Origin of the sequence: Stappia sp. 28M-7 (assembly GCF_014252955.1) — a bacterium.
In the GTDB taxonomy this organism is placed as follows: Bacteria; Pseudomonadota; Alphaproteobacteria; order Rhizobiales; family Stappiaceae; genus Stappia.
Map to the genome: position 1 here is coordinate 2,496,597 of NZ_JACMIA010000001.1, position 115,343 is coordinate 2,611,939.

Sequence of the window (115,343 nt, forward strand, 5' to 3'; positions counted from 1 at the left end):
ACTGGGTCCCGGTCTTCGGCTTTGCCGAAACCGGGACGACAGGCCGAGTGTGGGTGCGCGTCAGCGTGCCCTCGCCACCGCTCTGGAAGCCAATAGGCCCCGGATCTCGCGATGCTCGTCCGGGGTGACGGCGGAGGGATCGAATTGACGGCAGAGGGGATGCGGGGTCGCGCCTCTCTCTCAGGTCGTCATCCCGGACGGCGCGCAGCGCCGAGCCGGGATCAGGGAGCCAGAACCGTGTTGTTCGGGAGTGCCTTCGACGGGCCCTCGGCTCGCCGGTCCCGGGTCGCGGCTTCGCCTTGCCCGGGATGACGAAAGGAAAGGCTGTGCGTCCGGGAGGATGAAAGAGAGGCGAGTGCCGGATGCAACCGGGATAGGCGCGGGAGAGGCTCGGGTCGCACGATCTGGGGTTACTGGGTCCCGGTCTTCGGCTTTGCCGAAACCGGGACGACAGGCCGAGTGTGGGTGCGCGTCGACGTTTCCTCACCACCGCAATGGAAACGAATGGACCCCGGCACGCGCTTCGCTTGGCCGGAGTGACGGCCGAGGGGGCGGGGTGACCGCGGAAGGATCGCCGTGACGGCGTCAGAGCTCGATGATCTGCTGGTCGCGCAGGGTGATGCGGCGGTCCATGCGGCCCGCCAGCTCCATGTTGTGGGTGGCGATCAGCGCGGCAAGGCCGGAGGCGCGCACCAGCGCCACCAGCGCATCGAACACGTAGCTGGAGGTGCCGGGGTCGAGGTTGCCGGTCGGCTCGTCGGCGAGCAGAACGCGCGGCGCATTGGCGACGGCGCGGGCAATGGCAACGCGCTGCTGCTCGCCGCCCGAAAGCTCGGACGGGCGATGGCTCGCCCGGTTGCCGAGGCGCATGTAGTCGAGCAGCTGGCTCGCCCGCTCCTCGGCCTCGCGCTTGTCGAGCCCGCGGATCAACTGCGGGATGACGAGGTTTTCCAGCGCCGTAAACTCGGGCAGCAGGTGGTGGAACTGGTAGACGAAGCCGAGCTCGGTGCGGCGCATGCGCGTGCGGTCGGCGTCTTCCATGCTGCCGCAGGGCCGCCCGCCGACATAGACCTCGCCGCTGTCGGGCCGCTCCAGCAGCCCGGCGATGTGCAGCAGGGTCGACTTGCCGGCGCCCGACGGCGCGACCAGCGCAACGAGTTCGCCCGGATGAAGCGCAAGGTTGGCGTCGATCAGAATATCCAGCTGGCCCTCGCCCTCGCGAAAGCTGCGGTTGATGCCGGCAAGCACCAGCGGCAGGTCGCCGAGTGCGTCGATCTGGGCCTGTTCCTGTTCGGGAGCCATGGTCATTCGTATCTCAGCGCCTCGACCGGGTCGAGCCTGGCAGCCCGCCAGGCGGGATAGAGGGTCGCCAGCAGCGACAGCACCATCGCCATCACCACGACGGTGAAGGTCTCGCCCGTGTCCATGTCGGCCGGCAGGCGGCTGAGGAAATAGAGCTCGGGCGAAAACAGCTCGGTGCTGGTCAGCCAGGAAATGCCCTGGCGGATGCTCTCGACATTCAGGCAGACGATGAAGCCGAGCAGGAAGCCGGCCAGCGTGCCGACGATGCCGATGCTGGCGCCGGTGATCAGGAACACGCGCAGGATGGTGCCGCGCGTTGCGCCCATCGTGCGCAGGATGGCGATATCGCGGCCCTTGTCCTTCACCAGCATGGTCATGCCGGAAATGATGTTGAGCGCCGCCACCAGCACGATCAGCGTGAGGATGAGGAACATCACGTTGCGCTCGACCTCGAGCGCGGAGAAGAAGGTCATGTTGCGCGCGCGCCAGTCGCTGACGAAGGCGGGCCGTCCCGCCCCCTCCTCGACGGCGGTCCGCATCGGCCCGACGCTGTCGGGATCGTCGGTGAAGACCTCGATACCGGTGACGATGCCCTCCTGGTTGAAGAAGAGCTGCGCCTCCTCCAGCGGCATGAAGGCGATGGTGCCGTCGTATTCCGACATGCCGATCTCGAAGATCGCGCGCACCGGATAGCCTTTCACCCGCGGAGTGACGCCGAGCGCGGTGACATTGCCGCGCGGCACGACCAGCGTGACGGTATCGCCGACGGTGACGCCGAGCTGGCGGGCCATGCGCGTGCCGATGGCAAGGCCGCCGGCCGTGTCGAAGCCTTCTAGCGTGCCGACGCTGACCGTGCTGGCGACCAGCGGCAGCTTGACCATGTCGGCCTCGCGCACGCCGCGCACCAAGGCGCCGAACGCGCCCGAAGGACCGGAAATCAACGCCTGCCCCTCGACGAAGGGCAGCGTGAAGGTGACGCCCTCGAGATTCTCGATCCGGGCGGCGACCGCATCATAGTCGTCGAGCTCGCTGCCGATGGGTTGCACCAGCAGATGACCGTTGATGCCGAGGATCTTGGACAGGAGCTCGCCGCGGAAGCCGTTCATCACCGCCATGACGATGATCAGCGTCGCAACGCCCAGCATGATGCCGAGAAAGGAGAAACCGGCGATAACGGAAATGAACGTCTCGCGGCGCCGCGAGCGGAGATACCGCCCTGCCAGCATCCATTCGAACCGGGCGAAGGCCGGCGTGTCGACGGACTTCGCCGACCCGGCCCCAGGCTTTGCGGCTGCGTTCATTCCGATTCCCTGTGCCAGTCACAACCGGGCGGTCTTGCCCGGGCAGTCTCGTCCGGCGGCGGAGCGCCCGCCACCTGAGGGGATGCCGGCCCCGCAGGGCCGGCCCCTGGTCAGGACGCCAGCTCGCCGACGAGACGAGTGACAGCCTCCTGTGGCGAAACCGTGCTGCGCTCGCCGCTTGCCCGGTTCTTGAGCTCGACCACGCCTTCCTTGAGGCCGCGCGGTCCGACAATAAGCTGCCACGGCAGGCCGATGAGGTCCATTGTCGCGAACTTCGCACCCGCCCGGGTGTCGACGTCATCCACAAGCACCTCGATGCCGGCGGCCGTCAGCTGGCGCTCCAGATCGGCACAGGCCGCATCGGACTCCGCATCGCCCGGCTTCAGGTTGATCAGACCCACATGATACGGGGCGACCGAGGCCGGCCACTTGATTCCCGCCTCGTCGTGATGCGCCTCGATGATCGCGCCCAGCAGACGCGACACGCCGACGCCATAGGAACCCATATGCACCGGCACCTCGACACCGTCGGGCCCGGCGACCTTGGCGCCCATCGGCTCGGAATACTTGGTGCCGAAATAGAAGATATGGCCAACCTCGATGCCGCGCGCCGACATGCGCGCATCTTCCGCGATCGCCTCGTAGGCGCTGGCGTCGTGCATCTCGTCGGTCGCTGCATAGGGCGTGGTCCAGGCATCGATGACCGGGGTCAGGTCGCTGTCGAAGTCGGTGTCCTCGCCCGGAATCGGCAGGTCGAGGATCGCCTTGTCGCAGAACACCTCGCTCTCGCCGGTGGAGGCCAGGATGATGAACTCGTGGCTCATGTCGCCGCCGATGGGGCCGGTATCGGCGCGCATCGGGATCGCCTGCAGGCCCATGCGGGCGAAGGTGCGCAGGTAGGCGACGAACATGCGGTTGTAGGCATGGCGCGCGCCTTCCTTGTCCAGATCGAAGGAATAGGCGTCCTTCATCAGGAACTCGCGGCCGCGCATGATGCCAAAGCGCGGGCGCACCTCGTCGCGGAACTTCCACTGGATGTGGTAGAGGTTCATCGGCAGGTCTTTGTAGGAGCGCACCGAGGCCCGGAAGATGTCGGTGATCATCTCCTCGTTGGTCGGCCCGTACAGCATCTCGCGCTCGTGCCGGTCGGCGATGCGCAGCATCTCCTTGCCATAGGCATCATAGCGCCCGCTCTCGCGCCACAGGTCGGCCGGCTGGATCGTCGGCATCAGGAGTTCCTGGGCACCGGCCCGGTTCTGCTCCTCGCGCACGATCTGCTCGATCTTGCGCAGGACCCGCAGGCCGAACGGCAGCCAGGCATAGATGCCGGCCGCTTCCTGACGGATCAGACCCGCGCGCAGCATCAGCCGGTGCGAGACGATCTCCGCCTCCTTCGGCGTTTCCTTGAGAATGGGAAGAAAGGTGCGGGACAGGCGCATCGGCGTGCTTCTCGGACTTCTTTGGCTGGCAGGAACGGCGCGCGAGTGCAACGCCTGAAGTTTGCGCAGTGAAAGCGCATGCGCCCGGAAAACACAAGTCCCGCCGGCGCGGAAGATGGCGCGAAACCGCGAAAATCGCGCGACCCGTTTTCAGCCGCGCGACTTCAACCCCCACCCCGCAAAAAAATTGGGCTGCTCTTGCACAAAATGGTGACAAGAGGATAACGATGCGTTATGGTCCGTCCTCATAAGAAGGCAAGAAGCCGCAAGGCTTACTTTGCCAAAAAACAGACATCGCGGTCTGAGTCTTGGGAGGAAGAGCCTTCTGGCGCGTCGTAACTGACTGCTGCCCGCCGAAACAGATCTTTTTTGCCTTTGGCGAACGAAGGTGCGATACGCGAAACCTGAAAAGCAAGGCCTAGTGCCTTGCTTTTTTTCTTTTCCGAACCTGTTTGACCTCAAAACATGCTTGCGCCTTACTCACCGCGCGCAAGCTTGAGGCCGCTTTCGCCTGGAAAAAAGCGAAAGCGACTGCCTGCAGATCTTGCAGGGTCCCTTTGCGGAAACTGGTCCCGGTGCCCTGCGGAAAATCGGGAGGGCGGCGTCAGCTGCGCTCGGCGAACCAGGCATCGAGCGGCATGATCACCGGCTTGATGCCGTTTGCCTCCGGCCAGGAATCGACCGCGAACGCCGCACCGCCCTTGGTCTCGCGCACCACCGCGGTTGCATGCGGATAACGGCCGTCGAGGAAGAAGCCGCGCGCCACCGGGCTCGCCACCTGATGGTGGGCGAGATAGCCGGCGCGGGCCAACACGCTCAGCACGCTGGTCGTGTTTGTCGCCTCGTCGATGCAGTCCATCTGTCCCGGCACGCCGGCATTGTGCAGATCGTAGCCGCCGACATCCTTGTCCGAGCCGACGACCGGGCCGATGGTCCGTTCCGACCAGGCGATGGCCTCGGCGATGGCGGCGCGCTCGGCCGCGGGCGACTTGCGCCCCTTGGCCAGGATCGCCTTGAACCGGCGCATATGGGCGGGCGAGAAATCGAACGGCGTCTTCCGCGCGCAGCCGAAGGCATGGCAGACATAGATGCGGGTGCCCGACGGGGCGACGGCCCCGCGTGCCGAGTACCAGCCGCCGATATTGCCGGAGGCCTGTCCGGCACAGCCGGCCAGCAGCAGGCCGGCGAGCGCCAGCAGCACCTTGCCGCGCGGCGCCATGCCCCGCCGTTTCGCGTCCGCATCCCGAATCATTGCGCTCCCCTGACCGTTGTCCCCTCTGTTATCCTTCCAGCGTTTGCCTGATGGAAGGGGACGCGCTAAGTCAGCGCCTTGAAACGGACACGCCCGGCCGGCATTTGCGGCGGGAAACGACAGCGCGGAGAGTGAAGCGAGATGCAGCCAGTTCATGTCATCGGCGGTGGCCTTGCCGGTTCGGAGGCAGCCTGGCAGCTTGCCCGGCGCGGCGTGCCGGTGGTGCTGCACGAGATGCGCCCGGTGCGCGGCACCGATGCGCACAAGACGCAGGACCTTGCCGAGCTGGTCTGTTCCAACTCGTTCCGCTCGGACGATGCGGACTACAACGCCGTCGGCCTGCTGCATGCCGAGCTGCGCGCCGCCGGCTCGCTGATCATGGCCAGCGCCGATGCGCATCAGGTGCCGGCCGGCGGGGCGCTCGCTGTCGATCGCGACGGCTTTGCCGCCGCCGTCACCGCCGCGCTGGAGGCCCATCCCCTGATCACCATCCAGCGCGAGGAGATCGCCGGCCTGCCGCCCGAGAACTGGGACAGCGTCATCATCGCCACCGGGCCGCTGACCTCGCCTGCCCTGTCGCAGGCGATCCTGGAGGCAACCGGCGAGGATGCCCTCGCCTTCTTCGACGCCATCGCACCGATCCTGCATTTCGACAGCGTCGACCTCGACACCTGCTGGTTCCAGTCGCGCTACGACAAGCCCGGCCCCGGCGGATCGGGCAAGGACTACATCAACTGCCCGATGGACAAGGCACAGTACGACGCCTTCATCGACGCCCTGATCGCCGCCCCCAAGGCGGAGTTCAAGGAGTGGGAGGAGAACACGCCCTATTTCGACGGCTGCCTGCCCATCGAGGTGATGGCAGAGCGCGGCCGCGAGACCCTGCGCCACGGGCCGATGAAGCCGATGGGCCTGACCAATGCCCACAAGCCGGATCAAAAGCCGTACGCGGTCGTCCAGCTGCGCCAGGACAACGCGCTCGGCACGCTCTACAACATGGTCGGTTTCCAGACCAAGCTGAAGCACGGGGCCCAACTCGAGGTGTTCCGGATGATTCCGGGGCTGGAAAACGCCGTCTTCGCGCGGCTCGGCGGCCTGCACCGCAACACGTTCCTCAACTCGCCGAAGCTGCTGGACGGCACGCTGCGGCTGAAGGCGCGGCCGGCGCTGCGCTTTGCCGGCCAGGTGACGGGCTGCGAGGGCTATGTGGAATCGGCGAGCGTCGGCTGCATGGCGGGCCTGTTCGCGGCCGCCGAGCGGCTCGGCGAGGCCTGCACCCCGCCGCCGGCGACCACAGCGATGGGCGCCCTGATCGACCACATCACCGGCGGCCACATCCTACGCGAGGAGCCGGGCCCGCGCTCGTTCCAACCGATGAACGTGAATTTCGGCCTGTTCCCGCCCATCGAGGCGCCGAAGACCGACGAGGACGGCCGCCGGCTGAAGGGCAAGGACAAGACCAAGGCCAAGAAGCTGGCGATGACCCGCCGCGCGCGCGAGGACTTCGGCCGCTGGATTGCCGGCACCGTACCCGTGCGCGACGCCGCCGAATAGGCGAAAGCGGCCGCGCACAAACAAGGCATGTAGTACCAGACCGGCGGCCGCTCAGGCCGCCGGGGCGGCCTGCATGCTGTCCTGCGCCGCCGGATCGCCCGAACGCGCCTCGGCCTTGGGCAGCCCGCCGTCGCGGCCGAAATAGGTCGTCGTCGAGGGGAATGCGAAATCGGAGCCGTGCGCCCGCACGATGGTGCCGATCTCGACCAGCAGCTCTTCCTGGATCGTGAGGAACTCGACCCGGTCGGCCGTCGAGATGTAGGTGAACAGCTCGATATCGAGCGAATAGGCGCCGAAGCCCACGAACGAGACCCGCAGCGCCACCTGGTCCATCACCCTCGGATGCCCCATCAGGTAGCTGCGGATCGCATCGATCACGGCAAGCATCGCCGTGGATTCGGTCTCGTAGCGCAGGCCGAGCGTGTGGCGGAACAGCAGACGGTCCCGCCGGCTGAAGTTGACGATCTTGCGCCTGGCGAGATCGGAGTTCGAGACCGTGATCAGCGTGCGGTCGAGCGCGCGAATGCGCGTGGAGCGGATGCCGATGGCCTCGACGGTGCCGGCAAGTCCCTCGAACTCGCAATATTCCCCCACCCGCACCATCCGGTCGGCATAGAGGATGACGCCGCCGATGAGGTTTTCCAGCGTCGGCTGGGCGGCAAGCGCAACGGCCAGGCCGCCAACGCCGAGGCCGGCGATAACGCCGTAGACCGGAATGCCGATCCGGGTGGCGCCATAGCCGAGCAGTACGACGGCGAGCGCGAAGCCGACCAAGCGGAAGGCCGAGAGCAGCAGGCTGGAATCGAGGCTTGCGGCCGGCACGGCCGGGTTCTTCATCACCCAGCTCGCCAGCAGATCGACGGACTGATAGGCGAACCAGGCGACACTCGCCCACTGCAACGCCTCGCAGACGGCGCCGACGACGATCATCGGGTCGCCGGTGATGTTCACCTGAACCTCGGCCAGATACCGGAAGGCGAGCGCCGTCAGGAACAGGCAGAGCGGATGCTGCATCCGCCGCAGGCGGCGGCGCACGTCGGAGAGAGGCACCGCCCGCCAGCGGTTCCAGCGCTGCAGCCCGAGCGGAACGGAAACGGCTACGGCAACAAGCAGCGCCAGCGCGATCCACTGCCAGACAGCCTGGTTGCCGAACTGGCCGCGAAGCCAGTCCGGCCCGGCAAGAATGAGATCGTACCAGCGCGGCGCCACGAGAGTGCCGGGCGTGTAGATGTAATAGGCATAAAGGTCCTCACCAGAATCCGAGCGCGAGGGAAACAGCTTGACCGCCTCGTAGTCCTCGGGGATCCGGGCAACCGTCTGGCGGGAGACAAGGTAGCGGACCTCGCCCTTCTCGGTCCCCACCTGGGCGATGACGAGATCCGTGCCGGGCAGCGTCCAGCGGGCCGGCAGGTTGGCGGCCTCCTGTGCATCCAGGAAAGTGCCCGCCGCCTCTCCCGGAACGTTGTCGAGATCGGGCAGATAGATGCGGTCCAGGATCTCCTGGAACTGGAGCGTGATTTCCACGGCGGTGCTCGCACGCGCCGTCTGCGGGATATCCGAAAGGTCGAAGACCTCGCCCGCCTTGTCGATGAACATCCGCACGACGGCGAGCTGCCGGTGCTGCTGTTCGGAGAGGAAGAAGTTGCCGCTGCCCTGGAAATCGTCGCGCACTTCGATCCAGAGCCGGCTGGCCTCGTGCATGAGCAGGAGGAAACTCTCCAGCGCAGCGCGCGGGCTGGATGTGTCCGGCGGGGCGATGGGATAGTCGCGGAACAGGCGCTGGAGATCGGGAATGCGGCTCCTGATCTCGCTCTCCACCTCCAGGGAGGAGCTCTCGCCGGCCTCGCTCGGAGCGCCCTGCTGCTGCAGCGGGGCCTGCTGCGCCGGGGTTTGAAGCCCGGCATCCTGTGCCCCTGCAGGACCGGCAAGCGGCCCCACGACGACCAGCAGAAGCGCCAAGGCGCCAAGCCAGGCAAACCGGCGTCCGCATGCCGACCGAAATCCGTCTGTACCGCTTCGCAAAATATTGTCCCCGCCCAAGCCGGCTGCCGCCGATTTCCGAACCCGGCGGAGAGCCTGGAGGAGAAAGCTGAAGTCGATGTTAAGGGCGCCGGGCGCCGACCAGCCCTAGCCGATGGAGGTGCGGCTGCCCTTGCACGCGCGGCGCCACGAGCGCCACAGGATCCAGTGCTTGGCCAGCGGCGACAGATCGACCACCGAGTTGAGCGGATCCTCGCCGCGCCGCTCGATACGCGACAGCAGCGGCTCGGCCAGACACACCGGCAGGAAGGCGGGGATCGCCTCGCGCGGCAACTCGGCAATGCGCTCGCGCAGGGCGCCGAGATGCTGGCGGGCGATGGCGACCAGATCGGCGACGGCCGCCTTGAGCTCCGGTGTCGCCTCGCCCGCGAACACGCGCTCGCGGTCGACGCCATGCGCGTCGAGCAGGTCCCCCGGCAGGTAGAGCTGGCGGCGGCGGGCATGCCAGGGCAGCGCGCGCAAAAGGCCGGTGATGGCATAGGCGACGCCCGCATGGCCGGCCGCCTCCGCCGTGCCCGGATCGCGCCCCTGGCACAGGATCATCGCGGCCAGCTGGATCAGCACCGACGAGGTTTCCCCCGCATAGCCTTCCAGATCGCCGAGCGTCGGCATCGGATCGTCGTAGAGATCGAAGACCCGCGCATCGATCAGGTTGATGAAGGGTGCGAGCGGCAGGGAATTGGCGGCAATGGTCTGCCGGATGGCGCCCGCGACCGGATGCTGGTCGACATCGGCGCCCGCCGGCGCCTCCAGCGTGTCCCGCCACCACTGGAAGCGGATCTCGCCGGGCATGGGATCGGAGACGATCTCGCGCGCCCGCGCGATCTCCATGTTGAACGCATAGAGCGCGGCAAGCCCGTCCCGCGACGCTCCACCGGTGTAGAGCAGCGACAGGTAACGGTCGAAGTCGAACTTGCGCACGAGGGAGAGGCAATGGCCGTCCCCCGTGCCATCCTTGGCCCACATTCAGGGACACCTAGCGCGCGAACGGGAAATGGGGAGGCCGGAACCGGCAGAAGATAGCAGAACGGCAGCCGGCCGGAGCCGGTCAGTCGACCGCAAGCAGGACCGCGGCAACCGCCCGGTCCTCGGAAAGAAGCACATTGTAGGTCCTGACTGCCGCGCCGGTGGACATCGGATCGGCCATGATGCCGGCTTCCCGCACGGCCGCGCGCAGGTCGGCGGTCAGCGGCACGAGATCCGCCCCGGTGCCGACCAGCAGCACCTCGATATCCGCGACCTCCTGGAAGACGCGCTCCAGCGCCTGCCGGTCGAGCTGCTTCGGCGGCAGGTCGGCAAAGCCGTATATGCCGCTGGGAACGCACAGGATCGAGCCGCGATGCGACATGCCGGCAAAGCGGAAGCCGCCATTGCCATAGGCCTCGATGGGAGCCCGGCCGGGAAAATGCGCGTCGCGAATGACGATGCCCTGTCCACGGCCGGCCATGTGCGGAACTCCCTCGCCTGCGGTCAGGCGGAGGCGGCGGAGCCGCCCGCCGAGGTCTTGCCCTCGCCGCCGTCCGGCGTATCCCCGCCCTCGCCGGCGACGCTCGTCGGACGCAGGTTCAGCAGGATCAGGAACGGCGCGGCCAGGAAGACCGACGAATAGGTGCCGATAACGACGCCGAAGATCATCGCCAGCGTGAACGAGCGGATCACCTCGCCGCCGAAGAAGTACAGCGCAGCGAGCGCCAGCAGCGTGGTCAGCGAGGTCATCACGGTACGCGACAGCATCTCGTTGATCGAGCGGTCGAGGAGTTCGGGCAGCGGCTGCTTCTTGTACTTGCGCAGGTTCTCGCGCACCCGGTCGTAGACGACGACCGTGTCGTTCAGCGAATAGCCGATGATCGTCAGGATGGCCGCGATGCTCGACAGCGAGAAGTCGAGCTGCAGCACCACGAACAATCCTATCGTGACGACGATGTCGTTGATCGTCGTCAGGATCGCGCCGACGGCGAAATGCCACTCGAAGCGGAACCAGATGTAGAACAGGATGACGAGCAGCGAGGCGACGACGGCGATCAGGCCGGCCTGGGCGAGTTCGCCGGACACGCGCGGACCGACGACCTCGACGCGGCGGAACTCGACGCTCTCGGCGAAGCTCTCGCGCACCAGCGACACGACCGCCTGCTGCGCCATCTCGCCGCCTTCCGGCTGCTGTACGCGCACCAGGACCTCATCCGGGCCGCCGAACTGCTGCACCTGGACGTCGCCGAGGTTGAGCGTACCGAGCTGGGTGCGGATCGAGGCGATGTCGGCGGGCGATTCCATCGTCTTCATCTCGAAAACGGTGCCGCCGCGGAAGTCGATGCCGAAGTTCAGGCCGACCGAGAAGAACAGCGCGATCGAGGCGAGGAACATGACCGCCGACAGCGGATAGGACACCGTCCTGAACCGCATGAAGGCGATGTGGGTGTTTTCCGGGACAATCTTCAAGAGCATGGTCTTTTCTCCCGGCGCTCAGAGCGTCAGTTTGCTCGGGCGCTTCCAGCGCACCCACAAGGACACGAGCAGGCGCGACACCGTGAAGGCCGAGAAGACCGTCGTGAAGATGCCGATGGCCAGCGTCACGGCGAAGCCGCGGATCGGGCCGGAGCCGAGCTGGAAGAGGATGAGCGCCGCAATGAGCGTCGTGATGTTGGCGTCGAGGATGGTCCCCAGCGCCCGCGAATAGCCCGCGTCGATGGCGCTGATGGCGGACCGGCCGGCCCGCAATTCCTCGCGGATACGCTCGAAGATGAGCACGTTGGCGTCGACCGCCATGCCGATGGTCAGCACGATGCCGGCGATGCCGGGCAGCGTCAGCGTCGCCTGCAGCGTGGTCAGGGCGCCGAAGATCATCACGATGTTCGTCACCAGCGCGATGTCAGCGATGACGCCGAAGCGGCCATAGGCGAGGATCATGAAGACGATCACCAGCGCGCCGCCGATGAGCGCGGCGATGCGGCCGGCATCGACCGAATCCTGGCCGAGGCCCGGACCGATGGAGCGTTCCTCCACCACCGACAGCTTGGCCGGCAGGGCGCCGGCCCGCAGCAGGACGGCGAGGTCGTTGGCGCTCTCGACGGTGAAGTTGCCGGAAATCTGGCCCGAACCGCCGGTGATCGGCTCGCGGATGACCGGCGCCGAGATCACCTCGTTGTCGAGCACGATGGCGAAGGGCCGGCCGACATTGCGCTGCGTGGCGACCGAGAAGGTGCGCGCGCCAGAGGTGTTGAAGCGGAAATTGACCACCGGCTCGTTGTTGCGCGAATCGAAGGTCACCTGCGCGTCCACCAGGTCCTCGCCCGACAGAAGCGGAGCTTCCTCGAGGAGATACGGGAACGGCGGATCGTCCATCGAGTACATGACGACGGTCCCGACCGGCGGGCGGCTCTGCAGCGCCTGCTCCGGCGACATCGACTGGTCGACCATGTGGAAGGTCAGCTGCGCGGTCTGGCCGATCAGCTCCTTCAGGCGCTGGGGATCGCCCTCGCCCGGCGCTTCCACGAGGATGCGGTCCTCGCCCTGGCGCTGGATGCTCGGCTCCGTCGTTCCGAACTCGTCGAGACGCAGTCGAATCACCTCGATCGACTGCTGCACGATGGTGCTGATGCGCTGCGTCAGCCCGTCCTCGGTATAGGTGAAGCGCACCAGGCCGTCGTCGGCCACGTCGATGGCGAACTCGTTGACGGTCTGGCCGCCGAACAGGTTGGTCACCAGCGGGTTGGTCAGCTCGCTCAGCCGGGTGCGGGCATCGGCCAGTCGAGCGGTGTCGCGGATGCGCACCTGCACGCCGTTGCCCTGCACGCCGAGGCCCGTATAGCCGATGCGCGGCTCGTCACGCAGCTTCTGGCGAATGTCGCCTTCCAGCGTCTTCAGCCGCTTCTGCACATAGTCGGCGCGGTCCACCTCGTAGAGGAGATAGGCGCCGCCCTGAAGGTCCAGACCCAGGACGATCTGGCGGGAGGGCAACCAGTCGGGCAACGCGCGCAATGCCGCAGGCGACAGGAAGTTCGGCAGGGTGGTGAGCGCCCCGGCGAGAATGACGAGGACGATCAGCGTGACCTTCCAGCGTGCGAAATAGAGCATGACGTTGCCGTTTCTGGTGTTACGGCGGGCCGCCCGATGACGCCCCGCCGAACTGGGAAAAGGTTAGACCCGAAAGGTCAGCCGTTGTCCTTGACGGGCTCGGACTTGGACCGGACTTCCGTGATCATGCTGCGCACAGCGCGCACCTTGAGCCCTTCGGCGAGTTCCAGCTGCACTTCGCCGTCGTCCACCACCTTGGAGACCTTGCCGATCAGCCCGCCGGCGGTCACGACCGTGTCGCCGCGGCGCAGGTTCGAGACCATCTCCTGGTGCTGCTTCATGCGCTGGCGCTGCGGACGGATGATCAGGAAATACATGATCACGAAGATCAGAACGAACGGCAGCAGCGACATCAGAATATCGGTCGAGCCGGCGCCGCCGGCTCCCTGCGCATAGGCGGGCGAAATCAGCATGTACATCTCCCTTAGCCGCCCGTGTATCGCGTTTTCGCGATCACTCCACGAGGCCGGCTCCTGAATGAAAGTCGCGCGGACTATACAAGTCGCGCCGGTCTTTGCAAGACGAACCGAGCGGTTCGCGGCCAGCTTCCGCCGGTGTTTTCCCGGCTTTGGCGCGGCCTTCGACCGTGCTAGGAAATCCTCCCGCACTTCTGCTGCCGGACATCTTGACCCGGCGGCCCCCATCACAAAAGACCCACGGCACAGATATGGATCCCGCACAGCAGTACAAGACCCAGGTCGACCAACTGGCCAGCCGCCTCGACACGTTGATCGAGCTGATCTCCCGCGCGGTGCCGCCGGCCCGCCCCGCCCCGGACTTCACCGCCGCCGACGCCTTCGTCTGGCAGGCCGACACGGGCTCGCTCGAGCCGGTGGAGAAGGTGAACCGGGTGGATATCGGCCTGCTGCAGGGCGTCGACCGGGCGCGCGATCAACTGGTCGACAACACGATGCGCTTCGCCAGCGGCTTTGCCGCCAACAACGTCCTGCTGTGGGGCGCGCGCGGCATGGGCAAGTCGTCGCTGGTCAAGGCGACCCACGCCCATGTCAACGCCGAACTGGCGCGCCGCGGCGTGCCCGAGCGGCTGAAACTGATCGAGATCCACCGCGAGGACATCGAGAGCCTGCCGGCCTTGATGAAGCTGGTGAAGGCCGGCGGCCACCGCACCATCGTCTATTGCGACGATCTCAGCTTCGACAGCGGCGATGCCTCCTACAAGTCGCTGAAGGCAGCGCTCGACGGCGGCATCGAGGGCCGGCCCGACGCGGTGCTGTTCTACGCCACCTCCAACCGCCGCCACCTGTTGCCGCGCGACATGATCGAGAACGAGCGCTCGACCGCGATCAATCCGGGCGAAGCCGTGGAGGAAAAGGTCTCCCTCTCCGACCGTTTCGGCCTGTGGCTCGGCTTCCACAAGTGCAGCCAGGACGAGTTCCTGGCGATGATCGACGGCTATGTGACGCATTACGGCCTCGACTACGACCCGGCGACCTTGCGGGCCGAGGCGCTAGAATGGTCGACCACCCGCGGCAGCCGCTCGGGCCGCGTCGCCTTCCAGTTCATCCAGGACCTGGCCGGCCGGCTGGGCCGCAGCCTCGCCTGACGGCAGCCTTGCGCAAAACCGCAGGTTGAACAGAAGTCATCCCGTCCCCACCTGCCCGACACGGACGGCGGAACCAATGGGGACGGGATGCAAAAGCCGGCAAGAACGAACCGCAGGCGCATCGTGGTCGCGATGCTTGCCCTTCTCGCCCTCGTGGCCGCTGGCCTCGCCCTCGTTTCGGGCCTTTCGGACTTCGATCTGGACGGGCGCAGCCAGCGGGAGCTGACGTTCACGAGTGCCGGCGCAACGCTGTCCGGAACCCTGGTCCTGCCGGACGGCGCGGGAGAGCGCCCGCAGGCGGTGGCCCTGCTGGTGCATGGCGACGGGCCGCAGGACCGCTGGTCGAACGGCGGCTATCTCCCCCTGATCAACGCGCTGCTCGATCGTGGCATCGCCGTCTACACCTGGGACAAGCCGGGCACCGGCTCCAGCACCGGCGACTGGCTGGACCAGTCGATGCCGGACCGCAGCGAGGAAGCCCGCGCCGCCTTTGCGGCGGTCGCGCAGACGCTGCCGCAGGCGCGCGGGCGCATCGGCTTTCTCGGCTTCTCGCAGGCAGGATGGGTGCTGCCGGCCTTGGCCGCGCAAGACGGCCCCAAACCGGCGTTCTTCGTGCTGGTGGGCGGGGCGGTCAGCTGGCAGCGGCAGGGCGACTATTTCACCGCGCGCCGGCTGGAGGCCGAAGGACGCACGCCGGAAGAGATCGCGCAGCAGCTAATCGAGACCGAACGGAGCGAGGAAGAGATGTTCTCCGCCCTCACCGCCGGCACACTACCCGAGGCCGAGGCCGCAAGAGCGATGAGCATGACGGCGGAGCGTCTCGCGTTCATCCGGCGCAACCGCCATGCGGACGCGAGCGACGCCATCGCGCAAGTGGATGCGCCGTTTTTGGCCGTGTGGGGAAATGAGGACCTCAATGTCGACCCGCAGGCGAATGCGGGCGACTACAGGCGGCTGCTTCCCCCCTCGCCGCACCACCGCGTGGAGGTGCTGCCCGGCTCGACGCACGGGCTGCTTAAGGCAAGCCTTTTCGGCTACCAGCTCGCCGACCAGATGCCCTGGTACGCCAAGGGCGCCTTCCTTCTGCTCGGCCGAAAGGCCTATGCGGACCGCGCCATTCCCCTCATCGGTGACTGGATCGAAGAGAGGGTGAAAGGCGCAAGCTGAGGCCCCTGAGGCCTTCGTCCGCGCCCTTCCCTCACATCGGCGGCTTGAGCCGCGGAAGCACCTGTTCGGGGCCGAGCTCCGGCTTGGTGCCGGCCAACGGATCCTCGCCGGCCGCCGCCTCCGCCGAGATCGGCGGGCCGCTGTAGTTGGGCGGCGGGGCAACGGTGGAGGACTGCTTGCAGTCGGTCAGCCACACGTCATAGACGGCGTGCTCGACCGCATGCAGGCCAGGGCTCGCCGCAAACATCCACCCGGTGAAGATCCGCCGAACCTCGTTGTTCAGCGTGATCTCGTCCACCTCGACGAAGGCCGTCGTCTGCGGCGCCTCGGTCTCGGGCCGGGTGTTGCACTCGCGCGGGGTCACCTGCAGCGCGCCGAACTGCACCGTCTCGCCGATATAGACATCGAAGCTGATGATGCGGCCAGTGATCTTGTCGAGGCCCGAGAACACGGCGACCGGGTTCTCGATCTTTTCGGCAAGGGCCGGCGACAGGCCCGTCATCAGCACCATCGCCGCGCCCGCCACACCGGGCAGGAAGCTTCGCAACTCCGCAGCCAGCTTCATCCGCACTTCCCTCGCTCAGCTTGCCGGATCACGCATGCGACAGATCGGCAAGACGCTTGCGCGCATCGACCACCTTGTCGCGCAACTCGACGAGTTCCGCCCGCTTTTCCTGTTCCGCGACAACGATCTCTTCCGGCGCCTTGGCGACGAAAGCCGGATTGCCGAGCTTCTTGTCGATCCGGGCGATCTCGCCGTCCAGCCTGGCTTCTTCCTTGGCAAGCCGGGCCGCCTCGGCACCAAGATCGATGAAATCGGCAAGAGGAAGGCAGAAAACCGCCTCTCCACTGACAATCTGCACCGAACCGCGCGGCGGGGCATCGGCAAGCGAAACGCTCTCGGCCCGTGCCAGCCGCAGGATCGCCGCCTCGTGGGTGGCAAGCCGCTGGCGGGTGACCTCGTTGGCGCCGGTGACGACCAGCGGCACGCGGGCGCCGGCCGGCACGTTCATCTCCGCCCGCACCGAGCGGATCGAGGTGATCAGGTCCACCAGCCAGTTGATCTCGGAGGCCGAGGACTGGTCGCCGCCGGCGGAAACCGGCCAGCGGGTGTGGACGAGCAGCCGCTCGCGGGTGGCCTCGGCGTCGCCCTCGACGGCACGCGCCCACAGCTCCTCGGTCATGAACGGCATGAACGGGTGCAGGACCTTGAGGACCTCGTCGAGAACCCAGGCGGCCGTGGCGCGGGTTTCCTCGCGCGCATCCTCGCTGCCCTCGCCGAAGATCGGCTTGGCCAGTTCCAGATACCAGTCGCAATAGGTGTTCCAGACGAAGCGATAGGCCGCGCCCGCCGCCTCGTTGAAGCGGAAGCCCTCGAGCGCCTCGGTCACCTCGGCGATGCAGCGCCCGGTCTCGGTGACGATCCAGCGGTTGACCGTCTCGCGCACCGCGACCGGATCGAAGCCGGCGGGACGCTTGCCGCCGTTCATCTCCACGAAGCGGGCAGCGTTCCACAGCTTGGTGACGAAGTTGCGGTAGCCGGCAACGCGGCCAGTCGCCAGCTTGATGTCGCGGCCCTGCGCCGCCATCGCCGCCAGCGTGAAGCGCAGCGCATCGGCACCGTACTCGTCGATCAGAGCGAGCGGGTCGATGACGTTGCCCTTCGACTTCGACATCTTCTGGCCCCTCTCGTCGCGGACCAGGGCATGGATGTAGACCGTGTGGAAGGGCTCGGTCTTCATGTAGTGATCGCCGAGCATCATCATCCGGGCGACCCAGAAGAAGATGATGTCGAAGCCGGTGATCAGCACGCTCGTCGGGTAGTAGTTGGCCAGTTCCGGCGTCTTGTCCGGCCAGCCGAGCGTGGAGAACGGCCACAGCGCCGAGGAGAACCACGTGTCGAGCACGTCCTCGTCGCGGTAGAGCGCGACCGCGCCCTCCCCGCCGGCATCCCAGCGGGCAAGCGCCGCTTCCATGTCGATCACCTCGACATCGCGGGCATAGTGGCTGCGCGCGGCCGCCATCGCCTCGTCCTCGCTGCGCTCGACGAAGATCTTGCCGTCCGGGCCGTACCAGGCCGGGATGCGGTGCCCCCACCACAGCTGGCGCGAGATGCACCAGGGCTGGATGTTCTCCATCCACTCGTAATAGGTCTTGTCCCAGTTGCGCGGGACGAAGTTGGTCCGCCCCTCGCGCACGCTGGCGATCGCCGGCTGGGCCAGCGTCTTGGCATCGACATACCACTGGTCGGTCAGGAGCGGCTCGATCGGCACGCCGCCGCGGTCGCCATGCGGGACCATGTGCGTGTGCGGCTCGATCCGGTCGAGCAGGCCAAGCTCCTCCATGCGCGCAACCAGACGCTTGCGCACGTCGAAGCGGTCGCAGCCCTCGTAGGCCGAGATCGTCTCGGACAGCTCGGCGCTTTGCGCGACGCCCTCCAGGAACTCCGGGTTCTCGGCAAGGCGGACCTTCGCCTCGCGGTCGAGGACGGAGATCATCGGCAGGTCGTGGCGGCGGCCGACCTCGAAGTCGTTGAAGTCATGCGCCGGGGTGATCTTGACCGCGCCCGAGCCGGCATCCGGATCGGCATAGTCGTCGGCGACGATGGGAATGCGGCGGCCGACCAGCGGCAGCACCACATGCTTGCCGATCAGGCCCTTGTAGCGCGGGTCCTCCGGGTTCACGGCAACCGCCGTGTCGCCGAGCATGGTCTCCGGCCGGGTCGTGGCGACGGTGATGTAGTCGCGCGTCTCGAACTCTGTCGGGTTGCCATCCTCGTCCCAGGCGACCGGCGCCTGGAACGTCTCCCCGCCTTCCAGCGGATAGCGGAAGTGCCAGAGATTGCCCTTGATCTCGATCTGCTCGACCTCGAGGTCCGAGATCGCGGTCAGCAGCTTCGGGTCCCAGTTGACCAGCCGCTTGTCCTTGTAGATCAGCCCCTCGCTGTAGAGACCGACGAAAACCTCCAGCACGGCGCGGGACAGGCCCTCGTCCATGGTGAAACGCTCGCGCGACCAGTCGCACGAGGCCCCCAGCCGCTTGAGCTGGTTGATGATCATGCCGCCGGATTCGGCCTTCCAGTCCCACACGCGCTCGACGAAGGCCTCGCGGCCCATATCGCGGCGGCCCGGCTCCTGGCGCTCGGCCAGCTGGCGCTCGACGACCATCTGCGTGGCGATGCCGGCATGGTCCATGCCCGGCTGCCACAGCACGTCGCGCCCGCGCATGCGCTCGAAGCGGATGAGAATGTCCTGCAGCGTGTTGTTGAGCGCGTGGCCCATGTGCAGGGAGCCCGTCACGTTGGGCGGCGGGATGACGATCGAATAGGACGCTGCGCCCGGCTCGGCGCCGGCTCCCGCCTTGAAGGCATCCGCCTCGTCCCAGGTCTTGGCGATCCTGGGTTCGACTGTGGCAGCGTCGTAGGTCTTGTCGAGCATCGGTTTTCCCGGGGATTTGAGAACTGATCGCGTGGTTACTCGCTGGCGCGGCGCCAAGTCAACCATCGCGCGGCGGCAGGGGCGCCGCCGGAAACGAAAACGCCGCCCGGTGGGCGGCGTTTCGAGCGGTCAGGGACGCGGCGTCAACGCCCGCGCGATACCCGCTCGATCTCCTGGCGTACGAGCCGCTCGACCAGCGGCGGTAGGTTCTCGTCGAGCCAGCCCTTCAGCATCGGCCGCAGCATCTCCTTGACGAGATCCTCCAGCGTACGCGCGTTGTTGGACAGGATGGTTCCGGCAAGATTATGGAAGGCCGCCTGAACCGCCTGGTTGGCATCCGGCGACAAAAGGTCGTCGCCCTCCGGCGCAGCCGAAGCACGGGGTGCCGCACGCGGGGCGGCCTTGGGCGCCGGTGCCGGATCGGGCTCCTGATCGACGAAGGCGACGTCGCCCGCTTCGTCTTCATCGGTTCCCAGTCCCTCGACCATGTCGAAGGCGTCGATCTCGTCATCGGCCTCGACGGCCTGGTCCTCGGTCAGCTCCAGCACGTCGTCGGTATCGACGTCGATGTCGGCCTCGGCCTCCATCTCGACCTTCGCGGACACAGGCTCCTCGATCTCGACCTCGATGTCGTCGTCGCCGGCGGAATCGAACAGCTTGTCGAGATCGTCCTGGGACATCTCCTCGCCGGCGGCAGGCATCGCCTCCTCCGGCTCGGCTGCCGCCTTTCCGCCTGCGGGCGTATCTTCATCGGAGATGATCCGGCGGATGGACGCCAGGATTTCTTCCATTGAAGGTTCTTGAGCTTGACTGGCGTTAGCCATACCGATCCCCGCACTCGAAAACTCTGCGTCCGGCGTCGAGGCCGGAAAGCTTCTGACCGTCTGCAGCCCTTGGCGGAACTACCGAGTCGATCACGGAAAACTATAACGTGTTAAGCCGCTGGGGGAAACGCACCACCGCGCCGCGATGACCCAAGCCGACCCGAACGGGCCAACAATTCCCCGATTCGGGCTGTTTTGCACGAAAAACCGCCCCTGAACCCTCAGGAGCGGCCTTTCAAGTTGCAGTCGAGGCCGAACGGGCAGCGCCCGTCCGCCTGCGCTCAGCGGCCGTCCGGCGTCTTCAGACCGTACCAGCTGTTGCGCACCTTCTTGTAATGCGCGGTCTCGTCGTAGCGGGCCACGGCAAGGCCGATCTGATCGGAGGTCAGGCGTCCGATGGCCGAAATCAGGGTGTAGGCGGCAACCGTGCGGTTGCGCTGCGCGCTGATCAGGCTGACGCGGCTGTTGACCAGGTCGAACTGGGCGTTGAGCACGTCCAGCGTGGTGCGCTGGCCAACGCGCTGTTCCTCGATGACACCTTCCAGCGCCAGCTGGTTGGCGGAAACGGCATCCTCGCCGGCCTGGATCGAGGCCAGCGCCGCCTGGTACTGGCCCCAGGCCGAGACGACATTGGCGCGGATCTGGTCGCGCGCCACGTCGAGCTGGATCTGGGTCTGGCCGAGTTCTTCCTTCGCCTGACGCACGCGGGACGACACCGCGCCGCCCTGATAGAGCGGGATCGACACGCGGCCGAAGATGCTGGCGCTGTCCACCGTGTCGGTGTTCCGCGAGGACGGCGGGCGCCACTGGCGCTGCAGGTCGGCCTCGACGGTGACGGTCGGCAGCAGTTCGCCCTCGATGGTCTTGACGCCGAACGTGCCGGCATCGACGAGATGCTGTGCCGCAAGAATCGACGGATGGTTGGCCGCGCTGAGGTTCAGCGCCTCATCCAGCGAGCGCGGCATCCGGCCGTAGATCGAGGTGCGTGCGGACAGGGACTTCGGGTCCGCGCCCACCACCTGGCGATAGATGGCCCGCGCGGTGTTCACGTTGGCCATCGCCAGGTTGAGGTCCGACTGGGCCTCCGAGTAGCGCGCCCGTGCCTGCGAGACGTCGGTCCGCGTGCCCTCGCCCACCTCGAAGCGATCCTGCGCGGCGCGCACCTGCTCCGAAAGGAAGGCAAGGCTGCTGCGCCGCAGCGAGACGATGGCCGTGGTGCTGATCACGTCCATATAGGCGGTCGCGGCATCCAGCATCACCGACTGCTCGGTCGCCCGCAGGCTCTCGCGCTCGGCCCGAACCACGGCCTCGGCCTGGCGAACCGAGTTCACCGTGCGGAAGCCGCGGAAGAGCGCCTGCGACAGCGACAGGCCGACCGAGGCCGTGTTGCCGTAGTTCGAACGACCCGGATCGGTCCTGGAATATTGCGAGCCCACATCGATGCGGCCGAAGATCTGCGGGCGCCAGCCCGACAGAGCCTGCGGCACCGACTCATTCACCGAGCGCAGCGCCGCGCGGGCCGCGTTCAGCGTGGGATTGTCGGAATAGGCCTGCGCCAGCGCCTGGTCGATAGACTGCGCGCGTCCCGTCGCGGGCACGCCAGCGACCGCCACCGCAAGCGCGGTCGCAAAGAGCCATGAACCCGTCCGCTTCACCTTGAACACCCCTGTACAACTCCGGAGCAGCCGCGACGGCAGAATCACCGGCGGCCGACTTCTGTTTGACGCGGGTCCCTGTGACCCATGATCCTGCCTGTGCGGATCTGCGGTTTTCCGGTCCGCCCCAGGGGCGCCCGCCGCTTTTTGATCCTCGGAAAGCGCTGCAGTCTTGGCCGCTGCGCCATGCCGGTTGCCCGCCCTCCGTCGGACAGTCCACGGCATGCGTACTGTTATCCCCCACCGGTCGCGACACAACCTTTCAAAGGTAACGGCGCTCGCATTCGGGAGGGGCTGCGACCTCTCGGCAACACCTGTGTCCGAAAGTCACGTCGCGGAACATGAAAAGGGCCGCGCAGACACTCGTCCGGCGCGGCCCTGAACCTTGCAAAAAACCTTGGAAAACCGTCAGAAGACGAATTCCTTCGGGCGCTCGAAGCCCGGCAGCAGATGCGCCGCCGCGTTGAACGCGAAGCGCCCGGAAACCGCATCGCCCGAGCGCACGTAGAGCTCGGCCTGACCTGCCCCGCCAAGACCGCGCACGACGACCAGCCGGCCGCCGTCCTTGAGCTGCGCGGTCAGCGTCGACGGCAGCTCCTCGACGGCGCCATCGACGAAGATCACGTCATAGGGACCTTCCGACGCCCCGCCCTTGGCGAGATCGCCCTCGATCACGGCCGCGTTCTCGATGCCGAGTTCCACCAGCAGCTCGGAAGCGGCCGCAGCGATCTGCGCATCCGACTCGATGCCGACGACCGATCCGGCCAGCCGCGCGAACACCGCGACGCTGTAGCCGGTGCCGCAGCCCACGCAAAGAACCACCTCGCCCGGCTTGACGGAGGCCAGCTGCACCAGCTTGCCGAAGACATGCGGCTTCATCAGGTAGCGGCTGGTCTCGCCGCCGGCCACAAGGATGTCCTGGTCGCTATAGGCGATGCAGCGCTTGGAGGTCGGCACGAACCGCTCGCGCGGCACGCTTTCCATCGCGTCCAGCACCCTCAGGTCCGTGACGTCGTTGGTCCGCAGCTGGTTGTCCACCATGTGGGTGCGGACCTGCTCGTAATCGCCCATTGCACGCCTCTTTGCATTCTTGCGCCGGTCCGGCAGCATCCGGCCCGGCCTCGCGCCGGCCCGCCGCAGCGGACCTGCAAACCCTCATCCGGTTCCTTACCGGGGTCCGGCCCGCCTGACAAGCCGCACGCACGCGCAAGAGCTTGCAAGGCCCGCACTGCGAGATAACGATGCAATCACGGCGTGCATTCGAGGATGGCAACGGGGGTGGACGGTATGGCAGGCTGTTTCCAATGCAACCACGCAAGATCCCGGTGAAACAACGTCACCGGCGACGCGTCGTTGCGGCACCAGCCCGCCGAGGGAGTGCGTAATGCTGTTTGGCGATCCGAATGACAAGACGCCCGCCCAGTCGGGCTGGTCTGTCGACTGGCGCTTCGACCAGCTCCTGATGAAGCTGGGACGCTACGACCAGATGCCGCTGGCGCGCGGACTTGCCGGGCGCCGGTTCGGTTGCGACGACCTGTCTCTCCTCACCGGAGAGCAGAAGGCGCAATTCATCTCCGACTGCGAGCAGGAGCTGGCGATCGCCATCGCCCTGGACGGACCTGCGAAGGAGGGCCGGACGGGCAAGCGCCTGTCGCGCCTGCGTCCCCGCCGCCGTCAGCGGCTGCTGGGCGGCTTCAGGGGCAGGTCGTCGAGGGTCAGCCCGGAATAGACCTTCAGCCAGTAGACCCCGGCAAAGACCACCGCCGCCACCACGGTGGTGATCAAGGCCTTCTTCAGCAGCTGCGGCCGCTGGGGCGCGCTGGATTCGGTGCCCGGAACCACCTCCCCGCCTTCTTCCTGCGTTACCACGCCGATCGGCAGGATCGCGAAGAGGATGATCCACCAGATGACGAAATAGATCGCGAGCGAGGAGACCAGAGACACCGCTTTGCCTTTTTAACGAGAACGTTGCACGCAGGTGGACGGCAGGTCGTCAGACCTGCTCCAGCTCCACCAGGGTGCCGTTGAAATCCTTCGGGTGCAGGAACAGCACCGGCTTGCCATGCGCGCCGATCTTCGGCTCGCCCGTTCCCAGCACCCTCGCCCCCTTTTCCACCAGCCGGTCGCGGGCGGCGAGAATATCGTCCACCTCGTAGCAGACATGATGGATGCCGCCGGAGGGATTGCGCTCCAGGAAGGCATTGATCGGCGAATTCTCGCCGAGCGCTTCCAGCAGCTCGATCTTGGTGTTGGGCAGCTCGATGAAGACGACGGTGACGCCATGGTCCGGCTCGGGCTGCGGCTGCGAAACCCGCGCCCCCAGCGTATCGCGATAGGTCGCCGTCGCAGCCTCAAGGTCCGGCACGGCGATGGCCACATGGTTCAGGCGTCCGATCATCAGCTTCCCTCCACAAGAGACGACGGCCGGGCCGCAGCGCCCGGCCCGCCCGTCATGACGCAACAGTCATGACGCATGGCGAGCGCGCCCGCCACCCGTCAATTGGTCACACGCGCTGGACCAGCGCCTCGGTCAGAGGCTTTTTGCCCCAGCAATCGCGCACGGCCGCACGCGCCGCGCGGCGGGCCGCCTCGGCGACGACGTCGTCGTCCTTGCGCCGGTTCTTGGGAATGCTTTCCAGCGCGGAGATCACCTCGTCGATGACGATGTCCTCCAGATCGTCGCCCTCGCGGTCGGTTTCCGGCAGGCCGAAAAGCGACGCCATCGGCTCTCCGATCAGTGCGCCCTTGGCGTCGATGACGACGCACACGGTGACCGCGCCGGCGAAGGAGAGCTTGCGCCGCTCGTTGACGCCCATCTCTTCCAGATCGCCGTAGAGCAACCCGTCCTTGACGGTGATGCCGGTCGGCACCTCGTCGACCACCGTCAGCTTGCCCGTCCCCAGCCGCACCACGTCGCCGTTGCGGGCGATCAGCGTGTCCTTGATGCCGTGGCGCACCGCAAGGTCGCGATGCGCCTTCAGGTGCATTGCCTCGCCATGAGCGGGGATCAGCGCCTTCGGCTTCACCAGCTCGTAAAGCTGCACCAGCTCGTCCTGGCGCGGGTGGCCCGACACATGCACGAGTGCGTCGCGGTCGGTGACGATCTCGACCTCGGACTCGGCCAGCTTGTTGATGATGCTGCCGACCGCCTTCTCGTTGCCGGGGATCGTTCGGGAGGAAAAGATCACCATGTCGCCCTTCGACAGCGCGACATTGCGGTGGTCGCCGGACGCGATGCGCGCCAGCGCCGCCCTCTCCTCGCCCTGGCTGCCGGTCAGCAGCAACACCACGCGCTCCGGCGGCAGGTAGCCATAGGCATCCTCGGACAGGAACGCGGGAAGGTCGTCGAGATAGCCGAGCTCGCGGGCGACCTCGATGGTCCGCTGCATGGAACGGCCCATCACCACCACATCGCGCTCGGCCTCCTGCGCAGCCAGAGCGACCGAGCGGATACGTGCCACGTTGGAGGCGAAGGTGGTCACCGCGACGCGGCGCTTGGCCTTGCGGATGACCTTGGCGAGCCCGGTGGAAACGTCCGCCTCGCTGGGGCTGGAGCCCTCGCGCGGGGCATTGGTGCTGTCGCAGATCAGGGCGAGGACGCCCTCGTCGCCGATCTCGGCCAGGCGCTGGGTGTCGATCGGCTTGCCGATGCCAGGCGTGGGGTCGATCTTCCAGTCGCCCGAATGCAGCACCGTGCCGGCCGGGCTGCGGATCGCCAGCGCACACGGCTCGGGGATCGAATGCGACATGGCGACGAACTCGACCTCGAACGGGCCGATCTCGACGCGCGCGCCCTGCTCCACCACCGTGACCGGGATCTTGCCGACGCCCGGCTCGCCGGCGGCCTTGGCCTCCAGCAGCGCCGCCGTGAACGGCGTCATGTAGAGCGGCGCCTTGAGCCGCGGCCACAGATGCACGATGGCGCCGTAATGATCCTCGTGCGCGTGGGTGATGACGATGCCGTCGAGCCGGTCTAGCTCTTCCTCGATGAAACGGATGTCGGGAACGACGATGTCGACGCCGGGAAGGTCCGGCCCGGCGAAGGTCACGCCGCAATCGACCATCAGCCAGCGGCGATCATGCTCCGGGCCGTAGCCGTAGAGCGCCATGTTCATGCCGATCTCGCCGAGGCCGCCGAGCGCGACGAACACGAGCTCGTTCTCGCCCGTGCCCTTGCCGCCGGCTCTTTTTCTGGTGGCCATTGAATGCTCCTGTATGGACCGACCAGGCGGCAGCGATCCTTGCGGATCCCGCCCCGGGCCGGTCGTCTCGAATGCCAATATGGGCCGTCCGCCGCATGCGGACAGCCTCGCGTCGCGTTTGTGGTCACCGGCAGGGCATCCGCGACATGCCCGCCTGCAATCTCGTCGTCAGCCGGCCGTATGGCCGGCAGCAGGTGTCCCCAGGGCCGCGCCATCGAAGAAGACATCGCCCGCGGCGATGGTCTGCCTCGTGTCGCCGGTCTCCAGCACCAGCCGCCCCTCCGGGTCGAGCCCGGCGAAAATCCCGTTCAGTTCGCGGTTCTCCAGCCGCACCCGGATCGGCGCACCGATCCCGACGGCGCGGCTGCGCCAGTCGTCGAGACAGCTCGAGAACGGCGCCTCGCGCCAGCGCTGCATGTGCCGCGCGAGGCTGGCGGCAAGCGCCGTGAAGGCCTGCTCCGGGCTGATCTGATAGCCGAGCCCGGCAAGGTCGGCCGCCTTGTAATCCGGCAGTTCCGGATGATGCGAAAGATTGAGCCCGAAGCCGCATACCACCGCCCGCCGTCCATCGGCAAGCATGGTGGCCTCCAGCAGGATGCCGGAAATCTTGGCGCCATCCACCAGGAGGTCGTTCGGCCACTTGAGCCGGACAAGTCCGTAGGAGCCGGTCATCGTGTCGACGGCATCGGCAAGGGCAAGCGCGGCGATCAGCGGGAACTGTCCGATCCGGGCGGGCGGCACCGGATCGATGGTCAGCAAGGATGTATATAGGTTGCCCGGCTCGGAAACCCAAGGGCGGGCGCGCCGGCCGCGCCCAGAGGTCTGACGGCCGGCGACAATCCACAGATTGCCGGGATCTCCCTCGGCAGCCGCGGCAAGGGCGGCGCTGTTCGTCGACCCCAGTTCCGCGTGGTCGGCAACGCGGTATCCAGCGACGCCGGGAACCTCGCGGACCCGGCCGTCGAAGGCGAAGGTGCTCAGAACAGCGTCCCCGCTGCCGTGCCGGCCATCTCGACGATGGACCCGGCGAAGACCACGAAGAACACCACGAAGGCCGAGGACAGGCCGAGGGTGAACTTCAGCTCCACCGGCATCGGCAGGAACTGGCGTGCCGGCTCGTCGAAGAACATCACCTTGCAGATGCGCAGGTAATAGTAGGCACCGACCACCGAGGCCAGCATGCCGATCACCGCCAGCGGATAGAGACCCGCCTCGACCGCCGCCAGGAACACGTAGAACTTGGCGAAGAAGCCGACGAAGGGCGGAATGCCGGCCAGCGAGAACATCAGGATGCCGAGCAACACCGCCATCGGCAGGTTGGTGCGCGACAGGCCGGCGAGGTCGGAAATCTCCTCGACCATGCCGTCCTTGCGGCGCATCGACAGGATGCAGGCGAAGGCACCCAGCGTCATCGCCAGATAGGCGGTCATGTAGATCATGACGCCTTCGACACCGGCCTTCGAGCCGGCGGCAAGGCCGACCAGCGCAAAGCCCATGTGGCCGATGGACGAATAGGCCATCAGGCGCTTGATGTTCTTCTGTCCGATCGCGGCGAAGGCGCCGAGCGCCATCGAGGCGATGGAGATGAAGACAACAATCTGCTGCCAGTCGTGGGTCACCGGCTCGAACGCCTCGATGACGACACGGGTCATGAGGCCCATGGCGGCGATCTTGGGCGCGGCGGCGAAGAAGGCCGTGACCGGGGTCGGCGCGCCCTCATAGACGTCCGGCGTCCACATGTGGAACGGCACGGCCGAGATCTTGAAGGCAAGGCCGGCGAGGATGAACACGAGACCGAAGATCAGGCCGAGCGAAGACCCGCCCTGCGCGGTGACCGCCGCGGCGATGGCCGCAAAGCCGGTCTGGCCGGTGAAGCCGTAGACCAGCGACATGCCGTAGAGCAGCATGCCGGAGGACACCGAGCCGAGGACGAAATATTTCAGGCCCGCCTCGGTGGAGCGCACGCTGTCGCGGTTGAACGCCGCGATGACGTAGAGCGCCAGAGAGGACAGCTCGAGGCCGAGATAGAGCGTGATCAGATCGTTGGCCGACAGCATCAGGAGCATGCCGAGCGTCGACAGCACGATCAGCACCGGATACTCGAACCGCTCGAAATTCTCGTTGCGGGCGAAGGCGACCGACATGGCGATGGCGAAGCCAGAGCCGATCAGCGTCAGCAGCTTGAGATAGCGGGCAAAGCCGTCGAGCACGAAGGCGCCGTGGAAGCTCAGCGTTTCGGTGATACCGAACTGCGCGGGCAGCAGCAGCGGCAGCGCCGCCACCGCCAGCAGCGCGACCGACAGCGCGGTCACGTAGGGCGTGATCTTGCGGCCGCCGAACACGCCGATCATCAGCAGCGCCAGCGCGCCGATGGCGAGGAACAGCTCCGGCAGCGCGGGCGAGAGATCCGGGAGTTGGGAATAGGCGTTCATGGCGTCTTTCGTCCTCGGGACCTTACTGCGCCAGCATGGCGGTCGACTGGGCCGCCTCGATCGCGGCCTGGTATTGCGTGACCAGCGCGCCCACGGAGGCGGCTGTGGCATCCAGGATCGGCGCCGGATAGAAGCCGAACAGGATGGTCAGGATGATCATCGGAACCAGGATCACCTTCTCGCGGAGCGTGAGGTCGGTGATCGACTTCAGGCTCTCCTTGTCGAGCACGCCGAACACGACGCGCCGGTAGAGGAAGAGCGCATAGGCGGCCGACAGGACGACGCCCGAGGTCGCGATCAGGGCCACCCAGGTGTTCACCTGGAACGCGCCCATCAGCGTCAGGAACTCGCCGACGAAGCCGCTGGTGCCCGGAAGGCCGACATTGGCCATGGTGAAGATCAGGAAGGCCACCGCATAGAACGGCATCCGGTTCACCAGACCGCCATAGGCGGCGATGTCGCGAGTGTGCATGCGGTCATAGATCACGCCGACGCACAGGAACAGCGCGCCGGAGACGATGCCGTGCGAGAGCATCTGGAACAGAGCCCCCTGCACGCCCTGCTCCGTCATGGTGAAGATGCCCATGGTCACGTAGCCCATGTGCGCCACCGAGGAGTAGGCGATCAGCTTCTTGATGTCTTCCTGGGCGAGCGCCACCAGCGAGGTGTAGACGATGGCCACCACCGAGAGGGTGAAGATCAGCGGCGCGAACATCTCGCTCGCCAGCGGGAACATCGGCAGCGAGAAGCGCAGGAAGCCATAGCCGCCCATCTTAAGCAGGATCGCCGCCAGGATGACCGAGCCCGCCGTCGGCGCCTCCACGTGCGCATCCGGCAGCCAGGTATGCACCGGCCACATCGGCATCTTCACCGCGAAGGAGGCGAAGAAGGCCAGCCACAGCCAGGTCTGCATGTTCTCAGGGAAGCCGTGCGACATCAGCGTCGGGATGTCGGTGGTGCCCGCGTTCCAGTACATCGCCATCAGCGCGATCAGCATCAGGAGCGAGCCGAGCAGCGTGTAGAGGAAGAACTTGTAGCTGGCATAGACGCGCCGCTTGCCGCCCCACACGCCGATGATCAGGAACATCGGGATCAGGCTGGCCTCGAAGAACACGTAGAACATGACCAGGTCCAGCGCGCAGAACACGCCGATCATCAGCGTTTCCAGCACCAGGAAGGCGATCATGTATTCCTTCACCCGCAGCTGCACGCTCTGCCAGCTGGCGAGGATGCAGAAGGGCATCAGGAACGTGGTCAGGATGACAAACAGCATGGAGATGCCGTCGACGCCCATCCGGTAGCCCATGTTGGCGCCCAGCCACTCCCCGCTTTCCTGGAACTGGAAGCCGGGATTTGCCGCATCGAAGCCGCCCCAGATGAAGAGCGACACGATGAAGGTGAACACCGTGGTGATCAGCGCCACGCGGCGCATGTTCTCCTTCGCCCCCTCGTCCTCGCCGCGGACCAGCAGGATGAAGAAGACGCCGACCAGCGGAAGGAAGGTCGTGATCGAAAGAAGCGGCCAGTTGCTCATCAGTGAGCGCCCCCGACGGAGAACATGGACCAGGTGATCAGCGCGGCGACGCCGATCAGCATGGCGAATGCGTAGTGATAGAGATATCCGGTCTGCAGACGCACGGCCCAGGAGCTGACGTCCTGGACGCGGGCGGCGATGCCGTCCGGTCCGAGCCGGTCGATGGTCGCCCCGTCGCCCTTCTTCCAGAGCTGGCGGCCGAGCCACATGGCGGGCCGGACGAAGATCGCGTCATACAGCTCGTCGAAGTACCACTTGTTCAACAGGAAGCGGTACAGGCCGTCGTGACGCTCCGCCAGGCGGCGCGGAATCTCGGGCGAACGGATGTAGAACAGCCAGGCGAACGCGAAGCCGAGCACCATCATCACGAAGGGCGATGCCTTCACCCACAGCGGCACCTCGTGGATGTCGTGCAGGATATGGTTCTCCTCGGAGGTGAACAGCGCCCCCTTCCAGAAGCCCTCGTAGCCCTCGCCCATGAACACGCCGGCAAAGGCGAGACCCGCGAACAGCGCGCCGACCGACAGGATCATCAGGGGCACGGTCATCACCAGCGGGCTCTCGTGCACATGCTTCATCACGTCGACGGAGGCACGCGGCTTGCCGTGGAAGGTCATGAAGGCAAGGCGCCAGGAGTAGAACGAGGTCAGGCCGGCAGCCGCCACGGTCAGCCAGAAGCCGTACATGGCGAAGGCGTTGTGGCCGACATAGGCCGCCTCGATCACGCCGTCCTTGGAGAAGAAGCCGGCGGTCAGCGGGAAGCCGGTCAGGGCCAGCGTGCCGATCACCATCATCCAGTAGGTCAGCGGGATATGCTTGCGCAGCCCGCCCATCTTGCGCATGTCCTGCTCGTTCGACACGGCATGGATCACCGAGCCGGCGCCGAGGAACAAGAGCGCCTTGAAGAAGGCGTGCGTGAACAGGTGGAAGATCGCGATCGAGTAGCCGCCGACGCCGAGCGCGACGAACATGTAGCCGAGCTGCGAGCAGGTCGAGTAGGCGATGACGCGCTTGATGTCGTTCTGCACCAGGCCGACGGTCGCCGCGAAGAACGCCGTCGTCGCGCCGAAGAACGTCACCACGGTCAGCGCGGTGTGCGACAGCTCGAAGACCGGCGACAGACGCGCGACCATGAACACGCCCGCGGTCACCATGGTGGCGGCGTGGATCAGCGCGGAGACCGGCGTCGGGCCTTCCATCGCGTCCGGCAGCCAGGTGTGCAGCAGAAACTGCGCCGACTTGCCCATGGCGCCCATGAACAGCAGCAGGCAGGTCACGGTCAGCGCCGCGTCCTGGGTCAGCTGGTAGCCGAGGAAGTCGAGCACGACCTTCGGCTCGCCTTCCGCAAAGGCCTGGGCATTGGCGAAGATCGCGTCGTAGTCGGCCGAGCCGAACAGCACGAAGATGCCGAAGATGCCGAGGATGAAGCCGAAGTCGCCGACGCGGTTGACCACGAAGGCCTTCATCGCCGCAGCGTTCGCCGAGGGCTTCTGGTACCAGAAGCCGATCAGCAGATACGAGGCGAGACCGACGCCCTCCCAGCCGAAGAACATCTGCAGCAGGTTGTCGGAGGTCACCAGCGTCAGCATGGCGAAGGTGAACAGCGACAGATAGGCAAAGAAGCGCGGCCGGTGCGGATCGTGGTGCATGTAGCCGATGGAGTAGACATGCACGAGCGCGGACACGGAGTTGACCACCACCAGCATGACGGCGGTCAGCGTGTCGACGCGAATGGTCCACTCGACATCGAACGTGCCGGACGTGATCCAGCGCATCACCGGCTCCTTGACCACGGCAGTGTCGCCGAAGCCGATGGAGAAGAACCCGATCCACGACAGGATGGCCGCCACGATCAGCAGGCCGGAGGTGACGTATTCGCTCGCCTTGGCGCCGATCACCCGGCCGAAGAGGCCGGCGATCAGGAAGCCGATCAGGGGCAGAAAGACGATAAGCTGGTACATCCTGCCCTTACCCCTTCATCATGTTGACGTCTTCAACCGCGATCGAGCCGCGGTTGCGGTAGAACACCACCAGGATCGCAAGGCCGATGGCCGCCTCGGCAGCCGCGACGGTCAGCACCAGAAGCGCGAAGACCTGCCCGACCAGATCGCCGAGGAACGCCGAGAAGGCGACCAGGTTGATGTTGACGGAGAGCAGCAAGAGCTCCACCGACATCAGGATGACGATCACGTTCTTGCGGTTCAGGAAGATGCCGAAGATTCCGATGGTGAACAGAATCGCGGCGACCGCCAGATAGTGTGACAGACCGATTTCCATGGGCGCCTCGTGATGCTCCCCCGAGTGAGACCTTGCGGCGCGCGGCCCGGGCGGGCGCGCACCTGGCATGTGAATGGCGGGATCCTCAGATACCCTTGCCGGTTTCGACCTTGCGCACCTCGACCGACGCTTCGCGCGTGCGGCCGACCTGCTCAGAGATGTTCTGCCGCCGCACGCCTTCCTTGTGGCGCAGCGTCAGCACGATGGCGCCGATCATCGCCACCAGCAGGACGAGGCCGGCCGTCTGGAAGAACAGGATGTAGCGGGTGTAGACGAGCTCGCCGAGCGCGCGGATGTTCGACATGTCCGCAGGCAGCGGCGCGGGCGCGGCCGTCGTTCCGGCGATCTCTGGCGATATCACCCAGGCGCCGAGCACGAACAGCAGCTCGACCAGGAGGATCAGGCCGATCAGGCCGCCCACCGGCATGTACTGCAGGAAGCCCTGGCGCATCTCGACGAAGTCGACGTCGAGCATCATCACCACGAACAGGAACAGCACCATCACCGCGCCGACATAGACGACGACGAGCAGCATCGCCAGGAACTCCGCCCCGAGCAGGATGAACAGGCCCGCGGCGTTGAAGAAGGCGAGAATCAGGAACAGGACGGAGTGCACCGGATTGCGGGACGCGATGACCATGAAGGCCGACGCGACCGCAACAGCGGCGAAGAGATAGAAGAAGATGGCTTGCAGGACCATGTCGCGGTGTGCCCCCGTCGTCCCCGTTTAAGTCGCAGCCGCGTCGCGGCTCCAGATGAATTGGGCGCTTCCGGCGCGCAGCGGCCTCGTCTTAGACCACGGGCCGCGCGCCGTCCACTCCCGCCGCCTCAGCGATAAGGCGCGTCCATGGCGATGTTGCTGGCGATCTCCCGCTCCCAACGGTCGCCGTTCGCCAGCAGCTTTTCCTTGTCGTAGTACAGCTCCTCGCGCGTCTCGGTGGCGAACTCGAAGTTCGGCCCCTCGACGATCGCGTCCACCGGGCAAGCCTCCTGACAGAAGCCGCAGTAGATGCACTTGACCATGTCGATGTCGTAACGGGTCGTGCGCCGCGTGCCGTCGTTGCGGCGCGGGCCGGCCTCGATGGTGATCGCCTGAGCCGGACAGATCGCCTCGCACAGCTTGCACGCGATGCAGCGCTCCTCGCCGTTCGGATAACGGCGCAGCGCGTGCTCGCCGCGGAACCGCGGGCTCACCGGCCCCTTCTCGAAGGGGTAGTTGATCGTCGGCTTCGGCTTGAAGAAGTAGCGCATCGCCAGGAAGAAGGCGGAGACGAACTCCTTCAGCAGAAGCGATTTTGCCGCCTGTTGCAGTGCCATGGCGTCTAGCCCCGTGGTTACGTTTTCCTCTGGCCCGCCCGCCGGTCCCGCAAGCCCCGGCAAGGGCGCGGACCGCGAGCGGCCAAATCCTTGAACTGTGCCGGCATGCCGCCCGTCGGCCGCCGACCCGGAATTCCCCGCCCGCCTAGCCGGCGAGCGAACTGCCTGCCAGGTACCCGACCACCGGAAACCCGACCAGCGAGAAGGCCATCACCAGGATCTGGAGCTGGCCCATGTATCGCCCGAGCAGGCTTTCACGCCCGCTCTGCTGCTTTTGCCGTTCCGCCGCCGCCCTCAGGACGCCGACGACGATCTTGTAGTCGATCCAGCCCACATACAGGCCGATGGCGGCACCGATCAGTCCTGCAATCGAGACCGACATGCCGCCCTCCCCTTATGTGCCCGGCCCTCGCCTGCCCGGCCCTTACGCGCCGGTCGGCGCCCAGCCCATGGCCATCAGCACGGCCGCGACGACGAACACCATGGCCAGCGACAGCGGCAGGAACACCTTCCAGCCGAGGCGCATCAGCTGGTCGTAGCGGTAGCGCGGGACCATCGCCTTGACCATCGCGAACATGAAGAACACCAGCAGCGACTTCAGCAGGAACCAGACGAAGCCCGGGACCCAGGTGAAGGGTGCGACGTCCAGCGGGGGCAGCCAGCCACCCATGAACAGGATGGTCGTCAGCGCACACATCAGCGCGATCGACACATACTCGCCGAGCATGAACATCATGTAGGGCGTGGAGCCGTACTCGACCATGAAACCGGCGACCAGCTCGGACTCGGCCTCGGCCAGATCGAACGGAGGACGGTTGGTCTCCGCCAGCGCCGAGATGAAGAAGATCACGAACATCGGGAACAGCGGCAGCCAGTACCAGTTCAGGAAGGCCAGCCACGGAAGCCCGAGCGCGCTGGCGAGGCCGGTCTTCTGCGCCAGGACGATGTCCGTGAGGTTCAGAGAGCCGACGCACAAGAGCACCGTCACGATGACGAAGCCGATGGACACCTCGTAGGAGACCATCTGCGCCGCCGAGCGCAGCGCCGACAGGAACGGATACTTCGAGTTCGAAGCCCAGCCGCCGATGATGATGCCGTAGACGCCGAGCGAGGAGATCGCGAGGATGAACAGGATGCCGACATTGATGTCGGCGATCACCCACCCGTCGGCGACCGGAACCACCGCCCAGGCGGTCAGCGCCAGCGTCACGGTGACCAGCGGCGCCAGCAGGAACAGGCCCTTGTTGGCGCCGGCCGGGATCACCGGCTCCTTCAGCACGAATTTCAGAAGGTCGGCAAAGGACTGCAGCAGGCCCCAGGGCCCGACGACGTTCGGGCCGCGACGGATCTGCACCGCCGCCCAGACCTTGCGGTCCGCGTACAGGATGTAGGCCACGATCAGCAGCAGTGCGACCAGCAGCAGCACGCTCTGTGCCACCATGATGATCAGCGGGAAGAGATAATCCGCCCAGAAGTCCGCCATCATTGCCCCCGTTTACTCCGCGGCCTCTGCCGCGCGTGCCTTGGCGAGGGCCGAACACTCGGCCATCGTCGCGGAGGCCCGCGCGATCGGATTGGTCAGGTAGAAGTCGGTGATCGCCGGCTGGAACGCCTCGCCGGCCATCTTGCCGCCGAGGTCCGCCGCCTTCGCGGTGCCCTCGCCGCCGTCATTCTCGATGGCGTCGATGCCGGCCATCAGCGGATGCGCCGCATAGAGCGCCTTGCGCAGGTCCTGCAGCGAGTCGAACGGCAGCGCCGAACCCAGCTGCGCCGACAGCGCACGCAGGATCGCCCAGTCCTCGCGGGCCTCGCCCGGGGGGAAGGCCGCACGGTCGCCGAGCTGCACGCGGCCCTCAGTGTTGACCCAGGTGCCCGACTTCTCGGTATAGGCAGCACCCGGCAGGATCACGTCGGCACGGTGCGCGCCGCGGTCGCCATGGGTGCCGACATAGACCACGAAGGCCGAGCCGAACGCGCTCATGTCCATCTCGTCGGCGCCGAGCAGGAACACGACATCCATCGCGCCCTCGCCTGCCGCCTGCTGGATCTCGGCCGTGCCCTTGCCGCCCTCGCCCGGCACGAAACCGATGTCGAGGCCGCCGACGCGCGAGGCCGCGGTGTGCAGCACCGAGAAGCCGTTCCAGTCGGAACCGGTCGCGCCGACCGAACGGGCGAGCGCAGCAGCGGCCGACAGGACCGCCGAGCCGTCAGCGCGCGACAGCGCGCCCTGGCCGACGATGATCAGCGGACGCTCGGCATTCTTCAGAACGTCGGCGAAACCGTGCTTGCCGGCCGCAAGATCGGCCAGCGTCTCGGCGCCGGCGCCGAGATACGTCGCCGGATAGGTCAGATCGGCCTGCTGGCCGATGACGCCGACGGGCAGCGGGCCCATGCGCATGCGCTTGCGGATGCGCGCGTTCAGCACCGGAGCCTCGAGACGCGGGTTGGAGCCGATGATCAGCACCGCATCCGCGTCCTCGATCCCCTCGATGGTCGCGTTGAACAGATAGGAGGAGCGGCCGAGTGCCGGATCGAGCGCGGCCCCGTCCTGGCGGCAGTCGATGTTCGAAGAGCCGAGGGCCGTCATCAGGCTCTTCAGCGCGAACATTTCCTCAACGCTCGCCAAGTCGCCGGCGATCGCCGCCAGCTTCTCCGGGCTCGACGCCTTCACCTTGGAGGCGATGGCCGCGAAGGCCTCACCCCAGCTGGCCGGGCGCAGCTTGCCGTCGACGCGCACATAGGGGCGGTCGAGGCGCTGGGTCTTCAGGCCGTCCCAGATGTAGCGGGTCTTGTCGGAGATCCACTCCTCGTTGACCGCCTCGTTGAGACGCGGCAGCACGCGCATGACCTCGCGGCCACGGGTGTCGACGCGGATCGCCGAGCCGACCGCGTCCATCACGTCGATGGTTTCGGTCTTCTTCAGCTCCCACGGACGGGCCTGGAAGGCATAGGGCTTGTGGGTGAGCGCACCGACCGGGCACAGGTCAACGACGTTGCCCTGCATCTCGGAGGACAGCGCGTTCTCCAGATAGGAGGTGATCTCGGCATCCTCGCCGCGGCCGATCAGGCCGAGGTCGGCGACGCCGCAAACTTCCGTGGTGAAGCGGACGCAGCGCGTGCAGTGGATGCAGCGCGTCATGATCGTCTTCACCAGCGGGCCGATATACTTGTCCTCGACGGCGCGCTTGTTCTCCGCATAGCGGGACGCGTCGACGCCATAGGCCATGGCCTGGTCCTGCAGATCGCACTCGCCGCCCTGATCGCAGATCGGGCAGTCGAGCGGATGGTTGATCAGCAGGAACTCCATCACGCCCTCGCGGGCCTTCTTGACCATCGGGGTCTTGGTGAAGACCTCCGGCGGCTCGCCGTTCGGGCCCGGGCGCAGGTCGCGCACGTTCATGGCGCAGGAGGCCACCGGCTTCGGCGGTCCGCCCTTCACCTCGACGAGGCACATGCGGCAGTTGCCGGCAATCGACAGCCGGTCGTGGAAACAGAAGCGCGGCACCTCGGCACCCGCCGCCTCGCAAGCCTGCAGCAGCGTGTAGTCCTGCGGAACCTCGATCTCCTTGCCGTCGACAAAGATCGTCTTGTTCATGCCTTGCTGCCCTCGCGGCTTGCCCGCAGCGCCCTTTTCGCGCGCGAACGTGTCGTCCTGTTTCCTGCGACCATCTCTGCGGCCGCCTTACTGTGCCGCTGCCAGCGACTGCGCCGGCTTGCGGCTCTTGGCCACATACTGGTCGATGCGTTCCTCGATCACCGGCCGGAAGTTGCGGATCAGGCCCTGGATCGGCCATGCAGCCGCGTCGCCGAGGGCGCAGATCGTGTGGCCTTCCACCTGCTTGGTGACGTCGAAGAGCATGTCGATCTCTTCCTTGGAGGCGTTGCCCGCCACCATGCGCTCCATCACGCGCCACATCCAGCCCGTGCCCTCACGGCACGGCGTGCACTGTCCGCAGCTCTCGTGCTTGTAGAAGTACGACAGGCGGGCAATGGCCTTGATGATGTCGGTGGAGCGATCCATCACGATCACCGCCGCCGTGCCGAGGCCCGAGCCCAGCCCGCGCAGGCTGTCGAAGTCCATCGGACAGTCGATGATGTTCTCCGCCGTCACGCACGGCACGGACGAGCCGCCCGGGATCACGGCGAGCAGGTTGTCCCAGCCGCCGCGGATGCCGCCGCAATGGCGGTCGATCAGCTCGCGGAAGGGAATGCCCATCTCTTCCTCGACCGTGCAGGGACGGTTCACGTGGCCGGAGACGCAGAACAGCTTGGTGCCCGCATTGTTCGGCTTGCCGAGGCCCGAGAACCACGCAGCGCCCCGGCGCAGGATGGTCGGGGCAACAGCGATGGACTCCACGTTGTTCACCGTCGTCGGGCAACCGTAGAGGCCGACATTCGCCGGGAACGGCGGCTTCAGCCGCGGCTGGCCCTTCTTGCCTTCCAGGCTCTCCAGCAGCGCGGTTTCCTCGCCGCAGATATAGGCGCCGGCGCCGTGGTGGACATAGATGTCGAAGTCGTAGCCGTTCTTGTTGTTCTTGCCGATCAGCCCGGCCTCATAGGCCTGGTCGATGGCCGCCTGCAGGCGCTCGCGCTCGCGGATGAACTCGCCGCGCACATAGATGTATGCGGCGATCGCGCCCATCGCGTAACCGGCGATCAGGCAGCCCTCGACCAGCGTGTGCGGGTCATGGCGCAGGATCTCGCGGTCCTTGCAGGTGCCCGGCTCGGACTCGTCCGCATTCACGACGAGATAGGCCGGACGACCGTCCGACTCCTTCGGCATGAACGACCACTTGAGGCCGGTCGGGAAGCCCGCACCGCCGCGCCCGCGCAGGCCCGACGTCTTCATCTCGTTGATGATCCAGTCGCGGCCCTTGTCGATGAGGCCCTTGGTGCCGTCCCAATGGCCGCGCTGACGCGCGCCATCCAGGCCCCAGTCGTGCAGGCCGTAGATATTGGTGAAGATCCGGTCCTGATCCTGCAGCATCGCGATCCCCTTCCCTTAGGACTTGCTCGTGGGCACGTCGCCACCGTCGACGCGCCTGGAGAAATCGGTTTCGCCGCCGGACGCCAGCACCTTGGCCTGTGCGATCCAGTCTTCGCGATCGATACGCCCCTTGAACTTCAGCCGGGTGTCGACCCAGGCCTTGTTCTCGTCGGTCCAGGAGGCGATCTGGTCGAAGTGGTAGACGCCGAGCTCGTTGAGGATGCCCTCGAGCTTCGGGCCGACGCCCTTGATCCGCTTGAGGTCGTCCGCCTTGCCGCCGCGGGCGCCGGTCAGCAGCTCGGGCTCGCTCTCCTCCGCCGAAGTATCGGCCGCGGCAAGATCGAGGCTCGCCTGGGCGCTTTCCTTGGTCCGCTTGGGAGCCGCCGGCTTTGCAGCCTCGGTCGGCGCCGGGCCGGCCTCGTCCTTGGCAGCAGCGGCCTTGGCGGCAGCAGCGGGAGCTGCGCTCGCGGCCTTCGGCTTGGCCTCGGCCTTGGGGGCCGCCGTCTTGGCGGCACCGGCCGCAGCCGCGCCCGGAACGCCGTTGTAGTCGTTGCCGCCGGCATTGATCGAGGCGCCGGCAAAGGCATGCGAGGCCGCTTCCGCACCGTTGACCACTGTGGGAAGCGGATCGCCGCCGCGGGTCTTGTCGGACAGGCCGGTCAGCGTGGTCGGACCGCCTTCCGGCGCGCCGAAGCGACGGCCGTTCTGCGGGCCCGGGGTCACTTCGCGCCCGGCGGAAATGTCGTCGATGAGCTTTTCCAGGCTCTCCGGCGTCAGGTCCTCGTAGGTGTCCTTGAAGATCTGCACCATCGGCGCGTTGACGCAGGCGCCAAGGCACTCGACCTCTTCCCACGAAAAGTCGCCATCGGCCGACAGCTCATGCGCATGGGCCGCGATCTTCGACTTGCAGACCCGGATCAGGTCTTCCGAGCCGCGCAGCTGGCAGGGCGTGGTGCCGCAGACCTGGATATGCGCCTTCTTGCCGACCGGAGCCAGCTGGAACATCGTGTAGAAGGTCGCGACCTCCAGCACGCGGATATCCGGCATGCCGAGCATTTCGGCGACATAACGGATCGCCGGCTCGGGCAGCCAGCCCTCGTGCTGTTCCTGCGCCCGCCACAGAAGCGGGATCACCGCGGAGGCCTGGCGGCCTTCCGGGTAGCGCGAGATGACCTTGTTTGCCCAGTCCAGATTGGCCGCCGTGAAGGCGAAGCTTTCGGGCTGCTCAGGGTGAAGGCGACGAACGGCCATTACCGGTCCACCTCTCCGAACACGATATCGAGGGAGCCGAGAACCGCCGACACGTCGGCCAGCTGATGTCCACGGCACATGAAATCCATCGCCTGCAGATGGGCAAAGCCGGGAGCCTTGATCTTGCAGCGATAGGGCTTGTTGCTGCCGTCGGCGACGAGATAGACGCCGAATTCGCCCTTCGGCGCCTCGACGGCCGCATAGACCTCGCCTTCCGGCACGCGGTAACCTTCGGTGTAGAGCTTGAAGTGGTGGATGAGCGCTTCCATCGAGCGCTTCATCTCGCCGCGCTTGGGCGGAACCACCTTGCCGTCCATCGACGAGACCGGGCCAGTCTCCACCGTCAGCTTCTCCAGGCACTGCTTCATCAGGCGCACCGACTGGCGCATCTCTTCCATGCGGATGAGATAGCGGTCGTAGCAGTCGCCGTTCTTGCCGATCGGGATGTCGAAATCGAGTTCGGCATAGCACTCATAGGGCTGCGACTTGCGCAGGTCCCAGGCAGCGCCCGAGCCGCGCACCATGACGCCGGAGAAGCCCCGCGCCCAGGCGTCCTCCAGCGACACCACGCCGATATCGACGTTGCGCTGCTTGAAGATGCGGTTGTCGGTCAAGAGACCCTCGATGTCGTCCAGCGTCTGCAGGAACGGATCGCAGAAGTCCCAGATGTCGTCGAGCAGTTCCTTCGGCAGGTCCTGGTGCACGCCGCCCGGCCGCACATAGGCGGCATGCATGCGCGCGCCGCAGGCCCGCTCGTAGAAGACCATCAGCTCTTCGCGCGGCTCGAAGCCCCACAGCGGCGGGGTCAGCGCACCGACGTCCATCGCCTGCGTCGTCACGTTCAGCAGGTGCGACAGGATCCGGCCGATCTCCGAGTAGAGCACGCGGATCAGCTGGCCGCGCTTGGGCACGGTGATGCCGAGCATCTTCTCGACCGCCAGCGCGAAGGCATGCTCCTGATTCATCGGCGCGACATAGTCGAGCCGGTCGAAATAGGGCACCGCCTGCAGGTAGGTCTTGTGCTCGATCAGCTTTTCGGTGCCGCGATGCAGCAGGCCGATATGCGGATCGACACGCGTCACCACCTCGCCGTCAAGCTCCAGCACCAGGCGCAGCACGCCGTGCGCCGCCGGATGCTGCGGGCCGAAATTGATGTTGAAGTTGCGGACCTGAGCCTCTGCCATCGGCTGCCTCAATTGGTCTTGGCTTTTTCGTCGCCGGGCAGGATGTATTCCGCACCCTCCCAAGGCGACATGAAGTCGAAGTCACGGAATTCCTGGTTGAGCCGGACCGGCTCATAGACCACCCGCTTCTTCTCGTCGTCGTAGCGAACCTCGACATATCCCGTCAGCGGGAAATCCTTGCGCAGCGGATAGCCGTCGAAGCCGTAGTCGGTCAGGATGCGGCGCAGGTCCGGATGACCGGAGAACAGCACGCCGTACATGTCGTAGGTCTCACGCTCGAACCACTCCGCACCGGCGAACACGTCGATGATGGAGGGAACCGGCGTTTCCTCGTCGGTGGCCACCTTCACGCGGATGCGCAGGTTCTGCTTCGGCGACAGGAAGTGGTAGACCACATCGAAGCGGTTGTCCCGCTTCGGCCAGTCGACGCCGCACAGATCCGTCAGGTTGACGAACTGGCAGCTGGAGTCGTCGCGCAGGAACCGCACCACCTGGACGATCTCCGAGGCCCGCGCGAGAAGCGTCAGCTCCCCGTACTCGACCTTGTAGCCGTCGAGGGCATCGCCCAGATGCGCCTGAATGTGTTCGCCAAGCTCGGCGAGCGTCTCGTCCATGATCCTGACCCGTCTAGTCGCTTGCGGGAGGCGTGCCGGCCGGACCGGCACTCCGCGGGCGGCGTTCAGCGTTCGATCGTTCCGGTGCGGCGGATCTTCTTCTGAAGCAGAAGAACGCCGTAAAGCAGCGCCTCGGCCGTCGGGGGACAGCCGGGAACGTAGATGTCGACCGGAACCACCCGGTCGCAGCCGCGCACCACCGAATAGGAGTAGTGGTAGTAGCCGCCGCCATTGGCGCAAGAGCCCATGGAGATGACGTAGCGCGGCTCCGGCATCTGGTCGTAGACCTTGCGCAGGGCCGGAGCCATCTTGTTGGTCAGCGTGCCGGCGACGATCATCACGTCCGACTGGCGCGGTGAGGCGCGCGGCGCGAAGCCGAAGCGCTCGGCGTCGTAACGCGGCATCGACATCTGCATCATCTCGACCGCGCAGCAGGCGAGACCGAAGGTCATCCACATGAGCGAACCGGTGCGCGCCCACTGGATCAGATTGTCGGTCGCGGTGACGACGAAGCCCTTGTCGGCCAGCTCGTCGTTGATTTCCATGAAGAACGGATCATTGGCGCCGACCGGCTTGCCGGTGGCCGGATCCAGGATGCCCTTCGGAGCCTGGGCGATGAGCGGCTGCTGCGACGTCAGTCCCATTCCAGGGCCCCCTTCTTCCATTCATAGATGAAGCCGACGGTCAGAACGCCGAGGAAGGCCATCATCGACCAGAAGCCGTACCAGCCGAGGTCGCCGAACGCGACCGCCCAGGGGAACAGGAAGGCCACTTCGAGATCGAAGATGATGAACAGCAGCGCGACCAGATAGAAGCGGATGTCGAACTTCATGCGCGCATCGTCGAAGGCGTTGAAGCCGCACTCATAGGCCGACAGCTTTTCCGAATCGGGATTCTTGTAGGCGAGCAGGAACGGCGAAATCAAAAGCGCGAGGCCGATGACGAGCGATACCCCGATGAAGACGAGGATCGGAACGTAATCTCTCAGGAGCTCTTCCATGTCCTAATGTCCTTCCGCCGGGCCATTTCCGCTGCGGAGCCCTGTGCCCCATGCAACGCGTCCGGCCGCGCAAAGCGCAGCCGGTCCCTCTTTCCCGGCGATTGCGGCGGATGCGCGTGGAGGCACGCTCCCGCCAGTGCCCATGGGGCACGCTTAGCCCACGCACAAACGCAACGCAAGTCCGACGACGGTGTAATCGAAAGCGGTTTTTTGCAGGCGCGAAAGGCCCCTGCGTCAGTTTTTGCCCGAAAGCGGCGGACCATCGGCGGGCAGGCGCTTTGCGATGGCGGGCCATTCCTCCAGGAAGGCCGCCCGGGCGCGCCGCCCCGGCGAGCCGCGCTGGCGCGTCTCGTCCTGCACCAGCCGCACGAAGACGAGCCGCTGACCCTCGCGGCTCCCTTTCGCCTCGGCCCAGCCGACGAACCAGCCGAAGCCGCGCGAGCGGTCGAAACTGCCGTCCGCAAAGCGCGGATAAGCTCCGCCCGTCTTTCCGGTCAGCGTCCAGCCTTCGCCCGCCTCGAGCGACGGCAGCAGGGCCTCGGCCTGCGCCTGCGCGCTTTCCGACAGCGGCAGCGTGCGATTGAGCAATCCTGTCAGAAACAGCGCCTGCTCGCGGGCAGAGACCATCATGGAGGACGCGATCCAGGCGCGCTCCAGCCCGTTGTCCTCGCCCGGGTCGCCGGAAAAGTCGGCATTGCCGAAGCCGAGCGCGCTCGTGCGCTGCTCCAGCAGCGGACGGCCGAGCTTCCTGGCCATGCGCTGCGAATACCAGACGACGGAATGTTTCATCCAGTGCATGGGGTCGACGTCGCCGCGCCAGGGATCGCCGCCCCAGTCGACCTCGCCCCTGGCCCAGGTCCAGACCGGGGAATGCGGGCCGCTCAGCACGCCTTCCTCATAGCCGATGGCCGCGAGCGGCACCTTGAAGGTGGAGGCCGGCGTCACGCGGCGCGTGCAGTCGCCTTCCTCCAGGAGTACCGAGCGGCTCGCCGATTCGATCACCATCGTGCACATCACGCCCGCCTGCGCCGGCGCTGCGCCCCCTGGGGCCAATGTCCCCAGAACCAGAATCGCCAGCGCCCCGCCCGTGATCCGTGCCATCGATGTCCCCTCCCCGGATGAAACGCGCCGACCGGTCATGCAACCGCACGCAGGCGAAGAACCCGCCATGCAATTGGTGCGACAATGTGTCGGTGCCGGGCTTTTGCACAGGAGACGCGCGGCGCGGCCGGCGGCGAACGGAAGACGAGGCCCGAAGGCCCGTCCGTCGCCTCGGCGTCCGGTCTGGAAAGTCTGAACTCGAGGAGAAAGAAGTTTGGGCGAGTGGCGCGAGTGACGGGGCTCGAACCCGCGACCTCCGGCGTGACAGGCCGGCACTCTAACCAACTGAGCTACACCCGCTCGCCCGCTTCGCATTGCTGCGAAAGGCTCCCGTAAAGGTGAGTGGCGCGAGTGACGGGGCTCGAACCCGCGACCTCCGGCGTGACAGGCCGGCACTCTAACCAACTGAGCTACACCCGCTCACCTCATGGCGACGCTTGGCCGCCGGGAGTGGCGGTGATGTACGGCGAGCCGCGCGTCAAGTCAAGCGCAAGCGGCCGCTCATGTGACGATTGTGCAAAGAGACTTTGCCTGCTGCCGCCGTTGCTTGTGGAAAACGAAAACGGACGCGCCGGGTGGGCGCGTCCGCTGCAAGGTTCCTGCCCGCCCGAAAGGCGCGCGGAAGGCGAAACCCCTTACAGGCTCGCGAGATACTTCATCGGGTCGACCGGCTTGTTGCCGCGGCGCAGCTCGAAATGAAGCTGCGGCTGGCTCACCGAGCCGCTGGAGCCGGCCTTCGCGATGGTCTGGCCGCGCTGCACCGCATCGCCGCGCTTCACCAGCAGCGAGCTGTTATGGGCATAGGCGGACACCCAGCCATCGTCATGGCGCACCAGGACCAGGTTGCCGAAGCCCTTCAGCTCGTTGCCCGAGTAGATCACCGTGCCGTCCTCGACCGCCTTGATCTCGGTGCCTTCCGGCAGGGCCAGGTTGATTCCATCGTTATGCGCGCCGCCCGGCTTGGGGCCGAACTCGGAGATGATCCGTCCGCGCGCCGGCCAGCGGAAACGCCGGTCGCCGGTTGCCGCAGGCTCCGGGGTGGTGTCGCGGGACACAGCGATCGGTGCGGTCGGCGCCGTCTCGCCGCGTGCGATCGCGGGCCGTGCCGGGCTCGTCGCGACCGGGGTCGCGGGCTGGCTCGGGCGGCTGGACAGGGCCGCGGGCTTGCTCTTGGGCGAGGTGACGACACCCCTGCCCGGCTGCGGCGTGGTCAGGGAAGCGAGTCGCGTCTGGGCACCCGGCTTTGCCTGCGGCCGCGGCGCGCTGGCAAGTCCGGCTCCGGCCGGGATCGAGCCGGTCACGCTCGGCGAGCCGCCGGCATCCGGCAGGCGCGTCGTCGGCTGCGACGGCGCGGCGGACGCGATGTTGGGGGCGCCATGCGAATAGGTCGGGATCGTCACGCGCTGGCCGGCCGTGAAGCTGCCATTGGCGTCGGTGCCGTTGATCTCGCCGAGCACATGCTGCGGGATGCCGTAGCGCCGCGACAGACCGGCGACGGTGTCGCCCTGGCGTGCGGTGATCTGGGTTGCCCCGGCCGTGGTCCATCCGCGCACCGTACGCACCTGGCCGGAAGCTGCCGCCGGAACGCTCGCCGCTGCCGGCACGCCGGCATAGGTGCCGGAGGCAGGCGGCGTGCTGGTCCGCGCATTGCCGATGGAACCGGTCGACACGGGCCTGTTGGCGGCGGTCGGCGGCGGCAGCGTCGAGCGCTGCACGGCACCCGTCGTCTGGCGCGGCCCGGCCGCGACACTGTCGAAGCTCGGCTGGGACTTCCCGCCAAGCATCGCACGCTGATTGTCAGTATTGCCGGTGAAGATGGGGTCCTCGAACCGCTCGACGCCGCCGCTGCAGGCTCCTGCGAGCGCGGCGAGCACGATCACGACGGCAGTCTGCGTAAGCAGTCGGGAGGAAGGGCGAAGAACCTGCATTGTCATGGCGCTACTCGGACTGAAGACACCTGAAATCATGATGTCGATTAAATGCCGGTAACGTTGATAAAGACTTAAAGTCGCGGCCCGCCCGTAAACCAATTTGCGTTTTCGTGCCGAAAATCTCCGGCCGGTCTGCATCCGGCCCTTGCGCCGGGCGCAAGGCTACAACCGGCTCGCCGTTCCCTCGACCAGCGGCACGAATCGCACCTCCGCCAGCACCTTCTCCGAAAAGCGCCCGCCCTGCTTTTCCATCAGCACCAGCTGCTGGAGGCTGCCCTTGGGCCCGCGCGGCATGATCAGCTTGCCGCCGTCCGCCAGCTGGTCGAGCAGGTCCTTGGGCACCTCGGGTGCGGCGGCGGTGACGATGATGCGGTCGTAGGGAGCGCTTTCGGCAAAGCCTTCCAGGCCGTCGCCGTGATGCACGCGTACACTCGTGATGCGCAGCGACGCCAGCCGCTCGCGCGCCAGATCCACAAGGGTGCGGTAACGCTCGATGCTGTGCACCTCCCCCGCCGTCAGGCCAAGGATGGCCGCCTGGAACCCGGAGCCGGTGCCCACTTCCAGCACCTTGTGCTTGGGGCCGATGTCCAGCGCGTCGGTCATCCTGACGACGAGGCTCGGCTGGGAGATGGTCTGGCCGCACTCGATGGGCAGCGCCGTGTCCTCGCCCGCATGCCGCTGCAGCGCGGCGGACAGGAACATGCGCCGCGGCACCCGCTCGATCGCCGAGAGCAGCCGTGTGTTGCGAATGCCTTGCGAGCGCAGCCGCAGGATCAGCGCAGCCGTCGCCTCGCGGTCGGCCTCGGCCTGCCGTTCGGCGGCACTGCGCATGTCCTCGCCGTCGGCCGGCCAGCTATCGTCTCGGCCCTTGCCGTTCTCGCTCACCAGCCCCTCCCCCGGCCATCGCTGGCCGAAGACGCAAAATGCATCGTCAGCCCAGCAGGTCTTTCAGTTCGCCGAGCAGGTCGTGCGCCGTCAAGTCCAGCTTCAGCGGCGTCACCGAAATGCGGTTGTGCACCAGCGCCGACAGGTCGGTGTCGCGCGGCGGATCCTCGTCCGCATTGCGGAAGCCGAGCCAGTAATAGGGCACGCCGCGCCCGTCGGTGCGCGCATCGACGCCCAGCTCGCTCACCTTGCGCTTGCCCTGGCGCGTCACCTCGATGCCCTCGACCTCGTCCGGCGCGCAAGGAGGGAAGTTGAGGTTGAGCAGCGTGTCCGGCGGGAAGCTGAAATCCAGCAGGCGCTGGATCAGCTTCGGCGCATGGGTGATCGCGCAGGAATAGTCGGCCCGCGCACCTTTCGACCAGGCAACGCCCTGGGACAACGCGATGGAGCGGATGCCCATCAGCGTGCCTTCCATCGCGCCGGCGATGGTGCCGGAATAGGTCACGTCGTCGGCCGCGTTCTGGCCCCGGTTGACGCCCGACAGGATCAGGTCCGGCCGCTTGTCGGTCAGGATCTCGCGCACGCCCATGATGACGCAGTCGGTCGGCGTGCCGCGCACGGAGTAGCGGCGCTCGCCCATGTCGCGCAGGCGCAGCGGGTCGTGCAGGGTCAGCGAGTGGGCCACGCCGCTCTGGTCGGTCTCGGGCGCCACCACCCACACGTCGTCGCTCAGTTCCCTGGCGATCTGCTCCAGCGCGGCAAAGCCGGCTGCGTGGATGCCGTCGTCATTCGTCAGCAGGATGCGCATCAAAGCCCCTCGATCGTCTCGATGCCGCCCATATAGGGCCTCAGCGCCTCGGGCACCGTGATGCTGCCGTCCGCGTTCTGGTAGTTTTCAAGGACCGCGATCAGCGCGCGGCCGACCGCAATGCCCGAGCCGTTCAGCGTGTGCACGAACTTCAGGCCCTTCTCGCCCTGCGGGCGGAAGCGCGCATTCATGCGCCGCGCCTGGAAGTCGCCGCAGACGGAGCAGCTGGAAATCTCGCGATAGGCGTTCTGCCCCGGCAGCCAGACCTCGATGTCGTAGGTCTTGCGCGCACCAAAGCCCATGTCGCCGGTCGACAGCGCCATCACCCGGTACGGAAGGGCGAGCCGCTTCAGCACTTCCTCGGCGCAGCCGGTCATCCGCTCCAGCTCGTCGAGCGACGCGTCCGGATGCGTCACCGACACCAGCTCGCATTTCCAGAACTGGTGCTGGCGCAGCATGCCGCGCACGTCGCGTCCGGCAGACCCGGCTTCCGAGCGGAAGCACGGGGTCAGCGCCGTCACGCGCAAGGGAAGCTCCGCCTCGTCCAGCGTCTCGCCGGCCACCATGTTGGTCAGCGGCACTTCGGCGGTCGGGATCAGCCAGCGTCCGTCGGTGGTCTTGAACAGGTCCTCGGCGAATTTCGGCAGCTGCGAGGTGCCGTAGAGCGCCTCGTCGCGCACCATGAGCGGCGGCGAGACTTCCATGTAGCCGTGCTCGCCGGTCTGCAGGTCCATCATGAACTGGCCGAGCGCCCGCTCCAGCCGCGCCAGACGCCCCTGCAGCATGACGAAGCGCGCGCCGGCAATGCGCGCGGCCCGCTCGAAGGCAAGGCCCGGCAGCGCGCCGGCGATCTCGAAATGCTCTTTCGGGGTGAAGTCGAGGCTGCGCGGCGTCCCGACGCGGCGCACTTCGACATTGTCGCTCTCGTCCTTGCCGTCCGGCACGTCGTCATGCGGCATGTTGGGCAGCACCGACAGGGCGGCCTGCAGCTCGGCATCGATCTGCCGCTCCTGCTCCTCGCCCTGCTGGATACGGGACTTGAGGGTCGCGACCTCGTCGATCACCGCCTGCGCGGCCTGCTCGTCACCCGAGGCCTTGGCCTTGCCGATCTCGCGCGAGGCGGCGTTACGGCGCTCCTGCGCCTGCTGCAGCTCGGCGACGAGCGCCCGCCGCCGGTCGTCGATGGCGATCAGCCGCGCCGCCTGCGGCTCCAGTCCGCGCCGGTCCATGGCGCGGTCGAAAGCCGCGGCATTGTCGCGGATCCACTTGATGTCGAACATGAGAAACCCCGGGATTGCTGCCGGCGCGCCGGAATGGCGGATCGTCGGTCGCGGCCCGGATCAGGTCTCCGCCTCGGCGGCCTCCCGCTCGGCCCGCTTCTTCTCGACCAGCCTGACGCAGATGATCGACACTTCGTAGAGAAGCAGTGTGGGAAGTGCAAGGCCGATCTGGCTGATCGGATCCGGCGGCGTCAGCACCGCCGCCGCGATGAAGGCGATGACGATGGCGTATTTGCGCTTCGTCCGCAGCCCCTCGGCCGTGACCAGCCCGACCCGGCCGAGCAGCGTCAGCAGCACCGGCAGCTGGAACACCAGGCCGAAGGCGAAGATCAGCGTCATGATGAGGCCGAGATACTCGCTCACCCGCGCCATCAGCTGGATCTTGGCCGTCCCGCCCGTCCCGTCCTGTTCCATCGACAGGAAGAAGCCCATGGCCAGCGGCATCACCAGGAAGAAGACCAGCGAGGCGCCGAGGGCGAACAGCACCGGCGTCGCGAACAGGAACGGCAGGAACGCCCCGCGCTCATGCTTGTAGAGCCCCGGCGCCACGAACATGTAGAGCTGGCCGGCGATCACCGGGAAGGCGATGAACAGCGCGCCGAAAAAGGCGAGCTTCAGCTGGGTGAAGAACAGCTCCTGCGGCGCGGTGTAGATCATCTCCACCGGGTGTCCGGCGGCATTCTCGTAAGGGATGACGAGGATGTTGTAGATGTCCTGCGCGAAGTAGAAGCACACGATGAACGCAAGGAGCGTCGCCACCACCGATTTCAGCAATCGGCTGCGCAGTTCGATCAAGTGTTCGATGAGCGGCGCCTTCGAGGCGTCGATGTCTTCCTGGCTCATGCCGTCCTGTCACTCGCCGTGTTGGCCGTGCCGCTCTCGCCCGGCGTTGCGGAACCCGGCGTCGCCGGGGTCTTCGATGCCGGAGTTCCCGTCGCAGGATCTCCCGCCGCCGCAGCCTGGGTCGCCTGCGCGGCCGGCCCGGTGCCCGTCTCGGATGCTCCCGCCGGCGTCGTGCCCTTTCCGCCCGCCTCGTCCGCAGGCTTGGCCGCCGCCGTGTCGGCGGGCTTGGCCTCGGCCGGCTTGGGCGGTTTGCGGTCCGTCTCGATGGATTTCTTGAGGTCGCCGAGCGGATCGAAATTCGCCGCCTTCTCGACCTGCTTCTTCATGTCGGCGATGTCGGCCTGCTGCTCGGCCTCGCGCAGCGCCTCGTTGAAGGTCGACTGGAACTCGCCCGCCATCCGCCGCACCTTGCCGATCGTCTGGCCGAAGGTGCGCAGCATCCGCGGCAGGTCCTTCGGCCCGACGACAAGGATCATGACGACCGCGACAACAAGCAGTTCCGTCCAGCCGATATCGAACATGTCGATCCGTCTTCCGCGTTCGAAGGGTCAGTGTCCGCATCCGCACGCCGCCCGTGAAGGGGCGGCATGGCGCAGGCGTCCGGCTCGTCCGGCGCTCAGCCCGCCTGGGACTTGTCCTCGGACTTGCTGGTGACCACGGTCTCGTCGGCCTTGTGATCGATCGTCTTGCGGCTGGCGGCGGTGTCCGTCTCGCTCTCGTCGTCCTCGTTGAGCCCCTTCTTGAAGCTCTTGATGCCCTTGGCGACATCGCCCATGAGCTCGGAGATCTTGCCGCGGCCGAACAGCAGAACAACGATCACCGCGATGATCAGGATCTGCCAAATGCTGATACCCATACGCCCAACTCCCTGGTCTTCCGGTGCACGCGCTCCGGCGCGGCACTATTGCAACAAAGCGGTCGCCACCGCAACCGGACCCTTGCGGCCCTATTCCCCGCTTTCGCGCGGGAAGGCGATCACGTCCCGGGCATCGAGGCGCACCCCGACATCCATGCCGACGGCGAAGCGTCCGCCATCGCGAATCCTTGCGTGGAGCGGCAGGTCCAGCCCCTCCACCGCCACCTCGACGAGATCGACCTCGCCGATGAACCTGCGGCGCATCACACGCCCGCGCTGGCCCTCGCCCTCCTCGCCGAGGAGAATGCCTTGCGGGCGCACGCAAACATCGATGTCCATGCCCCTGACGATGCCAGGGGCGGCAAAGCGCCCGAACACGGTCTCCACCTCGTTGTCGCCCGCGCTCGCCTCCAGCTCGTTCAGCTCGGAGAAGAAGCGCGCCGCGAACATGTCGACGGGGCGGTTGTAGAGATCGTCGGCACTGCCCAGCTGCACCAGGCGGCCCTTGCGCATCAGAGCGATGCGGTCGCCCATGCGCATTGCCTCTTCCGGGTCGTGGGTGACCATCACGCAGGTCGCCCGCGTCTCGCGCAGCACCGCCAGCGTCTCGTCGCGCACCGTATCGCGCAGCCGCCGGTCGAGGCCGGAGAACGGCTCGTCCATCAGCAGCACACCCGGCCGCGGCGCAATGGCCCGGGCCAGCGCCACACGCTGCTGCTCGCCGCCCGACAGGGCGTGCGGATGATCGCCCGCATGCGAGGCGAGCCCCACCCGCGTCAGCGCCGTCAGCGCGGTCTGGCGTGCTTCATTGCGGCCCATATGCGTCAGCCCGAAGGCGACGTTCTCGGCAATCGTCAGATGCGGGAACAGCGCATAATCCTGGAACATCAGGCCGACGCCGCGCCGCTCCGGCGGCAGGAACACCTGCGGCCCCGCCACCTCGCGCTCGTTGATCAGCACGCGCCCGGAGCTCTGGCGCTCCACGCCGGCGGCGATGCGCAGCAAGGTGGTCTTGCCGCAGCCCGAATGGCCGAGCAGGCACAGCACCTCGCCCGGCTCCACCGTCAGCGAGACGGAGCGCACGGCCGCCAGCTGTCCGTAGGAATGGCTCACCGCCTCGAAGCTCAGCCGCGCCGCGATGGTCGCGCCGGCCGTGCCGCGCGTACCCCAGCGCCGGACCGGCGCATCCGCCGGCCTTGCGTCAATCGTCGCGGTCATGGCGCGGCTCGTCGTCGTCTTGCATCAAATCGAACAATTCAGCCTCGTCGATCGGGTCTTCCTCGTCCCTGAGGTCGGAGGAATCGTCAGGCACCGGCACGGTGAACCCCGCAGGTACGGCGCTGTCGAGCAGGCCGGAGCCCTTGAGTTCCTCAAGCCCCGGCAGATCGCCGACCGAAGTCAGCATGAAATGCTCCAGGAAGCCTTCCGTGGTGCCATAGGTCACCGGCCGTCCCGGTGTCCGGCGTCGTCCGCGCATGCGGATCCAGCCGGTTTCCAGCAGCACATCGAGCGTGCCCTTCGAGGTCGAGACGCCGCGGATCTCCTCGATCTCCGCCCGCGTCACCGGCTGGTGATAGGCGATGATCGCCAGCGTCTCCAGCGCGGCGCGCGAAAGCTTGCGCTCTTCCACCTGCTCGCGCGCCAGCAGATAGGCGAGATCTTCCGCCGTGCGAAAGCCGAATTTTCCGCCGATTTCCACAACATTCACGCCGCGGGTCGCATAGGCGCGGCGAAGCGTGTCTATCAGGGCGGGAACATTGGTTCCGGCCGGCAACCTGGCCGCGATCTCCTCGACGCTGAGCAGGTCCCGCGAAGCGAACAGCAATGCCTCCGCCATGCGCAGCCCGCTTTCGGGCGACGGTTCCGGCATTGCCTGCAGGTCGTCGAGCGGCAGCTCGCCGTCCGTTCCGTCCTGCACCCCGCCTTCGCCCTGTGCTGCCTGCTCCCGGCCGCTCGTCACGTCACGCCTCGTCCTTTTCGCCGGTTTCCGGCGCTGGCGAACCCTCAGCGGGTCCGCGATCGCCCGGATCGGGCCTGCGCCTCAGATAGAGCGGGGCGAACGGCTCTGCCTGGCGCAATTCCAGTTCGCCCTCGCGCACGAGTTCGAGACTTGCCGAAAAGGTGCTGGCCAGCACGGTGCTCGCCTTGCTGCCATCACCGATATACTTCGACAGATAGGCATCCAGCGGCATCCAGTCCATATGCAATCCGACAATCCGCGTCAGCAGGTCGCGCGCTTCCTGCAGCGACCAGACGGTGCGCCGGCGCACCTGGACGGATGTGACCGAGGTGCGCTGGCGCTGCGCCGCATAGGCGATGAGCAGGTCGTAGAGCGTCGCCGACCATGCGCTGCGCCGGGCAATCGATACCGCCTCGGGCCGTCCCCTTGCAAAGATGTCCCGCCCCAGGCGGTTGCGGTTCATCAGCTTTTCGGCCGCCTGGCGCATCGCCTCCAGCCGCCGCAGACGGAAGGCGAGCGCTGCCGCCATCTCCTCGCCCGAGAGCTGATCCTCTTCCTTCTGCTCGGGGATCAGCAAGCGCGATTTCAGATAGGCGAGCCAGGCGGCCATCACCAGATAGTCGGCGGCCAGTTCCAGCCGCAGCCGCCGCGCCTCGGCGACGAATTCCAGATACTGCTCGACCAATGCCAGGATCGAGATCCGGGCCAGATCCACCTTCTGCTTGCGGGCGAGCGTCAGCAGCAGGTCGAGCGGCCCTTCGAAGCCGTCGACATCCACCACCAGCGCCGGGTCCGTCGTCGCGCGGTCAGACGCAACGCTTGCCGGATCCGGATCCTCGAAAAAGGTGTCTTGCACCCTTGCCCCCAACGGCCCTCGCCCGAGCCTCCGCAACAGACATTGCCAAGGGTTCCTTTTAGGACAGAGCGCGCGCCTCCGCCAGCAAGGCATCGAATTCCGCGCGTGCGGCCTGCCGGTCGAGCGGCGCCGGCTGCGGCCTTGCCCGCAGCGCCGCCTGCGCCCGCTCCAGCGCCTTGCCCGACAGGTCCGGGCTCGCGCCGGCGACAGCGACCATCTCCGCCATCTCGCCGTTGCAGTGGAGCGCCATGTCGCACCCGGAGGCAAACAGCAGCTCCACCCGCTCGCCGACCTCGCCGCCGAGCGCCTTCATCGACAGGTCGTCGCTCATGAGCAGCCCGTCGAAGCCGATGGCCCCGCGCACGATCTCCTCGATCACCCGCGCCGACTGGGTGGCCGGGTGCGCGGGATCGACCGCGGTGAAGATGACATGCGCGCTCATGCCGAGCGGCAGGTCGGCAAGGGCGCGGAACGGCGCAAAATCCGTCTCCTCCAGCTCGGCAAGCCCCGTCTCCACCACGGGCAGATGATAGTGGCTGTCCACCGTCGCCCGGCCATGGCCGGGCATGTGCTTGATCACCGGCAGCACGCCGGCGGCCAGCAGCCCGTCCGCGAAGGCCCGGCCGATGGCCGCGACGCCCTCGGGGCTTGCGGCATAGGCGCGGTCGCCGATCGCCTGGCTCGTCCCGGCCACCGGAACATCGAGGATCGGCGCGCAGTCGACGGTGATACCCATGTCGAGCAGGTCCGTGCCGATCAGCTGGCCCCCGAGAAGCGCGGCCCTGAGGCCCGCCTCGCGGTCGATGGCCAGCAACTGGCCGTAGACCGCGCCGGCCGGATAGTCGCCGACCAGCGGCGGGCGCAGGCGGCGCACCCGGCCGCCCTCCTGATCGATCAGCACCGGCGCGTCCGGCTGGCCGACGCAATCACGGAAGTCGGCACACAGCGCGGCGATCTGATCGCCGGACTGGCAGTTGCGGCCGAACAGGATCAGCCCCCAGGGCTGCTCGCGCGCCAGGAACGCCCGCTCCTCCTCGCTCAAGGAGAGGCCGGAACACCCGGTGATGAAGGCCTTGGTCATCGGCTGGAAATCCCGTGTCGCCCCGGCCGTCTCGTCGGGCCGGTCATGATGTGGAAGGCTTGTATGTCGCGAAAACGGGCGGCCCGTCGTCCGGTCCGCCCGCTTGAATGTCTTGTCTGTCGCCGCAAGGCGGGTCCGTCAGTTCCGGCGCACGAAGCAGTCGCCGCCGGCCGACTTCAGCCGCTCGCAGAGCGAGATCGCATCGTCGCGCGAGGACGTGGGGATGCGCACCCGGTAGAAGGTGCCGCGATCGCCGAGATCTGCACGCTCGATCACCGGCGACACGCCGCCGAGCACCGAGCCGTAGCGCCGCTGCAGATCGCCGAAGGCCGCCTGTGCCTGTTCCTGGGTCCGCTGCGAGGACACCTGCACGATATAGGTCCCGGCCGGGATGGTGCCGGTCGCCGGCGCGGAGGCCTGCGTTGCGGCCGGCTGCTGCGGTTGGGCCGGAGCTGCCGGTGCGGGCGTCGTGCGCGGGGCCTGCGCCGTCAGGTCGAGCGGCGCCTGCGGGCTGCGGACGGGCTCCGCCTGACGCGGCGCGGTCGCGTTGGCCGCCAGCGTGTCGATGTCGCCCGGCTTGGTGCGCGGCACATTCGGGCCGGTCGGGTCGGTGCTGCCATTCGCAGTCGCCGGTGTCCCCGCCTGGGCCGACCTGTCGCCCGACAGCTGGTTCGCCGCACCGGCTGCCGCCTGTCCGGCCGCATCCGGCGTCGAGGTCAGCTGGTTCTGCGCGCCCTCGGCCGTTCCGCTGGTGATCGGCATCGTCGAGACCTGGCGCACGCCGTTCGCATCCGTCGTCGCCTGGCCGCTGGCTGCGGTCGGCTCCTCGGGTCCGGTGCCGGGAATGCGGGCGGTGTCGCCTGCCGGCGCGGCCGGAGCCGAATCCGGAGCAGCCGCCGGTGCAGTCCGGCCCGGCGCATCGCCGGAAATGATCGTCCCGTCGGGACGCACGACTACCGTGCGGACCTTGCGCGGACCGGAGGAAACGCCCGGCGCGCCGTCCGTATCGTCGTTTCCGCTCAGCGGAGCCGGCGGAAGAGAGGCGACCGGTGTCTCGTCCTGCAGCACCAGGCGCTCGTCGCTGCCATTGTCGCTGCCGACGCGGTCGTAGATCAGCTTGTTCTGGCCGTCATTCGCGGAGGTCTGGCTGTCGGGATAGACCTTCAGCCCCTCGCCGTCGGCGGTGATCACCGGCGGCGGGCCGCTCATCTCATCGCCGCCCATGTTGGTGAGCGCGAAAACGCCGCCGCCCAGCACCACGACGCCGAGAACGGCCGCAGCCGCGTAGAGGCCACGCTTCGATCTCGCGGCCGGCTCGGCTGCTTCCTGCTCGCGCTCGGAATGGGCCGGCAGCACGCCGTGGCCGCCGAGCTGCGGATCGCCCTCGCGCATGGCCTGCGCCACCTCGTCGAGGTCGTAGCCGCCCGGCGGCGGCGGGGCTTCCGCCTCTCCGGCGAAGATGTCGTCGACCGCCTCGTCGAATTCATCACGATACCCGGCCGCTCCAACCGCTGCGGCAGTGCCGTAGTGGCGCGCGCCGGGCGCGGCATCCAGGCCCAGCAGATCGTCATCGTCGGCTTCGCCGGCCTGCCCGTAGTCGTCGCGGGCATAGGTCTCGTCGGCGTAGTCCTCATCGGCATAGTCGTCGTGTGCGGCCTGTGCGGGCTGCGCTGCCGCGCCCCAGGCCGGTTCGGCGGCACGCGGACCGCGCAGGGCCCCGAGAAGCTCGTCCTCCAGCGAGGCAAGCGGATCTGCAGCGGGAGCTGCAGCCGGCTCAGCACTCTCTTCGGCCGCGAAGTCATCGGCAAACTCTTCCGACGCGCCCTCGTCGTAATAGGCGGCCTCGTCCGCCCGCGTTGCCGAGCCCGCCCACAGCTGGGCGGGGGCATAGGCCGGCGCTGCACGCACCTCGCCCGCACGCTGGGCATAGGCGTCGAGCGGCTGTGCCTCTGCCGCTTCCGGCTCGGCATAGTCCTCGTCCGTGTAGCCGTCCTCGGCATAGGCCTGCTCGCCGTAGCCGCCAGCGGATTCGGTGGCGTAATCGTCCTCGGCATAGGCTTGCCGGGCGTACGGGTCGTTCGGATCGGCCAGCCCCTCGTCGACCAGCGCGCGGTCGGCATAGACCTCGTCCACATAGGGCTGGGGCGCCAGCGCCTCCGCCTCGCGGCGATCCTGCGGGTAGCTGTCGTCGGCAAGGGCCTCCGCCTCGTCCTGCGGATAGGCCTCGCCCCGATCGTCGTATCCCTGGCCCTGATAGCCATGAGCTGCCGGCTGCGGCGTCTCGTAGGCCTCGGGAGCATAGGTGCCGAAATCGTCGGAAAGCCCGGCCTCGAGCTCGCGGGCCCACGCCTCATGATCGATCAGGTCGCGGGAGGCATCGTAGCTGCCGCGGGCAGCCGGCGCCTCGCCCTCGGTGCCGAGAGCAACCGGGCGGTAGCGGGCATTGCCTTCGCTGACGATACGGGCCAGCTCGACGAGCGGGTCCTCTTCGAACCCGGCATTGTCCCCGGACTGACCAGTATTCTCCTGGTATCGATCGCCGCGCTGGTCCTGGACCGGATAGTTCGAGCGACTGGACATGGTGCTAGGGACTTCTCCGCTGACTGCGGCGCGCCTCGCGCACCGGCGATCCATCCCGCCCTATCGCATCTCCTCCGGGGCCTCCACGCCAAGAATGCCAAGGCCGGAGGCAAGAACCAGGGAGATTGCATGTACGAGACCCAGGCGGGCCAGTGTTGTTTGTCGATCTTCAGCGTTAATAAAACGTAATTGCGGCGAATCCTTGCCTTTATTCCATTGCGAATGCAGGGCACTGGCCAGTTCGTGCAGGTAGAACGACACCCGGTGCGGCTCGTGTGCTTCCGCTGCGCTTTCCACCAGACGCGGCCAGGCGGCCAGCTTGGCGGCGATGTCGCGCTCGCCCGAATCGGTGAGCAGCGAGAAGTCAGCCGCTTCAAGAGCTTGCGGCGAAACCGCCTCCGCGCCGAATTCCTCGCCGGCCTGGCGCAACACCGAGCGGCAACGGGCATGGCCGTACTGCACGTAGAAGACCGGGTTGTCCTTCGACTGCTCGGTGACCTTCTGGAAGTCGAAGTCGAGCGGCGCGTCGTTCTTGCGGTAGAGCATCATGAAGCGCACCGGGTCGCGGCCCACCTCTTCCACCACGTCGCGCAGGGTGACGAACTCGCCCGAGCGCTTCGACATGGTCACCTGCTCGCCGCCGCGGAACAGCTTCACCAACTGGCACAGCCGCACGATCACCTTGGCCTCGCCCTTCGAGATGGCGCGCCCGACGGCCTCCAGCCGCTTGACGTAGCCGCCATGGTCGGCGCCCAGGATGAAGATCATTTCCTTGAAGCCGCGCTCGTATTTCGACAGGAAATACGCAACGTCCGCCGCGAAATACGTGTAGGACCCGTCGGACTTCTTCAGCGCGCGGTCGATGTCGTCGCCGAACGCGGTGGCGCGGAACAGCGTCTGCTCGCGGTCTTCCCAGTCGTCCGGCAGCTGCCCCTTCGGCGGCGGCAGCGTGCCCTCGTAGACGAGGTCGCGCGAGCGCAGTTCTTCCAGCATCCGGTCGATCTGCGAGCTGTTGGCCCCATCGCGCGCATGCAGCGTGCGCTCGGAGAAGAACACTTCGTGCCGCACGTTGAGCAGCGCCAGGTCCGCGCGGATCAGGTCCATCATCGCGTCGATGGTGGCGTCCTTGACCAGCACCATCCGCTCGCGCTCGTCCATCGCCAGCAGGCGGTCGGCATACTTCTCGACCAGCATCTGCCCGACCGGCACCAGATAGTCGCCCGGATACAGCCCTTCCGGGATCGCGCCGATATCCTCGCCGAGCGCCTCGCGGTAGCGCAGGAACGCGGAGCTCGCCAGCGTGTCGACCTGCGAGCCGGCATCGTTGATGTAGTATTCGCGGGTGACGTCGTAGCCGGCGAAGTCGAGCAGCGAGGCGAGCGCATCGCCCACCACCGCGCCGCGGCAATGGCCCACATGCATCGGCCCGGTCGGGTTGGCCGACACGTATTCGACATTGACCTTCAGCCCGCCGCCCATGGTCGAGCGGCCGTAATCCGTGCCCGCCGCCAGGATCCCGGCCACCACCTTCGCCCACACGCCCTCGGTGAGCCGCAGGTTGATGAAGCCCGGCCCCGCCACCTCGGCGCTGACGATATCGTCGTTTTCCGCCAGCCGTGCCGCCAGCTGTTCGGCGAGCGCGCGCGGGTTGGTCTTCAGCGGCTTGGCCAGCACCATCGCGGCATTGGTGGCGAGATCGCCATGAGCGCTGTCGCGCGGCGGCTCGACCACGCAGCGCTGCAGCAGCTCGGCGCTCACCTCGTCGCCCGGATGCAACTCGCGGATCGCCGTACGGACGAGGTCGGCATAATGGCTGAAGATGTTCATGTCGGTCTTTCGGTGTCTTGGGCGCAAAACGGGCGAAACGGTCGGCGGCGACCTATCCCAAATCGGGAGTTCGGTCAAACAACCGCGCATGTTCCTCGATGGCGAAACGGTCGGTCATGCCGGCGATGAAGTCGCACACGCGCCGGGCCCGACGCGCCTCGTCGGCCTCGTCGAGGCCGCGTCGCCACTCCTCCGGCATCCGCGCAGGGTCCTCCATGTAGGCGGCGAACAGCTCGCGCACCACCGTCGCGACCTCCCGGCGCACCGCCAGCACCGACTCATGCCGGTAGAGATTCGCAAAGAGGAACGCCTTCACCTGCTTTTCGCGCGCCGTCATGGCAGGCGAGAACGTGACGACCGGCTCGCCCGCCCCGCGAATGTCCTCGACGCTTTGCGGGGCAAGCCGCTCCAGCCGCCGCACCGCCTCGCCGATCACGTCCTCGACCATGCGGGTGATCGAGCGGCGGACGATCTCGTGGATGCGCCGCGCCTCCTCCAGCCCCGGATAGCGTGCATCGACCTCGGCCAGGATGTCGGCGAAGAACGGCACCTCGCCGAGCTGGTCCAGCGACAGCAGTCCGGCGCGCAAGCCGTCGTCGAGATCGTGCGCATCATAGGCGATGTCGTCGGCGATAGCGGCGGCCTGCGCTTCCGCGCTCGGCCAGGTGTCGAGCCGCAGGTCCTGCTTCTGCGCATGCTGGCGGATGGCGAAGGGCAGCCCGGTTTCGGCGAACTTGCCGAGCGGTGTGCCGTCGGCACCCGTCAGCGGGCCGTTGTGCTTGACCAGGCCTTCCAGCGTCTCCCACGACAGGTTCAGCCCGTCGAACTCTGCGTAGCGCCGCTCCAGCAGCGTCACGATGCGCAGGGACTGGGCGTTGTGGTCGAAGCCGCCATAGGGCGCCATGCAGACGTCCATCACGTCCTCGCCCTCGTGGCCGAACGGCGTGTGTCCGAGATCGTGCGCCAGCGCCAGGCACTCGGCCAGATCCTCGTCGAGCCGCAGCGCGCGCGCCAGCGAACGGGCGATCTGCGACACCTCGATCGTGTGCGTCAGCCGGGTCCGGAAGTGGTCGCCCTCGTGATAGACGAAGACCTGCGTCTTGTGCTTCAGCCGCCGAAACGCCGTCGAATGGATGATCCGGTCGCGGTCGCGCTGGAACGGCGTGCGCGTCGGGCTTTCCGGTTCGGGCACGAGCCGGCCGACGCTCTGGTCGGGATCGGTGGCGTAGGGCGCGCGCGGCTGGGCTCCATAGCCAAGCGGTGCGGTCATGAGGGCTCCCCGGGTCATTGCGCAGGCGCGTCGCAGGCTGTCCCGCGGCATCCGGCGCGGGCTCGCGCTGCAGCGCCATCCATGCGAGAGTGTTGACGCATGCTCGCGCTGTTCATACCTATTCGGTAACGCCTTGCACAGGGCGGCATATGCAGCAGTTGCGGAATTTTGCGCGAAAGCCGGCAGGCTTGGCGCCCTTCCGCGCCGAATATGTCGACAGTGCGGGCCGGAATGCCGGGCCTCGACGCCCACGGCCTTCCGCAACCGCAAGCGCCGCCAGCGCTCCCGAGGGGAAGACGCGGCGGCACGAAAGAGAGTGACGACCATGGCCGATCACACTGCATCGACGGCACAGGACACGGCAGCACAGGCACCCGCAGCGCAAGGCGCCGCGGCGGCACAGGGAGTGGAGCTCAGCGACGCCGCCGTGCGCCGCATCGCCCGCATCCTGTCTTCCGAGCCGGCGGGCACCAGCCTGCGCATCTCGGTTGAAGGCGGCGGCTGCTCCGGCTTCCAGTACAAGTACGACCTCGTCACCGAGCAGGAAGAGGGCGACATCGTCCTTGCCCGCGACGGTGCCAGCGTGCTCATCGATCCCGTCTCGCTCCAGTACATGGAAGGCGCGGTGATCGATTTCGTCGACGACCTGATGGGCCAGTCGTTCCAGATCCGCAATCCGCTCGCCACCGCCGGCTGCGGCTGTGGCACCAGCTTCGCCATCTGACGGCGATCCTTTTCGCCACGCATCACGGGACCACGCCGTTGAAAATCGCCACCTGGAACATCAACGGCGTCAAGGCGCGCCTGGACACCACGCTTGCCTGGCTGCGCGAGGCGACGCCCGATGTCGCCTGCCTGCAGGAGATCAAGTCGGTCGACGAGGGTTTCCCGCGCGCGGCCTTCGAAGAGCTCGGCTACCATGTCGAGACCCACGGCCAGAAGGGCTTCAACGGCGTCGCCATTCTCTCGCGCACTCCGGTGAGCGAGGTCCTGCGCGGCCTTCCCGGAGACGACAGCGACGAGCAGGCCCGCTACATCGAGGCGCGTATCGAGACGGAAGACGGCGGTGCCCGCCCCTTGCGCGTCGGCTGCCTCTACCTGCCGAACGGCAATCCGCTCGGCACGGAGAAGTTCCCCTACAAGCTCGCCTGGATGCAGCGGCTCATCGCCCATGCCCGTGCGCGCCTTGCCGACGAGGAGCGCTTCCTGCTGCTGGGCGACTACAACGTCATTCCCCAGCCGGTCGACGCGCGCAATCCGCAGAACTGGGCGGATGACGCCCTGTTCCAGCCGGAAAGCCGCTCGGCCTTCCGCGCGCTTCTCGGCCTCGGCTTCACCGAGGCTGTGCGCTCGGTCAACACCGACAAGGACGTCTACACTTTCTGGGACTACCAGGCCGGCGCCTGGCAGAAGAACAACGGCATCCGCATCGACCATGTGCTGATGTCGCCGGAAGCGACCGACGCCTTCGAAGGCGCCGGGATCGATGTCCATGTTCGCGGCTGGGAAAAGCCCTCCGACCACGTTCCCGTCTGGGTCCGCCTCGCCGCTTGAGGGCAGCCCCGGCTGTCCCCGCGTCCTCCAGGACGCAATCCTCTCCTCTCGTCATCCCGGGCAAGCGAAGCGCGACCCGGGACCGGAGAGCCAAGGGCGTCTGCGGCGGCACTCCTCAACGCCACTCACGACAGCCTTGCGGCAACGCTCAGGCTGTCATCCCGGTTTCGGCGCAGCCGAAGACCGGGATCCAGTAACCTCGAACTGCCCTGCTCAGGCCTCAGCGTTTCCGCAAGCGCCCCTCCTCGGGGCCACCGCTTGCGCAACCCCACACACTCGGGCGGATACTGGATACCTGCCTTCGCAGGTATGACAGCGGTGAAGGTGGCGGTGGGCTTCCGCCTCACACCCGCTGAAGTTGCCAATGGGTCCCGGATCTTCGGCCTTGCGGCCTCGTCCGGGATGACCTTTCGAGAATGACGCGCCGCCTCACATCCCCTCTGCCGTCACCCCGGCCAAGCGCAAGCGCAGAGCCGGGGCCTATTGGCTTCCAGAGCGGTGGCGACAACGCGCGCCCTGAAACCCGCCCCTACCCGCCCGGCAGGCAGAGCGGGGCGGCGGCGAGCGTCAGCGGCGCGCGGCCGGAGGTCGGGCACGACCGCTCGAGCGACTCCCATGTGGTGTTGTTGAGGAGCATCGAGCAGCGGGCAAGGCGCGGCCCTTCGGGTCCGCGCAGGCAGACGGTCTCGCCGAGCCTGTAGTTCACCCCGAAATAGCGGCAGGTGCAGTCCGGCCCGCCGTGGGCGCTGGTCTCGGCAACGGCAAGCACGCGTGCGCCCTGCGCCCTGTCGGAGGCGATCTCCACGGCAGAGGACGGACCGGCAAACGCCAGCAGCAACAGCGCGGCCGATGCCACGCCCGACAAGACCAAACCTGGAAGAGGGAAAAAGGAAACGCAGCCAAACCGGTTTTTAGCGGCGGCTCCCGAAAGAGCCGGCGCCGCCCGCCCGTCACGGGCCCGTTTGATACGGATGCGGGGCAGCCATGTCCTGCGCATGCACCAGCCTAGCACGCAAGGCGGCCCTTCGCGAGCATTCCTTACCCGACGGCAGAGAAAGATTAACCAGGATTGCAGCCGGCGCGCCCCTGCAACCTCTTTTGCAACCATCGCCCTGCTACACTCGGCCCATTGCGACGATAGATATCGGGCCGGGCATGATTTCAGGTTTTTTCAGTCCGCGCGGGCGCATCGCCCGCCGCGAGTGGTGGTGGCGCTACGCAGTCGTGGTCTGCGCATCGGTGCCCTCCACCGTCGTCTACGTGACCTACAAGGATGGCCCGCTGGCCGACATTCCCCCCGCAGCACTGCTGCTCCTGATCGCCAGCTTCCCGTTTCTGTTCTGGACGTCTTTCTGCGTGACGGTTCGCCGCCTGCACGATCTGGGGCGCAGCGCCTGGTGGTGGCTCTGGCTGCTGGTTCCGGTGGTGGGCGGCCCGTTCATCTGGATGATCTGCGGCTTGTTCCCCGGCGAGGACGGACCCAATGCCTATGGGGATCCGCCCGGGGCCGAGGGCGGAGGGCGCGACCGCCAGGACGAGGACCGGTCCCTGTCGGACGCGGATGTCGATGCGATCTTCGCCCGCCACGCCGCCGAGCGCGCGACCCCGGCTCCCGCGTTCCGCCTGCCGACGGTCGTCGAAAAACGCGCCGTCCCGCCCGCCGGCCTGCCGCGGCAACGGACCTTCGGCAAACGCGGCACCGTCTGACCGGCGGGTCCCTGCCGCAAACGACAACGGGCAGGGAAATCCCCTGCCCGCTCTCAAGATGCTGCCGATGAAAGCCGCCGACCGGCGGTCCCGGCCGTTACTGCGTTCTGTCGGCCACCACCGCGCCGTTCTTCGACAGCCAGTTGTCGGCCAATACGGCGGCCCGGCGACGGACCTTTTCGGAGGCAAGACCGAAGCTGCGCTCCTGCGCCTCGCCGATCCACACGGCATCATTGCCATGCGCCCGGCGCTGGGCGACCGTCAGCCACATCAGCCCGGCGGTGCGGTTCTCGTTGCCGCCGAACTCGCCGTTCGACAGCAGTTCGCCGAGCCGCGCCTGCGCCATCAGGTGGCCCTTCTGGGCGGCCAGCTTCAGCCAGCGCGCGGCCATGTGCGGGTCGCGCTCGGGCTCGTCGAGATACAGCATGCCGAGATGGAACTGGGCATCCGCGTCGCCGAAATAGGAAGCGGCATAGGTGAAGATCTCGCGCGCCCGGGCCACGTTGGGCTCGATCGCGCTGTTGTTGATGCCGGTGAGATAGTAGGAGCCGAGCTCGACAAAGGCGCTCGCGATGAACGGCGCACGCGGCGAACTCGGGCTGTCGTCGGCATATTTGGATGCGATCTGGCGGAAATACTCGAACGCCTTGACGTCGTCTTCCTGTACGCCGTCGCCGCGCGAATACATCCGCCCGAGCTTCCATGCGGCGAGCGGGTGGCCCTGCTCGGCCGCAAAGCGCAAGGAATCGAGCGCCCGCTCCTTCTCGCCGGCATAGTAGAACTGCGCGCCCACGCGCAGCGCCTCGCCGGGCGAGAGATCCTGCGAGGCAGGTGCCGCACCCGACAGCTTGGCGGCGGCTTCAGCGGCCGTTTCCTGGGACTGCGCCGCAAACGGCGCGGTCAGGATGACAGCACACACAAGGCCTGAACCGATGATCCGTATCATTGACCACCTCGCGCCCACGCCGGGTCGCACGCCTTCATGAGCCGGCCGCAACCGCGGCCGTGTCGCATCGTGAAAGCCCGCCCTTCGCGCAAGCGTCCTGTCCTTTCTTCGCGGATCCGTCGACCGGTCGACCAAGGCTCCAACGCCTTTGCACCCGGGCGGGTCCGTCAGGTTGCGCGGCGCATTTCGGCGCCACGTCCCCCCTGTTGTTTTGCCCCTTGATCCTTGTCCGGAAGGTGACCCTCCCGGATTGCCCGCTTCCAGCCTGCGGCGAACCTGCCAGTCGCCAACTGCCGCCTTGCGGGCCACTCTTCCCTGACTGTTGCGGAGCCTAAACCGGCAACTGGGCAAGAGTAGGACCGTGTCCGTCACCCCGTCGCCGCAATCGCGGTCTCTGGCATCGGGCACGCTCCACGGTGGCCGTCAAAAGATGGCCGAAACGCGGCATGAGCGCCCCGATTGAGCGCCCCTTGCACGAGTCCGGCAACACTGTTGCAGACTCGTCACAAACGACAAGGCCGGCCTCCGACACCGCTTTGCCCCTCACGCCACGAGAATGTTGAGCAGGGCCGAGACGAGCAGCGCACCGGCTGCCACCAGGTCGGCCCGACGCGCTACATGACTGGACGAAATGATGTTCATGACGCTTTCCCTCGTGCATGGGCCAAGGCCCCGTGACGACCACGGTGCCCATCATGCCGGCGATCCGTTGAAAAACGGTTGTCTGCGGGGGCCTGAAGGCTTGATCCTTGGCCGAATCCATCGCACTTGGCAGAATCACAGTTGATTCGGGCGCAGCCTGGCGCCCCCGACCGGATAGAGCATGACCACCGAGAACGATCTCTTCGAAGCCGGCGGTGCGCCCGCCCCCGTCAGCAAGGGTCCGCAGGCCGACCCGGCTGTGCGCCCCGCCTCGAGCGCGCCGGCCGCCCGCCGCAGCGCGCCGGCCCGGGCCGAACGGGGCGACGGCTCCGACTACACGGCAGAGCATATCGAGGTGCTGGAAGGGCTGGAGCCGGTGCGCCGGCGGCCCGGCATGTATATCGGCGGCACCGACGAGCGCGCCCTGCACCATCTCTTTGCCGAGGTCATCGACAACTCGATGGACGAGGCGGTCGCCGGCCATGCCAGCTGGATCGAGGTGATGCTGGCAGCCGACGGCAGCCTGACCGTCGTCGACAACGGCCGCGGCATTCCGGTCGACCCGCATCCCAAGCATCGCGACAAGTCCGCGCTCGAGGTCATCATGACCACGCTGCACGCGGGCGGTAAGTTCGACAGCAAGGTCTACGAGACGTCCGGCGGCCTGCACGGCGTCGGCGTCTCCGTGGTCAACGCCCTGTCGCAGGAACTGACCGTGGAGGTCGCCCGCGCCCGCAAGCTCTACCGCCAGGTGTTCCGCCGCGGCGTGCCGGCCGGCCCGCTGGAATGCGTCGGCGACGTGCAGAACCGGCGCGGCACCCTGGTGCGCTTCGTTCCCGACGAGCAGATCTTCGGCAAGGGCGCGGCCTTCAAGGCGGCGCGCCTGTTCAAGATGGCGCGCTCCAAGGCCTATCTCTTCTCCGGCGTCGAGATCCGCTGGCGCTGCGATCCGGCGGTCGCCGAGCGGGAGGGCGTCGAGGCGGAAGCCACCTTCCACTTTCCCGGCGGGCTTCGCGACTATCTCCAGGACGCACTCGGCAAGGAGCGCCGCGTCATCGACGACACCTTCGCCGGGCGCACCCGCGAGACCGGCCGCCACGGCGCCGTCGAGTGGGCCGTGACCTGGTTCGCCGGCGACGGCTTCATCAATTCCTATTGCAACACCGTGCCGACCCCCGAGGGCGGCACGCACGAGGCGGGCCTGCGCTATGCCCTGCTGCGCGGGCTCAAGGCCTATGCCGAGCTGACCGGCAACAAGAAGGCGGCCGTCATCACCGGCGACGACATCGTCACCTCGGCCGGCGCCATGCTGTCCGTCTTCATCCGCGAGCCGGAATTCGTCGGCCAGACCAAGGACAAGCTGGCGACCTCCGAGGCGACCCGCATCGTCGAGACCGCCGTGCGCGATGCCTTCGACCACTGGCTCACCGCCTCGCCGAACCAGGCCAACAAGCTGCTGGAATGGGTGATCGACCGCGCCGACGAGCGCCTGCGCCGCCGCCAGGAAAAGGACGTCGCCCGCAAGACCGCGGTGCGCAAGCTTCGCCTGCCGGGCAAGCTCGCCGACTGCGCCTCCAACCAGGCGGCCGGCTCGGAACTGTTCATCGTCGAGGGCGATTCGGCCGGCGGCTCCGCCAAGCAGGCCCGCAACCGGCTCAACCAGGCCGTCCTGCCCCTGCGCGGCAAGATCCTCAACGTCGCCAGCGCCGGGCGCGACAAGTTCGTCGCCAACCAGCAGCTCGCCGACCTGATCCAGGCGCTCGGCTGCGGCACGGGCAAGACCTATCGCGATGCCGACCTTCGCTACGAGAAGGTGGTGATCATGACCGACGCCGACGTCGACGGCGCCCATATCGCCTCGCTGCTGATCACCTTCTTCTACCGCGAGATGCCGGAGCTGATCCGCAACGGCCACCTGTACCTCGCCAACCCGCCGCTCTACCGGCTGACCCAGGGCGGGCGCACGCTCTATGCGCGCGACGATGCCCACAAGGACGCGCTGCTCGCCCGCGAGTTCAAGGGCAATGCCAAGGTCGACATCGGCCGCTTCAAGGGCCTCGGCGAGATGCTTCCCGCCCAGCTCAAGGAGACGACGATGGATCCGAAGAAGCGCAGTCTGCTGCGCGTCGAGATCGACAGTCTCGATCCGGAAGCGACCGGCTCGGCCGTGGAACGGCTGATGGGCAACAAGCCCGAGGCGCGTTTCCAGTTCATCCAGGAGAATGCGCGCTTCGCCGAGGAGCTCGACATCTAGGGTTGCAAGGTTCTAAAGGAGCTCTCGACCGTCCGAAAACGTAAAAAATCGTTTTTCGGCCATACAGCTCCTCCAGTATTGCTGGTGAAAGAGCAGCCCCGGCGAACCGCCGGCAGGTGCCCCGCAACCAGGCCCCTCGACGCCCCGGCGTTCCGGGGCCCAGTCACAGGACGTCGCAGCAGTGCTGAAGGCGATCTTCCACGCCTATCTTCGCCGTCGCCGGCCGCTGCGGGATCACAATTTTCTCGTGCTTCCGCATCTGGGCCTGGCCTATGGCCGCTGCCCGAACTCGGCGAGCGAAGATATTCGCCACGCCCTTTTGCACCTGACATCGAACACCGAGCAGGACCCGTTCGAGGATGACGGGTTCGACGATGGCTTTGACGACGAGTTCGAGGACGATGGCTGCGAAGACGGCTGCCATGATGCGCAAGCCGGCGATGCCTCCGCCTATGCCACCGGCACCCTCGCCTCCTGGGCGGACGGGCTCAACCTCCTGTCCGGGCGTCAGCTCGTACGCCGTCATCCCGGCGCGCTGGTCTTTTCCGTGGTGCGCGATCCGCTGACCCGGCTTGCCGCCTGTTTCCACCGCATGCGAACCGAGACCGCGCCGCCCCCCGGCGCCGACCGCGCCTTCCGCCCCGGCGACGATTTCGCCGGCTTCGTTGCGCGCGTGTGCGCCATGCCGGACTGGAAGAGCCCCAACGCCTACCGCTCGCAGACCGCGATCCTCACCCACAAGGCCCGCCTGCTGCCCTCGCGCGTGCTGCGCCACGAGACCGGCGAGGCCGACTGGCAGGACCTGCGCTCCGAGCTGTCGCAGGCCTGCGGCGTCGACATCGGCCCGCTCCCGGGCATCCGCGATCCCCATGCCGGGGCGATTGCCGCCCTGGTGGCCGAGATCGAGCCGGCGCTACGCCTGTCCGTGCGCCGCCGCTATGCGGCCGACTATCGAAACTTCTATGAGGGCACGACGCTGGCCCTGCCGGTCGTTCCGGCGCACGCCTGACATCATGTGCCGCCCCGCATCCGCCAGGCCGCACGGCCGGACGTCAAACCGCAGGAGGACCCGACCATGACCGCACGTCTCGCCTTCGCTATTGCCGGCCTTGCCGCCTCGCTCATCGTCCTGCCCGTCCTTCCCGTGCGCGCCGACCCGGTGTCGGACATCGTCGCCGCCCTGCCGGGCGAGCTGCAGGGGCTGACCCGCCTGCCCGGGCCGGAGGGCGCGGGCACCTCTTTCGTCGTCGCCCGCGAGACCTCGCGCGACCGGCTTTTCGTGCTGCGCGAAGGCAAGGCTCCGGTCGAGGTTTCCGAGGCGGGCGAGCTGGCCGCGCGCGTGGCCGGACTGCGCAGCGAGGCGGACCCGCACGGCGTCGTCGCCTTCGTCGACATGGGCGACACCACTTATGAGCTGTTTCTGGAAAACGACGATACTGCTGGTTACCTGTTTCAACCGGCAAGTAACTGACCCGCGCCGCGTCGGGCGATCCTGAGCGAAATTCTTGGCAAGAACGGTGCTGCGACTGTGTGTCATTGACAATTTATTTTGAAACTGTAGTGTGCGCGCCAAAGTGCCAACCCTTCAGGACGCTGTCGGGGCCTGGCTTTCGTCCCTGTCATACCATCAAGGTCATATGTCCTTTTCCTCACTTGGACTGAGCGAGAAAGTGCTCGCTGCCGTTGAAGCGGCCGGCTACACCGAACCCACCGCCATTCAGGCTGCTGCCATCCCGCACGTGCTGCAGAAGCGCGACGTGTTGGGTCTCGCCCAGACCGGTACAGGCAAGACCGCCTCCTTCACCCTGCCGATGCTGACGCTGCTCGAAAAGGGCCGCGCCAGGGCTCGCATGCCGCGCACGCTCATTCTCGAGCCGACGCGCGAGCTCGCCGCCCAGGTGGAAGAGAACTTCAACAAGTACGGCATCAACCACAAGCTCAACGTGGCGCTCCTGATCGGCGGCACCTCGTTCGGCGACCAGGACAAGAAGCTGGACCGCGGCGTCGACGTGCTGATCGCCACGCCGGGCCGCCTGCTCGACCATACCGAGCGCGGCAAGCTGCTGCTGCAGGGCGTCGACATTCTCGTCATCGACGAGGCCGACCGCATGCTCGACATGGGCTTCATCCCGGACATCGAGCGGATCTGCAAGCTGATCCCCTTCACCCGCCAGACCCTGTTCTTCTCGGCCACCATGCCGCCGGAGATCCAGCGTCTCGTCGACACGTTCCTGCACAATCCGGCCCGCGTCGAGGTGGCCCGCGCCTCCTCCACCGCCGAGACCGTGACGCAGAACATCGTCGCCTCGGGCTCCAAGGACTTCGACAAGCGCGCCACGCTGCGCCGCATGATCGACCAGGCCGAGAACCTCACCAACGCGATCATCTTCTGCAACCGCAAGCGCGACGTGCAGACCGTGTTCCGTTCGCTGCAGCGGCACGAGTACTCGGTCGGCGCGCTGCATGGCGACATGGACCAGCGCTCGCGCATGGCAACGCTGGAGCAGTTCCGCAAGAACGAGCTGACCCTGCTGGTGGCCAGCGACGTGGCCGCCCGCGGCCTCGACATTCCCGCCGTCAGCCACGTCTACAACTACGACATTCCGACCCATGCGGAGGACTATGTCCACCGCATCGGCCGCACCGGCCGCGCCGGCCGCAGCGGCGTCGCCATCACCCTGGTGACGCCCGGCGACCAGAAGTACCTGCAGGCGATCGAGAAGCTGATCGAGCGCAAGATCCCCTGGCTCGACGAGGAGATCGACTTCTCCGCGGAGGCGGCCGATCGTCCGCGCCGCGGCGGCCGCTCCTCCTCTTCCGGCCGTGGCCGCAAGGCCGAGGCGGAAGCGTCGTCGGACGAGGCAGCCACCGAACGTCCCGCTCGTAAGCGTCGTAGCGCTGCGAAGAGCGAGACCAAGGACGACGCCAAGGCCGAGAGCAAGCCCGCACGCGGCGCCGACAAGGCCGAAGCCAAGACGGCCGAGGCGAAGCAGCCCGCTGCCGAGCCGGTGGCCGAGGCCAGGCCCGCAGCCGAAAAGCCCGTGTCCTCCGGTCGCTCCGGCGGCGGCGAGCAGCGCAATGCGCCGCGCGACCGCGCACCGCGCCGCGACCAGAATGCCGCTCCCTCGCGTGAGCGTTCCGGCGGCAAGGGCGGCTCCGACAACCGCCGTGGCGGCAACCGCCGCCGGCAGGACGACGACGAGCCGGTCATCGGCCTCGGCGATCACGTCCCGGCCTTCCTGCTGCGCGAGATCCGTCCCTCCAAGGGCTGATTCTGCAGCATCTTCTCCGCCGGACAGACACAGGGCAGGCCTCGCGCCTGCCCTTTTCTTTTGGCCCCACCCTTTTTCTTGCGGCCTTGCCGGGGCCGTCCGCGTGCCGCCCATCCGGCACAAGATGCCGGGTCATTCTTTCCCACCACAGCAAAATGCAACCGAAAACCGGCAGAACGGCTCCGCGCATCCTGCCGCGCAACTTCGCGTGATTGGCGAAATTCTGCGCGTGAAAGTTGCGCCGGCCGTTTTTACGGAATAATCCGCCTTTCGACGCCGGATTCCGTTGACGGAACTTTAAGATATGCTTAACCGTGCCTTAAGGCTTAAGTGACAATTATAGAAACTACATTATATATCGAGGTCGCGTGCATCCTCCTGGCACAAAACCGAGACGTGTGGAACATCGCATGGCCCAGGAAGACGATCACAAGCGCACCATTGTCTACGGTGATGCCGCCCTCAAATATATCCGCAAGAATATCTTGCCGGCTTACCCGCGTTTCTATGAGCTCTGGTACACCTATGCGGCGGGCTTCAACCATTCGCTGAACCGCGCGGTCAACGAGATCGTCGGCGCCAAGGGCACCGTCACCACCGAACAGCTGCAACAGATCTACAACAGCTTCCTGTCGCCGACGAAGCTCGGCGACCGCATCGACGAGGTCGGCGAGAAGATCTCCGACGAGATCCGCGACATGGTCGACATGCTCGGCCAGAGCGTCGAATCCGTCAGCGAATACGGCCAGTCGCTGGAGGGCGCGCAGGCGCAGCTGGAAACCCTGCAGGACCCGCAGCAGCTCAAGCAGCTGGTCGCCCACCTGCTCCTCGCCACCCGCAACACCGCCGGCTCCAACCGCCAGCTCGAGGGCCAGCTCATCGAGTCGCGCCGCCAGATCGAGGAGTTGCAGGAGAGCCTTGAGGCGATCCGCTACGAATCGCTCACCGACGAGCTCACCACGCTCAGCAATCGCCGGCACTTCGATCACACGATCGAGCGCATGGTGAAGGATGCCTCGCAGAGCCAGGAGCCGCTGTCGCTGCTGCTCACCGACATCGACCACTTCAAGAAGTTCAACGACACCTTCGGCCACCAGACCGGCGACCAGGTGCTCCGTCTCGTCGCCCTCGCCGTCAAGCAGAACGTCAAGGGCCACGACGTCGCCTGCCGCTATGGCGGCGAGGAATTCGCCATCCTGCTGCCGCACACCTCGCTGCGCCAGGCCGTCACCGTCGCCGAGCACATCCGCCGCGCGGTGCTGTCGAAGGAGCTGGTCAAGCGCTCCACCGGCGAGAATCTCGGCCGCATCACCATCTCCATCGGCGTCTCGACTTTCCGCGGCGACGACACGCCGCAGTCGATGATCGCCCGCGCCGACACCGCGCTCTATGCGGCCAAGGGCGCCGGGCGCAATCTCGTGCGCTGCGAGACCGATCCCGACGTCGAGGCCGACGACACCCGCGTCGCCTGACCGCCCGCGCCGACGTTTTCCAAACGTTTCCCCCGGCGATTCCCCCTGACCTGCCGACGTCCTGCCGCTATAACCGACGGATCGACGGGAGAACGGACGGATCGTCATGACCACAGGCCGGGATGCGCTGGACCGCAAGCTGATCGCGCTTCTGCAGATGAATGCCCGCATGCCCACGGCGGACATCGCCCGCCGGCTCGGCGTCGCCCGTTCCACCGTGCATGAACGCATCGCCCGGCTGGAGCGCACCGGCGCGATTGCCGGCTACACGGCCGTTCTTGCCCGCCCCGACACCGGCAGCACGGTCCGCGCCCTCGTCATGCTCGCCGTCGAGCAGCAGCAGATGCGCGAGACGATCCGCCGGCTGGCGACATTTCCCGAGATCCGCACCTGTCTGACCATCGCCGGCGAATTCGACATCTTCCTGGTGGTGGAGGCGCCGCAGCTGGAGGATCTCGACGAGGCGCTGGACGAGATCGCCGTGGTGCCCGGCGTGCGCCGCTCGCAATCCTCGATCGTGCTCGCCTCGAAGTTCGACCGCAGCCCGGCGACGATGCCGCCGGGCGCGCCCGTCGCCGGCTAGGACACCCCGTCGCGGCGCATTTCGGCAGCCGCCACGCACAGCGCCATGGCAAGGCACAGCGTGCCGGACAGCGAGCGGAAGGCGCCCAGATCCGCCTCCGCCACTTCCACCACCACCTTTGCCGACTGGATCAGCGGCGAGAACGGCGAATCCGTTAGCGCCAGCACCGGCACCCCGCGCGCGGCCGCCGCATTGGCGACATCCACCGTCAGCGAGGCGTAAGGCGTGAAGCTCACCGCCACCATCAGGTCCTGCGGCCCGGCGGCCGAGGCCTGCTCGGGGCCGAGCGAGGCGAGATTGTCGACCAGCACCGCCGCCATGCCGAGTTTCGACAGCGCATAGGCCATATAGGCGGAGACCGGGAAGGCCCGTCGCTGCGCCACCAGATAGATCACCCTTGCGCGGGCCATCGCACGCGCCGCCTCCTCCATCACGTCGGGCGCGAGCGAATTGCGCATCCGCAGCAGCGAGGCGACCGCCGTGTCGACGAAATCGCCGAACAGCGCATGGGCGCCATGGCTGTCGCCGCTGCGCCGCCGCAGCACTTCCAGCCGCTCGTCATAGTCCGGCCAGCGCTCGCGCAGCCGGGCGCGGAACACGTCCTGCAGCTCCGAAAAGCCCTGATAGCCGAGCGACTGGGCAAAGCGCACCAGCGTCGAGGGCTGCACGCCGGCCTGCTCGGCGATCACCGCCACCGTGCCGAAGGTCACGTCGTCCGGCCGGTCGACCGCAAAGGCCGCCACCTGGGCCAGGCGCTTGGGCATCGCCGGCTTCTTCTCGATCAATAGCGCCCGCAATCCGTCGTAGTCGCGCGGCGGCACCGCCCCCTCGGCCGCCTCGGCATCCTTGTCGCTCATCGGCGTCCTCCCTTGCTCGCCCCGGTCCCGGTTTTCCTCGCGCGCACGCCGCCTCGCGTCGTCTGACGCTGCGGCGCGGCCGATTTCAGCTTGACACCGTCAAACCATAAATGGAATAAAAATTCCATATGATGCGTTTTGGAATGCGTCATTCTGATTTTTCCGGAGGGCGCGCGGGAGGCGCGGACAGCCGGGAAACGCCTCGTGCGAGGCCGGCGACCGGTCGGCGGGCGGGAGCGGAAGAGGTCAGGAGCCCCGCATGCGGGGCAATGGGAGGAAGACACATGAAACGTTTCGTCGCTCGTCTGCTGACGGCTGCCGCCGTCGTCGGTCTGGCAGCCTCTGCCGGCACTGCGCCGGCAACGGCGCAGGATATCAACATTATCGTGGTTAGCCACGGCCAGGCGTCCGATCCGTTCTGGTCGGTGGTCAAGAACGGCGTCGCCAAGGCCGGCGAGGACATGGGCGTCACGGTCGATTACCGCGCGCCGGAGACCTTCGACATGGTAGCGATGGCGCAGCTCATCGATGCCGCCGTCAACCAGGAGCCGGCCGGGCTGATCGTCTCGATCCCCGACGGCGATGCGCTCGGCGATTCGATCCGCAAGGCGGTCTCCGCCGGCATTCCGGTCATCTCGATGAATTCCGGCTCCGACGTGTCGGCCTCGCTCGGCGCGGCGCTCCATGTCGGCCAGGAAGAGTATGACGCGGGCAAGAAGGCCGGCGAGGCGCTGGCCGAGATGGGCGGCAAGAAGGGCCTTTGCGTCAACCACGAGGTCGGCAACGTCTCGCTCGACCAGCGTTGCCAGGGCTTTGCCGACGGCTTCGGCGGCTCGGTCTCCGTGCTGCCGACCACCAACGACCCGGCCGAGATCCTGGCCAAGGTGAAGGCCGCCCTCGCCTCCGACGGCGATGTCGACACGGTGATCGCGCTCAGCGCCTCGCTCGGCGGCGAGCCCAGCCTGCAGGCGGTCAAGGACAGCGGCATGCTGGAGCAGGTCAAGGTCGCCACCTTCGACATGTCGGCGAACTTCCTGCAGGCGGTTGCCGATGGCGAGGCCGCCTTCGCCATCGACCAGCAGCAGTTCCTGCAGGGCTACCTGCCGGTGGTGTTCCTGGCCAACCATGCCCGCTTCGGCCTGATGCCGGGCGGCAATGTCGCCTCGGGCCCGAACCTGATCACCAAGGAAAAGGCCGGCCAGGTCGTCGAACTGTCCGCCCAGGGCATTCGTTGATCCGGCGCTGATCCGGCATTCGCCGACGCAAGACCTTGCCGGTTCGCCCGGTGGGGCGCGGCCACCCGGCTGCGCCCTGCCCGGCCCGGCTGCGGCTTTCGATATCCGGCATCTTGAGGACAGGTTCGATGAGTGAAGCACAGGCGACCGCCCCTTCCGGCAACACCGGGGGCGAGAGCGCGGACGAGCGGCTGAGAAAGACGGGTCTGGCGACCAGGCTGTTGCGCCGGCCGGAGCTCGGCGCGCTGGCGGGGCTCGTTCTGGTCACCCTCTTCTTCGTCACGGTGGCCAATCCGGCGATGTTCTCGCTCGCCGGCGTCATGAACTTCATGGCCCCCGCCGCCCAGCTCGGCATTCTCGCCATCGGCGCGGCGCTGCTGATGGTCGGCGGCGAGTTCGACCTGTCGGTCGGCTCGATGGTCGCCTTTGCCGGCCTTGCCTTCGGTACGGTGCTGGTGGTGTGGGACATGCCGCTCATCGTCGCCATTGCCGCGACGCTGGCCTTTGCCGCCGGCATCGGCGCGATCAACGGCCAGATCGTGCTGCGCACCGGTCTGCCCTCCTTCATCGTCACGCTGGCCTTCCTGTTCATCCTGCGTGGCCTCACCCTGGTCGGGCTGAAATGGGCGACCGGCGGGTCCACCCAGCTGCGCGGCGTCAAGGAGGTGGCCGGCGACGGGCCGGTGCTGCAGCTGTTCTCGGGCGATGCCTTCGAGGGCCTGTTCGCCTGGCTCGCCGCCAACGACTACATCGAGACCTTCCGAAACGGCACGCCCAAGGTCACCGGCGTTCCGGTCGAGATCCTGTGGTTCGCGGTCATCGCGCTCGTGGCCACCTGGGTGCTGCTGCGCACCCGCTTCGGCAACTGGATCTTCGCCGCCGGCGGCGATGCGGCTGCCGCGCGCAATTCCGGCGTTCCGGTCACGCGGGTCAAGACCATCCTTTTCATGGTGACCGCCATGTGCGCGGCGCTGGTCGCCATCCTCACCGTGCTTGATGCCGGCTCCACCGATGCCCGCCGCGGCTTCCAGAAGGAGTTCGAGGCGATCATCGCGGCGGTGATCGGCGGCTGCCTGCTGACCGGCGGCTACGGCTCGGCCATCGGCGCCTTCTTCGGCGCCATCATCTTCGGCATGGTGCTGATCGGGCTCACCTATACCGACATCGACCAGGACTGGTACCTGGTGTTCCTCGGCGGGATGCTGCTGATCGCGGTGCTGTTCAACAATTACATCCGCAAGCGGGCGACGGGGGAGCGCTGACCATGGCCGCGACAGCTCTTGCACATTCGGACCCGGCACCGTCCGTTCCGCTGATCGAGGTGCGCGACCTCGTCAAGCATTTCGGCTCGGTCATCGCGCTCGGCGGCATCTCGATGAAGGTGCATGCAGGCGAGGTTCTGTGCCTGCTCGGCGACAACGGCGCCGGCAAGTCGACGCTGATCAAGACGCTCTCGGGCGTGCATCGGCCGACGGCGGGCACCTTCCTCGTCAGTGGCCGGGAAGTCGCCTTCGACAGCCCGCGCGACGCGCTCGATGCCGGCATCGCCACCGTCTACCAGGACCTGGCGATGATCCCGCTGATGTCGATCACCCGCAATTTCTTCATGGGCCGCGAGCCGCTCAAGGGCGTCTGGCCGTTCCGGCACATGGACATGGTCCATGCCGACACGGTGACGCGCGAGGAGATGCGGCGCATCGGCATCGACGTGCGCGACCCGCAGCAGGCGGTCGGCACCTTGTCGGGCGGCGAGCGGCAATGCGTGGCGATCGCCCGGGCGGTCTATTTCGGCGCCAAGGTGCTGATCCTCGACGAGCCGACCTCCGCGCTCGGCGTCGCCCAGACCTCGATGGTGCTGAAATACATCAATCAGGTGCGGGCCAAGGGGCTCGGCGTCATCTTCATCACCCACAATGTCCGCCATGCCCATGCGGTCGGCGACCGCTTCACCGTGCTCAACCGCGGGCGCACGCTCGGCACCCACACGCGCGGCGAGATCACCATCGACGAGCTGCAGAACCTGATGGCCGGCGGCAAGGAGCTGCAGGACCTCGGCGCCGATCTCGGCGGCACGGTCTGACGGAAGGGAGTGGCACGGCCTCCCATCCCCTCTGCCGTCACCCCGGCCAAGCGAAGCGCGAGCCGGGGCCCATTGGTTGCCAGAGCGGCTGCGTCCCTTGCTCCGCCTTCGCCGTTGTCATCCCGCGCCGCCCTCTCCTTTCGTCATCCCGGCCGCAGAGCCGGGATCGGAGAGCCGAGGGCCCATCGACGGCATTCCGGCACGACCCCGCGACCACCGTGCCTCTCCGGTTCCGGGTCGCGCTTCGCTTGCCCGGAATGACGCCAGGAGAGGCATTCCACCTCACACCCGCCGAGGGTGCCAATGGCTCCCGGCTCTCCAGCTTTGCCTGCGGCCGGGATGACGGCCTGCGAGAGTGGCACGGCCTCCCATCCCCTCTGCCGTCACCCCGGCCAAGCGAAGCGCGCGCCGGGGCCTATTGGGTGCAAGAGCGGTTGCGTCTCTTGCACCGCCTTCGCCCCTCGTCGTCAACTCGGCAAGGAATGCACGTCGTCCGCCCCACCCACAGGATGTCATCCCGGTTTCGGCGAAGCCGAAGACCGGGATCCAGTAACCCGAGCGGTTCGAGACAGACCTCGGCATTGCCGCCGGAACTTTAGCGGCTTCTGCCTTCGCGCCACCATCCACCCCGGCGGATACTGGATACCTGCCTTCGCAGGTATGACAGCCGTTGAGATGGCGCTTCCCTCCGCCCCACGCCGACCGCAGTCAGCCGACCGAGCGCCCAAAACAAAAACGCCGGCCACGAAGGCCGGCGTTCTTTCAATTCGTTACGGCAGGATCTTCACCTGCTGCATGAAGCAATGTCAGCCTTCCGGCGTCCAGGCCTGGTAGTCGCCCGAAACCTTCGGCCGGCTCTCCGCCGTCAGGATCGAGCCCTTCGGACGGTAGGCCTCATGCGAGCCGGTGCGGTTTCCGTGATGCGGCGCCTCCCAGGCACGGGCCGTGTAGTCGGCCTCGGTCGGCGGCGTGTCAGTGCGGTGGTGCATCCAGCCGTGCCAGCCGGGAGGAATCATCGAGGCCTCGGCCAGGCCGTTGTAGATCACCCAGCGGCGGTTGCCGCCGCGCTCGCGATAGTAGGCGTTGCCGAACTCGTCCTTGCCGACGAACTCGCCCTTGCGCCAGGTAAAGAAGCGCGTACCCCAGGTCGCGCTGTTCCACCAGGTGAAGAATTGCAGCAGCGTTTTCATCGAAGGCGGCGTCCCGGTTTGTCTGTCTGGCTTTCGCATAGCGCACCCTCGCCCGTTTCGCAATGCGGCGGCGCGTCCCGGGAAAGGGTTTCCTGCGCCCAAGGGCCCGGGCAGGCAGCTCAGGCGGCCGGCTGGGACCGCTTCGGGCGCACCGTAGCGAAGCCGTTGCGCGGCTTGGAGCCGGTGTCGCTCGTCTCCGCTGCCTGCACCGGCGCGGCAAGGTCCCGCCGAGGGCCGGACTTCGGCGCGACGATCTCGCGCTCGATGCCGATCTGCTGCCACTTGCGCGCCTTCTCGTCGAGCGTGTCGGCAACGCCTTCGATGACATAGCGCCCGCTGTCGCTCATCACCAGCTGGCGGTCGTCGCGCAGCGTCCACATCAGCCGGTCGTACAGGCCGGAGGGCGACAGCGGCTTGGCCACCACATGTTGCGCCCCGTCGCGCAGCACCCGGTCGATCAGCGTCCGCGTGCCATGGGCGGTGCACACCACCACCGGCAGGAAGCACAGCGGCGCCATCTTGCGCTGACGCAGCGTGCGCAGCAGCGCCAGGCCGCTCATCGGTTTCATCAGCCAGTCGGTGATCACGAAATTGGGCGGGTCGAGCCGCATCATCTCCAGCGCCGCTTCCGCAGTGTCGAAGGTGCGTACCCGGCGCACGCGGAACGAAAGCAGGGTCGAGCGCAGGATCGCCTGCATCGGCTTCGAATCGTCGACGACCACGACATCCAGGTCGTCCATATCCAGTCCGTATGCGTAGTGCCGCGTCATCCGGGCCAAAGCCGTCATCCTTCTCTCGCAGGATGCCAGTGAACCACGCCCGGATTTCCCCGCGATTGAGCGGGACAAGACGATTTTCGGACAAACTTCCTAAAATTGCGGCGAGTTCAGTGTTATTTTCTCAAAAATTGAGCCGATTCTACGCGAACTCGCGAAAATCGCCTCGCTGGAAATGGCGGTTTTCCGCCGTTTCTACCTGAGCGGGGAAAGAGGCTTGCAATCCCCGCCCCCGCTTTTGCGGGGATAACCGGCCCGGCGGGGCATGCTGGCTGGCGGGGATAAGGCACAGAGCCGCCCGTATTGCCCGTCCGCTGGCGGCGGGCCGCATTTGCCGGCAAAAGGCCGATTCGTCCCTCATCCTCGTTATCCACACGGACACACTACATTTTGCGTTCGGGCAAAAAGTGACCACAACAGGTTGCTCACAACGCTTGACGCTCACCAACGATTCACCCTACCTTTGGGGCGTCAGGTAATCGCAGCAAGGTTGGGGCCGGCGACAAGCCGTGCGTGCCCCGCGTCCTCATCAACTGCAGCAGCGTATCCGGGGTCTCCCGGTTTCGGCGTCACGACCGCGGCGGTTCGCGACGTCGGAAAATTGCGCCTCGCGTTGACGATATATCGTGACACAAAAGCGATGGCCTACTATATCTAGGCATCATCCAAGGATAACGACCGCGGCTACAGGTTGCGGCATTCAAACAGGCAGGCAGGCGACGGCCGGCGCATCGCAAGACGCGCAGGTTCGGCGGCGTGGCCGCCCTGCCCGCTCGCGGCCGATCCGCGATCGGTACCGACGCGGCCTGGCCGCGACATCAATTCATGCGGCTTGGCCGCGACAGACATGGCCGGCCCGATGGCCGGATACACGAAAGGGGCTTTTGGATGAAGATCGAGCGGCGCTACACGAGGGAGGGCCAGTCTCCCTATGCCGACATCGCGTTTCGCGTTGCCACCAGCGAGATTCGCAATCCGGACGGCTCGATCGTCTTCCGGCTTGAAAACATTGACGTTCCGGCCCAGTTCTCGCAGGTCGCGGCCGACATCCTGGCACAGAAGTACTTCCGCAAGGCCGGCGTCCCGGCCCGCCTGAAGCCGGTCGAGGAGAACACCGTTCCCTCCTGGCTGTGGCGCCAGGAAGCCGACCAGAAGGCGCTGAAGAAGCTGCCCGAGGAGGAGCGCTACGGCTCCGAGACCGACGCCCGCCAGGTGTTCGACCGTCTCGCCGGCACCTGGACCTACTGGGGCTGGAAGGGCGGCTACTTCGACAGCGAGGCCGACGCCCAGGCCTTCTACGACGAGCTGCGCTACATGCTGGCGACCCAGAAGGTCGCCCCCAACAGCCCGCAGTGGTTCAACACCGGCCTGCACTGGGCCTATGGCATCGACGGCCCGAGCCAAGGCCACTTCTATGTCGATTTCCAGACCGGCGAGCTGACCCGCTCGGCGACCGCCTATGAGCATCCGCAGCCGCATGCCTGCTTCATCCAGTCGGTCGAGGACGATCTCGTCAACGAGAACGGCATCATGGACCTGTGGGTCCGCGAGGCGCGCCTGTTCAAGTACGGCTCCGGCACCGGCTCCAACTTCTCCCGCGTTCGCGGCGAAGGCGAGAAGCTGTCGGGCGGCGGCAAGTCCTCCGGCCTGATGAGCTTCCTGAAGATCGGCGACCGCGCCGCCGGCGCCATCAAGTCGGGCGGCACCACGCGCCGCGCCGCCAAGATGGTTGTGGTCGACATCGACCATCCGGACATCGAGGACTACATCAACTGGAAGGTCCGCGAGGAGCAGAAGGTCGCCGCCCTCGTCACCGGCTCGAAGATCTGCCAGAAGCACCTGACCGCCATCATGAAGGCCTGCGTCAACTGCGAGGCGGACAACGGCGACTGCTTCGACCCGGCCAAGAACCCGGCGCTCAAGCGCGAGATTCGCGCCGCCAAGAAGATGATGGTGCCGGAGAACTACATCCAGCGCGTCATCCAGTTCGCGCGCCAGGGCTTCACCAAGATCGAGTTCCCGACCTACAACACCGACTGGGATTCGGAGGCCTACCTCACGGTTTCCGGCCAGAATTCCAACAACTCGGTGCGCGTGACGGACGGCTTCCTCACCGCCGTGATGGATGACGGCGACTGGAGCCTGACCGCCCGCAAGGACGGCCGCGTCACCAAGACGCTGAAGGCCCGCGAGCTGTGGGAGCAGATCGGCTATGCCGCCTGGGCCTCGGCCGATCCCGGCATCCAGTACCACACCACCATCAACGACTGGCACACCTGCCCGGCCTCCGGCGAGATCCGTGCGTCGAACCCGTGCTCCGAGTACATGTTCCTCGACGACACGGCCTGCAACCTCGCCTCGCTGAACCTGCTGCAGTTCCGTGAGGCCAACGGCAATTTCGACGTCGAGTCCTACGAGCACTGCGTCCGCCTTTGGACCGTCGTGCTCGAGGTGTCGGTGCTGATGGCGCAGTTCCCGTCCAAGGAGATCGCGGAACTCTCCTACCGCTACCGCACGCTCGGCCTCGGCTACGCCAATATCGGCGGCCTGCTGATGACCTCGGGCATTCCCTATGACAGCGACGAGGGCCGCGCGATCTGCGGTGCCCTGACCGCGATCATGACCGGCGTCGCCTACGCCACCTCGGCCGAGATGGCCGGCGAGCTCGGCCCCTTCCCGGGCTATGCGGACAATGCCCAGCACATGCTGCGCGTCATCCGCAACCATCGCCGCGCCGCCTACGGCGAGGCCTCCGGCTACGAGGGCCTGAGCACCCTGCCCGTGCCGCTCGACCATGCCTCCTGCACGCAGCCGATCCTGATCGAGCGGGCAAAGCTCGCCTGGGACCGCGCACTGGAGCTCGGCGAAAAGCACGGCTACCGCAACGCCCAGTCGACGGTCATCGCGCCCACCGGCACGATCGGCCTCGTCATGGACTGCGACACGACCGGCATCGAGCCCGACTTCGCGCTGGTGAAGTTCAAGAAGCTGGCCGGCGGCGGCTACTTCAAGATCATCAACCGCGCGGTGCCGGAAGCCCTTCGCACCCTCGGCTATTCCGAGAGCGAAATCGCCGAGATCGAGGCCTATGCGGTCGGTCACGGCTCGCTCGACCAGGCGCCGGCGATCAACCCGTCGACGCTTCGCTCGCGCGGCTTCGACGATGAGGCGCTGGCCAAGGTCGCCGGTGCGCTCAAGTCCGCCTTCGACATCAAGTTCGTGTTCAACCGCTGGACGCTGGGCGACGACTTCCTGACCAAGGCGCTGAACGTGCCAGCCGAGAAGCTGGACGACCCGGACTTCGAGCTGCTGGCGCATCTCGGCTTCTCCCGCCAGGAGATCGAGGCCGCCAACACCCATGTCTGCGGTGCCATGACGCTGGAGGGCGCGCCCTTCCTGAAGACCGAGCACTACCCGGTCTTCGACTGCGCCAACCCGTGCGGGCGTCTGGGCAAGCGCTTCCTGTCGGTGGAGAGCCACATCCGCATGATGGCGGCGGCCCAGCCGTTCATCTCCGGCGCGATCTCCAAGACGATCAACATGCCGAACGACGCCACCGTCGCCGACTGCAAGGAGGCCTACCTGCTCTCCTGGCGCCTGGCGCTGAAGGCCAACGCCCTCTACCGCGACGGTTCCAAGCTGTCGCAGCCGCTGAACTCCCAGCTCCTGTCCGATGTGGACGAGGACGAGGAGGATGCGGTCGAGGCCCTGGTCGCCCAGCCGCAGGCTGCGCGCGCCGAGATCGTCGCCGAGAAGATCGTCGAGCGGATCGTCGAGCGTGTCGTTCGCCAGCAGGAGAAGCTGCCGACCCGCCGCAAGGGTTACACCCAGAAGGCCAAGATCGGCGGACACACGATCTTCCTGCGCACCGGCGAATACGATGACGGCCGCCTCGGCGAGATCTTCATCGACATGAACAAGGAAGGCTCGGCCCTGCGCGCCTTCATCAACAACTTCGCCATCTCGGTGTCGCTCGGCCTGCAATACGGCGTGCCGCTGGAGGAGTATGTCGACGCCTTCATCTTCACCAAGTTCGAGCCGGCGGGCATGGTGCAGGGCAACGACGCGATCAAGAACGCCACCTCGGTGCTCGACTACGTGTTCCGCGAGCTGGCCGTGTCCTATCTGGACCGCCACGAGCTGGCCCACGTTCCGCCGGAGGTCTTCGGCCAGTCGGCCAAGGCCTCGGCTGAGGCCGAGGAGCGCGGCGGCAAGGGGCACCAGGGCGTCGTCTCGCACGGCCTGATCCGCGGCCAGACCGAGCGCTTCCGCCTTGTCGGCGGCGGCGAGCCGGCCGGCAGCCTGACCAAGGCGATCGCTGCCGAGCTCGGCAATGCGCCGATCGCGCAGACGACGGCGGTGGCTGCCGCCTTCGCCCGCGGCTCGGAAGCGGCCGCCCGGGTCGAGATCAGCACGACCGCCCCTGCCCAGCAGGCACCGAGCGCGGCCGAGCGGATCGCCCAGGCCCGCATGAAGGGCTACGAGGGCGAGAGCTGCCCGGAATGCGCCAACTTCACGATGGTGCGCAACGGCACCTGCCTGAAGTGCGATACCTGCGGCAGCACCAGCGGCTGCAGCTGAGGCAAGGGCCGGCTCGCCCGGCCCAACCAGACAACGAGGCCCCGGACATCACCCGATGTCCGGGGCCTTGTCGTTTCAAGAGAGGTTTCGCGCGCCCTCACTGCCTTCGCAAGGACACCGCCAGCGGCAGGAAGAGTGCCGTGAGGAATGCGGCGGCCTGGATAGCGCCATCGGCCTGCGCGAAGCGGGCGAAATGGCGCGGCACGGGGATCCCGCACAGGAACACCGCCACCAGCGCATCGCTGACGACGAGCGCCAGTGCCGTCAGCACGGCGAGCGCGAGGGCAGGGCGCGGCGTCAGCAGCCCCCAGGGCATCAATGCGGTGGCAAGCAGCCCGGCCGAGACCAGCCATATCGCCTCCAGCAGCGCGCCGGCCAGCGGGCCGGCAGCCGGATCGACCAGCACCGCGCGGGCCGAACCGGACAGAAGATAGGCGGCGAGCAGGATAGCGAAGAAGCGGCAGGCGGCAAGGCGCAGCGCGGCACAGGGCGTGATGGCCGGCAGCACGCGGATCGCATCGGAGTCACCGGTAGTGGCGGTCATGGCCGACGCACCGGCAGGCCCGGCCGCCACAGCAGCATGCGCGCATAGCCGGCGGCAAAGAGCAGATAGGCCAGCGCCCACAGCAGCGCGGCGCAGGCGAAGAGGTGCACCATCCAGTGGCCGCCCCAACCTGTCGCATAGGGCGCAAGCACCCGGGCCGCCGCGCCGAGCGCGACGAGCGCGTAGATCGCCACTTCCAGCCGACCGGCGGCCAGCGGATAGCCGGAATGGCCCCGGCTCGCCCGCGTCATCACCGCCAGCGTCATCATGCCGAAAGTACCGGCGGTCCACACATGGGCGGCGGCGGAAGGCTCCAGCACGCCGGGAAGCAGGATCGACAGGCCCTCCAGCACGAAGCCAAGCGGCACGGTGGCAAAGCCCAGATGCAGGATCAGCAGCAGCGGATCGCTGCGCGTCGCCAGCCCGCACCAGCGCGACAGGCGCACCCCATTGGCCAGGCCCGCGGCCAGCATCAGCAGCGCGGTCGCAAGATGATCGGGAACCGCGATCCAGACGCCTAGAGCTGCCGCGGAGACCAGCATGGTCGCCCCGTCGAGCCGCGAGAAACCGGCCGGAAGCGCGAGGGCACGCCGCTGCATCAGCCAGTTGCGGGTGAAGGCGGGAATGATCCGCCCGCCGATCAGCATGACCAGCAGAAGCACCACAGCGATCCCGGCACGCGCGGCATGGTCGGCAAGGCCGGTCAGCGCAGCTTCCGTGTGGAAGGCTGCGTTGGCAAAGCCGTAGAGCGCCACGATCGCGACGATGCGCAGGTTGCGCAGATTGCCGCCGGCGACCACCTCGCGGGCGAAGACGGCGACCAACGCGAGCGGAAAGGCAAGATCAACGGCCATCGCCGCCCAGGCTCCCGTCAACGCGGAGAGCGTGACGGCAATGCGCCCGGCGAGCCAGACAAGCACGAGCACAAGCAGCTCGCCGCCGGCGACGGGCGGGCGGCCGGTCCAGTTGGCAACCGCCGTCAGCGCAAAGCCGGCGATGATCGCCGAGACCCCGCCGAACAGCATGGTGTGGATGTGCCAGTCGCGGGGGGCGAAGGCGGACGGGAGGTCCAGATGACCGGAGAGGATCGGGATCCAGGCCAGTACCGACAGGGCCATCGACAGCGCGCCGAGGAAGAAAAAGGGGCGAAAGCCCCCGGTCAGCCAATAGGTGTCGCGAAGGGATCTGCTCATGTCCCGCCTCCTGATACCCCTCCCGTCAAGCGGACGGCGCGAGGGGGAAGTCGCGCGCCGTCCGGCCCGGCCGTACTTGCCGCCGGCAGCTCACAGGCCGCCGAGCAGCTCCGCGAAGACCTTCTTCGCCTTGCCCGGCGTCTTGACCGCCTTGGCGTCGTCGAGGTTCACCGGATCGCCGACGACGACGGCAGCGACCATGCCCATGGCGAAATGCGGCTTGCACTTGATCCCGTAGACGCCTTCCTGGGTGAAGGTCACGGAGACGTCCTTGTTCATTTTGCCGGCGAAGGCTTCGGCGCCCTCGGGCAGCATGCCCGGTACGGTCTCGGCGTTGTGGCTGGGATTGGTGGCGCGGAAATGCACGGTATCGCCGGGAGCGATCCTGATGAGATCCGGCTCGAACACCATGACGCCCTTGGCGCCCTTGTTGAGCATCTTCACCTCATGCTCTGCCGCCATGGCGACGGTCCCCGACAGGGCGGCGACGGTGGCAAGAGCAAGGGCGAACATCCGTGTGCGTTTCATCTCGGTCTCCATTGAGCGGACCACCGCGGTCCGTTGTCTGAAGGAATATTCGTCTTGCTGCGCTGCAACGTTGTGCCAGCGCAAAGTCGGAGAAACTTATGGAATCTTGAAGAAATCCGAGGCCGTGACACTCTCCCCGCTGACCGGGTCGGCAAGGCGGAACGTGATCGGCCCGGCAGCGGACGGCTCGGCAGCCACGGTCACGCGCAGCCGCCGGCTGCCCCGCTCGTCGAGCAGGACGGCAATCCCCTCAGCCTGCGGATCGACATTGCCGGCCGTGCGCAGTTCGGCATGGCCGGCGGCCTCGCCCTCGATGCCGAGCAGCAAGGTGCCCCCTGCCCCGGCGACGTGCGAGACACGGATCTCGTAAGCGTTACGCACCCGCCCGTCCGACAGCTCAACCGCCACCGGATTGCGCTCATGGGCCACGCTGAGCGACAGGGTCGCCCTGGTCGCAACCACCATCACGATGGCGACGGCCGTCGCAAGGCCGGCCAGCGCCAGCGCGGCGGTCTTCGCCCGCACCAGCCGCACCGGCACCCTGGCCTCGCCCTTGCGGCCGCGCTCGATATTGGTCCAGCTCTCGTAGTCGATCAGCCCGCGCGGCCGGTCGAGCTTCTGCATGGTCGTGTCGCAGGCATCGACGCACAGGCCGCAATTGATGCAGGCAAGGTTCGGCCCCTCGCGGATGTCGATGCCCATCGGGCAGACATTGACGCAGGCCATGCAGTCGACGCAGTCGCCGGCCGGCAGGCCACTTGCGCGGGCAGTCGCCGCCTTCTTGGCCGACATGCGCGCCTCGCCGCGATAGTCGCGATAGGCGACGCCGAAGGCTTCCGCGTCCCAGACGGCCCCCTGCAGGCGCGGCCAGGGGCACATGTAAGTGCACATCTTCTCGCGGGCGAACCCGGCCAGCGCATAGGTCGTCAGCGTCAGGGTCAGCACCGCGCCATAGGCGACGCTGGAGGCATTGCCGGTGAAGATGTCGCGCAAAAGGGTCGGCGCGTCGGCGAAATAGAGCGCGAAGGCCCCGCCGGTGCCGGCGGCGATCGCCAGCCAGATCGCGTGCTTCACCCCGCGCCGGAGGACGCGCGCGGGCGTCATCGGCAGGTAGAGCTGGCGCAGCCGCTCGCGGCGGTCGCCCTCCAGCTGCCGCTCGACCCACAGGAAGAGATCCGTCCACACGGTCTGCGGGCAGAAGAAGCCGCACCAGATCCGGCCCGCCACCACATTGGAGAGGACCAGAACGATGGTCGCGAGCACCAGCAGGCCGGTCAGCAGGTAGAGCTCCTGCGGCCTGAGCTCCAACCCAGCAAGATGGAAGCGCAGCTGCGCCAGATCGAACAGGATCGCCTGGCCGGGCTGGTCGGGGCCGCGGTCGTAGCGCAGGAACGGCAGCACGTAGTAGAGCGCAAGGCAGAGCCCGACGGCCGCCCATTTCAGCCGGCGGAACCGGCCGCTGACCGACTGCGGCACGACCGGCTGGCCGGGCCCGATAGCAGGCGCGGCGCCAATAGCGGGCTTGCGGTGCAAGGTGGTGGGGTGAAAAGTCATCGCCGGTCTCCGTCCGCCAGCAAGGGCAAGGGCGTCGCCGGAGCAACCGGTCAGCCCTCCCCTGGCTGCTGGCGACGCCTGACCCTAGGCACCGGGCGGCGAGCGCTCTTTGTGCCGGGACAAAGAACGGAGCGAATTGGCAAGGACCGCGCGAATGTCAGATCTGACCGCCGGCCTCCCCCTCGCCGGTGGCCTCGAGCCGCCCGGCCAGCATCTCCAGACAGGCCGCACCTTCCGAGGCCGTACGGCCGATGGTGCGGAACGTGTCGGCGATCAGCAGGCAGTCGTCCGGACCGAGCTGCTCGCCCGTCCCCTCGCGCAGGTCGTCGAGATAGGCGATGAAGCCGGCAAGCCGCATCGCACGGGTGCGTGCGGCCTCCATCAGCCGCCGGCGCGCGCGCCGCGCCTCCAGCTCGGCAAAGAGCGAGACCGCCCGCTCCACCTGGTCCTGGCAGTCGCAGGGCAGCCCCATTTCATGCAGCACATGGGCCAGCCGCGACAGCACGTCCTCGTCGCTGTTGCGAAGGGCCGGCCCGACGCCGCCTAAAGGCCGATCCATGTCTTCAACCATTGCAGGGCACCGGGTTCATCGCGCACCAGCCGGATGCCGAGATTGGCGGGCGGAATGCCGACCGAGCAGGCGCCGGCCTTGGGATCGCGAAAAAAGGTGGTCATATAGGCCCGGTGGCTGCCTTGCGCGATGCGGATGCCGCAGTTCTCGACGACACTTTCCGCATCCGTGACCGGATCGAAGCGATGGCGCAGGTAGCAACTTTCGGTCCATTCCCAGACGTTGCCGCCCATATCCAGAAGGCCATGCTCGTTGCTGCCGAAGTGGCCGACCGGCCGGGGCGTCGGATCGACATCGGCGCCGCGTGCGGTCTCCGCCTCGTAGAGCGCGATCCAGCGCCGCGAGGGATCCTGGGCATCGGCAATGTCGGTCAAGGCGTCGTCGCGATAGCGCGATCCGGCAGCGAGCGACCATTCCCTGTCGGTCGGCAGGCGCCAGGTCTCTCCGGTTTCCCGGCTGAACCAGGCGGCGTAGGCGGCCGCGTCGTACCAGTTGATGCCGACGACCGGCATCTCCTCGTCCTGGGGCGTATCGAGAGCAAGACAGCCCCCGGCGGCGACGCAGCGCCCGTACTCGCCCGCCGTCACCTGACGGCGCATGATCTCGAAGGGACGCTTGAGCGAGATCGCCTCGAGCGGCGCGTTGGTCGCGGTGCGCCCGACGAGATATTCGCCCGGAAGACGGTAGGTGATGGTGCTTTCCTCGATCCGCACCACCTCCGGCAAGCCCACCGGTTCGGCTGCTCCCGGCAACGCGGCACCGGCCACAAGTGGCAGCGACAAAACCGCAAAGAGCGGCAGGAGTGTCGTTTTCCGTTTCGCGAGCATGGCAGCGTCTCCCCGGTTGGCAAGGCGACAGCCCGCCGTCGCGGGCTGTCGGTTTCGGCTTTGCGGTTACTGGACCGCGATGGGGGCCGGAGCGCTGACCTGCATCATCAGGTCGTTGTTCCACTCGCCCTCGACCTTGACGTGGCCGGTGGCGCCGAGCTCAGCCGCCTCGATGAGGTTGTGGTTCACGTAGGCGTAGATGCCCGGCTGCAGGAACTCGTAGATCGCCACCGCCGCGCTGCCGCCGCGCACGAACCAGGTCTCCAGGTCGCGCTCGGGCGGGTTGGCGAACTTGCCGGTCTCCCAGACCAGGTCGCCGTGGCCGCCGATCAGATGCGGACGGGTGTCGCGATTGGCGGTGCTGTGGATGAACATCACCCGCTCGCCGACCTTCGCGGTCATGGCCTTGTCGCCTGTCAGCGAGTTCTTCGCGCCGTTGAAGACCACGTGGGTCGGGATCAGCCCGCGCATCACCTCCAGCGTATCGGCATACGATTCGCCGACGCTCTCGAAGGTCATGTAATTGCCGTGCTCGTCCTTCGGGATGTAGAGGTCGAATTCGCCGATCGTGTAGGCCGTGTCGTAGGTGACGGGGGTGCCCCGCTCGTCCTTCAGTCCGTCGCGCGGCAGCACCATCAGCGTGCCGCTCATGCCCGACACCACATGCCAGGGCACCATGCCCGGAGGTGCGCAGTGATAGACGAAGGTGCCGGTGCGGGTCGCCTTGAAGCGCAGCGTCGCCTGCTCGCCCGGATTGATCAGGGTCAGCGCGGCGCCGCCGAGCGCGCCGGTGGCGGCGTGGAAGTCGATGTTGTGGGGCATCTCGTTGGTCTCGGGATTGACCAGCGTCAGCTCCACGTAATCGCCCTCATGGACAACCATGGTCGGCCCGGGCATCGTGCCGTTGAAGGTCATCGCTTGGAACGTTGTTCCCTGATCATCAACGACGACCGTCTTCTCCTCGATGGTCATGGTGAATTCGACGATCTTCGGGGCGCCGGTGGCAACCCGGTCGTGGTCCATCACGGCGGGCGGCGCCACCAGGGTCGCCTGCACACGCTCCAGGTTCGCGGTCTGATCCGGCAGGTCCAGCGCATTCAGCGTCGGGTTTGCCGTTTCGTCAGCCAAGACCGGGACGACCGCCATCAGAGTGGCCATTGCGGTCCCGATCAGTGCGGTACGTCTCGTGATCATGATGTATTCCTTTCCTGTCGTGCGTCGTTTTCGACAAGTTCAGGAAACACCCGTTCGGAGGTTTTCTTTTTGCGAAAAGGCAAACAAGGCCGGCATCCAAGACCGGCACCCCTGCGACAAAATGGCATCTGAGGAGGGAACCACGGAATGCCGCCTGCACAACTTGACCGCTCCCTGATCCGGGACCTGACGATCTTCCAGTCGATGTCGGAAGAAGACCTCGATGCAGTGCTGGCCATGGCGGTCAGCCGCAGATACGCCATCGGCGCGACCGTCTTTGCGCAAGGAGAACCGGCGAGCGAGTTCTTCGCCCTTCTGCACGGCCGGCTGAAGGTGGTGCAGACAACGCCGGACGGGCAGCAGGTGGTGGTGCGCCATGTCAGCCCAGGCGATATTTTCGGCATCGCGCGGGCGATGCGGCGCACCGACTATCCGGCGACCGCCTCGGCCGTCGTCGACAGCCTGGCCCTCGTCTGGCCGTCCAGCCAATGGGACTCGTTCATCGCCCGCAGCCCCGTGCTGGCGATGAATGCGCTGCAGACCGTGGGCCAGCGCCTGCAGGACGCGCACACGCGCATCCGCGAACTGTCTACGGAGGAAGTGGAGCGGCGGGTGGCGCACGCCTTGCTGCGCCTCGTCAACCAGGCCGGCCGCAAGACCGAGGACGGCATCCTCATCGACTTTCCGGTGACCCGGCAGGATATCGCCGAGATGACCGGCACGACGCTTCACACGGTGAGCCGGGTGATGACCTCATGGGAAGCCCAGGGGCTGGTGTCCAGCGCCCGCAAGAAGGTGGTCGTGTGCAACGCACACAAGCTGTTCATGCTCGCCGAGCGGTCGACCGACTGATCCCGCCGTCCGGCGGCAGGCGCATCTCGCGCGGCAGCGGCCGGTCGCCAAAGTCGACCAGCGACCGGCGGAGCGGGCGGCCTTCCTCATCGGTTATGACGGTCAGCCGGGCATTGGCGTGGAAGGCTTCCAGCCGCCAGGTCCCGGCGTCCTCGTCGATGCCGCGATAGACCCTGCCCGTCACCGCGCCGGCACGAAGCCGTTCGCGGAAGTCCTCCGCCGACAGGCCGAACCCTTCGGCCAGCACGTCGGCATCGATGGCGAAGTCGCCCGAGACGGCCGTATCCGTGCTGTCGGCCATGACGTCACCCGGCGCCGGTCATGGCGGCATCGAGCTCGCCAAGAAAGGCATCAAGCGCGATGCCGTGCTCGCGGCACGCTTCCTCGACATCGTGGATGCGCGCGACCGGACAGCCGATGCACATCATCTTGTGACGGATGAACACGGCGATGGTGGAGCGGTAGTCGCTCATCAAGTCCCCGACAAGCGTTTCCGGCCCGACCCGTCTGGCCGCTCCGGCGTTGGAACCCTGATAGCTGGACATGGGAGAACTCCCCTTGCAACGTTAGACAGAAGTCTAGGCCTCCCTTACGCCCGCGTCTTTGCGCGGGAACAACGAAGCAGGCGAATTCCGCGGCTAGTCCTGCAAGCGTCCCCCAACTTGCAAGGACGCCGGCAATGGCACCGCACACCCGTCCCCTTCCCACAAACGCCCTCTCCCTCGCGCGCAGCCCTGCCATGGGCGCCGCACCGAGGCGGATCACGGACGGCTGGTGGCTCGCCGTCGCCTTCCGCCCGCTGTTCCTCGCAGCCGCGCTGCAGGCGGCGGCAGCCGTGCCGCTATGGATCTGGATCTATACGTCCGGCATCGCCGAAGTCGCCGGCCTGCCGGCGATGACCTGGCACGCGCATGAAATGGTCTTCGGCTTCCTGCCGCCGATCATGGCCGGCTACCTGCTGTCGGCAACGCCGAACTGGTCGGGCCGCCTGCCCACTGCCGGCCGGCCGCTGGCCCTGCTGGTCGGTCTGTGGCTCGCCGGGCGCTTGGTGCCTCTTGCTGCCCCCTTGCCCCTCGCGCTTGCCGCCGATGCCGCCTTTCCGCTCGCCGTCTCGGCGCTGCTGATCCGCGAAATGCGGCTGGGGCGCAGCGGCCAGTCGCGGCACGGACTGATGCTGTTTCCCGTGCTGGCGGCCGCAGCTCTCGCCCATCGGCTGCTGGGCGACGATCCGGAAATGGCCGCGACCATGGCGCGAACCGGGATCGCCGTGGCAGCGCTGCTGATCTCCGCCGTCGGCGGGCGCCTCGTGCCCAGCCTGACGCGCAACGCCCTGGCCGGACGCGGTGCCGAGCGGGTGCCCGCCCCCTATGGCCGCTTCGACATCTTCGTGCTGCTGGCGACCAGCGTTGCCCTGCCGGCCTGGGTCCTGGCGCCGGGCGCGCTCGCGACCGGAGTGCTTCTGGCCGGTGCCGGCCTCTTGCAGCTTGCCCGCCTGCTGCGCTGGCGCGGATGGCTGCTGCGGCGCGGCGACATCCTCGCTCTTCATGCCGGCTATGCCTGGCTGGTGGCCGGTTTGCTGCTGGCGGCCCTCTCGGCATTGCCGTACTCCGGCGTGCCCGCCGATAGCGCGCTTCACGCACTGACCACCGGCGCGATCGGCAGCATGACGCTTGCGGTCATGAGCCGCCTGGCAACCACGCGCGGCCCCGGTGGCCATGCCGGACAGCGGCTTTGCGCGGTTGCCTTGCTGCTCGTCAATGCCGGCGCGCTGCTGCGCGTGGCGGCTCCGCTGCTCCCCGAACACTACCTGCATCTGCTGGGTGCCGGCGCCGCGTTGTGGAGCCTCGCCTACCTCCTCTTCGCAAGCGCACAAGTCCAGCCGCTGCGCAGCAGCGTCTCGCGTTGAGCACGCGCAATATTCAAATATTAGAGACAATAGAATGAAGGCTACTAATCTCGGAATTACGACGATTTTATGAAATAAAAATCTCATCAAAATTACCGTTGCACGGCAAAAGTACGGATATTTATAGGTCAGCAACCTTCACTCAATTCCTGACTACGGAGTTTTGCGCATTGATAAGGCACTTTTTTATGATCAGACTACTTTTCAAGTCACGGCAACACCATCCGAAAGGACGCGTGTCGATATGACCGGATCGGGGGAGAATGGTGCCGGCACCGCGGATCGGCGGCGCTGGCGCACGGAATTTCTGGCCTTTCTGGTGCTGGCCTTCGGCGTCTGGCCTTTCGTGGCCGTCGCGGTGGTCGGCGCCTACGGCTTTGCCGTGTGGATGCTGCAACTGCTGTTTGGCCCTCCCGGGCCGCCGACAGCGCTGCATTGAGGTGCGGACCATGACCCTGCCCTTCGATGCATCAAGACGGCGTTTTCTCACCGGCCACCCACATGAAGCCGAACCCCCGGGCACGCTGCTCCCGCCTTGGCTGTCGGCCGGCGCACTGGCCCGCTGCACCGGATGCGGCGCCTGTATCGATGCCTGCCCGACCGGCATTGTGGAGCTGGCGCGCGAGCGCCCGGCCCTGTCCTTCGCCTCAGGCGAATGCACCTTTTGCGGCGCCTGCGCCGAGGTTTGCCCGGAGAACCTGTTCGATCGCACGCGGGAAGCTCTGCCCTACAGGCCTCAGATCGCCGCGCACTGTCTGCCGCGGGCCGGCATCGACTGTCAGGCCTGCCGCGATGCCTGTCCGCAGGAGGCGATCCGCTTTCCTCCTCGCCGCGGCGGTCCGTTCCTGCCGCAGGTGACGGCCTCGCTGTGTACCGGCTGCGGCGCCTGCGTCGCGCCCTGTCCCGTCTCGGCAATCACACTCGCCCCCATGTCGGAGGCATGCGATGCCTGACACCCCCACCGTCCCCCTCGCCATTTCCAGCGCCGTCGTCTCGGTCCTTCCGGGCCGGCTGGACAGCATTGCCGCGACCCTTTCCGACCTTCCCGGGGTAGAGGTCCGCGCCGCCGAGGGCAGCAAGATCGTCATCGTCCTGGAGGCACCGCGCGGCGAGACCGGCAAGCAGCTGGTCGAGATCGCCCTGCTCGACGGCGTGGTGTCCGCCAACATGGTTTTCGAACATATCGAGGAGGTCTGACGATGGAGCTTGAGCTCTCCAGACGCGACATGATCAAGGCGCAGGCCGCAGCCGTCGCGGCGGCAGCCGCCGGCATCGCCCTGCCCGCCGCCGCCCAGCCGGTCCCCGGCGGCATCGGCACACTCGACATCAAGTGGTCGAAGGCGCCCTGCCGTTTCTGCGGCACCGGCTGCGGCGTCATGGTCGGCGTGAAGGAAGGACAGGTGGTCGCCACCCATGGCGACATGCAGGCAGAGGTCAATCGCGGCCTCAACTGCATCAAGGGCTACTTCCTGTCGAAGATCATGTATGGCGAGGACCGCCTGACCACGCCCCTGATGCGCAAGCGCGGCGGCAGCTATCACAAGGACGGCGAATTCGAGCCGGTATCCTGGGACGAGGCCTTCGACCTGATGGCGAAGAAGGCCAAGGAAACGCTGGCGGCCAAGGGCCCGACCGCGCTCGGCATGTTCGGCTCCGGCCAGTGGACGATCTTCGAGGGCTACGCCGCCACCAAGCTGATGCGGGCGGGCTTCCGCTCCAACAACCTCGATCCCAACGCCCGCCACTGCATGGCCTCCGCCGCAACCGCCTTCATGCGCGCCTTCGGCATGGACGAACCGATGGGCTGCTACGACGATTTCGAGCATGCCGATGCCTTCGTGCTGTGGGGCTCGAACATGGCGGAGATGCACCCGATTCTGTGGACCCGGCTCGCCGACCGGCGGCTCGGCCACGAGCATGTCCGCGTCGCGGTGCTGTCGACCTTCACCCATCGCAGTATGGACCTTGCCGACATCCCGGTCGTGTTCAAGCCGGGCACCGATCTGGCGATCCTCAACTACATCGCCAACCACATCATCGAGACCGGCCGCGTGAACGAGGACTTCGTGCGCGACCATGCGGTGTTCATGACCGGCCAGACCGATATCGGCTACGGCCTGCGCCCAGACAACGAGCTGGAACTCAAGGCCACTGGAGCCGGCGATCCGGGCAAGATGGAGCCGGCCGACTTCGAGACCTTCCGCAAGCTGGTGTCGGAATACACGCTGGAGCGGGTGTCGGAACTGTCCGGTGTCGAGCCCGACTTCCTGCGCGAGCTCGCCGAGCTCTATGCCGACCCGGACCGCAAGGTCATGTCGCTGTGGACCATGGGCTTCAACCAGCATGTGCGCGGCGTGTGGGCCAACCACATGGTCTACAACCTGCATCTTCTGACCGGGAAGATCTCCGAGCCGGGCAACAGCCCCTTCTCGCTGACCGGCCAGCCCTCCGCCTGCGGCACGGCACGCGAGGTCGGAACCTTCGCCCACCGCCTGCCGGCCGACATGGTGGTGACCAACCCCGAGCACCGCAAGCATGCGGAGGAGATCTGGAAACTCCCCGAGGGCCTGCTGCCGGACAAGCCGGGCTACCATGCCGTCCTGCAGGACCGGATGCTGCGCGACGGCAAGCTCAACTGGTACTGGGTCCAGGTCAACAACAACGTCCAGGCCGCCCCCAACAGCAGCCAGGAGACCTATCCCGGCTATCGCAACCCGGACAATTTCATCGTCGTCTCCGATGCCTATCCGACGGTGACGGCGCTCGCCGCCGACGTCATCCTGCCGGCCGCCATGTGGGTGGAGAAGGAAGGCGCCTACGGCAATGCCGAGCGGCGCACCCATGTGTGGCACCAGCTGGTCACCGCCAAGGGCGAGGCCCGTTCGGACCTGTGGCAGCTGATGGAGTTCTCCAAGCGCTTCACCACGGACGAGGTGTGGCCCGCCGAGATGCTCGACGCCAACCCCGGCTATCGCGGCAAGACGTTATTCGACGTGCTGTTTCGCAACGGCAATGTCGACCGCTTCCCTCTGTCGGAGATCAATCCCGATTACGAGAACCAGGAGGCGAAGGACTTCGGCTTCTACGTCCACAAGGGACTGTTCGAAGAATATGCCGAGTTCGGCCGCGGCCACGGCCACGACCTGGCGCCCTACGACCGCTATCACGAAGTGCGGGGGCTGCGCTGGCCGGTGGTCGACGGCGAGGAAACCCGCTGGCGCTACCGCGAGGGATACGATCCTTACGTGAAGCCGGGCGAAGGCATGCGCTTCTACGGCCGCAAGGATGGACGGGCGGTGATCCTCGCCGTGCCTTACGAGCCGCCGGCGGAAGTGCCGGACGAGGAGTTCGACCTGTGGCTGGTGACCGGGCGGGTGCTGGAGCACTGGCATTCCGGGTCCATGACCATGCGCGTGCCCGAGCTCTACAAGGCCTTCCCCGGCGCCCGCGTCTTCATGCACCCCGACGATGCCCGCGACCGCGGCCTGAACCAGGGCACCGAGGTGACGGTCACCTCCCGGCGCGGCGAGATCCGCTCGCGCATCGAGACGCGCGGGCGCAACCGCATGCCGCGCGGCGTGATCTTCGTGCCGTGGTTCGACGCCAGCCAGCTGATCAACAAGGTCACGCTCGACGCCACCGATCCCATCTCCAAGCAGACGGATTTCAAGAAATGCGCAGTCAAGGTCTCCACCGCGTAGCCGCGCCCGCGCTGCTTGCCGGCCTTCTCGTGTTCGCCGTCGGCCTTGCGCTGCCGGCCTTCTCCCAGGATGCCCCGCGCCTGCGCGGAGCGCCCCAGCCGATGGAAAACGCCGCAGCTCCCCCCGTCGCCAAATGGGTGACGGACGATGTCCGCAAGATGCGCGCCTATCCCGAGCAGCCGCCGGTCATTCCGCACTCGATCGAGGGCTACCAGCTCTCGGTCAACACCAATCGCTGCCTGTCCTGTCACAAGCGGGAATACACGCAAGGCTCCGGCGCGCCGATGATCAGCGTCACCCACTACATGGACCGCGAGGGCCAGATGCTCGCCGATGTGTCGCCCCGCCGCTACTTCTGCACCATGTGCCATGTGCCGCAGTCGGATGCCGCACCGCTGGTTTCCAACACGTTCCGCGACATGAGCGAGCTCGGCGCCAGGCCGGCCGGGAGCCAATAGGCCATGTGGAGCCGCGTAAAATCCCTCGCCCGCCAGGCCTGGGCCGTCTTCGCAAGGCCGAGCGTACATTTCGGCCTGGGGTTCCTGACGCTCGGCGGCTTCATCGGCGGCGTCATCTTCTGGGGCGCGTTCAACACGGCGCTGGAGGTGACCAACACCGAGGCCTTCTGCATCAGCTGCCACGAGATGAAGGACAACGTCTACGAGGAGCTGACGCAGACGGTGCACTTCTCCAACCGCTCGGGCGTGCGCGCCTCCTGCCCCGACTGCCATGTGCCGCACAACTGGACGGACAAGATCGCCCGCAAGATGCAGGCCTCCAAGGAGGTCTGGGGCCACCTTTTCGGCACCATCAGCACACGGCGTAAGTTCCTCGACCACCGGCTGGAACTGGCCAAGCACGAATGGGCGCGACTGAAGGCCAACGACAGCCTGGAGTGCCGCAACTGCCACTCCTCCGTCGCGATGGACTTCACCCGGCAGACCGACCGGGCGGCGGCGATCCACCAGCGCTATCTCGTCAGCGGCGAAGCCACCTGCATCGACTGCCACAAGGGAATCGCCCACCAACTGCCCAACATGGAGAATGTCGAGCCCGGCTGGCGCATGCCGCCGGAGCTAACCAGTTCCGATGGCGCCGACCCAGCGGCCCTGCAGCATCTCTCGGGATACCTGTCCCAGGTTACTGATCGCCGGTAACTTTCATCACAAGCAGTGTGAACGGACCGTCACAATCGCGAAATTCCATGCTAGTCTTGCGCTGTTTGGTCCGGACGGGAGGATTGGTCCGGACCATTCCGGGGAGCGAGACCATGGACGCATCGGACAAGGTCGCGGGCACGGAATTCGTGCGGCTGGCGAAGCGAATGACGGCCAATCTGGCCATGCTTGGGGTGTTGCTCGTCGCAGAGCCCGCCGCCGCCGACGACCTTATGCCCGGAGAGCATATTGGCGCGAACATCAACGAGATCTCCAACACCCTGTCCGAGCACGGCTACATCACCCTGCGCTACGTCCACAAAAACGGCAGGATCGAGATCGTCGCGCGCAAGGATGGCGATGACGTCTTCCTGATGATCGACGCGGAAACCGGAATTTTGCAGACCGCCGTTCACAAGGACGGCGAACCGCTGCTTCACCACCCGCCGGCCGCAGTACCGCCTCCCAAGGAGGAGGAGGAGGAACCTCAGCGTCCCGCTGGAAGAGCCCAGCACGGGGACCGTCTGTCCGCCTTGCTCGTGGCTGTGTCCGCGAGCTGATCGCCGGACACTCCGGCCAGCTGCCTCACAGATACTGTTCGATCAGCTCGGTGACCTGCCGGTCGCGCGCGCCCTCGCTCTCGCCGCCGAAGACGACGGCGATGACGCTACGGCCGCCCCGATGCGCCGAAGCCGCCAGGTTGTAGCCGGAATCGCGGATATAGCCGGTCTTGATCCCATCGACGCCCGCAACGCGGCCAAGCAGGTTGTTGGTCGCCTGATAGGTGCGCCCCTCGTAGGTGAAGCTGCGCGCCGTGAAGGCGCTGGCGCGCGACGCATGCCGGCTCTTCAGCGCCCGCGACAGGATCGCCATGTCCCGGGCGGTCGTGACCTGCTGCGGATCTGGAAGGCCCGAGGCATTGACGAAACGGGTGTTCCGCATGCCAAGGCTCCGCGCCTTGGCGGTCATCTGCGCCGCAAAGGCCGCCTCGGATCCGCCGAGGTTTTCCGCAACCGCGATGGCGACGTCATTGGCGGACTTCACGGCCAGCGCCTGGATTGCCTGCGACACCGTGAGCCGGCCACCCGCCTTCAGCCCGATGCGCGCCGGCGGCTGGCTTGCCGCCTTGGCCGAAATGAGAAGCGGAGTGTCGACGTTCACCCGCCCTTCCGACAGCGCATCGAACAACAGATAGAGCGTCATCATCTTGGTGAGGGAGGCCGGATAGCGCAGCGCGTCCGCATCCTTCTCATGCAGCACGGCACCGGTGGCCGCATCGACGACGATGGCCGCATGGGCCCGCCGCTGGGCGTTGCCCTGCGGCGCAAGCGCCAGCTCGGATCCCGGCATCGCGCCGACGGGCGCGGGCAAGGCGGGAAGCGCGGCAACCTGGACGGCGGCGGCCTGCGACCGCGAGGCCTGCTGAGAGGTGGAGGCCGCGGTCTGGCATCCGGCCAGCGCCAGGGAAACGGCGATGACGAGGACGGCGCGGCGCCAGCGAGGCGCGACAGGAACTGTCGCCGTGGTCAGAGCGTGCAAAGGTCCGGCTCCAGATGAGAAGGCTGATCGGCGCGCACCTTATCGGATCGCAGTCGCGCGCAAAAGGTCCCGGCGCATGCACGCCGCGCGCATCCGCTCCTCAGGCGACGAGAGCCTGGCCCATTCCTTCGGGCAGCGCGGACGCCCGCCCGCCGGACAGCGCCTGCGCCAGCTCGATGAACAGCTTGGCGGGCAAGGGCGGCGCGAAGATGTAGCCCTGGGCCGCCGACACGCCGAGTTCGCGCAGCCGCTCGATCTGTTCCATCGTCTCGACGCCCTCGGCAATGATGCCCATGCCCAGATTGTCGGCGAGCTCGACCATCGTATCGACGATGGTCGTCGAATTGTCGTCCGTCCCCAGGCTGTCGATGAACATCTTGTCGATCTTGATGATGTCGATGCCCAGCTTCTGGAGATAGGCGAAGCCGCCGTGGCCGGTGCCCACATCGTCCAGCGCCACGCGCACGCCGATCGCCTGCATCTCGGCGATGATCTTGCGGGCGGTGTCCATGTTGGACAGCGGCTGTCGCTCGGTCACCTCCATCACGATCTGCTGGAAGGCGATCTTGGACCCCCCATAGATCTCGGTAATGTCCTCGATTATCTGCCTGTCCTCGAAATGCCCGGCGAACAGGTTGATCGACAGCTTGCATTCCGGGTTCTGGAAATAGAGGTCGCCCACCTCGTCGCGGGTCTTGCGCATCACCTGCCGGGTCATCTCGAAGATGTGCCCCGAGGTTTCGGCAAAGGTCATGAAGGCGCCCGGCGAAATCACCGAACCGTCCGGCCGCTGCCAGCGCATCAGGACCTCGCAGCCGCGCAGGCGACCGGTCTCGATGTCCATGACGGGCTGATAATAGGGAATGAACTCCCCGCGCCGGATCGCCTGGACGAACTCGTCCTCCGCCTCGCTTTCGGGGCGCCAAGAGAACCAGACGCTGACGGCGACGAAGAGAATGGCGAAGCCGACACAGGCGATGGCCGCCACGACCTGCAGGTCGCGCACCAGATTGTCGGCGGCGGAGGCCGGCGCGGAGACGGTCGCAAGCATCGGATACTTCTCCGACGCCACTTCGACCACCAACTCGCTCTCGCCTTCACGGGCGTTGATGTTGCTGTATTCGCCCGAGCGCAGCCAGGTTACGCCGTCGCCGAGGCGCAGTTCCACATGCCGATAGGCGCGCAGGTATTCCGGTCCCGGATCGATGGCGATGGCGACCGGAGAAATCTCCGCCAGCAGGCGGTTTCCTGTGCCGATGCGCCAGCTGACCAGCGCGACCCGCGTGCCCTCGTAGACGCGATCGCGCATGCCGATGCCCACGAGAGGCGAATCCGCCTGCAGCACCGGCAACACCTGCCGCCCCTGCCCCGACTGGTCGGGAACGTTGCATATCATCACGCCATCGGAATTGACCACCCCGATCATCTGCACGAACGGAGCGTGGATCAGACCGGAGTGGAAGGCCTGACGGTCGGCGCCGGAACAGGTCACATGGCCGTTCTGATGCAGAGTCTGAAGCACCGACACCGCGTCGCCGATCGCCTTTTCTGCCCGCAGGACATAGCGCTCGGCGATCGCCTTCATCTCGGTCCGGGCCTGTGTTACGGCGTAGTTCGCGAGGATGTAATTGGCCGCAATCAGGGGGGCGATCGCCAGACCGAGGGCAATCACCAGTGTCTTCAGGAAACGGGTATAACGATGCGGCACGCGAGGATCCGGCATTGAACAGCCGGACCAGTATCGGGTCCTTTGGTAAATGACCCCTGAAGGCGCCCTTCGAAAAGGCGAAAAATTCCGCAGGGGCCGAGACTTGAGAACACGAGACGAACCCGCCAGCAAGGAGCGCGCAGAAGCATGCAGGCCCTATTCATCGGTCAGGCCTATATCGACATCACCTTCCTCACCGACGCACTGCCGACGGGCGACGACAAGACGATCGCGCGCGACTACGCGGTGAGTTTCGGCGGCAATGCGGTCACTGCCGGCTTCGCCTGCGCAAGGCTGGGAATCGCTCCGGACATCCTGTGCTCGCAAGCCGACGACTGGCTCGCCCGCATGTTCCTGGACATGGCCGCCAAGTACGGCATCTCGATCCACGGGCGCAAGGTGCGAGAATCCTCCCTCTCCTTCATCATGCCCAAGGACGGCAAGCGCGCCATCGTCCGCTGCCGCGACAACGATTTCCTCCACCCCTTCCCCGAGCTCAACCTTACCGGCTGCAGGGCGCTGCACCTCGACGGCCACATGCCGGAGGCCGCGCTCCACTACGCAAAGGCCGCTCGCGCGGCCGGCATCCTGACCTCGCTCGACGGCGGCGCCGTGCGCGAGAACACGGACGAGCTGCTGCGTCACATCGACGTCGCAGTCGTCTCTGCAAGGTTCTGCGAGCAGCTCGGCCTGGGCGTGGAGGAAACCCTCGACTACCTGCGCGAGCGCGGCTGCCCGGTCGCCGGCGTGACCGTCGGCGAGGACGGCATGTTCTGGTACGAGGACCGCGGCCCGACGCGCCGGCTGCCCGCGCTGGACGTACCCAAGGCGCGGATCGTCGACACGAACGGCGCCGGCGACGTGTTCCACGGCGCCTATGTCTATTCGTGGATGCGGGACGGGACCGCCGGATGGGAGCAGCATTTCCGCTTCGCCCGGGCCGCCTCCGCCCACGCGATCCAGCATCTGGGAAACGAGGAGAGTCTCCCCACCCTCGCCGATGTCGAGGCGGCCATGAGCGAATGGGCGGAAAAGCAGCCTGCCCGTGGCTGATCGTCCGGGTGAGAAATCACTCTGAACAATCTGTGCGCGTGCCTTGTTCTCGCGCCGCATTTGGAGCATCGTAGCGGTCCGCAGGCAGGGAGCGGACACCCAAACAACAGTCGGAGACGTCTGAATGACTAATCTTGCCCTTCGCCGTGCACGCGCCATCGCGCTCGCCTGCCCGCTCCTGATTGCCACACCGGCGCTTGCGTTCGACGCATCCGGCAACGAGGTGGCGGACACGTTCTTCGAGATCTTCGAGGCCGGCAAGGCGACCGTGACCGGCTACGACAGCGTCGAGGAGAACGGCGACACGGTAACGATCACCGGCCTGCGCGCTGCCATCGACGACAGCGATCGCAAGACGGAGATGACCATTGCCACGATGTCGTTCGAGGAAGGCGAAGTCGCCTCCGACGGCGGGCTGACCGCCAGCAACATGTCGATGAACGGCGTAGCCATCAAGAATCGGGAAAACGGCGAGGACGTCAGCATCACTGTCGCCCTGATCGATATCGACGATCCGGTCCTGCCCTCCGCGGCCACGGTGAAGGCAAAGGCCAGCACCGACGCGGTGGCACCGTCCTACTCGCGCGCCGAGATCACCGGCATCGTTATCGACAGCGGAGACGAGGGCAAGATCCCGGTCGCCAGCGTGGTCGCCGAGATCGAGGAAATGGACGGCGAGTTGCCGACCGCCGGCTCGCTCACCGTCGAGGGCGTCGAGATTTCGGCCGAAAGCCTCGATGCTGACGAGCGCAAGACCTTGACCGATCTGGGATACGAAAAGGTCGTGCTCGGCCTGTCGCTCGAGGCGGATTGGGATCCGGACACCGGTGCGCTGGACATCTCCGACCTGACGATTTCCGCCAACGAAGCCGCGACGCTGAACGCCTCGCTGAAGCTCAACGGCATGACCCGGGAGGTCTTCGCCAAGCTCGAGGCCGCGCAGGGCAAGCCGGAAGAAGCGATGGGCATCATGCAGGGCCTGCAGATGGTCGGCCTGAGCCTGCGGCTCGACAACGAATCGCTGGTCGACCGCCTGCTCGATGCGCAGGCCAAGGAGTCCGGGGCCACCCGCGAGCAGTTCGTCGGCCAGCTGAGCGCCGCGCTGCCGATGCTGCTTTCCGCAATCGGCAACCCCGACTTCCAGAAGAGCGTCTCGGGAGCGGCCACCACCTTCCTGAACGATCCGCAGTCGATCTCTGCGACCGCGGCTCCGGCTGCACCGGTTCCCTTTGCCCAGTTGCTGGGGACCGCGATGATGGCCCCGCAGACCTTGCCGACGATCCTCGGCGTGACGGTCACGGCCAATCAGGACTGATCTCGACGTCGGGCGGCCCGGGGGGCACCGCCCACGACATCGACGAACCGTCGGAACGGCGCAGCGCGGCTGCGCCCGTTTCGGCACGAACGCCCGCGCCCCGATGCGGGCCCGATTTCCATACACGATTACGGACAACGGATGATGCCCAGAAGCTCCCGATACACCACCACGGCAGGCGCCCTCCTCGTCACACTCGCCCTTGCCAATCCAGCAACCGCGAACCCCGCGCTTGATGCCGCCGATGCCTTCCTCAAGTGGGCGAAGGACCACGGCGCAACCATCGCCGAATACGGCAGCGTCACCGAGACCGGCACCGGCGATGCCATCGTGCGCGACGCCAAGTTCGGCTGGGACCTTGCCTTCAGCTTCGGCGGCGCTGATGTCGATCTCGACATCCGCATCAACAGCCCCGAGACCCGCCTGATCGGCGTCACAAGGACCGACAAGGGCTACCATCTCGAGCGCTACGAACAGCCCGGAGCACACGAGTTCGCGTTTTCCGGCGGCGTGACCGAGGACGGCACCCGCAACGCCTTCGACATCACCGTCGTTCAGTACGACCTCGTCGCGGAGGACTATCTGCAGGTGCCGTTCGTTGCGCCGGAGGATCCCGAGCGTCCGGTTTCCCGCTTCCTGCCCGCCATCGTCGCAGGCCTCGACACCAAGCTCGGCAAGATGTCGGTCCGCCGCATGGAATCGACCTCGAAGATGCCCGACGGCACGTCGGGCAAGCAGTCCTACGAGGGAATGACCATCACCGGCTTCGCCAATGGTCGGATCGAGGAACAGCGGATCGAAAAGACCGTCTCGGAGACCACCATCAAGACGGAGCCCGACGCGACGGCCGAAACGATCGCAATGCGCGAGGAGACCGGCCCGCAGGTTGTCACTGGCACCGACGTCAAGCCGCTCCTGCGTGTGTTCGGCGTGCTTCCTGCCGACCGGCTGACCGGCGACGAGATCATCGCCAGCGCCTCAGTCGACGGCATGAGCTTCTCGTTCGCCGAAGGATCCGCGGCCATCAACAGCCTGACGATGACGGGCCTGCGCGTCGATCCGCAGGCCCCGGCCTTCGACGTCGCTTCCATCGGCGACCTGGCAGTCCTCGGCAAGCTGCCGGAGGACGAGGCATCCCTGACTGACTTGGGAGGTCAGGCGGCCGATGCGCTGGGAGCCATCTCGCTCGACAGCTTCGACCTTTCCGCGCTGGCCATCACCTCGCCGGTTGTCAACGGCGCCATCGGCAACATCCAGGCCAAGGACGCCTCCTACCGCGGCTTCAGCGACTTCTCCATGAGCGACCTGTCGATCACGGCGGAGGAGAACAACACGGCCGTTGACGCGAAGCTGTTCCGCATGAGCGAGCTGCGGTTGGCCTCACTGTCGCGCTACCTCGACTTCTTCGTCGCCTCAAGCAACGGCGATCCGTCGCTTCCGGCAATCCTGTCGGTGGTTCCCACGCTCGGACTGCTGGAGTTGGAAGGGATCAAGGTCGCGTCCGACGACCTGCCCGCTCCCGTCTCCATCGACAGCTATCGCCTCACCATGAGCGACTTCATCAACCCGATCCCGACCCGGATCGAGGCCGTGACGAAGAACGCGTCCTTCCCCATCTCGCTGATCGAGGAAGATGATGCACGCGCCCTGTTTGAGGAGCTGGGTCTCGATGTCGTCAAATATTCGGACGAGACACGGATGAGCTGGGATGCCGACACCCAGACGCTCAGCATTGATCCCCTTGCCTTCACCATCGAGGGCGGCGGATCCATGGACCTGAGACTGGAGATCGGCGGCGTGCCTCGCGTGGTGTTCGAGAACCCCGAGCAGGCGCAGATGGTCTTGGCCACCGCCACGGTGAACAAGGCGAGCCTGACGGTGCGCGATGCCCGCCTCATCTCCGCATTCATCGACCAGCAGGCGAAGCCCGCCGGCCTGTCTCCCGAAACGCTGGCACTCGGCCTTGCCGACCAGGCGGCGAACGAACTCGGCCCGCTCAAGGACACGCCCTTCGGCCAGAGCCTGCATGGCGCGCTGAAGAGCTTCCTGGTGTCGCCGGATGAGCTGGTGATCACCATCGAGCCCGAGACGCCGGTCCCCGCGATGCAGATCATGGGCGTTCTGGCCACCGCGCCGGACACCCTGCCGCAACTGCTCAACGCAACCGTGGCAGCGAACCCCGGCCGCTGACCGGATCGACCCGGCTGCAAAAAGAAACCCCGCCGCAGGGCCCTGCGGCGGGGTTTTTCATGTCCAGCGAAGGAGATCGCTGAGCCCTCGGAGGCGTCCAAGGAAGAGTGATCAGTCGCTCGACCCGCCCTCGGAGAACTGCAGGTCGCAAAGCCGCTTGTAGAGCCCCCCGCGGGCGAAGAGCTCCCGGTGGGTGCCGCTCTCGATGGCGCGGCCGCGATCCATCACGACGATCTGGTTCGCCTCGCGCACGGTTGCAAGGCGATGGGCGATGACGAGCGTGGTGCGGCCCTTCATCAGCCGCGACAGGGCTTCCTGGATCTTGGCCTCGCTCTCGGAATCGAGCGCGGAGGTCGCCTCGTCGAGCAACAGGATCGGTGCATCGCGCAGGATGGCACGGGCGATTGCCACGCGCTGGCGCTGGCCGCCGGACAGCCGGCCGCCGCCCTCGCCCACCCTCGTGTCGTAGCCCTGGTCCAGGGCGAGGATGAACTCCTCCGCATTGGCCTCGCGCGCTGCCTGGCGAACGGCCTCTTCGCTCGCGCCTGGGCGCCCGAGCAAGATGTTGTCGCGCACACTGAGGTCGAACAGGAACGTGTCCTGGGAGACCAGCGCGATCTTCGCCCGCAAGGCGGCAAGACCCACCTCGCGGATGTCCGTACCGTCGATCAGCACCCGCCCGGCATCCGGGTCATAGAAGCGCTCGAGAAGCGAGAAGACGGTGGACTTTCCCGCCCCCGAGGGGCCGACAAGCGCTGTCACCTCGCCGGGGCGGGCGTCGAGTGAGAGATGGTCGAGCGCCGGAGCCTCGCCATAGCGGAACACGACATCCTCGAGGGTGACGCGGCCCGCGCTCAGCGGCAAGGGCGCGCCGGGAACGAGATCGTGCTCGCCGGAGTCGCGGTCGAGCACCTCGTACATCAGCCGCACACCGACCAGATGGGCGGAGAGATTGACGTTGAGACGTGCAAGCCGCCGCGCCGGATCATAGGCCAGCAGCAGCGCCGCGATGAAGGACACGAAGGACCCCGGATCGCTGCCGAGCTCGATGACGGAGTAACCGCCATAGAGGATCACCAGGGCGATGGCGATGCCACCGAGCGTCTCCATCACCGGTGAGGTGCGGGCCGAAAGGCGGGTGATCTTGTTCGCCTGCAGCTCGACATCGATCACCGCCCGGCCCATCTCGTCGCGCAGTCGCTCCTCGACCGCGAAGGCCTTGACGATGCGGATGCCGGAAATCGTCTCCTGGGAGATCGACAGGATGCGCGAGAGCGAAACGAACTGGGACTTCGCGACGCGCCGGACGCGGCGCACAAGCTTGCTCACCACGAATATCGCCGGCGGCGCGATGAACAGGGCGATGAGGCTCATCAACGGATCCTGCACCACCATGACGCCCACGAGCGCAATCACCGAGAGCAGGTCGCGGCCAAGCGCCGTGACGACGAGATCGAGGGCAGCACGCGCGGCATTCGCGTTGTGCGACAGGCGCGTGCCCAGGTCGCCGATGCCAGAGCTTTCGAAGAAGGCGACATCCTGTCGCGTGATGGCGTTGAACAGCCGCTTCTGGATCGACGCCACGATGGCGTTGCCGATGCGCCCCAGAATGACGAGCTGACCGTAGGCGGCCGCCCCCTTGATCAGGAACACCACGAACACGAAGGCGGCGATGGCGATCACCATCGCCCCGTCACGCGCTACGAAGATCTCGTTGATGATGTCCTTGAGGATCCAGGCGCTTGCCGCCGTCGTGGCGGCGACAAGGCCCATGCACAGGAAGGCCAGCGCGTAAGGCAGCACGAAGGCCCGCGCATTCTCGCTGACCAGCCGGCGAATGAGCGCAGGCGCCCCGTCGGCATCGGCAAAGAGCCAGGCTTCCAGACGCTTGCGCAAGAGATGTCACTCCACCGCGGCGCGAGCCCGCGGATCAGCCCTTTTCGGGCAGGTTGAGCCGGATGTGCAGCTCGCGCAACTGCTTCGGATACACGTCGGACGGTGCTCCCATCAGGAGGTCCTGCGCCTGCTGGTTCATCGGGAACAGGCTGACGTCGCGCACGTTCTTCGCCCCGACCAGCAGCATGACGATGCGGTCGACGCCGGCGGCCATGCCACCATGCGGCGGCGCGCCGTACTGGAACGCGCGGTAGAGGCCGCCGAAGCGCTCCTCCACGTCGCTCTTCGACAGGCCGACCTTCTCGAACGCCTTGACCATCAGCTCGGGCGACTGGTTACGGATCGAGCCGGAGGCGATCTCGTAGCCGTTGCAGACGAGGTCGTACTGGAACGCCTTGATATCCAGCGGGTCCATGTTCTCCAGCGCGTCCAGGCCGCCCTGCGGCATGGAGAACGGGTTGTGCGCGAACTCGACCTTCTTCTCTTCCTCGTCCCACTCGAAGAACGGGAAGTCGACGATCCAGGCCAGCGCGAAGCGGTCGCGGTCGACGAGGTCGAGCTCCTCGCCGACGCGGGTACGCGCCTTGCCGGCGAAGTCGGAGAACTTCTTCGGATCACCCGCCACGAAGAACGCGGCATCGCCCGCCTTCAGGCCGAGCTGCGTGCGGATCGCCTCGGTGCGCTCCTCGCCGATGTTCTTGGCGAGCGGGCCGGCGCCCTCCAGGGCCCCGCCCTCTTCGCGCCAGAAGATGTAGCCGAGGCCCGGCTGCCCCTCGCCCTGCGCCCAGGAGTTCATCCGGTCGCAGAAGGCACGGCTGCCGCCGGTCGGAGCCGGGATCGCCCACACGGCGTTCTTCGGGTCTTCGAGCAGGCGCGCGAAGATCTTGAAACCCGAGCCGGCGAAGTGCGTGCCGACATCCTGCATCTCGATCGGGTTGCGCAGGTCCGGCTTGTCCGAACCGTACTTGGCGATCGCGTCCGCATACGGAATGCGCGGGAAGGTGCCGGTGACCGGCTTGCCCTTCGCGAACTCCTCGAAGATGCCGCGCATGATCGGCTCCATCGTGGAGAACACGTCCTCCTGCTCGACGAAGCTCATTTCCAGGTCGAGCTGGTAGAACTCGCCCGGCAGGCGGTCGGCGCGCGGGTCCTCGTCGCGGAAGCACGGCGCGATCTGGAAATAGCGGTCGAAGCCGGAGACCATCAACAGCTGCTTGAACTGCTGCGGGGCCTGCGGCAGCGCGTAGAACTTGCCCGGATGCAGCCGCGAGGGCACCAGGAAGTCGCGCGCGCCTTCCGGCGAGGAGGCCGTCAGGATCGGCGTCTGGAACTCGGTGAAGCCCGCCGATCCCATGCGCTGGCGCATCGAACCGATGATGCGCGTGCGCGTCATGATGTTCTCGTGCAGCGTCTCGCGGCGCAGGTCGAGGAAGCGGTAGGTCAGGCGGATGTCTTCGGGATAGTCCGGCTCGTTGAAGACCGGCAGCGGCAGCTCACGCGCCGCGCCAAGGACTTCCAGATCGCGGATGAAGATCTCGATCGCGCCGGTCGGCAGCGTCTCGTTGACCGTCTCGGGCGTGCGCATCTTCACGTTGCCGTCGATGCGGATGCACCATTCGGCGCGAACGGTCTCGGCGAGCTTGAAGGCGGGCGAATCGGGATCGACCACGCACTGGGTCATGCCGTAGTGGTCGCGCAGGTCGATGAAGAGCAGACCGCCGTGATCGCGCACGCGGTGCACCCAGCCCGACAGGCGCGCCGTGGCGCCGACATGGGTTTCGCGCAGTTCCCCGCACGTGTGACTGCGATAGCGATGCATGTGGTCCTCGATGGCCCGAAGTTTGAAAAAAGTGGCGGCACACAAGGCGAAGCCGGTGCCGGCCGGCGCGATTGCGCGCCCGTGCAAAAGCCATGGGATGACGACAAAGTCAAGGCGGCGGGCCGGCTTGCGCCCCCTGTTCGCCAATCGAACGGACAGGCGATAACAAGGCGGTTTCGTGGCGACAAGCGGGCAAGCATCCGCTATATCTCGCGATTACTATGCACATCATTTCAAGCACCAAAGAACTGGCCGACGTGTGTCGGCGCCTCGCGCAACACGATTTCGTCGCTGTCGACACAGAGTTCCTGCGCGAAACGACCTTCTGGCCGAAGCTCTGCGTCATCCAGATGGCGAGCGTCGAGGACGCGGTTATCGTCGATGCGCTGGCCGACGGGCTCGACCTCGCGCCATTTTTCGAGTTGATGCGCGACGAGAGCGTCGTGAAGGTGTTCCATGCCGCAAGGCAGGACATCGAGATCGTCTATCACCTCGGCGGGTTCATCCCGCATCCGGTGTTCGACACCCAGGTCGCGGCAATGGTCTGCGGCTTCGGCGATTCGATTTCTTACGACCAGTTGGTCCATCGCATCACTGCTGTGCGGATCGACAAGTCGTCTCGCTTCACCGACTGGTCCCGCCGGCCGCTGAGCGACAAGCAGCTCGACTATGCGCTGGCCGATGTGACGCACCTGCGTGACGTCTACCATTTCCTGAAGGCGAACCTCGCCGAACAGGGGCGCAGCCACTGGGTCGGCGACGAGATGGAGATTCTTACCTCCGAGAGCACCTATCGCACCGATCCGGAAAATGCGTGGAAGCGGCTGAAGCTGCGGGTGCGCAAGCCGATCGAGTTCGCGGTGCTGCAGGAGGTCGCCGCCTGGCGCGAGCGCGAGGCGCACGAGCGCGACGTTCCGCGCAACCGCATCCTCAAGGACGACGCGATCTACGAGATCGCCGCCCAGCAACCGACCAACACTCAAGCGCTCGCCGCCCTGCGCACCATTCCGCGCGGCTTCGAGCGCTCGCGTACCGCCGAGGAGATCCTGGGCGCGGTCAAGCGGGCGATGGCGATCCCCAAGGACAAGCTTCCCTCGGTGCCCAAGGGCCGCGCCGCGCCAGATGGGTCCGCGGCAGCCGTAGACCTTCTGAAGGTCCTGCTCAAGCTGGTCAGCGAAGCCAACGGCGTTGCCGCCAAGGTCATTGCGACCATGGAGGATCTCGAGAAGATCGCAGCCAGCGACGATGCCGATGTCGACGCGCTGAAGGGCTGGCGGATGGAGCTGTTCGGCGAGGCGGCCTTGAAGCTGAAGCGTGGCGAGATCGCCCTCGCCTTCAACGGCAAGCGGATCGTCTCAGTGGAGCAGAGCGAGCCGGTTCTGGCCCCCAAGCCCGAGCCTTCCAAGCGCCGCCGCAACCGGCAGAAGTCGGAAGCCGATGCAGACGCGGACGCGGACGCCGCCGAGTAAGCCGGCAGCCGCACCGACGATGACGGATAAGCAAATGGGCAGGTTTTCCCTGCCCGTTTGCTTTTCTATCGCTCGGTAACGAATGGCGGCAAGAGGCCGTCAGGGTTCGATCACGACCCGCGCCTTCAGGCCCAGCAGGCGGGCGAACTGGGTGAGCCGCTTGTTCAGCCGCTCCCCTTCCAGCGCAACAAGCTCGCCGCGCAGCGTCAGCACAACCTCGCCATTGTCCACGGAAACCGGAACCTGGGGCAGAATGCCGGCGACGGAAGCGCTGAGCACCGATGCCACCCGCAGCGTGCCGCCCAGAATGCGGGCCCGGTCCTTCAGGCGTGTATGGGCAAGCTCGCGAATGCGCGGCCCCAGCGCGTCCTCCACCAGCCCCTGATGGCGGTAGAAGACCGACAGGGCGAGATAGGCGCGGCCCGCATGGTCGATGCCCACGAAGCCGGCGTTCGAAATAATGTTGAGGCTCTGCTCGCCGCGATAGTCGGGATGAGCGCGCCAGCCGATATCCGACAGCAGGCAGCCGGCCGCCCGCAGCCGCACCTCGTATTCAGTCTCGTCGATGCCCACGGCCGGAAACAGGCGGTCGGTCCATTCGACCAGCTCCTCGCCATAGGCGGGCGAGCGAGAGCGTAGCTGCGACAGTTCCCGCGCCGCCTCCACCAGCGGATCCTGCCGGCGCAGATCGTCCGGAAGCAGGTCGAACAGCAGCCCTTCTCGAAGGCCGAGCGCGGACATCACTACCTTGGACGCCTTGGAGCGCCGCAACACCTTCTCCATCACCGCCGCACCGAACGGCAGCAGCGGACGACGGGCACGCGATACGACCTCGATCATGTCGAGGCTTTCCGGATCGCGCCGGGCAACCAGCTGGCAGAACTCGATCGCCTCCTCCGCCGGGATGGCATAGTCGTGCATCACATGCAGCGGATAGCCATCCTGGTGCAGATGCAGCCGGGCCAGCGAGCGCCACGTGCCGCCGACCGCATAGAAGGGTTTACCGGCGCCGATGGGCAGCCATTCGACATCCCCGAGGGCCTGCTCCGCGATCTTCTGCGCCTTGGCAATCTTCCCGTCCGCATCTTCCTGCAGGCGGATGCCACCAAGCGGCAGGGTCTGGCCGCGGCCGATCTCGTCATGCTTGATCTCGACGAGCTCGAGACTGCCGCCGCCGAGGTCGCCGACGATGCCGTCCGGCCGCCAGATGCCGGACACGACGCCATTGGCGGCAAGACGTGCCTCGTCTCGGCCCGACAGCAGCCGCACCGGCGTCCGGCAGATTTCCTCCACGGAGATGAGGAATTGCTCGCCGTTGGCGGCATCGCGGGTCGCCGCGGTGGCAAGGATGTGCAGATCGGAAACGCCGATCTGATCGCACAGGCGGCGAAACCGCACCAATGCCCGGCGCGCCTGGTCCGTCGCCTCGTCCGACAGACGGCCTGTCGCACCGACACCGCGTCCGAGACCGGCAAGCACCTTTTCGTTGAACAGCACCGTCGGGGTGCGTGCGTGTCTTTCGTAGACGACGAGGCGGATCGAGTTCGATCCGATATCGATCACGGCAATCGGTCCGCTGCCGTTGAGACGGCCGCGGACCAGTTCATGCTTTGGGCTGTCAGCCACGCTTCCTCGGCTCCGCAAACGGTTTCGGACTATGGCTGCGCAGCGACTTGCCGCGGCCGGAGAGCGACGGGTTGGTCATGAAGTACTGATGGGCGTTGAAGGGCTTCTCGCCCCTGCCGAGGCGCACGCGCTCGTGACCGCCATCAGGGAGCAGTCGCCAGCTCTGCTGGTTGTCCTTCAGATTGGCGACCATGATCTGATCGAGCACCTGTTCGTGCACCGTCGGGGTGATGAGCGGCGTCAGCGTCTCCACCCGCCGGTCGATGTTGCGCGGCATCAGGTCCGCGGAGCCGATATAGACGACCGCATTCGGCGAGGGAAGCCCGTGACCGTTGCCGAAGCAGAAGATCCGGCTGTGCTCCAGGAAGCGGCCGACAATGGACTTGGCCCGGATGTTTTCCGAGAGCTCCGGAATGCCCGGCCGCAGGCAGCAGATGCCGCGGATCACCAGGTCGATCTGCACGCCGGCCTGGCTCGCCTTGTACAGCGCGTCGATGATGCCGGGATCGACCAGCGAGTTCATCTTCATCCAGATCTGCGCCGGACGCCCCGCCCGCGCATGTTCGGCCTCTGCCGCGATCAGCCGGGTGATGCCGTCGCGCAGCGTTACCGGCGACACCATCATGTGTTCCAGCTCGACCGGCTCGGCATAACCGGTGATGAAGTTGAAGATCTTGGCGACCTCCCGTCCGATGCGCGGATCGGCGGTGAAATAGGACAGGTCCGTATAGATGCGCGCGGTGATCGGGTGATAATTGCCGGTGCCAAGGTGGCAGTAGGTCCGCAACTCGCCATGCTCGCGGCGAACCACCATCGACAGCTTGGCGTGGGTCTTCAACTCCAGGAAGCCGAAGACCACCTGCACACCGGCCCGCTCCAGATCGCGCGCCCAGCGGATATTGGCCTCCTCATCGAAGCGCGCCTTCAGCTCGACCAGCGCCGTCACCGACTTGCCGGCCTCCGCCGCCTCGACCAATGCCTTGACGATGGGCGAGTTGCTGGAAGTCCGGTAGAGCGTCTGCTTGATCGCCACCACATCCGGATCCTGGGCCGCCTGACGCAGGAACTGCACCACCACATCGAAGGATTCGTAAGGGTGGTGGACGATGATGTCCTTCTGCTGGATCGCCGCGAAGCAATCGCCGCCATGCTCGCGAATGCGCTCTGGGAAGCGCGGGGCGAACGGCTCGAACTTCAGGTCGTCGCGGTCGATGGAGACGAGCTGCGAAAGGTTGTTCAGCGCCAGCAGGCCGTCGACCAGGAACACTTCGTCCGTGGTAGCGCCGAGCGCCTCGGCAACGAAATCACGCAGCGACTGCGGCGTCGTCTCCTCGATCTCCAGCCGGATGACCGAACCGCGGCGGCGACGCTTCAGCGCGCTTTCGAACAGGCGCACCAGGTCCTCCGCCTCTTCCTCGATCTCCAGATCGGAATCGCGGATCACCCGGAACGCGCCCTTGCCGCGGATCTGATAGCCGGGGAAAAGCCGGGTGATGAACAGGCCGAGCGCATTTTCGATGGTGATATAGCGCTCGCCCTCCTCGGTCTCGCTCGCCGGCAGGCGCACGAAACGGTCGAGCTGGGCGGGAATGCGCAGCAGGGCCGTCATGCCGCGCCCGCCCTTTTCCGGCGCCAGTTCGAGCACCAGCGAAAAGCCGAGATTGGCGATGAAGGGAAACGGATGCGCCGGATCGATGGCCAGCGGCGTCAACACCGGAAAGATATGTGCGAGGAAATAATCTTCCAGCCACTGAAGGTCCTGCGGGCTGAGGTCCGGCCCGTCGACGATGGCGATACGGTCGGCGGCCAGCAGCCTGCGCATTTCGCGCCAAACGCTCTGCTGCTCGTGCTGCAGCGACAGGACCGCGGCCGACACCCGCTCCAGCTGCTCTGAAGGCGTCAGGCCGTCGATGGAGCGGGTCGAGACGCCTTCGCGCTGCTGGGCGCGCAGGCCGGCGACACGCACCATGAAGAACTCGTCGAGATTGTTGGCCGAGATCGACAGGAAGCGCAGCCGCTCCAGCAACGGGTGGGAGGTGTTTTCCGCCTCCTCCAGCACCCGGCGATTGAACTGGAGCCAGGAGACCTCGCGATTGATGAACCGGCTGGGATGATCGGCCAGCGCCTCGGCAGCATCCGAAACCGGCTTGCCCGGCCGAACCTCTGCAGGAGCTGCCTCCGCATCCCTCGGGTTCACGCTGATCTCGTTCATGTCTGCCTCCTGCGGACCGGCCCGGGCCGGTCATCCGTGGTCACCGTCGAACGGGACCATAGCGGATTGATTTGACGGATTTACATCACCCGGCAAATTGCTTGCCCCGGCGACAGCTGTCAGGCGGCCGGGTCCTGCTCCGCCAGAACCGCTGCCGCCAGCGGTCGTGTGATCCGCCGCCCCGCCGACAGCGAGGCCCTGTCGAGGCGGTCGACCAACGCCTGAGCTGCCGCCACGGACCGCTCCATCCGTACGGCCAGGAACTCTACCACGGCCGGATCGATATCGATCTGCCGATCCGCGAAAAGCTTGACCAGTACCCGCCGCAACAGATCGTCATCCGGCTCCAGGATCTCCACCGGGGTCGCCGCGCGCAACCGCGAGGCAAGATCCGGCAATCGGAGCCCCCAGGCCTGGGGCCAGCTGCGCGAGGTCACGAGCAGGCTTCCGCCCGTCTCCCGAATGGCATTGAAGAGGTGGAACAGGGCCGTCTCGTCGAAGCCCGCATGGGCATCCTCCAGCGCAACGGCACCGGATCGGGCAAGCTCTTCGACCTGCTCCCGGCGCAGATCGGACGCCCGCAGGATCACCGCGCCGCTCGCTGCCTGCCAGACATGGGCAAGATGCGTCTTGCCCGAGCCCACCGGTCCTGCCAGAAGCGCGGCCGCGCTCGGCCAGTTCGGCCAGGCATCGATCAGGGCGAAGGCCGCCTGGTTCGACGAGCCTACCAGGAAATCGTCGCGCCCATAGGCCGCTTCATGCGGCAGGATCAGCGGAAGCTGTTCGCCGCCTCCGCGCAAGGTATCAGCCATCGTGGCTCTCCTCGCGTCCGGCAGGCACCGTACCGGCCGGATCTCCCGGGACCCCGCTCGCCATTGCCGTTCCCTCACCCGTATAGAGCGCACTCGCCATGTATTGAGAGAGCACGAACCGGATCAGCACGCCGATCATCGCCGCCGCGGGCACGGCGATCAGCATGCCGACGAAGCCGAACAGGTAGCCGAAGGCGAACAGCGCGAACATCAGCCACACCGGATGCAGGCCGACATTGTTGCCCACGAGCTTGGGCTGCAGCACGTTACCTTCCAGGAACTGGCCAACGGCGAAGATCGCGAGCACGGCCACCACCATCGGCCAGTCCGGCCAGAACTGAACCAGCGCGACACCCAGGGAGACGACGAGGCCGAGCGTCGCGCCGACATAGGGAATGAAGCTGACGAGACCGGCGCCGATACCGATCAGAAGGCCGAAATTCAGCCCGACCGCCGCAAGGCCGATCGCGTAGAAGGCGCCGAGCAGGAAGCAGACGCTGACCTGACCGCGCACGAAACCTGCAACCGCAAGATCCATCTCATGCGCCAGCCGGCGCACCGTGTCGCGATGCTGGCGCGGCAGCCAGCCGTCGATCTTCGCGACCATCCGGTCCCAGTCGAGAAGAAGATAGAAGGCGACCACCGGCGTCACGACGAACAGCGAGATCACCGAAAGCAGCGCCTGCCCGCCGTTCCAAACCGACTTCAGCAGACCGCCGATCCAGCCGGCGCCCTCGCCCAGCAGGCTGCCCACATTGGCCTTGAGCTCCTGACCGCCGATGCCGAGCGTCTCGAACAGTCGGCTGCCGAGCCCGGAGGTGATGAGCTCCTGCAGGGAGCTGACGA

Annotated in this window: 101 protein-coding genes and 2 tRNA genes (1 of these 103 only partly in view); 30 read left to right on the top strand and 73 right to left on the bottom strand. The window is 66.9% G+C overall.

Annotated elements, in window-relative coordinates; all coding sequences use genetic code 11:
- Positions 1–585 precede the first annotated feature (585 nt).
- From H7H34_RS10950 to H7H34_RS10965, 4 genes are all read right to left on the bottom strand, one after another.
- Positions 586–1,308 (bottom strand): ABC transporter ATP-binding protein, encoded by a 723-nt coding sequence (locus H7H34_RS10950; RefSeq protein WP_371811383.1) that lies wholly within the window; start codon positions 1,306–1,308, stop codon positions 586–588.
- Positions 1,305–2,603, bottom strand: a complete 1,299-nt coding sequence (locus H7H34_RS10955) for a lipoprotein-releasing ABC transporter permease subunit (protein WP_209006202.1) — start codon at positions 2,601–2,603, stop codon at positions 1,305–1,307. The genes H7H34_RS10950 and H7H34_RS10955 overlap by 4 nt, the downstream gene beginning before the upstream one ends.
- A gap of 110 nt (positions 2,604–2,713) precedes the next feature.
- Complete coding sequence (gene proS, locus H7H34_RS10960) at positions 2,714–4,042, bottom strand: proline--tRNA ligase (RefSeq protein WP_185925211.1); 1,329 nt, start codon at positions 4,040–4,042, stop codon at positions 2,714–2,716.
- 604 nt (positions 4,043–4,646) lie between these two features.
- Positions 4,647–5,294 (bottom strand): hypothetical protein, encoded by a 648-nt coding sequence (locus H7H34_RS10965; protein ID WP_245165049.1) that lies wholly within the window; start codon positions 5,292–5,294, stop codon positions 4,647–4,649.
- Positions 5,295–5,435: 141 nt separating this feature from the next.
- Here H7H34_RS10965 and trmFO point away from each other — a divergent pair, with 141 nt between their 5' ends.
- Positions 5,436–6,848, top strand: a complete 1,413-nt coding sequence (gene trmFO / locus H7H34_RS10970; RefSeq protein ID WP_185925212.1) for a methylenetetrahydrofolate--tRNA-(uracil(54)-C(5))-methyltransferase (FADH(2)-oxidizing) TrmFO — start codon at positions 5,436–5,438, stop codon at positions 6,846–6,848.
- 51 nt (positions 6,849–6,899) lie between these two features.
- On the opposite strand, the gene H7H34_RS10975 is transcribed toward trmFO, so the two are convergent.
- The 6 genes from H7H34_RS10975 to yajC form a co-directional block, all read right to left on the bottom strand.
- Complete coding sequence (locus H7H34_RS10975) at positions 6,900–8,807, bottom strand: mechanosensitive ion channel family protein (protein WP_185925213.1); 1,908 nt, start codon at positions 8,805–8,807, stop codon at positions 6,900–6,902.
- Positions 8,808–8,975: 168 nt separating this feature from the next.
- On the bottom strand, positions 8,976–9,854 hold the full coding sequence (locus H7H34_RS10980; RefSeq protein ID WP_120267868.1) for a phytoene/squalene synthase family protein: 879 nt from the start codon (positions 9,852–9,854) through the stop codon (positions 8,976–8,978).
- A gap of 82 nt (positions 9,855–9,936) precedes the next feature.
- A complete protein-coding gene (locus tag H7H34_RS10985) occupies positions 9,937–10,335 on the bottom strand; it encodes an Mth938-like domain-containing protein (RefSeq protein ID WP_120267867.1) in 399 nt (132 codons plus the stop codon).
- Between the two features lie 23 nt (positions 10,336–10,358).
- A complete protein-coding gene (secF, locus tag H7H34_RS23440; protein ID WP_185925214.1) occupies positions 10,359–11,330 on the bottom strand; it encodes a protein translocase subunit SecF in 972 nt (323 codons plus the stop codon).
- 18 nt (positions 11,331–11,348) lie between these two features.
- The gene (secD, locus tag H7H34_RS23445; RefSeq protein WP_120267865.1) at positions 11,349–12,959 is read right to left on the bottom strand and encodes a protein translocase subunit SecD; all 1,611 of its coding nucleotides are present in this window, start codon (positions 12,957–12,959) and stop codon (positions 11,349–11,351) included.
- 77 nt (positions 12,960–13,036) lie between these two features.
- Positions 13,037–13,372, bottom strand: a complete 336-nt coding sequence (yajC, locus tag H7H34_RS11000) for a preprotein translocase subunit YajC (RefSeq protein ID WP_120268354.1) — start codon at positions 13,370–13,372, stop codon at positions 13,037–13,039.
- A gap of 254 nt (positions 13,373–13,626) precedes the next feature.
- On the opposite strand from yajC, the gene H7H34_RS11005 reads away from it, so the two are divergent.
- Positions 13,627–14,523, top strand: a complete 897-nt coding sequence (locus H7H34_RS11005; RefSeq protein WP_120267864.1) for an ATP-binding protein — start codon at positions 13,627–13,629, stop codon at positions 14,521–14,523.
- 132 nt (positions 14,524–14,655) lie between these two features.
- Entirely contained in the window at positions 14,656–15,690 is a 1,035-nt protein-coding gene (locus tag H7H34_RS11010; protein ID WP_209006354.1) for an alpha/beta hydrolase family protein, read from the top strand.
- 31 nt (positions 15,691–15,721) lie between these two features.
- Here the strand turns inward: H7H34_RS11010 and H7H34_RS11015 are convergent, their stop codons facing one another.
- From H7H34_RS11015 to H7H34_RS11035, 5 genes are all read right to left on the bottom strand, one after another.
- Positions 15,722–16,255 (bottom strand): DUF2155 domain-containing protein, encoded by a 534-nt coding sequence (locus H7H34_RS11015; RefSeq protein WP_067215300.1) that lies wholly within the window; start codon positions 16,253–16,255, stop codon positions 15,722–15,724.
- Between the two features lie 28 nt (positions 16,256–16,283).
- On the bottom strand, positions 16,284–19,127 hold the full coding sequence (locus H7H34_RS11020) for a valine--tRNA ligase (RefSeq protein WP_185925216.1): 2,844 nt from the start codon (positions 19,125–19,127) through the stop codon (positions 16,284–16,286).
- Between the two features lie 143 nt (positions 19,128–19,270).
- Positions 19,271–19,918 carry a DUF2497 domain-containing protein gene (locus H7H34_RS11025; RefSeq protein WP_305792121.1) on the bottom strand — a complete coding sequence of 216 codons (648 nt, stop codon included), beginning with the start codon at positions 19,916–19,918 and terminating at the stop codon, positions 19,271–19,273.
- A gap of 314 nt (positions 19,919–20,232) precedes the next feature.
- On the bottom strand, positions 20,233–21,615 hold the full coding sequence (locus H7H34_RS11030) for a TolC family outer membrane protein (protein WP_371811384.1): 1,383 nt from the start codon (positions 21,613–21,615) through the stop codon (positions 20,233–20,235).
- Positions 21,616–22,014: 399 nt separating this feature from the next.
- Positions 22,015–22,677 carry a protein-L-isoaspartate O-methyltransferase family protein gene (locus H7H34_RS11035; protein WP_120267859.1) on the bottom strand — a complete coding sequence of 221 codons (663 nt, stop codon included), beginning with the start codon at positions 22,675–22,677 and terminating at the stop codon, positions 22,015–22,017.
- A gap of 313 nt (positions 22,678–22,990) precedes the next feature.
- Between H7H34_RS11035 and H7H34_RS11040 the strand changes: the two genes are divergently transcribed.
- Complete coding sequence (locus tag H7H34_RS11040) at positions 22,991–23,335, top strand: hypothetical protein (RefSeq protein WP_185925218.1); 345 nt, start codon at positions 22,991–22,993, stop codon at positions 23,333–23,335.
- Here H7H34_RS11040 and H7H34_RS11045 read toward each other — a convergent pair.
- The 36 genes from H7H34_RS11045 to H7H34_RS11220 form a co-directional block, all read right to left on the bottom strand.
- A complete protein-coding gene (locus H7H34_RS11045; protein ID WP_120267857.1) occupies positions 23,281–23,550 on the bottom strand; it encodes a DUF1467 family protein in 270 nt (89 codons plus the stop codon). The genes H7H34_RS11040 and H7H34_RS11045 overlap by 55 nt on opposite strands.
- 49 nt (positions 23,551–23,599) lie before the next feature.
- Positions 23,600–24,004: a methylmalonyl-CoA epimerase gene (gene mce, locus H7H34_RS11050; protein ID WP_185925219.1), complete on the bottom strand. Its 405-nt coding sequence runs from the start codon at positions 24,002–24,004 to the stop codon at positions 23,600–23,602.
- A gap of 106 nt (positions 24,005–24,110) precedes the next feature.
- The gene (locus tag H7H34_RS11055; protein WP_120267855.1) at positions 24,111–25,808 is read right to left on the bottom strand and encodes a ribonuclease J; all 1,698 of its coding nucleotides are present in this window, start codon (positions 25,806–25,808) and stop codon (positions 24,111–24,113) included.
- Positions 25,809–25,976: 168 nt separating this feature from the next.
- Positions 25,977–26,789, bottom strand: coding sequence for a biotin--[acetyl-CoA-carboxylase] ligase (locus tag H7H34_RS11060; RefSeq protein ID WP_185926514.1), 813 nt, complete (start codon positions 26,787–26,789; stop codon positions 25,977–25,979).
- The gene (gene nuoN / locus H7H34_RS11065; RefSeq protein WP_120267853.1) at positions 26,786–28,240 is read right to left on the bottom strand and encodes an NADH-quinone oxidoreductase subunit NuoN; all 1,455 of its coding nucleotides are present in this window, start codon (positions 28,238–28,240) and stop codon (positions 26,786–26,788) included. The genes H7H34_RS11060 and nuoN overlap by 4 nt, the downstream gene beginning before the upstream one ends.
- A gap of 22 nt (positions 28,241–28,262) precedes the next feature.
- Positions 28,263–29,774, bottom strand: coding sequence for an NADH-quinone oxidoreductase subunit M (locus tag H7H34_RS11070; protein WP_185925220.1), 1,512 nt, complete (start codon positions 29,772–29,774; stop codon positions 28,263–28,265).
- A complete protein-coding gene (gene nuoL, locus H7H34_RS11075; RefSeq protein WP_120267851.1) occupies positions 29,774–31,735 on the bottom strand; it encodes an NADH-quinone oxidoreductase subunit L in 1,962 nt (653 codons plus the stop codon). The genes H7H34_RS11070 and nuoL overlap by 1 nt, the downstream gene beginning before the upstream one ends.
- Before the next feature lie 7 nt (positions 31,736–31,742).
- A complete protein-coding gene (gene nuoK, locus H7H34_RS11080; RefSeq protein WP_067215325.1) occupies positions 31,743–32,051 on the bottom strand; it encodes an NADH-quinone oxidoreductase subunit NuoK in 309 nt (102 codons plus the stop codon).
- Positions 32,052–32,136: 85 nt separating this feature from the next.
- A complete protein-coding gene (locus tag H7H34_RS11085) occupies positions 32,137–32,751 on the bottom strand; it encodes an NADH-quinone oxidoreductase subunit J (protein WP_067215328.1) in 615 nt (204 codons plus the stop codon).
- A gap of 128 nt (positions 32,752–32,879) precedes the next feature.
- Complete coding sequence (gene nuoI, locus H7H34_RS11090; RefSeq protein ID WP_067215330.1) at positions 32,880–33,368, bottom strand: NADH-quinone oxidoreductase subunit NuoI; 489 nt, start codon at positions 33,366–33,368, stop codon at positions 32,880–32,882.
- Positions 33,369–33,513: 145 nt separating this feature from the next.
- Positions 33,514–33,750, bottom strand: a complete 237-nt coding sequence (locus tag H7H34_RS11095) for a hypothetical protein (protein ID WP_097174513.1) — start codon at positions 33,748–33,750, stop codon at positions 33,514–33,516.
- A 42-nt stretch (positions 33,751–33,792) separates the two neighbouring features.
- Entirely contained in the window at positions 33,793–34,851 is a 1,059-nt protein-coding gene (gene nuoH / locus H7H34_RS11100; RefSeq protein ID WP_185925221.1) for an NADH-quinone oxidoreductase subunit NuoH, read from the bottom strand.
- Positions 34,852–34,863: 12 nt separating this feature from the next.
- Positions 34,864–36,963 (bottom strand): NADH-quinone oxidoreductase subunit NuoG, encoded by a 2,100-nt coding sequence (nuoG, locus tag H7H34_RS11105; RefSeq protein ID WP_185925222.1) that lies wholly within the window; start codon positions 36,961–36,963, stop codon positions 34,864–34,866.
- An 87-nt stretch (positions 36,964–37,050) separates the two neighbouring features.
- The gene (gene nuoF, locus H7H34_RS11110) at positions 37,051–38,355 is read right to left on the bottom strand and encodes an NADH-quinone oxidoreductase subunit NuoF (RefSeq protein ID WP_067215338.1); all 1,305 of its coding nucleotides are present in this window, start codon (positions 38,353–38,355) and stop codon (positions 37,051–37,053) included.
- 15 nt (positions 38,356–38,370) lie between these two features.
- A complete protein-coding gene (locus tag H7H34_RS11115) occupies positions 38,371–39,606 on the bottom strand; it encodes an NADH-quinone oxidoreductase subunit E (RefSeq protein WP_120267848.1) in 1,236 nt (411 codons plus the stop codon).
- Complete coding sequence (locus H7H34_RS11120) at positions 39,606–40,790, bottom strand: NADH-quinone oxidoreductase subunit D (RefSeq protein ID WP_120267847.1); 1,185 nt, start codon at positions 40,788–40,790, stop codon at positions 39,606–39,608. Before H7H34_RS11120 ends, H7H34_RS11115 begins: the two co-directional genes overlap by 1 nt.
- Before the next feature lie 8 nt (positions 40,791–40,798).
- On the bottom strand, positions 40,799–41,404 hold the full coding sequence (locus tag H7H34_RS11125) for an NADH-quinone oxidoreductase subunit C (RefSeq protein WP_120267846.1): 606 nt from the start codon (positions 41,402–41,404) through the stop codon (positions 40,799–40,801).
- A gap of 65 nt (positions 41,405–41,469) precedes the next feature.
- A complete protein-coding gene (locus H7H34_RS11130; protein WP_120267845.1) occupies positions 41,470–42,048 on the bottom strand; it encodes a NuoB/complex I 20 kDa subunit family protein in 579 nt (192 codons plus the stop codon).
- A complete protein-coding gene (locus tag H7H34_RS11135; RefSeq protein WP_067215349.1) occupies positions 42,039–42,404 on the bottom strand; it encodes an NADH-quinone oxidoreductase subunit A in 366 nt (121 codons plus the stop codon). The genes H7H34_RS11130 and H7H34_RS11135 overlap by 10 nt, the downstream gene beginning before the upstream one ends.
- A 234-nt stretch (positions 42,405–42,638) precedes the next feature.
- Positions 42,639–43,505: a class D beta-lactamase gene (locus tag H7H34_RS11140; protein ID WP_185925223.1), complete on the bottom strand. Its 867-nt coding sequence runs from the start codon at positions 43,503–43,505 to the stop codon at positions 42,639–42,641.
- 223 nt (positions 43,506–43,728) lie between these two features.
- Positions 43,729–43,805: transfer RNA gene (locus tag H7H34_RS11145), tRNA-Asp, on the bottom strand.
- A 43-nt stretch (positions 43,806–43,848) separates the two neighbouring features.
- Positions 43,849–43,925, bottom strand: a tRNA-Asp gene (locus tag H7H34_RS11150).
- 215 nt (positions 43,926–44,140) lie between these two features.
- Complete coding sequence (locus H7H34_RS11155; protein ID WP_245165051.1) at positions 44,141–45,439, bottom strand: murein hydrolase activator EnvC family protein; 1,299 nt, start codon at positions 45,437–45,439, stop codon at positions 44,141–44,143.
- A gap of 159 nt (positions 45,440–45,598) precedes the next feature.
- Positions 45,599–46,321 (bottom strand): protein-L-isoaspartate(D-aspartate) O-methyltransferase, encoded by a 723-nt coding sequence (locus H7H34_RS11160; RefSeq protein ID WP_371811385.1) that lies wholly within the window; start codon positions 46,319–46,321, stop codon positions 45,599–45,601.
- A 46-nt stretch (positions 46,322–46,367) separates the two neighbouring features.
- Positions 46,368–47,129: a 5'/3'-nucleotidase SurE gene (gene surE / locus H7H34_RS11165; RefSeq protein WP_120267842.1), complete on the bottom strand. Its 762-nt coding sequence runs from the start codon at positions 47,127–47,129 to the stop codon at positions 46,368–46,370.
- Complete coding sequence (gene serS / locus H7H34_RS11170) at positions 47,129–48,409, bottom strand: serine--tRNA ligase (RefSeq protein WP_185925224.1); 1,281 nt, start codon at positions 48,407–48,409, stop codon at positions 47,129–47,131. Before serS ends, surE begins: the two co-directional genes overlap by 1 nt.
- A 60-nt stretch (positions 48,410–48,469) precedes the next feature.
- On the bottom strand, positions 48,470–49,252 hold the full coding sequence (gene tatC, locus H7H34_RS11175; protein ID WP_120267840.1) for a twin-arginine translocase subunit TatC: 783 nt from the start codon (positions 49,250–49,252) through the stop codon (positions 48,470–48,472).
- A complete protein-coding gene (tatB, locus tag H7H34_RS11180; protein WP_185925225.1) occupies positions 49,249–49,773 on the bottom strand; it encodes a Sec-independent protein translocase protein TatB in 525 nt (174 codons plus the stop codon). Before tatB ends, tatC begins: the two co-directional genes overlap by 4 nt.
- 95 nt (positions 49,774–49,868) lie before the next feature.
- Positions 49,869–50,108 carry a twin-arginine translocase TatA/TatE family subunit gene (locus tag H7H34_RS11185; protein WP_185925226.1) on the bottom strand — a complete coding sequence of 80 codons (240 nt, stop codon included), beginning with the start codon at positions 50,106–50,108 and terminating at the stop codon, positions 49,869–49,871.
- A gap of 90 nt (positions 50,109–50,198) precedes the next feature.
- Entirely contained in the window at positions 50,199–51,326 is a 1,128-nt protein-coding gene (locus H7H34_RS11190; protein ID WP_120267837.1) for an ABC transporter ATP-binding protein, read from the bottom strand.
- The gene (gene scpB / locus H7H34_RS11195; RefSeq protein WP_120268352.1) at positions 51,310–51,978 is read right to left on the bottom strand and encodes an SMC-Scp complex subunit ScpB; all 669 of its coding nucleotides are present in this window, start codon (positions 51,976–51,978) and stop codon (positions 51,310–51,312) included. The genes H7H34_RS11190 and scpB overlap by 17 nt, the downstream gene beginning before the upstream one ends.
- Positions 51,979–52,069: 91 nt before the next feature.
- Complete coding sequence (locus tag H7H34_RS11200; protein WP_371811386.1) at positions 52,070–52,924, bottom strand: segregation and condensation protein A; 855 nt, start codon at positions 52,922–52,924, stop codon at positions 52,070–52,072.
- 58 nt (positions 52,925–52,982) lie between these two features.
- On the bottom strand, positions 52,983–54,005 hold the full coding sequence (gene nagZ, locus H7H34_RS11205) for a beta-N-acetylhexosaminidase (protein ID WP_185925228.1): 1,023 nt from the start codon (positions 54,003–54,005) through the stop codon (positions 52,983–52,985).
- Between the two features lie 138 nt (positions 54,006–54,143).
- On the bottom strand, positions 54,144–56,585 hold the full coding sequence (locus H7H34_RS11210) for an SPOR domain-containing protein (protein WP_185925229.1): 2,442 nt from the start codon (positions 56,583–56,585) through the stop codon (positions 54,144–54,146).
- Between the two features lie 60 nt (positions 56,586–56,645).
- Positions 56,646–58,412, bottom strand: coding sequence for an arginine--tRNA ligase (gene argS, locus H7H34_RS11215; protein ID WP_067215373.1), 1,767 nt, complete (start codon positions 58,410–58,412; stop codon positions 56,646–56,648).
- A gap of 52 nt (positions 58,413–58,464) precedes the next feature.
- Complete coding sequence (locus H7H34_RS11220; protein ID WP_067215375.1) at positions 58,465–59,682, bottom strand: deoxyguanosinetriphosphate triphosphohydrolase; 1,218 nt, start codon at positions 59,680–59,682, stop codon at positions 58,465–58,467.
- A 325-nt stretch (positions 59,683–60,007) separates the two neighbouring features.
- Here H7H34_RS11220 and H7H34_RS11225 point away from each other — a divergent pair, with 325 nt between their 5' ends.
- Together H7H34_RS11225 and xth are read left to right on the top strand one after the other, a co-directional pair.
- Positions 60,008–60,406 (top strand): HesB/IscA family protein, encoded by a 399-nt coding sequence (locus H7H34_RS11225; protein ID WP_083205965.1) that lies wholly within the window; start codon positions 60,008–60,010, stop codon positions 60,404–60,406.
- A 38-nt stretch (positions 60,407–60,444) separates the two neighbouring features.
- Positions 60,445–61,236, top strand: coding sequence for an exodeoxyribonuclease III (gene xth, locus H7H34_RS11230; protein ID WP_185925230.1), 792 nt, complete (start codon positions 60,445–60,447; stop codon positions 61,234–61,236).
- A gap of 529 nt (positions 61,237–61,765) precedes the next feature.
- Here the strand turns inward: xth and H7H34_RS11235 are convergent.
- Entirely contained in the window at positions 61,766–62,101 is a 336-nt protein-coding gene (locus H7H34_RS11235) for a hypothetical protein (protein ID WP_120267832.1), read from the bottom strand.
- A gap of 290 nt (positions 62,102–62,391) precedes the next feature.
- Between H7H34_RS11235 and H7H34_RS11240 the strand changes: the two genes are divergently transcribed.
- Complete coding sequence (locus H7H34_RS11240) at positions 62,392–62,943, top strand: DUF805 domain-containing protein (RefSeq protein WP_185925231.1); 552 nt, start codon at positions 62,392–62,394, stop codon at positions 62,941–62,943.
- Positions 62,944–63,040: 97 nt separating this feature from the next.
- Here the strand turns inward: H7H34_RS11240 and H7H34_RS11245 are convergent, their stop codons facing one another.
- Positions 63,041–63,889: a tetratricopeptide repeat protein gene (locus tag H7H34_RS11245; protein ID WP_185925232.1), complete on the bottom strand. Its 849-nt coding sequence runs from the start codon at positions 63,887–63,889 to the stop codon at positions 63,041–63,043.
- Positions 63,890–64,712: 823 nt separating this feature from the next.
- On the opposite strand from H7H34_RS11245, the gene parE reads away from it, so the two are divergent.
- The 6 genes from parE (at position 64,713) to H7H34_RS11275 (ending at position 72,112) form a co-directional block, all read left to right on the top strand.
- Complete coding sequence (parE, locus tag H7H34_RS11250) at positions 64,713–66,785, top strand: DNA topoisomerase IV subunit B (RefSeq protein WP_185925233.1); 2,073 nt, start codon at positions 64,713–64,715, stop codon at positions 66,783–66,785.
- 181 nt (positions 66,786–66,966) lie between these two features.
- The gene (locus H7H34_RS11255) at positions 66,967–67,794 is read left to right on the top strand and encodes a sulfotransferase family protein (RefSeq protein ID WP_185925234.1); all 828 of its coding nucleotides are present in this window, start codon (positions 66,967–66,969) and stop codon (positions 67,792–67,794) included.
- A 66-nt stretch (positions 67,795–67,860) separates the two neighbouring features.
- Positions 67,861–68,256 carry a hypothetical protein gene (locus H7H34_RS11260; RefSeq protein ID WP_185925235.1) on the top strand — a complete coding sequence of 132 codons (396 nt, stop codon included), beginning with the start codon at positions 67,861–67,863 and terminating at the stop codon, positions 68,254–68,256.
- 166 nt (positions 68,257–68,422) lie between these two features.
- A complete protein-coding gene (locus tag H7H34_RS11265; protein ID WP_185925236.1) occupies positions 68,423–70,057 on the top strand; it encodes a DEAD/DEAH box helicase in 1,635 nt (544 codons plus the stop codon).
- A gap of 410 nt (positions 70,058–70,467) precedes the next feature.
- Complete coding sequence (locus tag H7H34_RS11270; RefSeq protein ID WP_185925237.1) at positions 70,468–71,529, top strand: GGDEF domain-containing protein; 1,062 nt, start codon at positions 70,468–70,470, stop codon at positions 71,527–71,529.
- A gap of 106 nt (positions 71,530–71,635) precedes the next feature.
- Positions 71,636–72,112, top strand: coding sequence for an Lrp/AsnC family transcriptional regulator (locus H7H34_RS11275; RefSeq protein ID WP_067333670.1), 477 nt, complete (start codon positions 71,636–71,638; stop codon positions 72,110–72,112).
- Here H7H34_RS11275 and H7H34_RS11280 read toward each other — a convergent pair.
- Positions 72,109–72,969: a MurR/RpiR family transcriptional regulator gene (locus H7H34_RS11280; RefSeq protein ID WP_185925238.1), complete on the bottom strand. Its 861-nt coding sequence runs from the start codon at positions 72,967–72,969 to the stop codon at positions 72,109–72,111. The two genes, H7H34_RS11275 and H7H34_RS11280, sit on opposite strands and share 4 nt — an antisense overlap.
- Positions 72,970–73,253: 284 nt before the next feature.
- Here H7H34_RS11280 and H7H34_RS11285 point away from each other — a divergent pair, with 284 nt between their 5' ends.
- From H7H34_RS11285 to H7H34_RS11295, 3 genes are all read left to right on the top strand, one after another.
- The gene (locus H7H34_RS11285; RefSeq protein WP_120267822.1) at positions 73,254–74,204 is read left to right on the top strand and encodes a sugar ABC transporter substrate-binding protein; all 951 of its coding nucleotides are present in this window, start codon (positions 73,254–73,256) and stop codon (positions 74,202–74,204) included.
- Positions 74,205–74,332: 128 nt separating this feature from the next.
- Entirely contained in the window at positions 74,333–75,466 is a 1,134-nt protein-coding gene (locus H7H34_RS11290; protein ID WP_185925239.1) for an ABC transporter permease, read from the top strand.
- Between the two features lie 2 nt (positions 75,467–75,468).
- Positions 75,469–76,284 (top strand): ATP-binding cassette domain-containing protein, encoded by an 816-nt coding sequence (locus H7H34_RS11295; protein ID WP_120267820.1) that lies wholly within the window; start codon positions 75,469–75,471, stop codon positions 76,282–76,284.
- 806 nt (positions 76,285–77,090) lie between these two features.
- Here the strand turns inward: H7H34_RS11295 and H7H34_RS11300 are convergent.
- Together H7H34_RS11300 and H7H34_RS11305 are read right to left on the bottom strand one after the other, a co-directional pair.
- Entirely contained in the window at positions 77,091–77,474 is a 384-nt protein-coding gene (locus tag H7H34_RS11300; protein ID WP_120267819.1) for an NADH:ubiquinone oxidoreductase subunit NDUFA12, read from the bottom strand.
- Between the two features lie 119 nt (positions 77,475–77,593).
- Positions 77,594–78,214 (bottom strand): response regulator, encoded by a 621-nt coding sequence (locus tag H7H34_RS11305; protein WP_185925240.1) that lies wholly within the window; start codon positions 78,212–78,214, stop codon positions 77,594–77,596.
- Positions 78,215–79,138: 924 nt separating this feature from the next.
- Here H7H34_RS11305 and H7H34_RS11310 point away from each other — a divergent pair.
- On the top strand, positions 79,139–82,831 hold the full coding sequence (locus tag H7H34_RS11310; RefSeq protein WP_120267817.1) for a vitamin B12-dependent ribonucleotide reductase: 3,693 nt from the start codon (positions 79,139–79,141) through the stop codon (positions 82,829–82,831).
- 97 nt (positions 82,832–82,928) lie between these two features.
- On the opposite strand, the gene H7H34_RS11315 is transcribed toward H7H34_RS11310, so the two are convergent.
- The 7 genes from H7H34_RS11315 to nirK form a co-directional block, all read right to left on the bottom strand.
- A complete protein-coding gene (locus H7H34_RS11315) occupies positions 82,929–83,375 on the bottom strand; it encodes a hypothetical protein (protein ID WP_185925241.1) in 447 nt (148 codons plus the stop codon).
- Positions 83,372–84,568 (bottom strand): NnrS family protein, encoded by a 1,197-nt coding sequence (locus H7H34_RS11320; protein ID WP_185925242.1) that lies wholly within the window; start codon positions 84,566–84,568, stop codon positions 83,372–83,374. Before H7H34_RS11320 ends, H7H34_RS11315 begins: the two co-directional genes overlap by 4 nt.
- A gap of 90 nt (positions 84,569–84,658) precedes the next feature.
- On the bottom strand, positions 84,659–85,096 hold the full coding sequence (locus H7H34_RS11325) for a pseudoazurin (protein WP_067218050.1): 438 nt from the start codon (positions 85,094–85,096) through the stop codon (positions 84,659–84,661).
- A gap of 96 nt (positions 85,097–85,192) precedes the next feature.
- The gene (ccoG, locus tag H7H34_RS11330; RefSeq protein ID WP_185925243.1) at positions 85,193–86,650 is read right to left on the bottom strand and encodes a cytochrome c oxidase accessory protein CcoG; all 1,458 of its coding nucleotides are present in this window, start codon (positions 86,648–86,650) and stop codon (positions 85,193–85,195) included.
- Between the two features lie 157 nt (positions 86,651–86,807).
- A complete protein-coding gene (locus H7H34_RS11335; protein WP_185925244.1) occupies positions 86,808–87,209 on the bottom strand; it encodes a hypothetical protein in 402 nt (133 codons plus the stop codon).
- Positions 87,194–88,048 carry an SUMF1/EgtB/PvdO family nonheme iron enzyme gene (locus H7H34_RS11340; RefSeq protein ID WP_185925245.1) on the bottom strand — a complete coding sequence of 285 codons (855 nt, stop codon included), beginning with the start codon at positions 88,046–88,048 and terminating at the stop codon, positions 87,194–87,196. Before H7H34_RS11340 ends, H7H34_RS11335 begins: the two co-directional genes overlap by 16 nt.
- Positions 88,049–88,114: 66 nt before the next feature.
- Positions 88,115–89,242, bottom strand: a complete 1,128-nt coding sequence (gene nirK / locus H7H34_RS11345; protein ID WP_185925246.1) for a copper-containing nitrite reductase — start codon at positions 89,240–89,242, stop codon at positions 88,115–88,117.
- A gap of 147 nt (positions 89,243–89,389) precedes the next feature.
- On the opposite strand from nirK, the gene H7H34_RS11350 reads away from it, so the two are divergent.
- On the top strand, positions 89,390–90,094 hold the full coding sequence (locus H7H34_RS11350) for a Crp/Fnr family transcriptional regulator (protein ID WP_120267810.1): 705 nt from the start codon (positions 89,390–89,392) through the stop codon (positions 90,092–90,094).
- Here the strand turns inward: H7H34_RS11350 and H7H34_RS11355 are convergent.
- Entirely contained in the window at positions 90,066–90,395 is a 330-nt protein-coding gene (locus H7H34_RS11355; protein WP_185925247.1) for a DUF6522 family protein, read from the bottom strand. The two genes, H7H34_RS11350 and H7H34_RS11355, sit on opposite strands and share 29 nt — an antisense overlap.
- Positions 90,396–90,399: 4 nt before the next feature.
- Entirely contained in the window at positions 90,400–90,639 is a 240-nt protein-coding gene (locus H7H34_RS11360; RefSeq protein ID WP_120267808.1) for a DUF1858 domain-containing protein, read from the bottom strand.
- A 134-nt stretch (positions 90,640–90,773) separates the two neighbouring features.
- Between H7H34_RS11360 and H7H34_RS11365 the strand changes: the two genes are divergently transcribed.
- From H7H34_RS11365 to H7H34_RS11400, 8 genes are all read left to right on the top strand, one after another.
- Positions 90,774–92,000 carry an NnrS family protein gene (locus tag H7H34_RS11365; RefSeq protein ID WP_185925248.1) on the top strand — a complete coding sequence of 409 codons (1,227 nt, stop codon included), beginning with the start codon at positions 90,774–90,776 and terminating at the stop codon, positions 91,998–92,000.
- Positions 92,001–92,244: 244 nt separating this feature from the next.
- Entirely contained in the window at positions 92,245–92,439 is a 195-nt protein-coding gene (locus tag H7H34_RS11370; protein ID WP_185925249.1) for a periplasmic nitrate reductase, NapE protein, read from the top strand.
- 10 nt (positions 92,440–92,449) lie between these two features.
- Complete coding sequence (gene napF, locus H7H34_RS11375; RefSeq protein WP_185925250.1) at positions 92,450–92,953, top strand: ferredoxin-type protein NapF; 504 nt, start codon at positions 92,450–92,452, stop codon at positions 92,951–92,953.
- Positions 92,946–93,197, top strand: coding sequence for a chaperone NapD (locus tag H7H34_RS11380; protein ID WP_185925251.1), 252 nt, complete (start codon positions 92,946–92,948; stop codon positions 93,195–93,197). Before napF ends, H7H34_RS11380 begins: the two co-directional genes overlap by 8 nt.
- A gap of 2 nt (positions 93,198–93,199) precedes the next feature.
- Positions 93,200–95,701 carry a periplasmic nitrate reductase subunit alpha gene (gene napA / locus H7H34_RS11385; protein WP_185925252.1) on the top strand — a complete coding sequence of 834 codons (2,502 nt, stop codon included), beginning with the start codon at positions 93,200–93,202 and terminating at the stop codon, positions 95,699–95,701.
- Positions 95,674–96,159 (top strand): nitrate reductase cytochrome c-type subunit, encoded by a 486-nt coding sequence (locus tag H7H34_RS11390; protein ID WP_120267802.1) that lies wholly within the window; start codon positions 95,674–95,676, stop codon positions 96,157–96,159. Before napA ends, H7H34_RS11390 begins: the two co-directional genes overlap by 28 nt.
- Before the next feature lie 3 nt (positions 96,160–96,162).
- Entirely contained in the window at positions 96,163–96,858 is a 696-nt protein-coding gene (locus tag H7H34_RS11395; protein ID WP_185925253.1) for a cytochrome c3 family protein, read from the top strand.
- 113 nt (positions 96,859–96,971) lie between these two features.
- A complete protein-coding gene (locus tag H7H34_RS11400) occupies positions 96,972–97,418 on the top strand; it encodes a hypothetical protein (protein WP_185925254.1) in 447 nt (148 codons plus the stop codon).
- A gap of 25 nt (positions 97,419–97,443) precedes the next feature.
- Here H7H34_RS11400 and H7H34_RS11405 read toward each other — a convergent pair whose 3' ends face one another.
- Entirely contained in the window at positions 97,444–98,397 is a 954-nt protein-coding gene (locus H7H34_RS11405) for a D-alanyl-D-alanine carboxypeptidase family protein (RefSeq protein ID WP_245165053.1), read from the bottom strand.
- Between the two features lie 100 nt (positions 98,398–98,497).
- Positions 98,498–100,105 carry an EAL domain-containing protein gene (locus tag H7H34_RS11410; RefSeq protein WP_208996633.1) on the bottom strand — a complete coding sequence of 536 codons (1,608 nt, stop codon included), beginning with the start codon at positions 100,103–100,105 and terminating at the stop codon, positions 98,498–98,500.
- A 147-nt stretch (positions 100,106–100,252) separates the two neighbouring features.
- Here H7H34_RS11410 and H7H34_RS11415 point away from each other — a divergent pair, with 147 nt between their 5' ends.
- The 3 genes from H7H34_RS11415 (at position 100,253) to H7H34_RS11425 (ending at position 104,663) form a co-directional block, all read left to right on the top strand.
- Positions 100,253–101,158 (top strand): sugar kinase, encoded by a 906-nt coding sequence (locus H7H34_RS11415; protein ID WP_120267798.1) that lies wholly within the window; start codon positions 100,253–100,255, stop codon positions 101,156–101,158.
- Positions 101,159–101,282: 124 nt separating this feature from the next.
- Entirely contained in the window at positions 101,283–102,473 is a 1,191-nt protein-coding gene (locus H7H34_RS11420; RefSeq protein ID WP_120267797.1) for a hypothetical protein, read from the top strand.
- Between the two features lie 144 nt (positions 102,474–102,617).
- Complete coding sequence (locus tag H7H34_RS11425) at positions 102,618–104,663, top strand: hypothetical protein (RefSeq protein WP_185925255.1); 2,046 nt, start codon at positions 102,618–102,620, stop codon at positions 104,661–104,663.
- Between the two features lie 111 nt (positions 104,664–104,774).
- Here H7H34_RS11425 and H7H34_RS11430 read toward each other — a convergent pair whose 3' ends face one another.
- Positions 104,775–106,559 carry an ABC transporter ATP-binding protein gene (locus H7H34_RS11430; protein ID WP_185925256.1) on the bottom strand — a complete coding sequence of 595 codons (1,785 nt, stop codon included), beginning with the start codon at positions 106,557–106,559 and terminating at the stop codon, positions 104,775–104,777.
- 34 nt (positions 106,560–106,593) lie between these two features.
- Positions 106,594–108,378, bottom strand: a complete 1,785-nt coding sequence (gene aspS, locus H7H34_RS11435) for an aspartate--tRNA ligase (protein ID WP_185925257.1) — start codon at positions 108,376–108,378, stop codon at positions 106,594–106,596.
- A gap of 221 nt (positions 108,379–108,599) precedes the next feature.
- On the opposite strand from aspS, the gene rnd reads away from it, so the two are divergent.
- Positions 108,600–109,847, top strand: coding sequence for a ribonuclease D (rnd, locus tag H7H34_RS11440; RefSeq protein ID WP_185925258.1), 1,248 nt, complete (start codon positions 108,600–108,602; stop codon positions 109,845–109,847).
- Between the two features lie 99 nt (positions 109,848–109,946).
- On the opposite strand, the gene ppx is transcribed toward rnd, so the two are convergent.
- The 4 genes from ppx to H7H34_RS11460 form a co-directional block, all read right to left on the bottom strand.
- Positions 109,947–111,473 (bottom strand): exopolyphosphatase, encoded by a 1,527-nt coding sequence (gene ppx, locus H7H34_RS11445; RefSeq protein ID WP_185925259.1) that lies wholly within the window; start codon positions 111,471–111,473, stop codon positions 109,947–109,949.
- Positions 111,466–113,685, bottom strand: coding sequence for an RNA degradosome polyphosphate kinase (locus H7H34_RS11450; protein ID WP_120267792.1), 2,220 nt, complete (start codon positions 113,683–113,685; stop codon positions 111,466–111,468). Before H7H34_RS11450 ends, ppx begins: the two co-directional genes overlap by 8 nt.
- Before the next feature lie 119 nt (positions 113,686–113,804).
- Positions 113,805–114,497 (bottom strand): HdaA/DnaA family protein, encoded by a 693-nt coding sequence (locus H7H34_RS11455; RefSeq protein ID WP_120267791.1) that lies wholly within the window; start codon positions 114,495–114,497, stop codon positions 113,805–113,807.
- A protein-coding gene (locus H7H34_RS11460; protein WP_185925260.1) for an AI-2E family transporter crosses the window boundary here: on the bottom strand, positions 114,490–115,343 show its 3' portion. 283 nt of this gene lie beyond the right edge of the window; the window shows 854 of its 1,137 coding nt (coding positions 284–1,137); the start codon falls outside the window, past its right edge — the gene reads right to left on this strand; it ends in the stop codon at positions 114,490–114,492. Before H7H34_RS11460 ends, H7H34_RS11455 begins: the two co-directional genes overlap by 8 nt.

Coding starts and splice junctions, on each gene's coding strand:
- H7H34_RS10950 (WP_371811383.1), bottom strand. CDS start 1,308: ATGACCATGGCTCCCGAACAGGAACAGGCCCAGATCGACGCACTCGGC.
- H7H34_RS10955 (WP_209006202.1), bottom strand. CDS start 2,603: ATGAACGCAGCCGCAAAGCCTGGGGCCGGGTCGGCGAAGTCCGTCGAC.
- proS (WP_185925211.1), bottom strand. CDS start 4,042: ATGCGCCTGTCCCGCACCTTTCTTCCCATTCTCAAGGAAACGCCGAAG.
- H7H34_RS10965 (WP_245165049.1), bottom strand. CDS start 5,294: ATGATTCGGGATGCGGACGCGAAACGGCGGGGCATGGCGCCGCGCGGC.
- trmFO (WP_185925212.1), top strand. CDS start 5,436: ATGCAGCCAGTTCATGTCATCGGCGGTGGCCTTGCCGGTTCGGAGGCA.
- H7H34_RS10980 (WP_120267868.1), bottom strand. CDS start 9,854: ATGTGGGCCAAGGATGGCACGGGGGACGGCCATTGCCTCTCCCTCGTG.
- H7H34_RS10985 (WP_120267867.1), bottom strand. CDS start 10,335: ATGGCCGGCCGTGGACAGGGCATCGTCATTCGCGACGCGCATTTTCCC.
- secF (WP_185925214.1), bottom strand. CDS start 11,330: ATGCTCTTGAAGATTGTCCCGGAAAACACCCACATCGCCTTCATGCGG.
- secD (WP_120267865.1), bottom strand. CDS start 12,959: ATGCTCTATTTCGCACGCTGGAAGGTCACGCTGATCGTCCTCGTCATT.
- yajC (WP_120268354.1), bottom strand. CDS start 13,372: ATGCTGATTTCGCCCGCCTATGCGCAGGGAGCCGGCGGCGCCGGCTCG.
- H7H34_RS11005 (WP_120267864.1), top strand. CDS start 13,627: ATGGATCCCGCACAGCAGTACAAGACCCAGGTCGACCAACTGGCCAGC.
- H7H34_RS11010 (WP_209006354.1), top strand. CDS start 14,656: ATGCTTGCCCTTCTCGCCCTCGTGGCCGCTGGCCTCGCCCTCGTTTCG.
- H7H34_RS11015 (WP_067215300.1), bottom strand. CDS start 16,255: ATGAAGCTGGCTGCGGAGTTGCGAAGCTTCCTGCCCGGTGTGGCGGGC.
- H7H34_RS11020 (WP_185925216.1), bottom strand. CDS start 19,127: ATGCTCGACAAGACCTACGACGCTGCCACAGTCGAACCCAGGATCGCC.
- H7H34_RS11025 (WP_305792121.1), bottom strand. CDS start 19,918: ATGGAAGAAATCCTGGCGTCCATCCGCCGGATCATCTCCGATGAAGAT.
- H7H34_RS11035 (WP_120267859.1), bottom strand. CDS start 22,677: ATGGGCGATTACGAGCAGGTCCGCACCCACATGGTGGACAACCAGCTG.
- H7H34_RS11040 (WP_185925218.1), top strand. CDS start 22,991: ATGCTGTTTGGCGATCCGAATGACAAGACGCCCGCCCAGTCGGGCTGG.
- mce (WP_185925219.1), bottom strand. CDS start 24,004: ATGATCGGACGCCTGAACCATGTGGCCATCGCCGTGCCGGACCTTGAG.
- H7H34_RS11055 (WP_120267855.1), bottom strand. CDS start 25,808: ATGGCCACCAGAAAAAGAGCCGGCGGCAAGGGCACGGGCGAGAACGAG.
- nuoN (WP_120267853.1), bottom strand. CDS start 28,240: ATGAACGCCTATTCCCAACTCCCGGATCTCTCGCCCGCGCTGCCGGAG.
- H7H34_RS11070 (WP_185925220.1), bottom strand. CDS start 29,774: ATGAGCAACTGGCCGCTTCTTTCGATCACGACCTTCCTTCCGCTGGTC.
- nuoL (WP_120267851.1), bottom strand. CDS start 31,735: ATGTACCAGCTTATCGTCTTTCTGCCCCTGATCGGCTTCCTGATCGCC.
- nuoK (WP_067215325.1), bottom strand. CDS start 32,051: ATGGAAATCGGTCTGTCACACTATCTGGCGGTCGCCGCGATTCTGTTC.
- H7H34_RS11085 (WP_067215328.1), bottom strand. CDS start 32,751: ATGGTCCTGCAAGCCATCTTCTTCTATCTCTTCGCCGCTGTTGCGGTC.
- nuoI (WP_067215330.1), bottom strand. CDS start 33,368: ATGGCACTGCAACAGGCGGCAAAATCGCTTCTGCTGAAGGAGTTCGTC.
- H7H34_RS11095 (WP_097174513.1), bottom strand. CDS start 33,750: ATGTCGGTCTCGATTGCAGGACTGATCGGTGCCGCCATCGGCCTGTAT.
- nuoH (WP_185925221.1), bottom strand. CDS start 34,851: ATGGCGGACTTCTGGGCGGATTATCTCTTCCCGCTGATCATCATGGTG.
- nuoG (WP_185925222.1), bottom strand. CDS start 36,963: ATGAACAAGACGATCTTTGTCGACGGCAAGGAGATCGAGGTTCCGCAG.
- nuoF (WP_067215338.1), bottom strand. CDS start 38,355: ATGCTGCAGGATCAGGACCGGATCTTCACCAATATCTACGGCCTGCAC.
- H7H34_RS11115 (WP_120267848.1), bottom strand. CDS start 39,606: ATGGCCGTTCGTCGCCTTCACCCTGAGCAGCCCGAAAGCTTCGCCTTC.
- H7H34_RS11120 (WP_120267847.1), bottom strand. CDS start 40,790: ATGGCAGAGGCTCAGGTCCGCAACTTCAACATCAATTTCGGCCCGCAG.
- H7H34_RS11125 (WP_120267846.1), bottom strand. CDS start 41,404: ATGGACGAGACGCTCGCCGAGCTTGGCGAACACATTCAGGCGCATCTG.
- H7H34_RS11130 (WP_120267845.1), bottom strand. CDS start 42,048: ATGGGACTGACGTCGCAGCAGCCGCTCATCGCCCAGGCTCCGAAGGGC.
- H7H34_RS11135 (WP_067215349.1), bottom strand. CDS start 42,404: ATGGAAGAGCTCCTGAGAGATTACGTTCCGATCCTCGTCTTCATCGGG.
- H7H34_RS11140 (WP_185925223.1), bottom strand. CDS start 43,505: ATGGCACGGATCACGGGCGGGGCGCTGGCGATTCTGGTTCTGGGGACA.
- H7H34_RS11155 (WP_245165051.1), bottom strand. CDS start 45,439: ATGACAATGCAGGTTCTTCGCCCTTCCTCCCGACTGCTTACGCAGACT.
- surE (WP_120267842.1), bottom strand. CDS start 47,129: ATGCGCATCCTGCTGACGAATGACGACGGCATCCACGCAGCCGGCTTT.
- serS (WP_185925224.1), bottom strand. CDS start 48,409: ATGTTCGACATCAAGTGGATCCGCGACAATGCCGCGGCTTTCGACCGC.
- tatC (WP_120267840.1), bottom strand. CDS start 49,252: ATGAGCCAGGAAGACATCGACGCCTCGAAGGCGCCGCTCATCGAACAC.
- tatB (WP_185925225.1), bottom strand. CDS start 49,773: ATGTTCGATATCGGCTGGACGGAACTGCTTGTTGTCGCGGTCGTCATG.
- H7H34_RS11185 (WP_185925226.1), bottom strand. CDS start 50,108: ATGGGTATCAGCATTTGGCAGATCCTGATCATCGCGGTGATCGTTGTT.
- H7H34_RS11190 (WP_120267837.1), bottom strand. CDS start 51,326: ATGACCGCGACGATTGACGCAAGGCCGGCGGATGCGCCGGTCCGGCGC.
- scpB (WP_120268352.1), bottom strand. CDS start 51,978: ATGCCGGAACCGTCGCCCGAAAGCGGGCTGCGCATGGCGGAGGCATTG.
- nagZ (WP_185925228.1), bottom strand. CDS start 54,005: ATGACCAAGGCCTTCATCACCGGGTGTTCCGGCCTCTCCTTGAGCGAG.
- H7H34_RS11210 (WP_185925229.1), bottom strand. CDS start 56,585: ATGTCCAGTCGCTCGAACTATCCGGTCCAGGACCAGCGCGGCGATCGA.
- argS (WP_067215373.1), bottom strand. CDS start 58,412: ATGAACATCTTCAGCCATTATGCCGACCTCGTCCGTACGGCGATCCGC.
- H7H34_RS11220 (WP_067215375.1), bottom strand. CDS start 59,682: ATGACCGCACCGCTTGGCTATGGAGCCCAGCCGCGCGCGCCCTACGCC.
- H7H34_RS11225 (WP_083205965.1), top strand. CDS start 60,008: ATGGCCGATCACACTGCATCGACGGCACAGGACACGGCAGCACAGGCA.
- H7H34_RS11240 (WP_185925231.1), top strand. CDS start 62,392: ATGATTTCAGGTTTTTTCAGTCCGCGCGGGCGCATCGCCCGCCGCGAG.
- H7H34_RS11245 (WP_185925232.1), bottom strand. CDS start 63,889: ATGATACGGATCATCGGTTCAGGCCTTGTGTGTGCTGTCATCCTGACC.
- parE (WP_185925233.1), top strand. CDS start 64,713: ATGACCACCGAGAACGATCTCTTCGAAGCCGGCGGTGCGCCCGCCCCC.
- H7H34_RS11260 (WP_185925235.1), top strand. CDS start 67,861: ATGACCGCACGTCTCGCCTTCGCTATTGCCGGCCTTGCCGCCTCGCTC.
- H7H34_RS11265 (WP_185925236.1), top strand. CDS start 68,423: ATGTCCTTTTCCTCACTTGGACTGAGCGAGAAAGTGCTCGCTGCCGTT.
- H7H34_RS11270 (WP_185925237.1), top strand. CDS start 70,468: ATGGCCCAGGAAGACGATCACAAGCGCACCATTGTCTACGGTGATGCC.
- H7H34_RS11275 (WP_067333670.1), top strand. CDS start 71,636: ATGACCACAGGCCGGGATGCGCTGGACCGCAAGCTGATCGCGCTTCTG.
- H7H34_RS11280 (WP_185925238.1), bottom strand. CDS start 72,969: ATGAGCGACAAGGATGCCGAGGCGGCCGAGGGGGCGGTGCCGCCGCGC.
- H7H34_RS11285 (WP_120267822.1), top strand. CDS start 73,254: ATGAAACGTTTCGTCGCTCGTCTGCTGACGGCTGCCGCCGTCGTCGGT.
- H7H34_RS11290 (WP_185925239.1), top strand. CDS start 74,333: ATGAGTGAAGCACAGGCGACCGCCCCTTCCGGCAACACCGGGGGCGAG.
- H7H34_RS11295 (WP_120267820.1), top strand. CDS start 75,469: ATGGCCGCGACAGCTCTTGCACATTCGGACCCGGCACCGTCCGTTCCG.
- H7H34_RS11300 (WP_120267819.1), bottom strand. CDS start 77,474: ATGAAAACGCTGCTGCAATTCTTCACCTGGTGGAACAGCGCGACCTGG.
- H7H34_RS11305 (WP_185925240.1), bottom strand. CDS start 78,214: ATGGACGACCTGGATGTCGTGGTCGTCGACGATTCGAAGCCGATGCAG.
- H7H34_RS11310 (WP_120267817.1), top strand. CDS start 79,139: ATGAAGATCGAGCGGCGCTACACGAGGGAGGGCCAGTCTCCCTATGCC.
- H7H34_RS11315 (WP_185925241.1), bottom strand. CDS start 83,375: ATGACCGCCACTACCGGTGACTCCGATGCGATCCGCGTGCTGCCGGCC.
- H7H34_RS11320 (WP_185925242.1), bottom strand. CDS start 84,568: ATGAGCAGATCCCTTCGCGACACCTATTGGCTGACCGGGGGCTTTCGC.
- H7H34_RS11325 (WP_067218050.1), bottom strand. CDS start 85,096: ATGAAACGCACACGGATGTTCGCCCTTGCTCTTGCCACCGTCGCCGCC.
- ccoG (WP_185925243.1), bottom strand. CDS start 86,650: ATGACTTTTCACCCCACCACCTTGCACCGCAAGCCCGCTATTGGCGCC.
- H7H34_RS11335 (WP_185925244.1), bottom strand. CDS start 87,209: ATGGATCGGCCTTTAGGCGGCGTCGGGCCGGCCCTTCGCAACAGCGAC.
- H7H34_RS11340 (WP_185925245.1), bottom strand. CDS start 88,048: ATGCTCGCGAAACGGAAAACGACACTCCTGCCGCTCTTTGCGGTTTTG.
- nirK (WP_185925246.1), bottom strand. CDS start 89,242: ATGATCACGAGACGTACCGCACTGATCGGGACCGCAATGGCCACTCTG.
- H7H34_RS11350 (WP_120267810.1), top strand. CDS start 89,390: ATGCCGCCTGCACAACTTGACCGCTCCCTGATCCGGGACCTGACGATC.
- H7H34_RS11355 (WP_185925247.1), bottom strand. CDS start 90,395: ATGGCCGACAGCACGGATACGGCCGTCTCGGGCGACTTCGCCATCGAT.
- H7H34_RS11360 (WP_120267808.1), bottom strand. CDS start 90,639: ATGTCCAGCTATCAGGGTTCCAACGCCGGAGCGGCCAGACGGGTCGGG.
- H7H34_RS11365 (WP_185925248.1), top strand. CDS start 90,774: ATGGCACCGCACACCCGTCCCCTTCCCACAAACGCCCTCTCCCTCGCG.
- H7H34_RS11370 (WP_185925249.1), top strand. CDS start 92,245: ATGACCGGATCGGGGGAGAATGGTGCCGGCACCGCGGATCGGCGGCGC.
- napF (WP_185925250.1), top strand. CDS start 92,450: ATGACCCTGCCCTTCGATGCATCAAGACGGCGTTTTCTCACCGGCCAC.
- H7H34_RS11380 (WP_185925251.1), top strand. CDS start 92,946: ATGCCTGACACCCCCACCGTCCCCCTCGCCATTTCCAGCGCCGTCGTC.
- napA (WP_185925252.1), top strand. CDS start 93,200: ATGGAGCTTGAGCTCTCCAGACGCGACATGATCAAGGCGCAGGCCGCA.
- H7H34_RS11390 (WP_120267802.1), top strand. CDS start 95,674: ATGCGCAGTCAAGGTCTCCACCGCGTAGCCGCGCCCGCGCTGCTTGCC.
- H7H34_RS11395 (WP_185925253.1), top strand. CDS start 96,163: ATGTGGAGCCGCGTAAAATCCCTCGCCCGCCAGGCCTGGGCCGTCTTC.
- H7H34_RS11400 (WP_185925254.1), top strand. CDS start 96,972: ATGGACGCATCGGACAAGGTCGCGGGCACGGAATTCGTGCGGCTGGCG.
- H7H34_RS11415 (WP_120267798.1), top strand. CDS start 100,253: ATGCAGGCCCTATTCATCGGTCAGGCCTATATCGACATCACCTTCCTC.
- H7H34_RS11420 (WP_120267797.1), top strand. CDS start 101,283: ATGACTAATCTTGCCCTTCGCCGTGCACGCGCCATCGCGCTCGCCTGC.
- H7H34_RS11425 (WP_185925255.1), top strand. CDS start 102,618: ATGCCCAGAAGCTCCCGATACACCACCACGGCAGGCGCCCTCCTCGTC.
- aspS (WP_185925257.1), bottom strand. CDS start 108,378: ATGCATCGCTATCGCAGTCACACGTGCGGGGAACTGCGCGAAACCCAT.
- rnd (WP_185925258.1), top strand. CDS start 108,600: ATGCACATCATTTCAAGCACCAAAGAACTGGCCGACGTGTGTCGGCGC.
- H7H34_RS11450 (WP_120267792.1), bottom strand. CDS start 113,685: ATGAACGAGATCAGCGTGAACCCGAGGGATGCGGAGGCAGCTCCTGCA.
- H7H34_RS11455 (WP_120267791.1), bottom strand. CDS start 114,497: ATGGCTGATACCTTGCGCGGAGGCGGCGAACAGCTTCCGCTGATCCTG.